We start from the raw sequence: 114396 nt of genomic DNA on the forward strand, positions 1-114396 counted from the left end.
TGACGGATTCGCTCTATACACGCATCGAAGCCATTGAAAGCTTCGCCGCTGATGTCAGTCACGAGCTGAAGAACCCCCTCACCTCGCTCCGCAGTGCAGTCGAGACCCTGCCGCTCGCCAAGTCGGAGGAATCGCGCAAACGTCTGCTCGACATAATCCAACACGATGTGCGCCGTCTGGACCGACTGATCACCGATATTTCGGATGCTTCCCGTCTCGATGCCGAACTGGCGCGCGAACATATCGACCGCGTGGATATGAAGACGCTGCTCACCAATCTTGTGACTGCTGCGCGCGAAGTGCGCCGCAACAAGATCGGCACAGAAATCGTCTTCAATACAGGCAAGCTGCCCGCAGGCAAAAAGGCGTTTTACGTCGCGGGCCATGATCTGCGGCTCGGTCAGGTGGTGAGCAACCTCATTGAAAATGCACGCTCCTTCGTACCGGACGATACGGGTCGTATCGTGGTGACGTTGCAGGGAGAAGGCAGCCGTCTGCGTGTTCTGGTCGAAGATAACGGACCGGGCATCCCCATCGAGAATATCGAACGAATTTTCGAGCGTTTCTATACGGATCGCCCGGCTTCGGAGGCTTTCGGACAGAATTCCGGCCTTGGTCTGTCGATCAGCCGCCAGATCATCGAAGCGCATGGTGGCACGCTGACAGCCGAGAACATTGTCGATCCGGCCAAGCCGGATGAATTCAGGGGCGCTCGCTTCATCGTCGATCTTCCGGCCAGCACATGACCCCGGAAGAAGCCAAGAGCGGTCTGCATGCCACCACCGTGCAATTGCGCGGAAAGGGCGTGATGATCATGGGTCGCTCGGGCGCGGGCAAGACTGAACTCGCACTGACACTTATCGAGCGGGCTTCCCTTCGCGGTGAACAGGCTTTTCTGGTCAGCGATGATCGCACGATGCTGCGGGCTGACGACAATCGTCTCATCGCCAGCGCTCCCGCTTCGCTGGCGGGTGGTGTGGAGATTCGCGGCGCGGGCCTGTTCAGAGTGCCTTTTGTCGCCAGTGCGACGCTTGATCTGGTGATCTGGCTTGTGGCCCGCGACGAGGCGGAACGCTATCCCGGCGGTGGAAGCTGGAGTTTTGAAGCTATCGATCTGCCGCGGCTGCTTTTGCCGTCCCTGTCGTCAAATGGCGATTCCAACGCGCTGTCGCGCGCGATCGAGGCGACTTTATTCTACGAACCATGGTCGCCGGAGAATCGCTGAGCCGATGATGGTTTCGATTCGATGAAGATTTCACACCGCTGCGGCATTTTGCTTTTTTCAAGGCGGGGTAGAGATTTTTCACTTGCTATAAGGATTTGCCCTGCCAAGATGCACAACTCGCCGGCATGGTTCCGGCTGCAGTACGATCCTTAAAACGGAACAGGTTTTTTGGAGTGATCGTACTGGAACAAAGCAGGTGCCATCTGATCATCTGGCGGGGTGATGCGGCGGGCGCGCGACGGGAGCTTTTATAGTATGATCGGACTCGTGCTTGTTACGCACGGAAGGCTGGCCGAAGAGTTTCTTCATGCCGTTGAGCATGTGGTAGGCCCGCAGGATAATTTCGAAACCGTATGCATCGGTGCGGAAGATGACATGGAGCAGCGTCGGCGGGATATCGTCGAAGCTGTTGAACGCGCCGAAAATGGCAGCGGCGTCATCATCCTGACCGACATGTTCGGTGGAACTCCCTCCAATCTGGCCATTTCGGTCATGCAGGAAGGCAAGATTGAAGTCATCGCAGGCGTCAATCTGCCGATGCTGATCAAGCTTTCGAGCGTGCGGGTCGGGGGCGATATCAAGACTGCGCTTCGCGAGGCGCAGGATGCGGGGCGCAAATATATCAATGTCGCAAGTCAGGTTCTGACAGGAAAGTAATATATGCCGTCCAGCGTCACCCTTACTGGCGAATATGATCCCGAAACTGCCATTTCCCGGTCGCTTGAGATCGTGAACAAGCGCGGGCTGCATGCCCGCGCCTCCGCCAAGTTCGTCCAGCTCGTCGATGGCTACGATGCGCATGTCCGCGTTTCCAAGGACGGCATGACCGTTGGCGGCACTTCCATCATGGGGCTGATGATGCTGGCCGCCTCGCCCGGCTGCTGCATCGAGGTCAGCGCCTCCGGTGAACAGGCCGAAACCGTGCTCAATGCCTTGCAGGTACTGATTGCCGACAAGTTCGGCGAGGAATGCTGACCCCATTGGGCAGCCTTGCCGCGCCTGTCGCGGTGTTTGACGCAGGCATTGGAAGCTACGCGCTGGTCGAGCTGATCAGACGCCGACAGCCCCAGCGTGACATCATCTATTTTGCAGATCGGGCGCGTTTTCCCTATGGCGGGAAAACGCGAAGCGAACTGTTGTCCATTATGCGCAGCACAATCGACTATTTGATCGGTCTCGGTGCGGAGAGCGTCGTTCTGGCGTCCAATGCCCCGTCGATCATGGTGCTGGACGAATTGAAAGATCAGTTCGCTGTTCCAGTCTATGGGGTTGCGCCACCCGTTCGGGAGGCGATTGCAGCCAGCCGCAGTGGCCATGTTGCGGTCATGGGCGTGCGTTCGATGATTGAGAGCGCTGAACTCAGCGCTTTTGTGCATACCCAAGCGACTGGATCGGCCGAGGTTAGTCTCATCAATGCCTCTCCCATGGTCGAGCTTGTGGAAAGCGGTCTGTTTCTGTCAGACCCGGCAAGCACCGCCGAAGACGTTGCCCGCTTCTGCGATGTGATTGTGGCGAAGCATCCGCACATCGATGTTCTGACTTTGTCGAGTACGCATCTGCCCTGGCTGCGACCGTTCTTCGAGAAAGCGCGTCCCGATTGGCTGTTTCTCGATCCGGCGGATAGCGTCGTTTCGGCCCTTCCCTCCTCGCAAGGCGGCTCCGGGCAGACCGTAGCGCTGGTGACCGAGAACACGGCCTATACGGCGTCGGACTTCCGCAGAATGCTGGAAGTTCTTGGGATCAATCTCGATTTGACCGTGGTGGAACCGGCAATCGGCTAATTGTTCGATATGCACGTATAAAGATTTGTTTATATGAAGTTGTGCTTCGGCCCGCGATCTGCTAGTCAAAGCGGCAGCCGGAGCGGCCTTTATCGATGATATTCCGCTCCTGAACCATGTCTACAACGCCATTTCGAACCGGGTTCATTGCCGTGTCGGAATTGTTTTTGATTGGAGCACGCGATGACCGCAAGCCAAGATTTCGTCGTCAAGGATCTGAGCCTGGCCGACTGGGGCCGCAAGGAACTCGACATTGCTGAAACCGAAATGCCGGGCCTGATGGCCGCGCGCGCGGAATTCGGCAAGTCGCAGCCGCTGAAGGGCGCACGCATTTCCGGTTCGCTGCACATGACCATTCAGACGGCTGTTCTGATCGAGACGCTCAAGGCCCTCGGCGCTGATGTGCGCTGGGCTTCGTGCAACATTTTCTCGACGCAGGACCATGCCGCCGCTGCGATTGCTGCAACCGGCACACCGGTTTTCGCCATCAAGGGCGAAACCCTTGAAGAATACTGGACCTATACCGATCAGATTTTCCAGTGGCCGGATGGCCAGCCGTCCAACATGATCCTCGACGATGGCGGCGACGCCACCATGTACATTCTTATCGGCGCACGCGCTGAAGCCGGTGAAGACGTTCTGTCGAACCCGGGTTCGGAAGAAGAGGAAGTTCTCTTCGCGCAGATCAAGAAGCGTATGGCTGCGACACCGGGCTTCTTCACGAAGCAGCGCGATGCCATCAAGGGCGTGACCGAAGAAACCACCACGGGCGTCAATCGTCTGTACCAGTTGCAGAAGAAGGGTCTCCTGCCCTTCCCGGCTATCAACGTCAATGACAGCGTGACCAAGTCGAAGTTCGACAACAAGTATGGCTGCAAGGAATCGCTGGTCGACGGTATCCGTCGCGGCACCGACGTAATGATGGCTGGCAAGGTCGCCGTCGTCTGCGGTTACGGCGATGTCGGCAAAGGCTCCGCCCAGTCGCTGGCTGGCGCTGGCGCTCGCGTCAAGGTGACGGAAGTCGATCCGATCTGCGCCCTTCAGGCCGCCATGGACGGCTTTGAAGTCGTAACGCTCAGCGATGCTGCTCCGACCGCCGATATCGTGATCACCACGACCGGCAACAAGGACGTCATCACGCTGGACGACATGCGCAAGATGAAAGACATGTGCATCGTCGGCAATATCGGCCACTTCGACAACGAAATTCAGATTGCCGCTCTGCGCAATCTGAAGTGGACCAACGTCAAGCCGCAGGTCGATCTGATCGAGTTCCCGGATGGCAAGCGCCTGATCCTTCTCTCGGAAGGCCGCCTGCTCAATCTCGGCAACGCGACTGGCCATCCGAGCTTCGTGATGTCGGCTTCCTTCACCAACCAGGTGCTGGCCCAGATCGAGCTCTACACGCGTCCGGAAGCCTACAAGAACGAAGTCTATGTTCTGCCGAAGCATCTCGACGAGAAGGTCGCACGTCTGCATCTCGACAAGCTGGGTGCGAAGCTGACTGTGCTTTCTGAGGAACAGGCTGCGTATATCGGCGTCACTCCACAGGGCCCGTACAAGTCCGAACACTACAGATATTAACCATAGGTTAAGCATTCTACTACATGTTGAGATCGGGCGGTTGACAAGCTGTCCGATCTTTCTTTTTGCGCGCGACACGCTTCACGTGGATTCGTCAGAAGGGTATTGTGAAGACGAATCAAAAGCATTCCCGGCAAAAGTGTATTGCGGTTTTGGCGTCCGGGTATGCGAAGAAACAATGTGTTTTGGCGGGTGTTCGCGTAGTGCGTTTTTTGCCGGTTTCGGCGGGAAGCGACTGGTCGCTTCGTCCCTGAAACACGTTTGGCTATCGGGCACTGTGGCGGTGCGTGATGGCCAATCGAGACGTTGAAGTGTTTGAAATGCGGGTGCGCGTCCGTTTTTACGGGTTGTGCAGTCGGGTGGCGGAGAAAAGGGAAACATGCCAGAAGTCGGCTTACCGGATCAGGCCCGGGGCAATTCCACAATCGGAAAAGGCAGAAGCCTGACGGTTGCCCTTGCTTGTATTGCAAAGCCGCTTCGGCAGGTCGTTTTGAAGGCGACCGTGTCGGTTTCCGCCGTTCTTGCCGCAATGCCTGCTTTCGCGCAGGGCGCTGATGGGGCACGCATCGAGCTGCCTTTTGGCGGCGGCAGCGTCGGTGCTTTCGAAGTTATCCAGTTTTCCATGTTTGTTGGCGCCATGGGCGCGGCGCTGCTTTCCGCAGGCTGGCTCATTCGCGAGCGTTCGCGCGCTGCCAATGAAAACAAGGACCTGCGTTCAAAACTCTCCGATCTGAGCCTCACTGCGCAGCGCAATGAAGCGCTTCTCAATCTCAAGGATCAGCGGATCGTCGTCTGGGACGGTCATACAGTGCGGGCCGATGTGGTCGGACAATTGCCGGATGAAAGCGGTGCGCCGCAGGATCGTTCGGCATTTCTGGCTTTCGGTCGCTGGCTGCGTCCGCAATCGGTGACGGCACTCGAACGCGCCGTCGCGTCGCTGCGCGAACATGCGCGCACCTTCGATCTGACGGTCGAAACCAATAATGGCACGCTGCTCGATGTTTATGGCCGCACGTCCGGCGGTCTGGCCGTCGCCCGCTTCTTCAGCCTGCAAGGCGTTCAGGCGGAACGCGCCGCACTTCAGGCGCAGAACCGCGAATTGTCGGAACGGGTTGAACTCCTGCGCCGCCTGCTAGAACGCATCGAGCAACCGGTCTGGGTTCGCGATGGTAATGGCCGCATCGAATGGGTCAATCAGGCCTATGCGCGTGCGGTGGATATGCCCGATACCAGCCAGACGATAGCAGAGGGCCGTGAGCTTTTCGGCGCACAAGCGCGGATCCGTCTGGAGCGGGATCGTTTTGCCGAGCCGGTTCTGCATGAGCAACTACCGACAGTTGTGCGCGGCGATCGCCGAATTTTCGATGTGACCGATGTGAGCGCCGAGGGCGGTTCCGCCGGTCTCGGCTTTGATCTGAGTGAAGTCGAGCAGGTGCGCGAAGAACTGAGCCGCACGCTGAAGAGCCACGCTGAAACGCTGGATCAGCTCTCCACGGCCGTAGCGATTTTCGATCCCGAAATGAAGCTCCAGTTCTTCAATCAGGCCTTTGCGAAGCTCTGGTCGCTCGATACGGCCTGGCTGGAAACCCAGCCGAGCAACACCTTGCTCTTCGACCGCCTGCGGTCCGAAGGCAAGCTGCCGGAACAGCCGGAATGGCGCAAATGGAAAGACGGCATGCTGTCCGCCTATCGCGCTGTCGAGCCGCAGGAGCACATGTGGCATCTGCCGGATACGCGCACGATGCGTGTGGTGGCCAATCCGCATCCGCAAGGCGGCGTGACCTGGTTCTTCGAGAATATGACGGAAAAGTTCGAACTCGAAGGCCGCTACAACACGCTGATCAAGGTTCAGGGCGAAACGCTGGATCATCTGGCTGAGGCCGTGGCGGTGTTCGGCTCCGATGGCCGCATGCGCCTTTCCAATCCGTCCTTTGCGGATTTGTGGTCATTGCCTGCTGCGATGGTCGTGGTGGGTACGCATATCTCCACGATTTCAAAGCTTTGCCGCGAACGCGGTGGAAACGGTCTGTGGGACGATTTCGTGTCCTCGGTGACCGGTTTCCTCGACCAGCGTGACGGTCGCATGGGGCAGGTGGAGCTGGATGACGGTGTGATCCTGTCCTTCGCCGTGGTGCCGCTGCCCAAGGGGCAGACCATGCTCACCTTCATCGACGTGACCGATACTGTGCGCGTTGAACGCGCCCTGAAGGAAAAGAACGAAGCGCTGGAACTGGCCGACCAGATCAAGAACGATTTCGTACAGCACGTCTCCTACGAGCTGCGTTCGCCGCTGACCAACATTATCGGCTTTACCGAACTGCTGCAGACCCCGTCCTTCGGCTCGCTCAACGAGCGTCAGGTCGAATATCTGGAGCATATCAGCACGTCTTCCTCGGTATTGCTGACCATTGTGAACGATATTCTCGATCTTGCGACCGTTGATGCCGGCATCATGGAGCTGGAGATCGGCGATGTTTCGGTGGTGGAAGCGATTTCCGCTGCAGCTTCGCGGGTGAGCGAACGTCTGCGCGACCATGATATCGGCCTTGATGTCGATATTGCCGACGATGTGGACGTCTTCAAGGCTGATGCCAATCGCGTGCGTCAGGTGCTTTTCAACCTTCTGTCCAACGCGACGAATTACGCGCCGGAGGGGTCGACGGTCACCTTGCAGGTCGCCCGTGAAGGGTCCGAAGTGGTCTTCTCTGTTCATGACGACGGGCATGGCATGCCGCCGGAAGTTCTGGACACTGTCTTCAAGCGCTTCCAGTCCTACCCCAATGGCGGGCGCAAGCGCGGTGCCGGGCTTGGCCTCGCCATCGTTAAAAGCTTCGTGGAGCTGCATGGCGGCAAGGTCGATATCGAGACCGGCGCGGGCAGGGGAACGACCGTCATCTGCCGCTTCCCTTCGGAGACACGCAGCTTCCGTGTTGCTGCCGAATAAGGTAAACGGTGCCCATGAGCGCCCAAACACAGATTCTCGAATCCTACCTGCCCGATGAAGCCGCCACACTCCGGTTTGGCGAGGACTTCGCTCTCGCTCTGCAAAAGGGCGATCTGGTCACGCTTTCCGGTGATCTGGGGGCGGGGAAGTCGTCGCTGGCACGCGCAATAATCCGCGCCATTGCTGACGATCCAGGGTTGGAAGTGCCAAGCCCAACCTTCACGCTGGTGCAGAGCTACGAAGCGCTTCGTCTACCGGTTGCCCATGCCGATCTTTATCGCCTGTCGTCGGGAGAAGAACTCGATGAACTGGGACTGGTCGAATTTCTGGACGATGGTGTTGTGCTTTCCGAATGGCCGGAACGCGGCGAGGGCTTTTTGCCCGAAGCGAATTTCTCGGTCACGCTTTCGCATGAAGGGGCAGGGCGGTGCATCGCCATTACCGGGCCGCAGGCGGCGATCAGCCGTCTGGAGCGCTCGCTGGCCATTCGCGCTTTCCTTGACCGCCACGACCGACAGGGTGCCGAGCGGCGTTATCTGCAAGGCGATGCATCTCCGCGCAAATATGAAACGATCCGCACTGCGCATGGCGTCGAAATTCTCATGAATGCGCCGCAGATGCCCTATGATCCGCCGTTGCGTGACGGCAAGACCTATCGGCAGATTGCGCATCTGGCCGAAAATATTCTGGCTTTCGCGGCCATTGACGGGCTTCTGGCCGCGCATGGTTTTCGCGTGCCCGAAATGCGGGCCGCTGATCTGGACGCAGGTTTTCTGGTTCTGGAAAATCTGGGCGTTGAGGGCGTGCGTGCTGAATCCGGTGAGCCGGTGGCGGAACGCTACGAGGCGGCAGGGCGCTTTCTCGCGCATGTGCATGGTGTGGATTGGCCGAACCGCGTGCCTCTCGATGGCTACGCCGATCACCTGATTGCGCCTTTCGACCGTGATGCCATGATGATTGAGGTGAGCCTTGTCGGGCAGTGGTATGCGCCGCGCATGATGGGGCGGCAACTGACCGACGCTGAAAAGCAAGCTTACGAAGCCGCATGGGACAAGGTGATTGCCGATATCGCCGACGTCGAACAGAGCCTGTTGCTGCGCGATTATCATTCGCCGAACCTGTTCTGGTTTCCGGAAGCTGAAGGCAAGGACAGGATCGGAACCATCGATTTTCAGGATGCGATGATCGGTCCCGCTGCCTATGATGTGGCCTCGCTGGCGCTCGATGCGCGCGTGACCATCTCCGTCGAACTGGAACAGGCGGTCGTGGCGGCTTATTGTGAGGAGCGCCGTCGCCTCGGCCATGCTTTCGACGAAGCTCTGTTCCGCAAGGCCTATGCGGCCATGGGCGCGCAACGCAATGCCAAGCTGCTCGGCCTCTTTGTGCGGCTTGATGAGCGTGACGGCAAACCGGCTTATCTCAACCATCTGCCGCGCATCCATAATTATCTCGGGCGTGTGCTTGTTCATCCGGTCATGGCGCCGGTGGCGGCATGGTTTCGCGAATTGGGGTTGATGCAGGAAGGGCTAGTGCGCAATGAAAATGCCTGAGACGGCCATGGTTCTGGCGGCGGGGCTTGGCAAGCGTATGCGCCCCATCACCGAGACAATTCCAAAGCCGCTGGTCAAAGTCGCGGGAAAGCCGCTGATCGACTGGGGTCTGGACGCGCTGGAAGCTATTGGCGTGCCCAACGCGGTGGTAAATGTCCATTACTTAGCCGACCAACTGGATGATTATCTCGCCGACCGGGCGGAGCCGCATATCGTCATTTCCGACGAGCGTGATCTGCTGCTCGATTCCGCAGGCGGTATCGTCAAGGCATTGCCGCTACTGGGAACGTCTCCGTTCTATCTTCTGAACGCCGATACATTCTGGGTGGGCGATACAGCGAAGCCCAATCTTACGGCTTTGAGCGAAGCCTGGGACGATACCCGCATGGATATCCTGCTGATGACGGCGGGGCTTGGTCAGGCCACCGGTTTCGAAGGGAAGGGCGATTTCGTCGCTGATGATGCAGGCCGTTTGCGTCGTGCCCGCGATGTGTCCGGAACGCCGCTGATCTATGCCGGGGCGGGTATCATTCACCCGCGCATTTTTGCAGGTGCAACGCCTGAAGTGGCATCGCTCAATCGATATTTCGATAAGGCCATAGCTGAAGGCCGTCTTTATGGTATGCCCATGGTCGGGCATTGGCTGACGGTCGGCACGCCAGAGGCCATAGCGCAAGCGGAGGCCGCACTTTCCGCACTGGTTTGAGCCGAAGTAATTGATGAAGGAGAGAAACAGCATGAGCAAAACAAAGCCAAGGCTGTTTTCCATTCCTTCCGGAACGCCCTTCCTGCCAGCCTTTGCCAAGGCCTTGCTTGAGGGAAGGCTGATCGAAGGTTTTCCCGGCAATCCCGCAGATCCTCTGGCACTGGCCAGCGCAACGATTTACGTGCCGACGCGTCGTGCAGCGCGCGCGTTGCGATCTGTTATCGTCGATATGAATCCGGCTAAGAGCGCCATTTTGCCAGCAATACGACCGCTGGGCGATGTGGATGAGGATGCAGCTTTTTTCAATGCCGGGACGGCGAGCGTATTCGACCTCAACCCGCCAATTGCAAAGGCCGAGCGGCTTTTGCTGCTGGCGCGTCTGATCCGTCCATGGCGTGAATCCCTGCCTGCCCATGTGCGCGCGCTGTTCGGCGTTGACGATGTATCGGTTCCGGCCACGACCGCCGATGCCATCTGGCTGGCCCGCGATCTGGCCGGGCTGATGGATCAGGTGGAAACCGATGGTGCGAAATGGAGTGAGCTTGCCACGATCGCGCCGGATGATCTTGCCGACTGGTGGCGGGTGACGCTCGGTTTCCTCGATATCGTTACCAAGCTGTGGCCCGATATTCTGGCCGAGCGCAAGCTGTCCAACCCGGCAGCACACCGCAACGAGCTGATCTGGGGTGAGGTGGCGCGCCTGCGTGATAACCCACCTCCGGGGCCGGTCATTGCGGCTGGTTCAACGGGTTCCATTCCGGCCACCGCCGAACTGGTTTCCGTTATCGCCCATCTGCCGAATGGCGCAGTCGTTCTGCCGGGGCTTGATCGTGATCTGGACGATGATGCGTGGAAGATGCTGGGCGAAGCCGAGGATAATCCTTCGACCTTCGGGCATCCGCAATATGGCCTGCACAAGCTGCTGCGCGCTATCGGGACTCTCCGCGAAGATGTCGAGCATATTGAGGATATGCCGACGCATGATCCCGAAAAGTTGACAGACTTTTCGGATGAGATCATGCGCAAGAAAAAATCGAAGCGGGTTCTGGAACGCGTTGTGAGTGAAGCGCTGCGGCCGGCGGAAACGACTGATGCGTGGGGTGCGCTCAGCCAACACCCGGATATGCAGCCGGATGTTCTTCTGGCTTCGGCCCACAAAATCGACCTCATTGAGGCGGCAAACGAACGCGAGGAAGCCCTGTCGGTGGCGCTGGCGTTGCGCGATGCCATTCACGAGGAGGGCAAGATCGCGGCGCTGGTGACGGCGGACCGCAATCTGGCGCGGCGCGTGGTTGGAGAACTGGCGCGTTTCGGCATTGATGCCGATGATTCCGGCGGGCGGCATTTGCGCGATGTGGAGACCTCGACGCTTCTGCGCCTGACGGTGGAAACGGTGTTCAATCCCGGCGATCCGGTGGCCTTGCTGGCGCTGGTGAAGCATCCTTTGCTGCGGCTGGAAACACCGCGCATCGACCGGCGTCTGGCTGGCGAAACGCTGGAGCTTGTTGCCTTTCGCGGCGGCACCGGCCGCGCTTCCGTCACTGACCTGCCAGCTTTCTTCGATCGACGACTGGAAGAAAGCGCCAACCAGTCCTGGCGTCCGGCATGGCACGACAGTATCACGCCGGAGATGATCGCAGCTGCGCGCGGTCTTTGCGAAAACCTGTCCCAGGCCGTGGCGCCGCTGGCGCCTTTCGCGACAACAAGCCGACGAACCAATATTGCTGAGATAGCACGGGCAACAGCGGAAGCCATTGAAAACATGGCGCGCGACGAAAACGGCAGTGTCGCGGCCTTCTATTCCGGTGAGCGCGGCGAAAAGGTTGCTTCCTTCCTGCGCGGTCTGGTTTCCAGCGAGTCGGAACTGTATTTCGAAGCCAGCGAATGGCCTGCAATTCTGGATGCGCTGATGGCTGGCGAAACGGTCAAGCCGCATCCGGGCGGTCATCCGCGCGTCTTCGTCTGGGGTGCGCTGGAAGCGCGTCTACAGACGGTCGATACGGTGGTGATCGGTGGTCTGAACGAAGGCAGTTGGCCTGCCAAGACGCGTAACGATCCCTTCATGTCACGCCCGATGAAAGCGATGATCGCGCTTGATCCGCCAGAGCGGCGCACGGGCCTTGCCGCGCATGATTTTCAAATGGCGCTTGGCATGGACCATGTGGTGCTGTCGCGCTCGCAGCGTTCCGACAACGCACCAACGGTGACATCGCGCTGGTTGCAGCGACTGGAAACTGTGCTGGGTGCGGATGTGACAAAGGAAATGCGCCAGCGTGGCCAACGTTTCCTGCACTGGTCGCGGGAGATAGATCGGGCACCGGATGTACCTTTCGTCAAAAGGCCCGAACCTGCGCCGCCGGTTGCAGCGCGGCCCAAACATTTCTCCGTCACGGAAGTGGAAACGCTGCGTCGAGATCCTTACGCGATCTTCGCCAAGAAAATTCTCAAGCTGCGTCCGCTGGAGCCATTGATTCGTGATCCGGCGGCGGCGGAACGCGGCACGCTGTTCCATGACATTCTTGGACATTTCACGCAGGAAAATATCGACCCGTTGTCTCCTGACGCCGCCGAGCGCTTGATGGAACTGGGGCGCATCCTGTTTGCCGATATGGATTTGCCGACCGAGATCGAAGCCGTCTGGTGGCCACGCTTCACGGCGCTGATCCCGCAGTTTCTCGAGTGGGAGCGGGAGCGGGCCTATAATGTGCAGACACGGTTTGCGGAAATCGCCTCGGATAAACGGGAGATCGAAAACCTTGGTATCACCCTTTCTGGGCGTGCCGATCGTATCGATCTGATGCGGGACGGGACCGCGGATATCATCGACTATAAAACCGGTTCCACGCCTTCGCCGCGTCAGGCGCATGTTCTGCTGTCGCCGCAGCTGGCGCTGGAGGCTGCTCTTCTGGTGCGTGGCGCATTCCGCGAGGTCGGCTCTGTTCGGGCGTCGGATCTCACCTATGTGCGGCTTCGGGCCGGTGGCGAGGTGAAACCGGAATCTATCTTGAAGATCAGCAGACCACCATCCGAAAAAACCGCGCCAGCTTTGGGTGAAGAAGCGTGGCAGCGCCTTGCACAATTGCTTGCTGAATATCAGAAGCCGGATAAGGGTTATCTTTCGCGCGCGCTACCGTTCCGCGAAACTGACCTGACGGGCGACTATGATCACCTTGCGCGAGTGCTGGAATGGTCCGCTGGCGGCGATGCCGGTGGGGAGGGCGGCGAATGAAGAAGAAACTCTATATCCCGCCGGAAACCATCGACGCACAGACACGAGCAGCCGATCCCGCCGCGTCGGTCTGGGTGTCGGCCAATGCCGGATCTGGCAAGACGCATGTTCTGACCGAACGCGTTATCCGCCTGTTGCTCGAAGGGACCGATCCCTCGAAAATCCTCTGCCTCACCTATACGAAGGCTGCGGCAGCCGTGATGCAGAACCGCGTGTTTGCGCGTCTGTCGGAATGGGCGGTGCTGCCGGATAGTGAACTGGAAGAGAAGCTGAAGTCGCTGGAAGGTCGCAGGCCGGGCGCGCCTCGTCTCGCGGTGGCACGGCGGCTTTTCGCCCGCGCACTGGAAACGCCGGGCGGCCTGAAAATTCAGACCATCCATGCGTTTTGCGAAGCAATCCTGCATCAGTTTCCACTTGAGGCGAATATCGCCGGTCATTTCGAGATGATGGACGATCTGATGCAGGCAGCACTCGTGGGCGAAGCACGGCGTCAGCTGCTCGAAACCGCGCATGGCGGCGGCGATACGGATATTGCAGCTGCCTTTGCCGATGTCTTGCAGGCATCAGGCGAAATGGGGCTGCAATCGCTGCTGGACGAGGCTGTAAACCGGCGTAACGGCTTGCAGCGCTATATTGCAGAATTGGGCGTTGCCGAAACGCGCGTCGAGACCCTGCATCGTGCATTCGGTTTCCATCCGGATGAGCGCGAAAGTGATATTCTGGCTGAACTCTGGCCGGTTCCGGAATTTTCCGATGACGCGCTCGATCTCATTCTTTCGATCCAGAAGGGTGCGGCGCGTGCGCATGATTTTGCGCTACAGCTGAAGCGCTACGACAAAGTGAGCGCCGCCCGTGACCGCGAGGCCGTGCTGCGCGCTGCATTTCTGAAAAGCACCGGAGAGCCGAAATCAGGTGCCTATGTCGGTTCGGCGGCAGTGAAGAAACTGCTGCCGGAATTCGAGGAAGCGTTTGATGGCGCTGCTTCCCGTGTTGAAATGGGGCTCGACCGGCTGAAGGAATTGCGCCTCGTGCGGCTCAATCTGGCCGCGCTGACGCTGATCGACGATCTTCTGCAACGCTATCATGATCTCAAGCGCAAGCGCGGTCTGCTCGACTTTGAAGATCTGATCACGCGGACCGTGGCTCTGCTCGCCCGCGATGGGGCAGGGCAGTGGGTACAGTACAAGCTTGATCGCGGCATCGATCATATCCTCGTTGATGAAGCGCAGGATACCAGCCCCGACCAGTGGCAGGTCATCCGCATGTTATCGGAGGAGTTCTTTTCCGGTCTCGGCCAGCGCAACCTGCAACGCACGCTGTTTGCGGTCGGTGACGAAAAGCAGTCGATCTATTCGTTCCAGGGGGCCGTACCGGAAGATTTCGCCGCGCAGGGCCGCTCGGTCAGTCTTCGCGCAGGCGATGCCGATCTGAAATTTGAGCGTGTCAGTCTCAACTTCTCGTTTCGTTCAGCTCCTGATGTGTTGCAGGCGGTGGATGAAGTATTTGCAAGACCGGAAGCCAATCGCGGGCTTGCGGGTGCTACGGTCCACGATGCTATCCGCGCCGACGCGCCAGGCGAGGTGGAAATCTGGGACATGCTGACGCCGGAAGCGGTGGAAGAGCCGGATGACTGGCGCGTGCCTGTCGATCATCTTGCAGCGCCTGCCGTGCGACTGGCCGAGCAGATCGCCGCCACCATCCGCTACTGGCTGGATAGAGGCGAACCCATACCGGGTCAGAACCGGCGCATCGCGCCGCGTGACATCATGGTGCTGGTGCGCAAGCGTGATCAATTCATGCCTGCCTTGTCACGGGCGCTGAAGAACCTTGGTGTCCCTGTGGCCGGTGCGGACCGTCTGCGCCTCACCAGCCATATCGCCATTCAGGATCTGATGGCGCTCGGACGTTTCGTTTTGCAGCCCTCGGATGATCTTTCGCTGGCTTCGCTTCTCAAAAGCCCGCTCTTCGGCTGGGATGATGACAGGCTGTTTGCGCTCGCTTATCCGCGTGGGTCAGGCTCGACGCTGTTCGAGCATCTCTATCGCGTCTCGCGTGACGATGAGGCGCTTGGCGCGATCCGCAAGACCTTGAGCCGCTGGCGCGGCATGGCCGACACGATGCCGGTTTTCGAGTTCTATGCGCGCATTCTAAGCGCCGACGGTGCGCGCCGAAAGCTTCTGGCGCGGCTTGGGCCGGAAGCGGGCGACATTATCGACGAGTTTCAGAACTACGCGCTCTCTGCCGAGCGCGCGGGTCTGCCGGGCTTGCAGGCTTTCCTCGAAACGCTGGATGCAGCCTCGCCGGAAATCAAACGGGAGCTGGATCAGGGCCGCAACGAAGTGCGCCTTATGACCGTCCACGCGGCCAAAGGCCTTGAGGGTGCGGTTGTGTTTCTGGTTGATCCCGGTAGCGCCGTCTGGACGGGAAGCCGTGCGCCCAAGCTGATCCCCTATGATCTGCCGCATGATGGTGCGCCGGTGAAAGGCTATCTCTGGCAGCCGAATGGCGGATGGCAGACCGGCTTTACCGCTTCACGTGTCGAAGATCTGAAAGCCCGCGCTGAGGAAGAATATCGCCGCCTGCTCTATGTCGGCATGACGCGCGCCGAAGACCGCCTCATCATCTGCGGCTATCGCGGCACGCGCGAAAGCGGTGAGACCTGGCACCGGCTTGCCGAGGACGCGCTTGCCGTCAAATCCGAGACCTTCGTGCATCCCGTTCAAGGTGTCGCCGCCCGGCGCTACCGCAACACGCCACGCGGATTGACGGAAATTATCGAGCCGGATCAGGCAAAGGCGACCCCATTGCCCGATCTGCCGCCGGAATATCTGCTGCCGGTAAAGCCCGAAGCGGGTCTCCCGCGTCCTCTGGCGCCTTCTGGTGCGTCAGCGCTGATCGAGGCGGATGAAGAGCCGCCGCTTGATGTCAGCTCGCCTGTGCTCGGGGATATCGTCGGTGACGGTGCGCCCGGCTTTGCCTTGCGACGCGGCACGGCCATCCACATGCTGCTGCAATACCTGCCTGAAGTTCCGGAGGGAGAGCGGGAAAAGCTGGCGGAAGATTATCTCGCCCGGATAGCGGGTGACTGGCCTGAGGCCGAGCGCCACAATGCCGTTCTGAGCGTGAAGGCCATACTGGGTGATCAGCGATTTGCGCCGGTTTTCGCGTCTGGTTCCCGTGGCGAAGTTGCAATCATGGGCACGATCAATCTTGGCGGGCGCGATCATGCCGTGTCTGGTCAGGTCGATCGTATCAGTGTTGATGAGACCCGTGTGCTCGTTGTCGACTATAAGACCAACAGGCCGCCGCCAAAGACCGTCGAGGCGGTTCCTTTTGCCTATCGTGCACAGCTCGCACTTTATAAGGCGCTGCTGGAGCCGCTCTATCCGGGGCGGGTCGTGGAAACAGCATTGCTCTTTACCGAGGGACCGTTCCTTTTGCCGCTGTCTGATACTGTTCTTGATGAAGCCATGCAGGCGCTGAAAGACTCTCAAGGAAAGTTCAATAACTAGAACTTGACGGATGGCAGCGGACACGCCACATGATATAGCGAAGAAAGAGCGGATTGCGTGTGAGTCTGTGAAGATGTCTGCCGTTCTTACCAATGTAGAGGATAGCCCTATGGCAACCGTTAAGGTCGATAACAGCAATTTTCAGTCGGACGTTCTTCAGTCGAACGAGCCGGTCGTGGTGGATTTCTGGGCGGAATGGTGCGGTCCATGCAAGATGATCGCTCCGGCGCTTGATGAGATCGCTGCGGAAATGGCCGGTCAGGTCAAGATCGCCAAGGTCAACATCGATGAAAATCCGGAACTCGCAGCCCAGTTCGGTGTGCGCTCGATCCCGACGCTCCTGATGTTCAAGGACGGCGAACTCGCCGCCAATATGGTTGGCGCTGCTCCGAAGAGCCGCCTTGCCGACTGGATCAAGGCTTCTGCCGCTTAATCAGAGCGCATCCCGAAAACTGTGAAACAGTTTTCGGATAAGATGCGTGTTAAAGCGGCATAACAGCATTCCAATAAAAAAACCCGGCCTTGGTGCCGGGTTTTTTATTGTTTGAGGAAGCTCGCGTGCGCTTACTTCGACTTCTTCTTGGTGTCAGTGTCACCGGTATTGATCGGCTTGCATTCGTCATGCGTGCCCAGAATATAGTATTTGCCATCGGCAGAAGGATTTGTACCAATAGCGCAAAATGGCATCACCTTGGTGCGAGTTCCCTTTGTGTGGGCTCCGTTTGTGGTACTCGCAGCAAAAGAAGATGTAGCCGAAAAGCTCAAAAATAGAATTGTTGAAATAATAATTGTATTTCGCATTTAAATATCCATCATTAAAAATACAATCAGTAATTAATGGATATAAATAAAGGCGAAATAGTGATTAATAATTATCTCATAATATTCTAAATTTATTAGGTGGGCGGCGTATTGTTCTCTTCCAATACTTCGCCAGCCAGATAGAGCGAGCCACAAATCAGTATGCGCGGCGGGATTTCATCGGCAGGCCATGTATCGTGCAGGAGCTTCAGCGCATTGGCGACTGAGTGGACCGGTTCGGCTGACAGACCAGCCTTTTGGGCCGATACGGCCAGCGCATCGTTCGGTATGCCTGCATCGCTGGATGGAATCGGCACGGTGAAGACATGGCGCGCCATGCCTGCAAAGGCTTCAAAATAGCCGACAGGGTCCTTGGTGTTGATCATGCCGGTAATCAGGAACAGCGGACGCGCGTTGCGTTCTTCGAGATCGCCGAAAGCTTCTGCAATCACTGCGCCTGCACCCGGATTATGCCCACCGTCGAGCCAGATTTCAGAGGTTGCGGGCGCGAGATCGACCAGTGTTCCGTGCGTCAGACGCTGCATGCGCGCGGGCCAATCCACAACCATCAGCGCTTTTTCGACGGCCTTGTCGGGGATGTTGAAGCCCGCAAGCTGCACTGTTTCGATAGCGGCGGCGGCATTGGCAATCTGGTGACGGCCGGGCAGGCGCGGAAGCGGCAGATCAATCAGCCCGTCTTCGTTCTGGAAGACCATGCGGCCATGTTCTTCAAAGGCCAGGAAATCCTGTCCGTAGACCGAAACCGGGCAGCCCAGACGATCCGCCGTCGAAACGAGCACTTCCCGCGCCGCATCGAAAGGCTGAAAGCCGACAACAACCGGGCAATCCTTCTTGATGATCCCGGCCTTTTCGGCGGCGATCAGCTCCACGCGGTCGCCAAGAAAAGCCTGATGGTCGATGGAGACCGGCATGATCAGCGATACGGCAGGTTCTGGAATGACATTGGTCGCGTCAAAACGACCGCCAAGGCCGACTTCCATGATGACGACATCGGCGGGATGCTCGGCAAACAGCACAAAGGCTACGGCGGTGAGAATTTCAAAGACCGTAATGTGCTGGCCGCCATTGGCAGTTGCAACGCGCTCGATGGCATCGGCCAGTACATCGTCCTCGACCAGCTTGCCACCACCGGGCGCAGCCAGACGATAGCGCTCGTGCCAGTTGACCAGATGCGGAGAGGTGTGGACGTGGACGTCAAAGCCGCCCGCCTCAAGAATGGCGCGGCAGAAGGCGGTCGCTGATCCCTTGCCGTTGGTTCCGGCAATATGGATCACAGGCGGTAGTTTGAGATGCGGATTGCCAAGCTTCTCCAATAGACCGCGAATGCGGTCCAGGGAGAGGTCAAATCCTTTCGGATGCAGTTGCATCAGCCGCTCGATAGCGGCAGCCGCCTTGCCTGCCACGATCTGGCTGCCCATGTCAGGCCGCCTTGCTATCGCTATCCGGCTTTGGCGATACCGGGCTGTCGGTGTTGGCCGGCTGCTTGGTCATGATCTTCAGGAGACGTGCAATCGTTTCCTTCAGCTCGGTGCGTGGCACAACCATGTCCACCATGCCGTGTTCCATCAGATATTCAGCGCTCTGGAAGCCTTCCGGCAGCTTTTCGCGGATGGTTTGTTCGATCACGCGCGGACCGGCAAAGCCGATCAGTGCACCCGGTTCAGCGATATGGATGTCGCCCAGCATGGCGTAGGAAGCCGTCACGCCGCCCGTGGTCGGGTTGGTGAGCACGACGATGTAAGGCAGGCCCGCTTCTTTCAGCATTTCCACAGCAACGGTGGTGCGCGGAAGCTGCATCAGCGAGAGAATGCCTTCCTGCATGCGCGCGCCGCCTGATGCAGCGAACAGAACGAGCGGACGCTTCAGCTCGATGGCCTTTTCGAAGCCCTGAATGATCGCTTCGCCAGCGCCCATGCCGAGCGAGCCGCCCATGAAGCCGAAATCCTGCACGGTGGCGACAATCGGCAGACCTTCGATGGTTCCGAGGCCATTGACGATGGCATCGTCCATGCCGGTGCGGGTGCGGTAATCCTTGAGACGATCTATATATTTCTTCTCGTCGCGGAATTTCAGCGGATCAACCGGAACCTTCGGTGCGTCGAGCGTGGTATATTCGCCATTGTCGAAGAAGAAGCGCAGGCGGTCTTTCGCCTTGATGCGCATGTGATGGCCCGAAGACGGGATCACGAACTGGTTGCTCTCCAGATCCTTGTGAAACACCATCTCGCCGGTCGACGGATCCTTGATCCAGAGGTTTTCCGGCATTTCGCGACGACCAAGCATCGAATTGATCTTCGGACGAACGTAGTTGGTGATCCAGTTCATGACGTTTGGTTCCGTTTCTTGTTCTTCGACGGCAAGCATTTCCGACAGAAAGTGCGGGCGTCTTTGCGCCCGCTTATGCGGAAAAGCAACTCTACCCGCTTAAATGGACGATTTATTGGGCGGCTTCAAGGCGTGTTGTGCGAACGCTTTGCGCCAGTGCACCGACAAGTTTGCTCACAGCGGCCACAGGATCGCCCTTAAGGGCACCTTCCGGCGTCAATTCACCGGCCACCGCATTGACGATTGCCGTGCCGACAACGACGCCATCCGCATGGGCGGCAATGGCGGCAGCCTGTTCCGGCGTCTTGACGCCGAAGCCGACGCAGATCGGCAGATCTGTGCTCTTCTTGATGTGACGTACCGCATCGCCGACGCGCGCCGTATCGGCGATGGCCGAGCCGGTGATGCCGTTCATCGAGACGTAATAGACGAAGCCCGATGCATTATGCAGAACCTTCGGCAGACGGTTGTCGTCGGTGGTCGGCGTGGTCAGGCGAATGAAGTTGATGCCAGCTTTCATGGCCGGGACGCAAAGCTCAGCGTCCATCTCCGACGGCAGATCGACAATGATCAGGCCATCGACGCCGGAAGCCTTGGCGTCAGTGAGAAAGCGCTCGACGCCATAGATATAGATCGGGTTGTAATAGCCCATCAGCACGATCGGGGTCGTGTCGTCTTCCTTGCGGAATTCGGCAGCCATGTAGAGCGTCTTGGTCAGCGACTGTCCGGCTTTCAGGGCACGCAGACCAGCAGCTTCGATGGCCGGGCCGTCAGCCATCGGATCGGAAAAGGCCATGCCCAGCTCGATCACATCCGCACCGGCCTTCGGCAGCGCCTTCATGACCTTGAGCGAGGTTTCGAGGTCGGGATCGCCACCCATGAAATAGGTGACCAGTGCCGGACGGCCCTCGGTCTTCAACGCGGCGAATTTGGTGTCAATGCGAGTGGTCATACCGTGCCCCGTGGCAAAGTGCGCGCAAGATAATCGGCGATGGGTTTGCCGGACATGGCCGTCTCCATCCAAGCGCGCCGTTCAAAGTCAATAATTCCGAGTTCCCAGACGCAGGCCATCAGCAAGGGCTGTGCGGGCATGAATTCGATCTCGTCGCCGAGTTCGGACTGCCACAGCATTTCCGTTGCGATGCCGCCTTCCAGCCACCAGTGCAGCAGAAGCCACAGGCTTTCCTCACCCTGATGGAGAATGGCGAAACCGGCGTCCTGATGCGGCAGGGCTTCAAGCCTTGCCGCAGCATTTGCGATCTGCCTGCGGGCGATGCCCACCGCAGCTTCGGCAAGCGGATTGGAAGGGTCCGCTTCAATGATGTTGAGCTTGATCGTCGCCGGGCCGCATTCCGTCAGGCCGTCGAACCATGCGGCACGCGGTCTGTAGGTGGAAAGCTCGGCAGCGTCTTTGCCCATTCTGTCCTCAGATATCCATGCCGAGCAGCTTGCCGACCGTGTGGACGTCCTTGTCGCCACGGCCAGACAGGTTGACGATCATGATCTGGTCCTTGCCCATGGTTGGCGCCATCTTGACGGCCTGCGCAATGGCATGGGCGGATTCGAGCGCCGGAATGATGCCTTCGACGCGGGTTGCAAGCTGGAAGGCATCCAGTGCTTCCGTATCGAGGATCGGCACGTAATCGACGCGACCCGAATCCTTGAGCCAGGAATGCTCTGGGCCGACGCCCGGATAGTCGAGACCGGCGGAAACCGAATGGCCTTCGAGAATCTGGCCGTCTTCGTTCTGGAGCAGATAGGTGCGGTTGCCGTGCAGAACGCCGGGCCGACCCGCGCTCATCGATGCGCAATGCTCGTCACCATCGAGACCGTGACCGCCTGCCTCGACGCCGACGATCTTGACCGATGCGTCGTCGAGGAAAGGATGGAACAGGCCGATGGCATTGGAGCCGCCGCCGACAGCCGCGATGATGACATCCGGCAGACGGCCTTCCTGTTCGAGAATCTGCTGGCGGGCTTCCGTGCCGATGACCGACTGGAAGTCGCGGACCAGTTCCGGATAAGGATGCGGACCGGCAGCTGTGCCGATCAGGTAATAGGTGTCTTCAACATTCGTGACCCAGTCGCGAAGCGCTTCGTTCATCGCGTCCTTGAGCGTGCCGTTGCCAGCCGTGACCGGCTTTACTTCGGCACCCAGCAGCTTCATGCGGAACACATTCGGCTTCTGACGTTCAACGTCCGTTGCGCCCATATAGACGACGCAAGGCAGGCCGAAACGTGCCGCGACGGTGGCTGATGCAACGCCGTGCTGGCCAGCGCCGGTCTCGGCGATGATGCGCGTCTTGCCCATGCGCTTGGCCAGCAGAATCTGGCCCAGGCAGTTGTTGATCTTGTGGCTGCCCGTGTGGTTCAGGTCTTCGCGCTTGAAGTAAATCTTCGCGCCGCCCAAATGCTTGGTCAGGCCTTCAGCAAAATACAGCTTGGAAGGCCGACCGGCATAATAGGTCGAAAGGGCGGAAAGCTCGGCCTTGAATTCAGGATCGTTCTTGGCCGTTTCATAGGCCTCCTGCAATTCGAGGATCAGCGGCATCAGCGTCTCGGCGACGAAACGTCCGCCGAAAATACCGAACATGCCCTCTTCATCCGGGCCTGTCTTGTAGGAATTGGGTTCAACCGGCTTGTTCAACGCTTCCGCTCCGTCATGTTCAGGCCACCCCTGTCTGGGTACGTCTGGCGGACGGTGATACATCCGCATCGGCGACAGCCTGGAAAAAATCTTCAATGAGACGCACGTCCTTTTCGCCTGGTGCGCGCTCGGCGCCAGACGATATGTCGATGCCCGGCGCGTGCGTCTCGTGCAGCGCCTCGGCAATGTTGCCAGCGTTCAATCCACCGGAAAGCATGTAATCGACATCCGCGTCAAGCGCATCGAGCAGGCCCCAATCGAAGGAGACCCCGTTGCCGCCCGGCAATTCCGATCCCTTCGGCGGTTTGGCGTCGAAAAGGAAGCGGTCGGCAATGCCCTTATAGGGTGCGATAGCGACCAGATCGTCGGCGCTGCGGATCGCAAAGGCCTTCATGACGGGCAGGCGGTAGCGCTCTTTTACAAAGCGCACGCGCTCCGGCGTTTCATGACCATGCAGTTGCAGAATATCCGGTTTTACGGTGCTGACGATTTCGTCCAGCATCGCATCGTCTGCATCGACGGTCACGGCGACAACCTTGGCCCGACCAAGTGCGGCAGGGCGCAGCGCGGCTGCGGCATCGGGTGCGATATTGCGCGGACTCTTTGGAAAAAAGATAAAGCCGATATGCGTCGCACCGCCGTCAAGAGCGGCAGCGACAGTATCAGGCGTTTTCAGCCCGCATATCTTGATATCCAAAGCCATGGGTTTCCCGTCGCACAAAACGAGGCGCTTCTCAAGCCGTTCGCACCTATTCGCAACTAATCTCTGACGGTATGTCCGTCAAAACCGCGTGCGATCAGGAAATCATACGCTTCCATGACCTCCATGGGAACAGCCTGCGCAATCTGGTAGCCTTTGGCCGGATAGTCCAGAATGCGCTCCAGATCGCCGGTCATCTCGTTGATGAGCATATCCACCGGATAGGAGGGTGTCGGCTGTTCTTCGAAGGAAAGGAGCGGCGCCGTCACGCTGGCCTTTGCTTCCGGCCATTGCCGCGCGACGGTGGCGTGGACCCGGCGTTGTGTCTGCGGCTTGGTGACGAAAATCGGGCTGATGACCCCCGGCAGCATTTTTTCAAGCGAGAAACGGATGTTCTCGCCAATATTGGTGGCGTTCGGTTCGATGGTGATTGCCTCTTCGGGCACACCGCGCAGCATTGCCACTTCGGCAAAGGCTTCCGCTTCGCTGGCGGGGTAAAGGTTTTCGGTCCAGTGACCGCTTTTGCCGGTGAAGATCACCAGCGGGGCCATGCCTTCGAGATAGAGATCGGCGGCGCGCTCCGCCACGCGCAGATCGTAGCTGCCCAGTCCGATGATGACATCGGATGCCGGAATGGGATCGTAAATGCAGTGGTAGTCCCACAGCACCTTGGCGGCGGTCAGTATCGATGGGTTCATGTAAAGTCTATAGCCTGTAATGCGCTGCCATTTCGCTTCAGCCACGCCTTGCAGCGTTCCGTATCGGGGCAAAGCTCCTGACAGAGTTTCCAGAATTGCGGCCCATGATTCATCTCGATCAGATGCGCGACTTCATGCGCGACGAGATAGTTGATGACGGCCGGGGGTGCCATGCCGATACGCCATGAAAAGGAAAGAACGCCATCCGAGGTGCACGAACCCCAGCGGCTCTTGGTGTCCTTGAAACGGACAGCCTTGGCCTTGCGCCCGACAGTCGCCGTATGGCGCACCACCAGCGTTTCGATATCCCGCTTCACCTGACCTTTGAGATAATCGGCCAGACGGCGCGGCAAATGGCTGGGATCGCCATGAACCAGCAGCACATTGCCTTCTGGGCCTTCAAGCAGGTCGACTGTGCCGCGTCCGGGCTGATGCATGATGAGGTGCGGCACGCCGCGAATGGGAATTTTCACGCCGGGACGCACACCGGGCTGATCCGGAAGTTTGGTGATGCGGCTTTCGATCCAGCCCTGATGGCGCTTGAGAAAGCTCTGTACCTCGCGCTCGGGCAGGCCGGGCGGAACTGTGATGCGCAGTCCTTTTCCGCCAGCTTCGATGCGCAGTGTCAGCCGCTTGGCACGCGGGTTTTCGAACACACGTAACGGCAACTCGCGACCCGCCACCGCATGGATGCGTTCGCTCCGGACAGTCGCCGTATTGGCTGATGCCCTGTTGCCGCTGATTTGCCGAAGGAAGGGTAAGCCCATGGCTTAAGAATAAGCGATTCGTGTGAAAAGCCAGACAAAAAAGCTCTTTTAAGCAAAACGGCGCGGTAAAACCGCGCCGTTTCGAGAGATTTCAGGGTGTTATACCCTATCAAAGATCAGTGATGTCGTTTTTGCCACCCTTGGCTGGCGTCTTCTTGGCAGCTGCGCGACGCTCGGCCATGAAGCGGTCGAACTCTTCCTTGTCGCGTGCGCGGCGAAGCTCAGCGGCATAGGATTCGAATTCGGCGCGGGCTTCGTCAAGCTTGCGGCGCTCTTCGGCAAGGCGGTCCAGTTCTTCGCGACGCCAGTCGTCGAAGGCTGCATTGCCGGTCGCGCTGCCGAAGTTGAAGCTCTCGCTCTTGCGGCAGTTGCGGAAAGAACCGAACATGGAATCGGTCTTCTCGTTGACGCCGCGCTTGAACCCCTCGAGGCGGTCGCCCCAAAGAATATAGGCGAGCATGGCGAGGCCAAGCGGCCAGAAGAGAAAGAAGCCGAGCACCATCAGCGCAATCGTGGCTGGCGTCCATGCCGGTCGGATCAATGCGGAATTGGTCATGGTCTGCTCCATAATAATCAGGCCTGCCAAGTCCACATCATGCGGACATTTGTGTCTGGCGGCTTGATTTCGAATTGGTGAAGGGATTGCGGCATTTCAAGAATGTCGCAATCCGATTCCACTTCGTTTCAGGCAGGGTCCAAGCTAACTAATGTGATTATCTCGAAATTTTTTTGCGAAAATGTTCGAGAAAAGTAACGGCAAGCCCGGCAATCAAGGCCCAGAAGGCGGAGCCGACCCCGAAAAATGCCATGCCGGAGGCGGTGACAGCGAAGGTAATCGTGGCTGCGAGGCGCTCCGGTTCGTCTTTCAGGGCCAGTGACATGGCATTGATGAACGGGCCGGTCAGGGCAAGACCGGCGACCAGCGCGATCAGCGTTGTCGGCAGGACGGCGAAGATCGCGACCAGCGATGCGCCGAACAAAGCGAACACCACATAGATTGCCGCATAGACAGGGCCGGTCAGCCAGCGCTTGGTCGGATCTGGATGCGCGTCGGGATTGGTGCAGAGCGCTGCCGAAATTGCTGCCAGATTGGTGGTCGATGCGCCGAAGGGCGCGGACAGGATCGAGAACAGACCCGTCACGCGCAGGCAGGCGCTGGTCGGCGGCTCATAGCCGGATGCGCGCAGCACTGCGAAACCGGGCAGGTTCTGCGAAGCCATGGTCACGAGATAGAGCGGCAAGGCGAGGCCGATCATCGCGCCCAGATGGAATTCCGGCCAGACGAGGGTGAGCGTCGAGATTTCCGGGGCGGGCAGGGTTGGCGAGCGACCAGAAACAAGCGCAAAGATCATGCCGACCACCAGAACCGCGATGACCGCCAGCGATGGGTTGAAGAGGCGGATCAGGAAGAACAGCGCCACCAGAGGCAGGACGAAAACAGGATCGAAGGGGACGGTCTTTGCAGCGGCGATGACGAAGCTGAGCAAGACGCCCGCAAGCATGCCGGAGGCAACCGATGCGGGTATGCGTGACACCAGCACCGAAAGCTGGCGGATCAGTCCGGTGGCAATCAGCGCCAGCGCCGTCACGATGAAGGCGCCGACCGCTTCGGCCATGGTGAAACCGGCGCTCGCACCGATCAGCGCCAGTCCGGGTGTCGACCATGCCGCGATGATGGGCATACGATAGCGCGTGCTCAGCCAGGCGGAAGAGGCTGCGATCGAAAGGCAGATGGCGGTGACCCAACTGGCCGTTTGGGCCTGGGTTGCACCTAGAACCTGTGCGGCGGCGATGATCAGCGCCAGCGTACCGCCGAAGCCGACAATGGCAGCAACCGCCGATGACGCGATGACCGAAAAGCGCATGATGATGCCCCGTTATGCTGTTGCCCGTTATTGTGTTGCAGCTACGCGTTCTGCCAGACCGGAAACCGTGCGGATGAGAAGATCGAGATCCTGCGGTCGCGACAGCCGGTGGTCACCGTCACGCACAAGCGTCAGTGTCACATCGTCAACCGGCAGATGCTCCACGAGTGTCAGTGCGTGCTTATAGGGCACATCCGGGTCTTGCATGCCTTGCAGAATATGCACCGGGCAACCCGTCTCGATAATGCCCTTGAGCACGAGGTTCTTGCGACCGTCTTCGATCAATGCGCGTGTGTAGACATAAGGATTGGGGGAATAGTCGGACGGCTCTTCGAAATAGCCCTTTTCCTGCAAGTCGCGCTTCTGGGCTTCGGAAAGGCTCGGCTCGACAAGTGCTGCCGTGAAATCGGGGGCAGGGGCGATCAGCACGATACCGGCAGGCGATTTGCCTTGCTTCTTCAGTTCCTGCGCCATGCGCAGCGCGATCCAGCCGCCCATGGATGAGCCGACGAGAATCTGCGGGCCCTTTGCATAGTGATGGTAGACGGCAAGGCTTTCGTTGAGCCAGCGTGAGATCGTGCCCTCGTTGAAGTCGCCACCGGATTCGCCGTGACCGGAATAATCGAGCCTCAGCGCGCTGTGGCCGGTCTTTTCGGCCCATTGGTCGAGAACCACAGCCTTGGTGCCGAGCATGTCGGAGCGATAGCCACCCAACCAAACAACTCCGGGCCAGACGCCGCCGGGCTGATTTTTGCCCTCTCTGTGGCGAACAGCGATCTTCGCGCCGTCCACGTCAAGAAATTCCGGCTCCAGTTCTGGCCCCGCATTGCTCATTTGAGTCTCCCGATAATTGGGATGTCTTTTGCCATGTCTTGTGGAGCGTGGAAACCCGCGCGATTGACCCAAGCGTTTGGCGCACCTTGAAATTGAAGGAAATGTGACCGATATGTCGCTTTTCGCCCCCGATTTAGCTCTTTATCACGTGGGGGTGATTTTTCCTGTCAAAGATGCTATTGACTTCGCCGCTTGCTTGACGACATTTCCGCGTTCAACTGCGGTTTGATCGGGGATATGTCGTGTAAGCGACAAAAGTTCTTGCCGTATGAACGTTAACAATCAGGAGATAACGACCATTCGCCGACCGTTCAGAGCGACGCCGGTCCAGAAAGACGGACCGCGCTCCAACCGTGACATCCGGGTTCCCCGGGTCCAGCTTATCGATGCCGAAGGCCAGAACCACGGTGATGTTTCCATTCAGGAAGCTATCGCCATGGCAGAGGAAGCGGGCCTCGATCTCGTTGAGATCGTGCCGAACGCAGAGCCTCCGGTTTGCAAGATCGTAGACCTTGGTAAGCTGAAGTATCAGAACCAGAAAAAGGCCGCCGAGGCACGCAAGAAGCAGAAAACGGTTGAAATCAAGGAAATCAAGATGCGACCGAACATCGACACCCATGACTATGAGGTGAAGATGAAGGCTGCTGTGCGTTTCTTTGAAGAAGGCGACAAGGTCAAGGTTACCTTGCGTTTCCGCGGCCGTGAAATGGCGCACCAGGAGCTGGGTATGAAGCTTCTGCAGCGCGTCAAGGAAGACACCGTCGAAATCGCGAAGGTCGAGTCCGAGCCAAAGCTCGAAGGCCGTCAGATGATGATGGTGCTCGCACCGCGCTGATTTTTTCAGTATAGTCGTTGAAAAGCCGCCTTCGGGCGGTTTTTCTTTGCAAGTAAGCAACTGAGCCGCAATGAATATGGCAACCGTGGAACGATCATGAAGACAATAGGTGAATTGGGGAAGTATCAGCAGCGCCGCCGTCTGGCGATTGGCGTTGTGATTGCGCTTCTGGTGATCGCGCTGCTTTTCGTCCGCTCGTCCTGGGTTGGGCGGGTGCATGAATATATTGAGTCCATCGGCCTCAGCTTCATCGTTGCCGCGATTCTCGGGCGCATGTGGTGCACGCTGTACATCGGTGGGCGCAAGAGCGCCGAAATCGTGCGCAGCGGCCCTTATTCGATGACGCGCAACCCGCTTTATGTGTTCAGCACGCTGGGCGCCATGGGCATCGGCGGACAGACGGGCAGCATCATCGTGGCCGTCGGCTTTGGCATTCTTTGCTACGTCGCCTTTTCCATCGTCATCCGCACGGAGGAAAAGTTTCTGGAACAGAATTTCGGCGAACCGTATCGCGCTTATTGCCGCGATGTTCCCCGCTTCTTCCCGAAGTTCTCGGTCTATAATGACGATACGACCGTGACGGTGAAGCCGGATCGCCTTTATCGCACCTTTACGGACGGTCTGGTGTTCTTCGTGGCCTATCCGTTCTTCGAATTTATCGAGTACTTGCAGGACATTCATGCTCTGCCGGTTTTGCTGCGGCTTTATTGAGTCATTTCAGTCGATTCAGCCATTGCGTTTTATGGGCTTTGAGCCTATAAGGCCGCGTTCGAACCGCCCGGCAGGGCATGCCGTGGCGGTTTCGTATGCTTTTCAGGCTTGGTCTGCCTGAAAGTAAAAACACTGTTCCTGTGTGATGCAGGCACAAGCGCCCCTGAACACAAGAGGCGTGGAGTGCCGCAGGCACGACGGGGACGAAACAAAGGAGTAGCAAAATGCCCAAGATGAAGACCAAATCGGCCGCTAAGAAGCGGTTCAAAATCACCGGCACTGGCAAGATTAAAGCTGCCGCCGCTGGTAAGCGCCATGGCATGATCAAGCGCTCGAACAAGTTCATTCGCGATGCTCGCGGCACCATGGTGCTCGCCGATGCAGATGCGAAGATCGTAAAACAGTTCCTGCCTAACGGCCTCTAAGCCGCTGTCCTTTAAGGAGATCATAATATGGCACGCGTAAAACGCGGCGTTACTTCACACGCCAAGCACAAAAAAGTTCTCGATCAGGCTGCCGGTTTCCGCGGTCGTCGCAAGAACACCATCCGCACCGCTAAGGCTGCAGTTGATCGTTCGAAGCAGTATGCTTACCGCGACCGCAAGAATCGCAAGCGTACCTTCCGCGCTCTCTGGATCCAGCGCATCAATGCTGCTGTCCGTGAGCAGGGCCTGACCTATGGCCGTTTCATCGACGGTCTGGCCAAGGCTGGTATCGAAGTTGACCGCAAGGTCCTGTCTGACATCGCAATCCATGAACCGGATGCATTCGGTGCGCTGGTTGCATCGGCGAAGAAGGCTCTTGAGTACCTCAAGAACACCGAAACGCCGAACGCTTTTGAAGGCGCTGTCCGCTAAGCCAGCCCTTCCCAAGTGATATTGTGAATTTGGGGAACCCGCGCTGGCTCGGCTGGCGCGGGTTTTTCTTTCTTATCTGGTGCCCACCGCAAATATCGCCGATGAAGAGGCGTGGACGTTGCAGGCGCGACAGGGACGTAAACCAAGAGGCGACGAGTGTCTTTAGACACGAGTGGGAAGCTAACCAAGAGGCGTGGAGCGTCTAAGACGCGACAGGGACGTAACAAATGAGCGATCTTGAACAACTCGAACAAACGATCATGGGCGAAATCGCCGCCGCCAGCGATGAGCAGGCGATTGAAGCGGTCCGCGTCGCGGCACTGGGCAAGAAGGGCACGGTTTCCGAAAAGCTGAAACTGCTTGGCACCATGACCCCGGAAGAGCGCCAGGTTCAGGGACCGGCGATCAACGGTTTGAAGAACCGCGTCACCGATGCGCTGACCGAGCGCAAGACAGCGCTGCGCAAGGCTGCTGTTGCCGCCCGCCTTGAGCGCGAAAAGCTCGATGTGACGCTGCCGGTTCGTGAAAGCGCTGCTTCGCGCGGTCGCATTCATCCGATTTCGCAGGTGGTGGACGAGATCACCGCGATCTTCGCCGATATGGGGTTCTCGATTGCCGAAGGTCCGGATATCGAGACCGATTACTACAATTTCACAGCGCTGAATTTCCCGGAAGGGCACCCGGCGCGCGAGATGCACGACACGTTCTTCTTCAATCCGGACGAGAAGGGCGAGCGCAAGCTTCTGCGCACGCATACCTCGCCGGTGCAGGTGCACACGATGGAGAAGTTCGCAGCGATCCGTGACAAGGAAGGCCGCGACGAGCCGATCCGCATCGTGATCCCGGGCAAGACCTATCGCATGGATTCCGACGCCACCCATTCGCCGATGTTCCATCAGGTCGAAGGTCTGGTCGTGGACAAGTCGGCCAATGTCGCCAACATGAAATGGGTGCTGGAAGAGTTCTGCAAGGCGTTCTTCGAAGTGCCTTCGGTGACGATGCGCATGCGTCCGAGCTTCTTCCCGTTCACGGAACCCTCTGTCGAAGTGGATATCCAGTGCGACCGCTCCGGCCCGCATGTGAAGTTCGGCGAAGGCAATGACTGGCTCGAAATTCTGGGCTGCGGCATGGTGCATCCGAATGTGCTGCGCGCTTCCGGTTATGATCCGGACATCTATCAAGGCTTCGCTTGGGGCATGGGCATCGACCGCATCGCCATGCTGAAATACGGCATGCCGGATCTGCGCGCCTTCTTCGACGCCGATGTGCGCTGGATCAACCATTACGGTTTCCGTCCGCTCGATCTACCGACGCTGTTCGGTGGTCTGAGCGCGTAAGGACAGGAAAGGGATACACAAATGAAATTTACGCTTTCCTGGCTCAAGGATCACCTTGAAACCGACGCGACGCTCGAACAGATCGTCGAGAAGCTGACCGATATCGGTCTTGAAGTGGAATCGGTCGATGACCGCGCTGCCTTCAAGGCTTTCAAGATCGCCAAGGTGGTGAGCGCCACCCAGCATCCCGATGCTGACAAGCTGCGCGTACTCTCCGTCGATACGGGCGATGGCAAGCCGGTTCAGGTCGTTTGCGGTGCGCCGAACGCCCGCACGGGTCTGGTCGGTGTTCTCGGCCGTCCGGGCGATTATGTTCCGGGTCTTGATGTCACCTTGTCAGTCGGCAAGATTCGCGGTGTCGAAAGCTTCGGCATGATGTGTTCCGAGCGCGAGCTGGAACTGTCCGACGAGCACAATGGCATCATCGATCTGCCGGAAAATGCGCCGGTCGGTACCAGCTTTGCGGCCTATATGGGGCTTGATGATCCGATCATCGAAATCGGCCTCACGCCAAACCGCGCCGATTGCACCGGCATTCACGGCATTGCCCGCGATCTGGCAGCCGCCGGTCTCGGCACGCTGAAGAACACGCTGCCTGCCGCCGCCAAGGGTGAAGGCGAAACGCCGGTCAAGATCATTCTCGATCAGAATGCGGAAAACCCGTTCTGTCTCGGCTTTGCGCTGCGCATGGTCAAGGGCGTGAAGAACGGCCCGAGCCCGAAATGGATGCAGCAGCGTCTGAAGGCTATCGGTCTGCGCCCCATCAATGCACTGGTGGACATCACCAATTACGTGACCTTCGATCAGGGCCGTCCGCTGCATGTGTTCGACGCTGCCAAGGTCAAGGGCAATCTGACGGTGCGTGCCGCCAAGGATGGCGAAACCATTCTGGCGCTCGACCAGCGCGAGTACAAGCTGAACAGCGGCATGTACATCATCGCCGATGAGAACGGTCCCGAATCGATTGCCGGTATCATGGGCGGCGAACATTCGGGCTGCGACGAAAACACGGTCGATGTGCTGATCGAATCCGCTCTGTGGGATGCACGCATGATCGCGCGTACGGGCCGTGAACTCGGCATCGTCACCGATGCGCGCTATCGTTTCGAACGCGGCGTCGATCCGGAAATGATGGTTCCGGGTGCGGAAATTGCGACCAAGCTGGTTCTCGATCTGTGCGGCGGACAGCCGACGGTTCTCGACATTGTCGGTTACAGGGCCCCTGCGCCGCGCGTCATCGACTTCCCGGTCACGGAAGTGAAGCGTCTGACGGGTATAGAGGTTTCCTACGACGCCTCGCTGGATATTCTCAAGCGCCTCGGTTTCGGTGTTGAAGGTGACGGCAAGGTCATCAAGGCAACGGTGCCGACTTGGCGCGGAGACGTGGAAGGCAAGGCCGACCTCGTTGAAGAAGTCATGCGTATTCACGGCATCAACCAGATCGAGCCGCAGCCGCTGCCAAGCCACGGTGCCGTCAATGGCCGCATCCTAACCACCTTGCAGATCCGCACGCGTCATGCCCGCCGCATGCTCGCTTCGCGGGGCATGCTGGAAGCGGTGACCTATTCCTTCATTTCCGAAGCGCAGGCCAAGGCATTTGGCGGCGGCCAGCCGGAATTGAAGCTCGCCAACCCGATTGCATCCGACATGTCGGATATGCGCCCGTCGCTTCTGCCGGGCCTGCTGGCTGCGGCACAGCGCAATGCGGATCGCGGTTTCGGCGATATCGCTTTGTTCGAAGTGTCGGGCATTTACGAAGGCGACACGCCGGAGAAGCAGCGCCGTGTGGCGGGCGGTATCCGTCGTGGAACGGCAGGCGTCGACGGCGCTGGCCGTTTCTGGTCCGGCAATGCCGCGACGGTCGGTGTGTTCGATGCCAAGGCCGATGCGCTGGCCGCATTGGAAGCGGCCGGTGCGCCGGTTGATCGCATCCAGATCGAAGCCGGTGGTCCGGAATGGTTCCACCCGGGTCGTTCGGGCACGTTGAAGCTCGGCCCCAAGGTCGTGCTCGGCACGTTCGGCGAGTTCCATCCGGATACGCTGGAAGCGCTCGATGTATCGGGCAATCTCTGCGGCTTTGAAATCTATATCGATGCGATCCCTGAGCCAAAGGCAAAGGCAACCCGCACGAAGCCTGCGCTCAACCTGTCGCAGTTCCAGAGCCTCAAGCGCGATTATGCCTTTGTGGTGGATGCAAATGTCGAAGCAGGCAATGTCGTGAAGGCGGTTTCCGCCGCTGACAAGAAGCTGATCGTCGGCGTGCAGGTGTTCGACATCTTCACGGGCGCATCGCTTGGCGAAGGCAAGAAGTCGATCGCGGTTGAAGTGCTGTTGCAGCCGCAGGATCGCACCCTGACCGATGAAGATCTGGAAGCACTGTCGAAGCAGGTCGTGGCGAGTGTCGCCAAACAGACCGGCGGCGTGCTGCGCGGATAAGCATAAAACAAAAAGCCCGGCTTCAAGCCGGGCTTTTTTTACCTCGTAAGCCGATGCAATTGCCCCATGGGTCTTGGACCTGACACATGCGCATGCCATCCTGAATATCGAGCGGTCCGCGATAGAGCTTGCCGCCGATGGCCATCAAAAGTGCCAGTGATTCATCGAAATTGTCGACGTGCCAATAGACAATGCTTCCCGCCGCACCGGACGAAACCTTTTCGTCCGCCGGAACAATTTCCAGATCGATGTCACCGATTTGCAGATAGCTGAAATCAAACGCTTCGAGATGTTTGGGAACGGCGTGCGGAAAGGCTTTGCGATACCACTCGATTGCGGCTGCAACATCGCCGACATGGATCAGAACCGCGGATATCGTGCCACTCATGCGGGGATAGTCGCACGCGCAGGCATGGCGCGCATGGCCATGTCGATGATCTTTTGCACTGCTGCACGCGAACTGCCGTCGCGCGCCTCATAGGAGAGGCTCTGCTGGATTGCGTGGTAGAACTCACTCATCTGGGTGATATCGGTATCTGCCGGCAGGTCGCCCTCGCGCAAGGCGCGTTGCAGGCGCTTAGAAAGCAGTTCCTGATTGGTATGGCGAATGGCGGTCAGGAACTCCTTGACCGGCACATTCTCCGGTTTGCACTGGATCGAGCTGACGCTGATCATGCAGCCGCCAGCCGGGCAGGCAAAGGCGCTGTCCGCGCTCAATTCGAGCCAGAGTCGTATGCCATCCTGAATGGCGGCGGCGTCTTCCAGAGCTGCGAAGGGGGTGGCGCCGATGGTGCGCCGGTAAAAATCGACGGCCTCGCGAAAAGCCTGCTCCTTATTGCCGAAAGCGGCATAGAAGCTCGGCGGCGTAATGCCTATGGCTGCCGTGAAATCGCTGATCTGGGCGCATTCATAGCCTTTGGCCCAGAATACCTTCATGACCTTGTCCAGCGCAGCATCGCGATCGAAACTGCGCGGGCGACCGCGCGAAACCATTTTTCCTCCCTTTCTATAGTCTGTCTTATATAATTCGCTTGACCTCTCCGAACAAGTCGATATGAATTATATAATCATTATTACATAAATAGGGATTCGTCTCCATGAACGATTCGTGCGAATCTGCCCTTGCGGCGGAAGGGGCGTCCATGTCCCGTAAAGAGGCGCGGGCAATACCGATGGTTGTCTATTGCCTCAGTCTCGGCGTTTTTGCGCTGACGACCTCCGAATTGATGATCTCGGGCATGATGCCTTCATTGCAAGAGGCTTTTGGCCGGTCCATTGCGGATATCGGCAATCTGATCTCGCTCTATGCTTTGGGCATGATGATTGGCGGTCCGCTGGTGACCGTGCTGTTTCTGGCCTTGAAGATTGAGAACAAGCGCGGATTGCTGGGCCTTTTGATCTTCTACGCGCTTGCCCAGAGCGTGGCCGCCTCCACCAGCAATTTCCATGTGCTTTTGGCTGCTCGCGTGCTGACAGGCATGGCCGCAGCGACGAGTTTCGGCCTCATGTTGGCCATTACCGCACAGCTGGTTGCGCCGGAATTGCGGGGGCGGGCATCGTCGCTGGTCTTTGCCGGATTGATGCTCTGCACCGTGCTCGGCGTGCCGATTGCCACGGCGATCACGAATGCTTTCGGCTGGCGCGCCAGCTTCTGGAGCATTGTAGTTCTCATTCTGCTGTGCGCGCTGGTCATCGCGTTGAAGATCGAAACGACCCGTGAGGGACCGCAGGCTGATCTGCGCTCGGAACTGGCGGAAATGCGCAAGCCGAAGCTCTGGGCGGCCTATGCCACCAGCGCGCTCGTCATCGGCTCGTCTTTTGCGGTTTACAGTTATTTGTCGCCGATCACCGTGGAACTGGCCGGTTTCTCGGCCATGCAGGTTCCGTTTCTACTTGCCGTCTATGGCGCGGCCAATATCGTCGGCAACTATGTTTCCGGTCGTTTTGCCGACCGGCACACGATCGTGACCATCTTTGCCGGTCTCGTGGTGATGCTTGCGGCCATGCTGATCTTCGCGCTCTTCGCCGAACTCAAATCGGCTGCGATCCTTGCCATTGTGATGATCGGCCTGACGGGAATTGCACTGAATCCCGCCTTCGTGGCACGTGTGATGCGTATTGCCCATCCCGGCGCATTGGTGAATGCAATGCATGCATCGGTCATCAATATTGGTCTCGGCCTCGGCCCATGGATCGGCGGTCAGGCAATGGAAGCAGGATATGGTCTCCATGCGCCCTTGTGGGTTGGCTTTGCGATGACGCTGGCCGGGTTGCTGACGCTGGCACCTCCCGCTTTACGGCGCATGTAATTGCCACTCACAACGACAATAAAAAGCCGGGGTCATGCCCCGGCTTTTTCTTTCCGTACCAATAAAGGCGGATCAGTCCTTGGAGAACATGGTGGCCGACTGGGAGGTCGAGACCATCATATTATAGTCGTTGACGATCCATTCGAGATCCGAACCGACGCGTGCCTTGCGGGCATCGCCCTTGGTCTTCTGCAGCGCTTGCTGGAACGAGCGCAATTTGCCGAGCAGGCTTGCCGGGCGCGATTCGAAGACGTGGAAGGAGTTCGGGTGCTCCGAAGCGTAATCGTCCATTTCGCGTACGGCGGCGGCATAGACATCCATGGCCTTGCCGAAGGCTTCCATGTCGACCACCGGCTTGTCATTATCCGGCAGCAGGTCCACCACCGACTTGGCGCGCATCATGACATTGCGAACATGCCAGTTGGCCTTCTTGCCTTCCGCCTTTTCAATGGCGTCGAGTTCGGCGAGATCGATCTTGCTCTTTTCTTCATCCAGAAGCGCGTCGACGCGCTTGCGCTCCTTCAGGAACTCTGGCGCATAGTCGGCAATCTGCTTGTGAAAGGCTTTGGCTTCGGCAAACTTGTCGGACATATAGTCCTTGCGATCATAATATTTGCTGGCTTTTTCGATCACCGGCGCCAGCTTCTGGTAAATCGCGATGTAGCTTTCCATGGCCGCATCGAGATCGGGCATTTTCGGGTCGACCTTGGTCGCGCCCTCGGCGGCTTCGATTTCGCTGCGCACGTCATAGAGTGAATAGAGCCCGTAGACATTGCGCTCCTTGCCGGTCGGGCCCTTTTTCATGTCGACCCAGCTGTCATATCTGCCAAGCGATTCCGATGCGCGGATCGTGCGGTTGAGAAGCGAAACATAGGCGTTCATTTTCTCGATGGCGGCATTCGGATCGGCCTCATCGGCGGATTGCGCGAAGGCCGCTGCAGGCAGGAGGACTGCCAGAAACGCAAACAGGATTGCGCGCGGCGAAAATCGTCTCATGTGCTTTTCCTCTTTAAAGAATCGGACGCCGTGTTCCGATCTATTCACGAGCATTGTCCGGCAACCAGTTGCTGCCGGAACGGTTTCTGATGAAGGTGATGATTGAAACGACGACGGACAGCACCACCAGATATTCGAAGAAGCGGAACGGGATGACGATCCAGCCGCTGACGGAGCGTTCGATGGCGCCATAGATGTTGACGAGCTGGAAATCATAGTTCACGCCGGTGCTCCCGCCGCCATGGCTGACGATTTCCCTGATCTGCATATGGCTTCCGGGACTGCCGAAAATCCATGCCAGCGGCTGGTTATAGAGCGGGTTGCCGCGGCTATCGAAGAACATGGCAGCGAAGGCCATGAACGAAATCATGATCGCGGCTGCTTCGGGCTTGCGCCAGTCGACCTTGGTGAACCAGCATATCGCGGAGAAGACGACAAGGAGAACGGCGCTTGCAACGCCATCAATGAAGATGACGCCATACATCCCGTAGACCAGAACCAGTCCCACGAGGGCAAAGCAAGCGATGACAACGGCAGCAATGGCAAAAATGCCAAGCACTTTTGTAACAGATCCTGTTTGCATAGCGCGCACAGAGCATGTGTAGAACGGAATAACAAGTCTTATTAGTGGCTTATAATATTACGGTGACAGGCGTGAACTTCTTTTTACGCTGTGCTTCCGGCACCGAAACTTGAATCCAAACCGAAATCGACAGGAACAAGCAGGATGAACCATCTGCGCTATGCCGGATTGCCGGAGCACGAACAGCGTGCGGTCTTCACGAATATCATCCTGCAAAATCCGCTCCTGACTGTCGTCTTTTCGCGCCTTGAAGATCTTGCTGCGGCCAGTAAGCAGGCTGGAAAGGGCGAGGAAAGCCCGGAATTCTGGATCGTTTCGGGCGCACTTTATAACAGTGTCTGGAATCACCTGACCGAGCGCCCGGCTCAGCACGGCATCAAGGATGTCGATATTATCTATTTCGATGCGGACGATCTGTCCTGGGAGGCAGAAGACCGGCTGATCGAGCAAGGAAAGGCTCTTTTCAGCGATTTTCCTCTGCCGGTGGAAATACGCAATCAGGCGCGGGTGCATCTGTGGTTCGAACAGCGCTTCGGTCAGCCTTATGAACTGCTGCGCTCTGCCACGGAATCAATCAGGCGGTTTTCAACCATTGCGCATTGTGTGGGGGCCAGGGCGGAAAGTGACAACACGCTGACGTTACATGCGCCCTTCGGCCTTGACGACATTTTTTCGTTTCGTCTCAGGCCTAATCGTGCCATCGATAACGCCGCAACGCACCGAACCAAGGCGCGCCGCGCGCTTTCATACTGGCCGGAACTGACTTTTCAGGACTGGGATGCGCCAGAATGATTCGGCGATGCGCATTGTGAGAGTAACGATCTGAACGAAGGAAATGGCATGTTCCGCTGGGGTATTCTTTCCACCGCCAAAATCGGCGTCACGCAGGTGATTCCCGCATTCGCCGCGTCGGATAACGGGGTTGTCCATGCAATCGCGAGCCGCGACCACGCCCGTGCCCGTGCCGTGGCTGACCGTTTCGGCGCTCCGCTTGCCTTCGGCTCCTATGAGGAATTGCTCGCCAGCGATCAGGTGGACGGTGTCTATATCCCGCTGCCGACATCGCAGCATATCGAATGGACGATCAAGGCCGCAGAAGCTGGCAAACATGTGCTGTGCGAAAAGCCCATCGCGCTCAAGGCCGACGATATCGACCAGCTCATCGCCGCACGCGACAAGCATAAGGTCACGATCGCCGAGGCCTTTATGGTCTATTATCATCCGCAATGGATCAAGCTGCGTGCATTGCTGGCGGAAGGCGCCATTGGCACCTTGCGCCATGTTCAGGGCGCTTTCACCTATTTCAACGTCGATCCGGGCAACATGCGCAACCAGCCGGACCTTGGCGGCGGTGCACTGCCCGATATCGGTGTTTACCCGACGGTCGTGACGCGCATGGTTACGGGTAAGGAACCGCTCTCGGTGCAGGCTTCGGTCGAGATCGATCCGAACTTTGGCACCGACCGTTATGCCAATGTCGCGGCGCGATTCGACGGCTTCGACATGACCTTCTATGTCGCGACTCAGCTTGCTGGACGCCAGACCATGGTTTTCCACGGCGACAAGGGCTTCATTGAAGTTCATGCGCCGTTCAACACCGGCAAATACGGTCATGGCCGCATCACGCTTTATGACGCAGGCCACACGGAAGCGACGGAATGGTCGTTTTCGGACGCAAACCACTATCAATTGCAGGCGCAAAGCTTCGTGCGCGCAGTGCAGGGCGAGGACGTATCCTTGTTTTCGTTGGAGAATTCCAAAGCAAATCAGCGCTTTATCGATGCGATCTATCGCGCGGGCAAAAATAGTGGTTTCGTAGAAGTCTAGAACCGTCTGGAAACAGACCTGTCAGAATAGCCGGGAAGGAATTTAAGGCTGTCCGGCTGTTCTGACTTGCAGTGAAAAAGCGCCTTTCTTATATACGCCTCGCACAGGGCTTCGATGACAGGCCGGAGGCTCATGAAAAAACCTCCGGAACCCAACCTTGAAGCGGGCATTGTGAAAACCGTAGGAACCGCCCATGGAACGCTCGGTAGAGGTCTTGGCGGTTTGCTGAATGGAGAGAAATATGGCTAAAGTTATTGGTATCGATCTGGGAACGACCAACTCCTGCGTCGCCGTCATGGACGGTAAGAGCGCGAAGGTCATCGAGAATGCCGAAGGCGCTCGCACGACGCCTTCCATTATTGCTTTCACCGATAGTGACGAACGTCTCGCTGGTCAGCCTGCGAAGCGTCAGGCTGTCACCAATCCGGAAGGCACCCTTTTTGCAGTCAAGCGCCTGATCGGCCGTCGTTTCGACGATCCGATGGTCACCAAGGACAAGGATCTTGTCCCGTACCACATCGTCAAGGGCGACAATGGCGATGCGTGGGTAGAAGTTCACGGCAAGAAGTATTCGCCATCGCAGGTTTCCGCGATGATCCTTCAGAAGATGAAGGAAACGGCTGAATCCTATCTTGGCGAAACCGTCACGCAGGCTGTTATCACTGTTCCGGCTTACTTCAACGACGCCCAGCGTCAGGCCACCAAGGACGCAGGCAAGATTGCCGGTCTGGAAGTGCTGCGTATCATCAACGAGCCGACCGCTGCTGCGCTGGCTTACGGCCTCGACAAGAACGAAGGCAAGACCATTGCCGTTTACGATCTTGGCGGCGGCACCTTCGACGTGTCGGTCCTCGAAATCGGCGACGGTGTGTTCGAAGTGAAGTCCACCAACGGCGACACGTTCCTCGGCGGTGAAGACTTCGACATGAGCATCGTTGATTACATGATCACCGAGTTCAAGAAGGAAAGCGGCATCGATCTGAAGAACGACAAGCTTGCTCTGCAGCGCCTCAAGGAAGCTGCCGAAAAGGCAAAGATCGAATTGTCGGCTGCCCAGCAGACCGAAATCAATCTGCCGTTCATCACCGCTGATGCGAGCGGTCCGAAGCACCTTGCAATCAAGCTGTCGCGCGCCAAGTTCGAAAGCCTGGTTGAAGATCTCGTCAAGCGCACGATCGAGCCGTGCAAGGCCGCTCTGAAGGACGCTGGCCTCAAGGCGGGTGAAATCGACGAAGTGGTTCTGGTCGGCGGCATGACCCGCATGCCCAAGATCCAGGAAGTCGTGAAGGCCTTCTTTGGCAAGGAACCGCACAAGGGCGTGAACCCGGACGAAGTCGTCGCCATGGGCGCAGCTATCCAGGGCGGCGTTCTGCAGGGCGACGTCAAGGACGTTCTGCTGCTCGACGTGACCCCGCTGTCGCTCGGCATCGAAACGCTCGGCGGCGTGTTCACTCGTCTGATCGACCGCAACACGACCATTCCGACCAAGAAGTCGCAGACCTTCTCCACCGCCGAAGACAATCAGTCGGCTGTGACGATCCGCGTCTTCCAGGGCGAGCGTGAAATGGCTGCCGACAACAAGATCCTCGGCCAGTTCGACCTCGTAGGTATTCCGCCTGCACCGCGTGGCGTGCCGCAGATCGAAGTGACCTTCGACATCGATGCCAACGGTATCGTGAACGTCTCGGCCAAGGATAAGGGCACCGGCAAGGAGCACCAGATCCGCATTCAGGCTTCGGGCGGTCTGTCGGATGCCGACATCGAAAAGATGGTCAAGGACGCCGAGGCCAATGCCGACGCCGACAAGAAGCGCCGTGATGCTGTCGAAGCCAAGAACCAGGCCGAAAGCCTGATCCACTCGACTGAAAAGTCGCTGAAGGATTATGGCGACAAGGTCTCGGAAGACGACAAGCAGGCAATCGAAGGTGCTGTTGCAGCACTCAAGACCTCGCTTGAAGGCGACGACGCCGAAGACATCAAGGCCAAGACCCAGACGCTTGCTGAAACGGCGATGAAGCTCGGTCAGGCCATGTATGAGGCAGCGCAGGCTTCTGAAGGTGCAGAGGCCGAAGGCGGCGAACACGCTTCGTCCAAGGACGATGTCGTTGACGCCGACTATGAAGAAATCGACGACGACAAGAAGAAGTCGTAATCATCTGCCGCTGACAGTGAAAGCCCGGCTCCATGCCGGGCTTTTGCCAGTTTCTGTATTCGGCATATGACGAATAATAACGAAGGCTCCGGTTGGGAGTCCGGTCCAGCCGCCGGGGTAACGGACGTATGAAGATCGATTATTACGAAGCATTGGGCGTTGAAAAGTCCTGCGATGACAAGACGCTGAAAGCGGCTTTTCGCAAGCTTGCCATGCAGTACCATCCTGATCGCAATCCGGATAATCCGGAAGCCGAACGCAAGTTCAAGGAAATCGGCGAGGCCTACGAAACGCTGAAGGACCCGCAGAAGCGGGCTGCCTATGACCGTTTCGGCCATGCTGCCTTTGAAAATGGCGGCGCGGGTGGCGGTTTCGGCAATGGCTTTGGTGGCGCAGGCGGTTTTGCCGATATTTTCGAAGATATTTTTGGCGAGATGATGGGTGGCGGTCGCCGCCGTTCCAGCAACGGTCGCGAACGCGGCGCCGATCTGCGCTATAATATGGAAGTGACGCTCGAAGAAGCATTTGCCGGCAAGACCGCGCAGATTCGCGTGCCGACTTCCATCACCTGTGACGAATGCTCCGGTTCCGGCGCCAAGGCCGGTTCGCAGCCCACCACCTGTACCATGTGTTCGGGTTCGGGCCGTGTTCGCGCGGCGCAGGGCTTCTTCTCGGTGGAACGCACCTGCCCGACCTGTAACGGTCGCGGACAGGTCATCAAGGACCCTTGCGGCAAGTGCCATGGTCAGGGCCGTGTGACGCAGGAGCGTTCGCTGTCGGTCAATATCCCGGCCGGTATCGAGGATGGCACCCGTATTCGCCTTGCAGGCGAAGGCGAAGCCGGCATGCGCGGCGGACCGTCGGGCGATCTTTACATCTTCCTTTCGGTCAAGCCGCATGAGTTCTTCCAGCGCGACGGGGCCGACCTTTATTGCAAGGTGCCGATCTCTATGACCACGGCGGCGCTGGGCGGTCAGTTCGAAGTTTCGACACTGGACGGCACCCAGACCCGCGTAAAGGTTCCGGACGGCACGCAGAACGCCAAGCAGTTCCGCCTCAAGGGCAAGGGCATGCCAGTTCTGCGCCAGCAGGCAGTGGGCGATCTCTATATCCAGATCGATATTGAAACGCCGCAAAACCTGTCGAAGCGCCAGCGCGAATTGCTGGAGGAATTCGAAAAACTCTCCTCGCAGGAGAACAGCCCGAAATCAGCCGGGTTCTTCTCGCGGATGAAGGAATTCTTCGAGGGAATAGGTGAATAAAAAAGGGGAGCCATGCGGCTCCCTTTTTTCATATTTTCCTTATTCCTGCCTTGCTTAGGGAATTGAAAGCGGCATAAGCTTGTCCAATAACGACAATGGGAGCATGCGGAATGGCAGGTCAACTCGGCAGGAAACTCGCCGCGAAATTCGACGAGGAAATCCGTTTTTTCAAAGGGTGGATTGACGGTCCGAAAGCGGTAGGCGCCATTCTGCCGACCAGCTCCATCACCGCGCGACGCATGGCGAGTGTGATCGACATTCATTCGGGCCTGCCGGTTCTGGAACTTGGACCGGGCACCGGCGTCATCACCAAGGCGATCCTCAAACATGGCGTGAAGCCGTCTGATCTTTACTCCATCGAGTATTCGCAGGATTTCGTCGAGCATCTGAACAAGACATATCCCGAAGTGAACATCATCCAGGGTGATGCGTTTGATCTCGACACCACGCTTGGCGAGATGAAGGACCAGCAATTCGACAGTATTGTCTCTGCCGTGCCGTTGCTCAACTTCCCGATGGCGCGCCGCATCCAGCTCATCGAAGACATGCTGACGCGTATTCCGCGCGGTCGCCCCTTCATGCAGATTACCTATGGTCCTCTGCCACCGGTTCCGTCCGGCCGTGGAAATTACACGGTCCAGCACTATGATTTCGTCATGCGCAACGTTCCGCCGGCACAGCTGTGGGTTTATCGCAGACCGCTCGGCTGAGTGTCTGATCTAAAAGTCACCATGCCGGTCTGCAAATGGCAATTTCTGTGCTTCCGGTGCTCACGTACCCAAAAGTACGCTGCGCTCCGGTTCTCGAAATCACCATTTTCGCCACGGCCTGCCGCTTTTTGATTCAGACACTGACTTCATAGGAGTTGTCCATGACCGCACGCATTCTTGTCTTCGCCGGTTCGATCCGTATCGGCGCTTTCTCGGGTCATATGGCGGATGCCGCCGAACAGGAATTGCGGGCGCAGGGCGCAGAAGTCACACGCATTACGCTTGCCGACTATCCGCTGCCGCTGATGGACCAGAATCTGGAGAAGGAGCATGGCGTTCCGGAAAACGCCATGAAGCTCGGTCGGCTCTTTGCCGAACACGACGCGCTATTGATCTGCTCGCCGGAATATAATGCGTCGATCCCGCCGCTGCTCAAGAACACGCTCGATTGGATCAGCCGTATTTCCCAGGATGGCGACAAGCCGCTTCGGCCTTATAGCGGCCTGACGGTTGGTTTGTGCTCAACCTCCGACGGTCTCTTCGCTGGTATGCGCGGGCTTTATCACCTGCGCGCCGTACTCATGGCAGTGGGAACGCAGGTCGTGACCGAGCAATGTTCGGTCGGTCGTGCTTCGGCGGCATTCAATGAAGATGGCACGCTCAAGGATGAGCGCAGCGCGAAGATGCTCACAGCCGTTTGCCACAGCGTGATCAGCCGGGTCGGCTGATTCTCCGTTCGATATGCATATTTCAGGGCGCGGTATCTTTCGTACCGCGCCCTGTTGTGCGAATAGAGCATGATCCCGAAAAGTGGGCACCGGTTTTCGGAAAAGATCATGCTCAAGCAAAATGCCTGAGCGGGGTTATGTTCAACGTGAAATAGATCCCGCTCAAGACAGAATCACAGCGGAGAATTTCATGACGACGACAGAATTACGCGATCAGCTGATCGTGGGCCTCGATGTGCCAACTATCGCCGAAGCGGAAAAAGCCGTTGAGGAACTCGGTGATGCCGTATCCTTTTACAAGATCGGCTATCAGCTGGTTTTTGCGGGCGGTCTCGATTTTGCAAAGAGCCTGATTGCAGCGAAGAAAAAAGTCTTCCTCGACATGAAGCTGCTCGATATCGACAACACCATTGCCAAGGGCGTGGAGAATGTTGCGAAAATGGGCGTCTCGATGCTCACGCTGCATGCCTATCCGAAAGCCATGCGCGCCGCCGTCGAAGCGGCCAAGGGGTCCGATCTCTGCCTGCTCGGCGTGACGGTGCTGACCTCGATGGACGACGCTGACCTTCGGGAAGCGGGCTATTCCGACAATGCGGAAACCCTGGTGCTGAAGCGTGCGCGTCAGGCGCGTGAGGCGGGCATGGGCGGTATCGTCGCTTCCGCAGCCGAAGCCGCGGCCATCCGTCAGGCAATCGGGCCGGATATGGCCGTGGTGACTCCGGGCATTCGCCCCGCAGGCGCTGAAAAGGGCGACCAGAAGCGTGTCATGACGCCTGCGGATGCGCTTCGCGCTGGTGCGAGCCATCTCGTTGTGGCGCGACCGATTGTCGGAGCGGTGGATCGCAAAGCGTCAGCGCTTGCCATTCTGGAGGAAATGCGCTCGGTTGCGTAAATAATATTGGAGGAGGAAAGCATGACAAAAGCCTATTGGATCGCTCGCGTGGATGTTCGCGACCCGGAACGCTACAAGGACTATGTGGCAGGCTCCAAGGTTGCATTCGAGCGCTATGGTGCCAAATTTCTGGCGCGCGGCGGCAAGGCGGAAGCCGTCGAGGGACAGGGTCGTGCGCGCAATGTCGTCATCGAATTCGAGACCATGCAGCACGCGCTTGATTGCTTCAATTCACCTGAATATCAGGCAGCCGCCGCGATCCGCCGGACCGTTGCGGATGGTGAAGTTCTCATTGTTGAGGCTTTTGAAGGCTAAAGCACATCCCGAAAAGTGCGCTTTCAGTTGGAATGTAAAAGGCCCCGGAAGGGGCCTTTGTCTTTTTGACAGCTTTTAGAGCAGCACCGGCGGGTCGTGCCGCCCTGCCAATGTGAGGTCGAGCAACAGTACCTTTCCGGCATGAGGGTCGGCATTGCGGGCTGCGTCGTTCATGCCCTCATGGGCGCTGGTCACAATCATCACTGCCGCATCCGGGCCGACAAAGGCCGGGCAAGACGGCTGGGTAACCGGCAGCTCGATAGAGCGGATCAGACGGCCTTGCGGCGAATAGGCATGCAGCGCCTTTCCGCCCCAGCAGGCATTCCAGACGGTGCCTTCCGCATCCACGACCGATCCGTCCACGCCGCCTTCTTCAATCCGATGGTGAAAGACGCTCTTTTCCGAAACCGGCAAGCCATTTTCCGGATCGGTATCGACGCGCCAGATGATGTTGCGGTCGGTATCGGCGAAATAGGCGATCTTTCCATCGGGTGAAAAGCAGATCGAATTGGTGATGGTGATACCGGAGAAGAGCTTCTTCACCTGACCTTCCCGATACCACCAGATGGAACCGGCATCCTTCTCGGCCTTGCGGCCCATGGTGCCGATCCAGAATGAACCGGACGGGTGAACGCGGGCATCGTTGGAGCGTGTCACGGGATTGTCGGCTTCCAGCGGATGATGCATGGTCAGGCGGCCATTGGCGCGTTCGCGGATGAACAGTCCATGTTCGCTGACCAGAAGCTGGCGCTCGCGGTCGATGACGGCAAGGGCGCTGGCTTTCATGCCGAGGTCATGGACCTCTATCGCGCCGCTGTCCCAGTTTCGCTCGATCAGTTTCTGCCCGAGAATGTCGAACCACCAGACGTGGCCCGTCAGCGGATCGTAACCCGGACCTTCGCCCAGCTCGGCGATATGGTCAGCGAATATGGCGGTTTTGACGGACGTCACCTTTTCCTCCTGAAAAGCGTCTTGCGGATTACGTGTTTAGTATACCTTCCGACCAATTGGAAACCTCTGGCGTGGCACCAATAGGGCAAACATGAAGAAGCGGCTTTGCCTTTCCTCCGGGACAAAGCCGCTCCTGATCTCGATGCGTCTAGCGCCAGCCGAGCGCCGGAGCGACATGTTTCAAGATCGCTTCGATGACATGGGCGTTGTAGTCGACGCCAAGCTGGTTGGGGACAGTCAGAAGCAGCGTATCCGCCTCGGCGATCGCTTCGTCCTGCGCCAGTTCCTTGATCAGATCTTCCGGTTCTGCCGCATAGGACCGGCCGAAGATCGCCCGCGTGTTTTCATCGATGTAACCGATGCTGTCCTGCTCCTTGCCGCCGGCACCGAAATAGGCGCGATCACGGTCGTCGACGAGCGCGAAAACGCTACGGCTCACCGAAACGCGCGGCGTGCGGCTGTGGCCCGCTTCCTTCCAGGCTTCGCGATAGGCGCGTATCTGCTTGGCCTGCTGGATATGGAACGGCTCGCCGGTCTCATCGTCTTTCAGCGTGGAGCTTTGCAGGTTCATGCCGAGCTTGGCCGCCCAGACAGCCGTGGCGTTTGACGACGCACCCCACCAGATGCGGTCGAGTAGTCCTTCGGAATGTGGCTCCAGACGCAGCAGGCCGGGCGGGTTGGGGAACATCGGACGTGGGTTGGGCTGGGCAAAGCCTTCGCCTTTCAGCGTGCGCAGAAATACTTCCGCATGTTTGCGCCCCATATCCGCATCTGTCTGGCCGTCTTCCGGCGCGTAACCGAAGTAACGCCAGCCGTCTATCACCTGCTCGGGCGATCCGCGGCTGATGCCGAGCTGCAAGCGTCCGCCGGAGATCAGGTCGGCAGCGCCTGCATCTTCCGCCATGTAAAGCGGGTTTTCATAGCGCATGTCGATCACGGCGGTGCCGATCTCGATCTTGCTGGTCTTGGCGCCGACAGCGGCCAGAAGCGGGAAGGGCGAGGCGAGCTGGCGCGCAAAATGGTGCACGCGGAAATAGGCGCCATCGGCCCCGAGTTCTTCTGCGGCGACAGCCAGATCGATCGATTGCAGCAGCGTATCGGCAGCCGAACGGGTTTGCGACTGCGGTGAGGGCGACCAATGGCCGAACGAGAGAAAGCCGATCTTTTTCATGGGGTTCCCTTGAATCTAGGGGGATCTATTTGTGATCCATCATATGGGGTGGGGCGCGTGCTTTGGAAGTGAGGCCCCTTAGTAAACACTTTTTTGTGTTTCTCCGTCGGGCCGAAACTGCCTGAAAGGCAGGAACGGCGGCGTTTTGACGGCAGAAAGGCACTATATCGCCGGTTCATTCCGTTTTAGATTTCCGGCAACTTCGAATCGCGAGGAAATCATGGCTCTCAAAGTCGCGGTCCAGATGGACCATATCAGCACGATCAATATCAAGGGCGACACAACATTTGCGCTTTCGCTGGAGGCGCAAAAGCGCGGCCACGAGCTGTATCACTACACGCCCGACCGCCTGTCGATGCGCGATGGTGTTGTTTCGGCCCGTCTTGAAAAACTCGACATACGCGACGTTGTGGGCGACCACTTCACGCTGGGCGAGCCCATCCGCCGCGACATGTCGGAAATGGACGTGGTGCTGCTGCGCCAGGACCCACCCTTTGACATGAACTACATCACCACCACGCATCTTCTGGAACGCATTCATCCGAAGACGCTGGTCGTCAACGATCCGGCCTGGGTGCGCAACAGCCCCGAAAAGATCTTTGTTACCGAGTTTCCCGATCTGATGCCGGAAACACTCATCACCAAGGACCCGCAGGAAGTCATGGATTTCCGCCGGGAGTTCGGCGACATCATCCTGAAGCCGCTTTACGGCAATGGCGGCGCGGGTGTGTTCCATCTGGCCGATGGTGACCGCAATCTCTCGTCGCTGCTCGAAATGTTCGGCCAGCTCTTCCGCGAGCCGTTCATCGCCCAGCGTTATCTGAAAGATGTACGCGCAGGTGACAAGCGCATCATCCTGATCGACGGCGAGCCGGTGGGTGCGATCAATCGCGTGCCATCGGAAACCGACGCCCGCTCCAACATGCATGCTGGCGGCAAGGCCGAACAGAGCAAGCTGACGCCGCGCGAACGCGAAATCTGCGAACGTATCGGACCGTCCTTGCGGGAACGCGGCTTCATTCTCGTCGGCATCGATGTGATCGGCAATTATATGACCGAGATCAACGTCACCTCGCCAACGGGTATCCGCGAGATTGAGCGTTTCGACGGCACCAATATCGCTGCGTTGTTCTGGGATGCCGTGGAAGCAAAGCGATAATCAAGCGCACTGCCCTTTGTTATGAGAGGGGTGCGGTATTTTAGCTATAAAGCTATCAGTATTGTGAAACGGGCTTCCAGCAATGGGAGCCCGTTTCTTGTTAGTCTGGTAATCGTTTATTATGATTATACCATTGAGAAAACTTGCAAAACCAAAATGAAACATGTCGCTTCTGTCTCAGACGTCAGTTTGGGCAACACTATCTTATAAAGTTAGATTCATCTAATTTATGTTATTGCCAATCCCGCTCTTTAATGCAGAATTCGAAATATTCAGTGATTTGTCGGATAGTGTTGAGGGGATTTTAATGCGTAATTCGACTGAGAACAGAAAAAGTCGCGCCTTTCCATCACTGCGCTTAACCGCACCTCAGTTTAAAATGCCCATACCCGTCATCGGGGTTCTTCTTCTCTTTCCCTATACAGAGACCGCGCTGGCCGATTGTACGCCTGCATCTCCGGCTTCCGGCGATACTGTCATCTGTAACGGCAATCCGAACGGGTTCAGCACCAGCGGGCTTGGCAGCCTTGATGTCGTGATCCAGCAGAACACCAATCTGAATGGTCCGTTCACGGCCAGCAGCATGGGTGCGCTAACCGTCGACAATTCGGGAAATATGCAGAGCGCGGTCATAACCGATGCGACCAGCCTCGTTTTCGACAATCGCGCCACGATCAATGGTGGCCTGACGATCAGCGGCAACGGCACCTATACGGTCCACAATTACGTCAATTCGCATATCAATTCGGTTTTCAGCTTCACCGGCAACAGCACCAATAACATTACCAATGATGGTACGCTGAACAATGGCGTCACCATCAATGGCGATGGTGCGACCAATATCACCAACACCACTGGCGCTTCGCTCAACAATGGCATTTTCGTCAACGGCGCCAGCCAGACCTATGTGCAGAATTACGGCACGATCCAGAGCACGATTGCGCTCGGTTCCGGCAATGACACGATCATCAATTACGATCCCGGCCAGATAAACGGCAGCGTTTCGCAAGGCTCCGGCGACGATATTTTCGACATGCGCGGCGGTCGTGTCAGCGCAACAGTGAATCAGGACGCCGGCAACGACGTCTTCCTCCTGTCCGGCGGTGAAGTTACCGGCTCACTGATGGCGGGCGCGGGCGCCGACTATATGCTGTGGACTGGCGGTCTGATCGGCGGCATCGATATGGGCACGGAAAATGACGTCGCCGTGTTTCAGGGGCTGACCGATACCCAGCTGAAAGGCATCCAGATCAATGGCGGGCTCGGCACAGATCAGCTGGTCTGGCAGAACACCAAAGGCAGCAATCCGCAGCGCCTGATCAACTGGGAGCTTATTGCGCTCCAGAGCGCGTCCGAGCTGACGATGAACAGCAATCTGACGCTCGGCGACAGCGGCACTTCGACCGGCACGCTCACCATCGATTCGACCAGCTATCTGCGCGCAGGCAGCGGCACATGGACCATTAGCCCCGCAGTGAGCGGCAGTCTCACGCAGGTGGTGAATGCTGGCATTATCGATCTCACCAACGGTTCCAATTCCACGTCGGACAGCCTCACCATCGTCGGCAATTATCAGGGCAATTCCGGCCAGCTCTGGCTGAATACGGTTCTGGCCAGCGACAATGCGCCATCCGACAAGCTGGTTATTTCGGGCGGCACGACGACCGGTTCAACCGGTATCGTGATCACCAATGTTGGCGGAACGGGTGCAGAGACCCAGCAGAACGGCATTCTCGTGGTGGAAGCCGTTAATGGAGCGACCACCGGCGAGGGTACGTTTAGTCTGGCGCAGCGCGCTTCTGCCGGTATTTACGAATATCAGCTGGTGCAAGGCGGCGTGACGGCTGGCACTGAGAACAACTGGTATCTGCGCAACAACTTCTCCGGCATCGACACCAGCAATCCGGATCTGCCGATCTGGTTGTTGCCGGGACCTGATGAAGGTGATGGCGACGGCGATGGCAATACCGGCGGCGGTTCCTCCGGTGGAGGATCAGGCGGCGGCACGGGCGGCGGGACGGGTGGCGGGACTGGCGGAGGTTCCGGTGGTGGAACTGGAGGCGGCAACGGAGGTGGATCGGGTGACGGCGACGATGGTGGAAGCGTCACGCTGGTTCGTCCTGAAGTTCCGATCCTCGGCGCAACGCCCACCGTCGTGCGTGGCCTGCTGCGCGTGGCTCTCGGCACGTTCCACGAACGCCATGGCGAACAGTCCTGGTTCGGTGATGAGGCAAACAAGCACATCATCTGGGCGCGCGTGTTCGGCGATCAGTATCGCCAGAACCTGAGCACATTTGCCGATCAGCGCTATAAGGGTAACCAGTGGGGCATGCAGTTCGGCGTGCCGGTCTATCGCGCCGAACATGATAATGGTCAGCTCGATACGTTCGGTCTCATGGCCAGCTATGCGCGCGGCTGGGGCGACATGCGCGCCAGAAACATCTACGGCAATAATATCGAGATCGGTAACATCGATGTCGATGCCTATAGTCTCGGCGCCTACTGGACCCATACCTGGGAAGATGAGGCCTATATTGACGCCATCGTCATGCATTCCTGGCTTAGCATCGATACGGAATCTGTGGCGAATTACAGTTCCAGCTTCCACGGCAAGGAATGGTCGGCTTCTCTGGAAGCGGGCAAGAAGTTCTCGATCACCGATAAATGGGTGATCGAACCGCAGGCGCAGATTTATTGGCAGTATCAGAATTTCGATGATGCAACCGATCCCGGCGGTACCATCAGCTATGACAATAACGACTCATGGACCGGCCGTGTCGGTGCGCGCCTGCAAGGCAATTACACCATCAACGAACGGCCGTTCAATCCGTTCATGCTGGCCAATGTCTGGCACCAGTTCAAGGCGAGCGATACGATCTACTTCAACAATGACCGGCTTCGCCCATCCTGGGAAGAAACAAGCCTGGAACTCGGTGCCGGTTTCACGACCAAGGTTGCCGACAATACCTCGCTCTATGCCAATGCATCCTATGAGTTCAATCTTGGCGGTGAGCGCTTCAGGCTTCTCTCCGGTCGCATAGGTGCGCGCGTTTCCTGGTAAATTCCCGACCTCAACCGCCACACGACGTTCTTGATCTGTTTCGGGAAAAATGCTTAAATCCTCTGGTTGTATTTAAGCATTTTCTCACTTTAGGGATGTGCTGCGTGGCGAGTGGGGGCTTATGGTCGCGCGGGTTGGAACAGTTGCCTTTCAGGGCATAGAAGCAGTGCCTGTCGATGTGCAGGTCATGGTTGCTCCGGGCAAGATGGGTATGTCGATTGTCGGCCTGCCCGACAAGGCGGTGGCGGAAAGCCGCGAACGTGTACAGGCGGCCTTGCACGCCTCCGGGCTGTCCATGCCCACCAAGCGTGTCACGGTCAATCTGGCGCCTGCCGATTTGCCAAAGGAAGGGTCGCATTACGATCTCCCGATCGCGGTCGGGCTGATGGCGGCCATCGGCGCCATTCCCGCCGACGCCATTCAATCCTATCTGGTGCTGGGTGAACTGTCGCTCGACGGATCAATCACAGCGGTGGCGGGTGTTCTGCCTGCTGCCATCGGGGCCAATCGCGAAGAGAAGGGGCTTATCTGCCCCCATGCCTGTGGGCCGGAAGCGGCCTGGGCCGGTGCCAATATCGATATTCTCGCACCACGCAGCCTGATCGCGCTTGCCAATCATTTTCGTGGAACGCAGGTGCTGACGCCGCCCGATCCCTCCATGCGGGTTTCCAGCGAAAATCTGCTGGACCTTGCCGATATCAAGGGGCAGGAAACGGCAAAGCGCGCGCTGGAAATCGCCGCAGCGGGTAATCACAATCTGCTTCTGGTCGGCCCGCCCGGTTCGGGCAAGTCGATGCTGGCGCAGCGCCTGCCATCGATCTTGCCGGGCCTGTCTCCGCGCGAATTGCTGGATGTGTCCATGATCGCGTCCATAGCCGGAGAGCTGGCAGGCGGAAAACTCTCCGACCGCAGGCCCTTCCGGTCGCCGCATCATTCGGCATCCATGGCGGCGATGGTCGGCGGTGGCCTGCGCGCCCGACCTGGCGAAGTGTCGCTCGCACATAATGGCGTGCTGTTTCTCGACGAGTTTCCCGAATTCTCGCCACAGGTGCTGGATTCACTGCGCCAGCCGTTGGAAACGGGAGAATGTCTGATCGCCCGCGTCAATCATCGCACCAGCTATCCGGCGCGTTTTCAGCTGATTGCCGCCATGAACCCATGTCGTTGCGGGATGGCGGGTGAACCCGGCCACACTTGCGCTCGGGGACCGCGCTGCCAGACGGATTATCAGGCGCGGATTTCCGGGCCGCTTCTGGACCGTATCGACCTGCGTGTCGACATGCCCGCCATCTCGGCGCTGGACCTCATTCAGCCTGCGCAGTCGGAGCGCAGCGAAACCGTGGCGCAACGGGTGGCCCGTGCCAGGGCCGTTCAGGCTGCCCGCTATGCGGCGTTGGGTTTCGATCCGTCTATGACGAATGCTCATTGTTCGGCAAAGCTGATCGAGGACGTGGCACGACCGGATACAGCGGGATTGAAGCTGTTGCGCGATGCCAGCGAGCAGATGCGCTTTTCCGCGCGCGCCTATCATCGCATCCTGAAAGTTGCCCGCACGCTGGCCGATCTAGACGGCGTGGATCAGGTCAGCCGCGTTCATTTAGCTGGCGCAATTTCCTATCGCACCGGTGCGGAACGGTTGATTTCTGCGGCGTGATCGCTCACGCCGCAGATAGTCCTTCGCTGACGCTCAACTGCCGTTGAGCTGGAGCCGCAAGGTTCCGTTGTTGAGAAAGCAGGTTTTATTGAACAGCGACAGATCAAGCGGATTGGGTAATCGGACGTCGTCGAGGTCCGGGCAGACCTTGACATCAGCATCGAAAGACCTGTCGATTTGTGAAATGCAGATGATCGTCATCGCATGCTCGCGGGCAAAAGCTTTGAGCGCATTGATCTGCAACATAAGCTCCGGCTTGTCGCGCTTTTGGTCGAGGATTTGCAGATAATCGATAACAGCAAAGCTGCCTGCCGGTTCACGGTTCAACTTCTCCGCAACATAACTGGCGCTGATCGCGTCAGAACAATCGAAGACAAAACGGTCGCTGAAAAGTGTGGGACGAGTACCCAGATAATCGAAACGGCTTGCCACATCCTTCTCATTGTAATCGAGCGAGAAGAACAGACCGCGCCTTCCATCCTTCATCGCTTCGATCAAAATCTCCAGACTGAGCAGTGTTTTGCCATGGCCGGGACGCGCACCGATCAAAACCAGATCGCCAGCTTGCAAGCTCTGATACAGATCCTTGCCGGACATGGAGGCTGACGATTTCTGCGCGAGCATGCTCCAGCTTTTGTAGCCCTCCTGCGCAGCCACTTGGTCCAGCGCGGCGTGAAGTGGAATTCGGGCATCGCGTGAAAGGCGCTTCGCGTGATGTTTCAGGTGATAAATGGGAGATGATAATTTCATCATTGTGACCTTCTGTGGCGAGCGGTCATCGCAATCCCTCCTCATGCATCTATGCTCGAACAGTCGGTTCGATGATTGATACTTCCTGCATGGAAAATGCTTTCCCGATTGGAGGGGGGAGGCGTGGAAGCAGCCAGAATCAAATCATAGCGCAAATAGTGGCGATGCGGAATTGCCCCTTGCACTCCGTCGCTCATATGAGCGCGGAGCAGCCCGCAGAGACAAGTCCACTCGCCTCTCCGGGATGGTTTTAAACAGATTCGGTTACGTCGCAGGGCTAAAGTCCGAAGGTCACCAGACCGTTTTCGTCGATCTGCCAGGCAGGGTTCCAGGCAATTTCCCAGGCGTGGTCGTCGGGGTCAGCGACATAGCCGCGAAAGCCGCCATGTTGAGGCGCGTCGGCAGCGCGCAGCAGCGTTCCACCGGTCTCTATCAGCCGGTGCATCAGCGGCGCTACATCGGATTTTTGCTCCACATTATGGGCGAGCGAAAATGCGCCGGGCCGTAACAGGCCGCTCCGGTTCATGTCGGCTTCCAGCGAAGTTTTGAGAAAGGTGCCGAGCACGAAACCGTTCATCTGATAGAAGACGATCTCTTCATTCTCGAAAATCGGCGTCCAACCGAAGCCTTCGACGTAGAACCGACGCGAAAGGGCCAAGTCGGCGACACCAAGTGTGATAACGGAGATTTGCTGTTTCATTGTCCAAACCCTTGATCCTCCGGCGCACCATTGCTCCGGAGTTGAAGGTCAGGGGACTCGACGGGTTTGCAAACAGAACCGCGAAGGTCAGGACCCATACATGCATCATGCCAGACGCTGTATCGGAACCGGGCTAACCGCACCGGCCTCTCCTTTTTAGACCCGGATTGTCTAGCATGTTCCGGGTCTGAATTCAATTTTTGGAAGCTTATGATTTAGTGACGAACCGAGCCGACCAGCAGGTTGTCCGGGGCCTCGATGCTGACCCAGCGGCCGGTATTGTTCGTGGCCTGACGCTTCAGATAGGTATAATCGGTTTCGTTCCAGCGCAGAACTTCGTCGGTCAGATTGTCGAGGACGAAGTCACCACGATCAGTGCGAACGGTCAGGACGGCATGGCCTTCACCATCCGGCTTGCGCACCACGGTGATCAGAAGATCGGTGATCGGAACGCCAGCCTTTTGCAGTTCGCGCTGCTTGAGCAGCACATAGTCTTCGCAATCGCCGACGGTGGTTGGGTAAGCCCAATATTCCTCGACGCCGTAGATTTCCATGTCGGTCATCGGCTTGATGCGCTCATTGACCGAAAGATTGACTTCGACAATCCGCTGCCAATTGGCATGGCCAAGCTGCAACGGGCTGGTGTCGCGACTGGCGATATTGCATTCCTGTGCTTCGCGCTTGCAGAATTCGTAATGGCCGATCGGCTGGGACGTGACCTTTCCGGTCTGCATGAAGTCGCCAGAGGCTGCCTCAGCGCCAAAGCCTGTCATCAGCACCGAAGCCGCGAAAGCAGCAGCTGCCATAATTTTCTTGGTCGAGCGAACTACGCAAAACATACTCAACGCCTTTGGTGGGGACCTTTGATCTGGTCCTTGCCGGATACTCGTTTATTAACGAAACGTTAAAATCTGAAACACTTCGGAGTCAATTCGATTTGCCGCTTCATCGCCCAACATCTTAATTAATGGTTAACACGGGTAATGCGTAAATATACAATCATAGATTGAATTTATTGTGTTTTTGGGGCTGCGAGAACGCTCGGTTGCCACTCATAATTTTGCCATGCTCGGGGAGCTTGTTTTTGCCAGCGAATATGCCAATGGTTGGCACATTCGACCGGACCTTTGAGGTCCATTTGCAAAGGCCACGGGATGACAAGCGCAACCACGCGCAAGGCCACGGCAGACGACATTGATGCGTTATTGCGCATCGAAGAGCGCTGCTTTGAAGCAGACCGCATTTCCCGACGCTCCTTCCGCGCCTTGATCGCGCGTCCCACCGCTGAAACGATCATTGCGGAAGTCGATGGCAAGATCATCGGCTATGCGATGATCCTTTTCCGGCACGGTACGGCGATGGCGCGGCTCTATTCGATCGCCGTCGATCCGGATGCGAGTGCAAAAGGTATAGGCGGGCTTCTGTTGCAGGCTGCTGAAACGGCGGCCTATGAGCACGATCGCCCGCTGTTGCGGCTCGAAGTGCGCGAGGATAATGCGCGGGCCATCGCGCTTTATAAGCGCAACGGTTATCGCCCAATCGGGCGCTATCTCGATTATTATGCCGATCATTCCGACGCCCTGCGTTTTGAAAAGACGGTGCGCGGCGGCATCCCTCCGATCACGACATTTCCCTATTACCGGCAGACGACCGATTTCACCTGCGGGGCGGCCTGCCTGATGATGGCGCTCGCCTATCACAAGCCCGGCGTGCAACTCGACCCGGTGCTGGAAGTTCGCCTGTGGCGCGACGCGACCACGATTTACATGATGTCTGGACCGGGCGGCTGCGAACCTTTCGGCCTTGCCGTCGCGGGGTATGAACACGGATTGAAGGCGTCCATCATCGTTTCCATTGAGGACATGCTGTTTTTGCAATCGGTGCGTTCGGAGAAAAAGCGCCGGGTGATGCAGCTTGCACAGACCGATTTCCGCCAGCGCACGGAAGCCTATGGCATCCCGGTGGATTATCGCGGCTTCACCTTGTTTGACATCGTCACGGCGCTCCGGCGCGGTGCGTCGGTGATCGTTCTGATCAGCGGCTATCTCATGTTCGGCAACAAAGTGCCGCATTGGGTGCTCGCCCATGGCGAGGATGGCCGTCACATCTTTATTCATGACCCATGGGTGGAAGAGGAGCAAGGCGAGAGCATCGCCGATGCGGCCAATGTGCCGGTTCCATTTCACATTTTCGACCGTATCGCCCGTTTCGGCAGCGATGGGCTCAGGGCAGCAGTGATTCTCGAAAAAGGGACAGACTGATGACGATCTGCGTCATTCTCGTTGGGCGCCTCTCGGATATCGATAATGGCGCCACACCGCACAAGGTCATGACCAATCGTGACTATCTCGCACATCCGGCGCTGTTTAACGGCCAGCAGCGCCCGCGCATCATCAACCTGTCGCGCACCTATGCCTATCAGAGCCGCGGCTATTATGCCTCGCTTCTGGCGGAAGCGCGCGGCCATCGCATCATTCCGTCCGTTGAGACGATGATCGATCTTTCCGAGCGTCGGCTCTATGAGAATGCCATCCCCGAACTGGAAGACATGCTCAACAAGGCGCTGGGCAAGCACCCGGAAAAAGCACCTGAAACCATCCACGTCCATTTCGGTCTGTCCGAGAACCCGGAATTCGAGCGTTTCGGCAGGCTTTTGTTCGACTGGTTCCGGGCTCCGTCGCTGGAAGTGACGGTCAAGCCGGGTGAGTGGGCGCGTATCCAGAAAATCGGCTTCTCCAATATTTCGAAATTCTCGAAACATCAAAAGGAGCGTTTTGAGGATGCGCTCGACCGCTACACCCAGCGCGAATGGCGGGCGGCCAAGCCGAAAGTTCCGGCCCGTTATTCCGTGGCCACGCTCTGCGATCCGAAAGAGGCGATGCCGCCATCATCCATGGCGTCCCTGAAGCACTGGGCGAAGATTGCGGCGCGACTTGGCGTCGAGGTCGAACCAATCGGCAAGAAGGACCTCTCGCGTCTTGCCAATTACGATGCGCTGTTCATCCGCGAAACCACATCGATTTCCAACCACACCTATCGCTTTGCGCGCCGGGCGCAGCAGGAAAACATGCCGGTCATCGATGATCCGATTTCGATGATCCGCTGCACCAACAAGGTCTATCTGCACGAGCTGATGCAGGCCAATGATGTGGCGGTGCCTCAGACCGTGATGATTGCGGGTGAAGAGGATCTGGAGCGGGCTGCCGATCTCCTGGGCTTTCCGCTGGTCATCAAGATCCCGGATTCCTCTTTCTCACGCGGCGTGAAGAAGGTGAGTGATCTGGGCGAGCTGAAAGCGCTGGCGATGCTGTGGCTTCAGGATAGCGATCTGTTGCTGGCGCAGAAATATATGCCGACCCGCTTCGATTGGCGCGTCGGCGTTCTCGACGGCAAGCCGCTTTTCATCTGTCAGTATATGATGGCGAAAAACCACTGGCAGATCGTGAAGCACGATACGGGCGGCAAACCACTTGAGGGCGGCTTTCGCACCTACACGCTGGCAGAGGCCCCACAAGCGGTTCTGGAAACCGGGCTGCGCGCCGCGCGCTGCATCGGCAATGGCTTATACGGTGTCGATCTGAAGGAAACCGATGACGGTGTCGTGGTGATCGAAGTCAACGACAATCCCAATCTCGAACACGGCATCGAAGATGCGGCGGAAAAGGATGACGTCTGGATCAACCTGACCAGGTGGTTCACCGACCGGCTGGATCGCAAATAAAGCAATAGCGGTCCGATCCGGGCCGCTTTCACTTTATTATCCGAAGATGTCTTTACGCCGGATTACATCGGCGTGAAGCAGACCTTGGTGTGTCCGGCGCCAATGAAGCCGAGACGGCTTGCAGCACCCTTGGAGAGATCCAGCACGCGTCCTTTGATGAACGGGCCGCGGTCGTTGATGCGCACGACGAGCGACTTGCCATTTCTCTGATTGGTAACTTTGACCTTGCTGCCAAGCGGCAGGGAGCGGTGCGCTGCGGTCAATCCGGCTGGGTTCATACGTTCACCCGATGCCGTGCGGGAGGTCAGGGCGTACCAGGAGGCACCGCCGCATTGCTGTGCCGAGGCTTCGATTGCACTGACAGCGAGAAGGCTGGTTGCTGCAAAGCCGAGCATAGCCATACGGGTCTTGAAGTTCATACCAGTTCCACTAGTTGTTAACGGGGCGCTTTGACAGTTTTGCTGAGAAAGACCTGAGCGAAGTGGAATCTAAATGTGGCGATGACGTGATTCGAATGAGAACATTGTGCGGTAATTGAATCTATATCCGCAGCGGAAAATCATCCTATACTATGCGTTGTTTACTTATATTCTGAAACAAAACTGAGGAATATTTGGAAGGATTCAGTTCGATTGCTGTAAAAGCGTTTACGATTCGTTAGGAATCTGGCGCTGGGCTGAGCGCGTCCATGTTTTCAGGCGTGGAATCCAAGAAAAGCTGCTTGCGACCTTTGTGGCGCTTGCGTCTGACCCTGCAATTTTTATTTGTAGACCAAGTTTTGAAGCACCTTCTAAAAGTTGTCGAAATGCGGCCTTTTCCGGGCAAAATTACAATTCTGGCGTGTGAGTGGTAATTTTCACAGGTCGTCTTTTTGTTATCCACAGGCCGGAAAACGGGGCTTATGACGTTTCTTTGACCGTGCAGCCAGTGCAATTTATGGAAGAAATCCTGCTATAAGCCTGTTGTGAACAGGTGCGATTCCAACGGAAAACATGCAGGACGATCCTTCTGACACGAACACGAATGCCTCCGTTCCGGCGATCTCCGCTGGCAAGCGGGTACTGTTTCTCGTGCTCGGATTTGTCATGCTGGCGCTTGGCATTATCGGTGCGCTTTTGCCGGTCATGCCGACAACGATTTTCATCATACTGGCGGCGTGGTTCTTCGCGCGGTCTTCGCCCAGGCTTGAAGCACGGCTTCTTCGTGATCCGCGTTTTGGTCCGCTGATCATCAAGTGGCGCGACCGTGGCGCCATTCCGCCAAAAGCAAAGCTCTATGCCTGTCTGGGCATGACTGTCGGCTACGGGCTTTTCTGGTGGGGTGCTCATCCGGGCCCGCTGCTGGCAATTTCCGTGACGATCTTCATGCTGGGGTCTGCGGCTTATGTGCTTTCGCGACCCAGCGAATAAACGGCTTCAACCGACCGGCCCTTCACGATAAGAGGGGCGCAATTGCCATGGGAGCCAACAATGAATTTGCCCGCCGTCAATCCGCTGATCGATCAACTCTCCGCGCCGCCCATTCCGGCTGTGCAGGCCTGGGCGCGGGATTATGACGGCAGCCACGGTCCGCTGATCGATCTTTCGCAGGCGGTTCCGGGTTATCCGCCGCATCCAGACATGTTGCAGTTTCTGGGCGAGGCGGCGGGATCGCTCGCCTGCGCTGGCTACGGACCGATCCAAGGCGAGGCTGTGCTGCGTCAGGCCTATGCCGCACATGTCGCTTCGCTTTATGGTGCATCGATTGAAGCGCACAATGTACATGTCACATCCGGCTGCAATCAGGCTTTCATTGCAGCCATCATGTGTGTGGCCGGCAGCGGCGATACGGTGCTGACCACCGATCCGTTCTATTTCAACCACCGCTCCTCGCTGGAAATGCTCGGCATTAAACCGGCTTCATTTCCATGCCGTGCGGAAAACGGCTTTGTGCCGACGGTCGAGGATGTGCAGGCGGCGCTGCATCCCGGTGTGAAGGCGCTGACGCTGGTTTCTCCGAACAATCCGACCGGCGCGGTCTATCCGCCGGAACTGCTTGGCCAGATCTACGCGCTCTGCCGTGCCAACGGAACATGGCTGATCCTCGACGAAACCTATCGCGATTTTCTGCCGAATGCCGATGAAGCGCCGCATGGGCTGTTTGGCGAGGCCGACTGGCCATCGCATCTGATCCAGCTCTATAGTTTCTCAAAATCCTTCTGCATTCCGGGGCATCGTCTGGGGGCGATTGTTGCGGGTGCCGATATGGTGTCCAATATCGCCAAGGTGATGGACAATCTGCAAATCTGCGCCACACGCGCCCCCCAGGTGGCTGTTGCCCGTGCGCTTGCGCCGCTGGAAGCCTGGCGCAATGACAACCGCAAGGAGATTGCACGCCGGGCCGCAGCGCTTCGTTCCGTCATGGCGGGTGTCGATGGCTGGCGCGTCGAGGCGGTGGGAGCCTATTTTGCCTTCGTGCGCCATCCCTTTGACGGCACATCTTCTGTGACGGTGGCCGAGCGCCTTGCGAAGTCGCTCGGCATTGTCACATTGCCGGGCGTCTTCTTCGGCGAAGGACAGGAAGCCTTTCTGCGTTTTGCCTTTGCCAATGCCGATGTAGCGGGCATCGAGGCCACGGGAGCCCGTCTGCCGCGTCTACGGCTTTGATTCCCATAACAGTTCCAGCAGCTCTTCCAATGCCTGCGAAACCCCACACAATTGGTGGCGCGGAGCATTGATACAAACCTGTAACATTACTGTCATATGAATGTAATATAGAGCGCGTAGACGGCTACTGACGCTAATCGTCATAGGCTTTTTACAACAGGAGCTGCTGCTCATGAACAAGATGATTTCCTCGACCGCGGCGCTGGCCATTGCTGCCGTTCTGTCGGTTTCCGCTGCCCAGGCGCGCGATCAGATTCAGGTTGCCGGTTCCTCGACCGTGCTGCCTTACGCAAAGATCGTCGCTGAAACCTTCGGCGAAACCTTCCCGAACTTCAAGACGCCGGTTGTTGAATCGGGCGGTTCGGGCGCAGGTATCAAGGAATTCTGCAAGGGCGTCGGTGAAAACACCATCGACATCGCCAATGCATCGCGCGCCATGAAGGACACGGAACTGAAGTCTTGCGTCGACGCTGGCGTCAAGGACGTTCAGGAAGTGCGCTTCGGTTATGACGGCATCGTATTCGCGACCGACGCAAAGGGTCCGGATTGGAAGCTGAAGCCGGAAGACGTCTACAAGGCTCTGGCTGCCAAGGTTGTTGTCGACGGCAAGCTGGTCGACAATCCAAACACCAAGTGGAACCAGGTCAACCCGAACCTGCCGGATTGGGACATTGCTGCCTACATCCCGGGCGAAAAGCACGGTACCCGTGAAGTTTTCGAAGAAAAGGTTCTTGCTGACGGCTGCAAGCACTCGGGCGCTCTGGACGAAATCAAGAAGGCCGGTCTCGACGACAAGGCTGCCGCTTCGGCCTGTATCGCAGTTCGCAAGGACGGCAAGGCTGTCGACATCGACGGCGACTATGCTGAAACGCTGGCTCGCATCGACTCCAACAAGACCGGCGTTGGCGTTTTCGGCCTCTACTTCTACGAAAACAACGCCGACAAGCTGAAGGTTGCGACCGTCAACGACATCACGCCGTCGGCTGCCACCGTTGCTTCGGGTGAATATCCGGTTTCGCGCCCGCTGTTCTTCTACGTGAAGAAGGCTCACCTCGGCGTCGTTCCGGGCCTCAAGGAATATGTTGATTTCTTCCTGAACGATCAGATGATCGGTCCTGACGGCCCGCTCGCTGAATACGGTCTGGTTCCGGCCCCGGATGCAGAGCGCGAAGCACAGCGCGCTGCCTTCACCGACGGCAAGACGATGGCTGCAAAGTAAGACTAAAACTGTGGAACGCGGGGATGAAACCTCCCCGCGTTCTTCTCCTTTCGCGCCATTCTAATATGAGAGGCGCAATCGCGCGGAACTGACAGTCTGGTCATAGGGGTCATGTCTTTGTCGTTTCGCATTTTTCAGGGCAACCGGGGAAATTGAATGTCCTTCTTTCTGGTTCTCGTTAGCGTCATTGCAATCGGGTTAGTCGGCTTCTTTATCGGCCGTCAGCGCGCTGTTGCACTGGACAAAGCGCAGCCTGTCGCCCCACAAGGGCCGACGGCCGAGAAAATGCATTCCCGCCCGCATTATCATGGCTGGTGGGTTTTCCTCGTTTCTGCATTGCCTGCAGTTCTGTTTCTTGCTGTCTGGGCCATCGGAGCGTCTGTTTATCTCGATCTCAGCGCCTCCTCGCGCCTGCCCGATGCGGTCGAGGGTGGTTCCTATACCAATCGTAGCCTTCAGCTCGGTATGGTGCGCGGTCTCGCCAATGGCCTTGAGCGCCTGACGCCGGCTGAGCTGGAAAGCTTCCCGTCCAACTATCAGGATGCGCGCACGGTTCTCGGCAATAAGGGCGTGGCTCTCGCGACCGAGGGCCAGGACTACATGGTGCCCATCGCCCTCTATCTGAAGAAGGCGACGGACCTCACCCACACCATCGGCGCTGCCGTGGCGCTGGTCATTGCTGTTGCCGGTCTGATTTTCGGCCTCTCCACGATCAACCGCCGCATGCGCGCCCGCAACAATGTCGAGCGCATCGTGCTGTGGGGGCTGATCGCCGCCTCCGGCATCGCCATTCTGACGACCATCGGCATCATCTGCTCGATGCTGTTCCAGACGATCAGCTTCTTTCAGGCTGTTTCCCCTTGGGACTTCTTCTTCGGTACGGTCTGGGATCCGCGTTTTGCCGCTGCCGGTTCCGGTGGTGAAACGGGCCAGTTCGGTCTGATCCCGCTTCTGGCCGGTACGCTCTATATCGCGCTGGTCGCGATGCTGTTCGCGGTTCCGGTCGGCCTGTTCGCCGCCATCTACATGGCAGAATATGCCTCGCCGCGCGTGCGCACGGTGGTCAAGCCGGTGCTGGAGCTTCTGGCCGGTATTCCAAGTATCGTCTACGGCTTCTTCGCCCTTGTGACGGTTGGCCCGTTCCTGCGTGATCTTTCCGCTGCGATTGCGGGCGGGCAGGGCTTCATCATGGCGCAGAGCGTTCTGACAGCCGGTCTCGTCATGGGCGTGATGCTCATTCCTTTCGTGTCTTCGCTCTCCGACGACATCATCACTGCCGTTCCGCGCACGCTGCGCGACGGCTCGCTCGGTCTTGGCGCAACCCGCTCCGAAACCGTCAAGCGTGTTGTCCTGCCTGCGGCTCTGCCCGGCATTGTCGGCGCACTTCTGATGACAGCCTCACGCGCCATCGGCGAAACCATGATCGTGGTTCTGGCGGCAGGCGTTGCGGCACGTATCAATATCAATCCATTCGACGCGATGACCACCATCACGGTGAAAATCGTCAACCAGCTGACCGGCGATCTTGAGTTCAACTCGCCACAGACGCTGGTTGCCTTTGCGCTCGGCATCACGCTTTTCGTCCTGACGCTGATCATGAACATCTTTGCGCTGCACATCGTGCGCAAGTACCGGGAGCAGTACGAATAATGACCGATACGACCTTCAACGCAAGCGGCGCGGTTTCTGCAAAGCCGGTGCGCCGCGATATCGGGCTCAAGCGCCGCTATGCCGCCGAACGCCGCTTCCGCCTCTATGGCATTGCTGCAATCGCCATTGGTGTGTTCTTTCTCTGCGCGCTGCTGTTCTCGGTTTTCTCCAAGGGCTACACCGCTTTCTGGCAGACGACGCTTTACCTGCCGGTCAAGCTTGAAGCGCAGGTGATCGATCCGGGCAACAAGCGTGCGACCGATCCGAATGTGCTGATCACAGCGAACTATCCGCTTCTGGTGCGCAACGCCCTTGCTGAAAAGCTTGGCGTGTCGCCCACGGACCGTCCGGCCATGCGCGATCTCGGTCGCTTCTATTCGGATGGCGTACGCATTCAGCTTCGCCAGATGGTGATGGACAATCCGTCACTCATCGGCACGACGCAGACCGTTCCGGTTCTGGCTGGCGCAGACATCGATTCCGCCTTCAAGGGGCAGATCGACCTGACTGTGCCCGAAACGAACCGCAAGGTTTCTGACCGTCAGATCGGCTGGATGAAGACGCTTTCGGAAGAAGGCGTCATGAAGGAAGCCTTCAATACCGGCCTCTTCACCTATGGCGCATCGAGCCGCCCGGAAACATCCGGTCTCGGTGTGGCGCTGGTCGGCTCTCTTTATATGATGCTGATCGTGCTGGGTCTGGCTCTGCCTATCGGCGTGGCCGCATCGATCTATCTGGAAGAGTTCGCCAAGAAGAACCGCTGGACCGATATGATCGAGGTGAACATCAACAACCTCGCAGCCGTACCGTCCATCGTGTTCGGTCTGTTGGGTCTGGCAGTTTTCGTCAACTTCTTCGGCCTGCCGCGATCGGCTTCGCTGGTCGGCGGTCTGGTTCTGACGCTGATGACGCTGCCGACGATCATTATCGCAACACGCGCCGCACTTCGCGCGGTGCCGCCATCGATCCGCGCCGCAGCGCTTGGTCTCGGCGCTTCCAAGACACAGATGGTCTTCCATCACGTCCTGCCGCTTGCCGCACCCGGCATTCTGACGGGCACCATCATCGGGCTGGCCCATGCGCTTGGTGAAACCGCTCCGCTTCTGCTGATCGGTATGGTGGCCTTCGTGGCGGATGTTCCGTCCACCCCGATGGAACCGGCGACCGCCTTGCCTGTCCAGATCTATATGTGGGCCAATGAAGCAGAACGCGCCTTTGTGGAACGCACGTCCGGCGCTATCATCGTCCTGCTTCTGTTCCTGGCCGTGATGAACATTGCAGCAATCATTCTGCGCCGCCGGTTCGAGCGCCGCTGGTAAACGGGAGTCGAAGCTATGAACTTGATGACAGAACGTACTCTCGAGAAAGCCGTAGGAGAAAAGATGAACGCCAACGCCAGTTCCGTAAAGATGCGCGGCGACAAGGTTTGCGTATTCTATGGTGAGAAGCAGGCTCTTTTCGACGTCAATCTGGATGTTCCGGAAAAGATGGTGACGGCGCTGATCGGTCCTTCCGGCTGCGGCAAGTCGACATTCCTTCGCTCGCTCAACCGCATGAACGACACCATTGAAGGTTGCCGCATCGGTGGCAAGATCACCCTCGACAATGAGGATATCTACGATCCGAAGATCGATGTCGTGGAACTGCGCGCCCGTGTCGGCATGGTGTTCCAGAAGCCGAACCCGTTCCCGAAGACGATCTACGAGAACGTGGCTTACGGCCCGCGCATTCACGGTCTGGCCCGCTCCAAGACCGATCTTGAAGAAATCGTCGTGACGAGCCTTCAGAAGGCCAGCCTGTTCGAGGAAGTGAAGGATCGCCTTCACGATGCGGGAACGGGTCTTTCCGGTGGTCAGCAGCAGCGCCTGTGCATTGCACGTGCGATTGCGGTGAGCCCGGAAGTCATTTTGATGGACGAACCCTGCTCGGCGCTCGATCCGATTGCCACCGCAAAGGTGGAAGAGCTGATCGACGAACTGCGCCAGAACTACACGATCGTCATCGTCACCCACTCCATGCAGCAGGCGGCTCGCGTTTCGCAGCGCACCGCCATGTTCCATCTCGGCAATCTGGTCGAAGTGGGCGATACGGAAACGATGTTCACTGCGCCGACCGAAAAGCGCACGCAGGACTACATCACCGGACGCTTTGGCTAACGGACTGGGGCAGGGGACAAGTCTCCCTTGCCTGCGGAATGTGCCAGAACAAACAGAAGTGCGGCTTCCCCGCAATTTATATTACGAGGTCTACCATGCCGTCTCAGCATACCGTTCGTTCCTACGATGAGGAACTGAAGTTTCTCACCCACAAGATCGCCGAAATGGGCGGACATGCGGAACGTATGGTCGAACAGTCGGTCGCCGCTATTGTCAACGCGGACAACGCTCTCGCACAGCGCGTCATTTCCGACGACCTGATCCTCGACGCCAGCGAACGCGAAATCGACGACAAGGCCGTGATGATCATCGCCAAGCGCCAGCCGATGGCTGTCGACCTGCGTGAGATCATCGGTTCGATCCGTATCTCCGCCGATCTGGAGCGCGTTGGCGATCTGGGCAAGAACATTGCCAAGCGCGTTGCAGCCGTTTCGGAGTCCCGCCAGCCGGTCAAGCTCTATCGTGGCCTTGAAACCCTGGCCGAACTGGCGCTGACCCAGCTGAAAGACGTGCTCGACGCCTATGCGTCGCGCTCGGTGCAGCAGATCAATGTCGTGCGTGATCGTGACGACGAGATCGACGCTATGTACACCTCGCTGTTCCGCGAGCTGCTCACCTATATGATGGAAGATCCGCGTAATATTTCTGCCTGCACGCATCTTCTGTTCTGCGCCAAGAATATCGAGCGCATCGGCGACCACGCGACCAACATTGCGGAAACTGTCTATTACATCGTTACCGGCCTGCAGATGCCTGCCGAACGACCGAAAGAAGACCTGAGCCACGGCATCGTCGTGGATGAGGCACGCAAGCCCTGAGTAAGCGCTGCGTTTGGAACACATCAGGACGGCTTTGCCGAAAGGTGCTCCAAATGCGGTGGAGAATGAGTGAATAGCGCGGCGACACGCGGTCGATGGGGGGACGTGTATCTTCCGCTCGCCGGATTTTAATAGGGAATATTGGATGTCACAGGTACCCAAAATCGCTGTGGTGGAAGACGAAGAAGCGCTGAGCGTTCTGCTGCGCTATAATCTTGAGGCCGAAGGCTATCAGGTGGATACGATGCTACGCGGCGACGAGGCTGAAATCGCGCTGCGCGAGAACGTACCGGATCTTCTCATCCTCGATTGGATGCTTCCTGGCGTATCCGGCATCGAACTGTGCCGCCGTCTGCGCCAGTGGCCGGAAACGGAACGTTTGCCGGTCATCATGCTGACCGCCCGCGGTGAGGAAAGCGAACGCGTTCGCGGCTTGAGCGTCGGTGCCGACGATTACGTGGTGAAGCCATTCTCGACCCCCGAGCTTCTGGCCCGCGTCAAGGCCATGCTGCGCCGCGCCAATCCAAGCCTGCTGTCGCATGTGCTGAAGGTCGGTGACCTGGTGCTCGACCGCCAGCAGCATCGTGTTTACCGCAAGGAAAAGGAAGTTCGACTTGGACCGACGGAGTTCCGCCTGCTGGAATATTTCATGATGTCGCCGGGTCGCGTTTTCTCACGCAGCCAGCTTCTCGATGGTGTCTGGGGACCGGACATTTATGTCGATGATCGCACCGTCGACGTCCATGTCGGACGCCTGCGCAAGGCTATCAACTTGGGTCGCGCACTCGATCCGATCCGCACGGTACGCGGCGCCGGTTATTCTTTCGGCTGATTGAACTTCGATAAAAACTGCTCTTTGAGCCCGTCTTTCGTGACCGAAAGGCGGGCTCGATCACTTTTGGACGTACCCGTTTTGCCAGTTGCTCAAGCCACCCGATTCGGCCAGATGAGGCGCTGAAAAGGCCTAAAATGGCCAATATCACGGAATGTTACGCAGCTTGCATCAAAGTTGAAGGAACCGGCGCAGGACTTGCTAAAACAGTTACGCTGCAGATTCTCCCAGCCCGATGAAGCAAGATATATCAAAATTTTACAGCAGTTGCGAATTAAGGCAGCGATGTGGCCTGTATTGGGGAACTATGATTTCCATCAAATCAAAGGTTTATCTCTTTTCTGCAGGTTCATTAAGAAATTATTAATAGTTTTGAATGGTTTGTGTGGGTAATTACGCTCGTGATTCGGGTTTCATTTGCAGCCGTTTCGATGGTTTCAGCAATTTCGGAATTTGACCCATTGCCTTTTTTTGGCCTAAAAATTCCAAAACCTTGAAGAAGACGAGCGACGGCAGGTTGTTTGATTTTTGATCTTCGCTTGCTTTGACTTGCACCGCAGCTAGACCCGCACTGGTCATTATTGGCCTTCGGATCGACTGCTTCAGTTAAGGGTCCTGAATATGAGACTGAGCCGTTGACGCGCGCTGGTAATTGGAAGCTGCCTGTATTGGCAGGACTGCTCGTAGCGCCCTTCGTAGTGACGGGCTGCACGACGACCGGCACCACAGCCAAGACTGAGAAGACGGCGGCTGTAAGCCACGTCAAGTCGGTTAACGGCGTCAAGACCTATACCTACACGGCGAAGGACAAGGAGTGCCTCGAGCGCGCAATGTTCTTCGAATCGAACCGTTCCAGCCCTGATGGTCTGATGGCCGTTGGTACGGTCGTCATGAACCGTCTCGCGTCGGGCCGTTATCCGGATACGATTTGTGGCGTTGTCGGTCAGAAGAACCAGTTCGCACCGGGCGTTCTCAGCCGCAAGATGGAATCGGGCAAACTGCCCGACGTTCAGGCCGCAGCCGATGCCGTGCTGAAGGGCCAGCGCCATCCGAAGCTGAAGAATGCCATGTTCTTCCACACGGCTGGCCTGTCATTCCCGTATAACAACATGCATTACGTGCTGGTTGCCGGCGGTAATTCGTTCTACGAGAAGCGCAATCGCGACGGTTCGTTGCAGAACCCGGTGCCGCAGGAGCCATACAATCTGGCTCTCGCCTATTCGCCGCAGTCGCCATCCACGCCGCAAGATCCGTCTTATGACGTGACGCTGCCACAGGCCGGACCCGTGCCGGAAGCAGCGCCCACCGTACAGGTCGCGCTGGCGGATGCCGCAAAGATGGAAACCTCTATACGGGGCAGCGGCCTTGGCCCGCAGGCCCGTGGCAATCGCCTCTCGCACCAGAATGGTGTAGCGCAGGCACAGCCGCAGATTCAGCAGGTCGCGTCCTACCAGCCGCAATTCGATACGTCTGCGCCTGCCAGCCAGCCGCAAACGCTCGGCTATGCCCCGGCAGACCAGAAGCAGGCCGATGCAATCGGCGCGCTGCTTCTGTCGCAGGATCGTCCAGAAACGCCTCTATAAGTTGATTTGAACAGCTTCGGTGCGGGCTAATCTTTCCGATTGGCTCGCATTTTTCATTTGAGCCCTGCAATCTGCCGTAATTAGCGGGGCCGAACTACGACCGGACGATAGATCGGCTGATAGAGCATGATTGGCCGGTCGTAAAAATCGACGCGGTTTTCCCATGCGCGGCGATCCGCCCGGCGGTCGAGATCGAGCCGTTGCAGACAGTTGGCAAATGCGTCGGTCCGAGGCTTGAAACCATAGCCGAGACATGTCCGTTCATCGGCAGCGCGGCGCTCTTCCGGCGTCATGGTGACACAACCTGCCAGCAGGCCTGCAAGTCCCAATAATACAAGCGCTTTCTTGTTCATTCTCTTTGCTTTCCATATCGCTGACCGCAGCATCCAGTATAGACCATATCCTGAAAAGAACGTGGTTTAATTGCGCCATCTGATAAACTGGCGGCAAGTGTACAGAAGTGATTCTTTCATGACGCCCCCTTTCTTGAGGGAGGCGCTTTCGCATCAAAGAGGTCCGCAGCCCATGGCTCACGATATGCAAAATCCCGTCATCGATCCGGTAAAGCTCGAACGTCTGGCTGAAGTAGCCGTTCGCGTCGGCCTGCAATTGCGCGAGGGGCAGGATCTGATCATCACGGCGCCTGTTGTTGCCTTGCCGCTGGTTCGACTGATTGCCAAACATGCCTATAAGGCGGGCGCGGGTCTGGTGACGCCGTTCTTCGCCGATGACCAGATTGCACTGGCTCGCTATGAAAATGCGCCGGATGCAAGCTTCGACCGTGCTTCGACCTGGCTCTATGAGGGCATGGCCAAGGCTTATTCCGAAGGTGCGGCGCGTCTGGCGATTGCTGCCGACAATCCGATGCTTCTGTCCAGCCAGGACGCTGCCAAGGTCTCGCGCGCCAATCGCGCCAACTCCAAGGCCTATCAGCCAGCGCTGGAAAAGATCGCCGGTTTCGACATCAACTGGAACATCGTTTCCTATCCGAATGCGGCATGGGCGCAGCTGATGTTCCCCAATGAGCCGGAAGAGGTGGCGACCCGCAAGCTGGCGGAGGCCATCTTCGCCGCTTCGCGTGTGGATGTGGACGATCCGATTGGCGCATGGGCTGCACATAATGCAGCGCTTCGCACCCGCACCCGCTTCCTGAACGGCAAGGCTTATAGCGCCCTGAACTTCAAGGGTCCAGGCACGGATCTGACGGTCGGACTTGCTGATGGTCACGAGTGGCACGGCGGCGCGTCGACCGCCAAGAACGGCATTACCTGCAATCCGAATATTCCGACGGAAGAGGTGTTCACCACGCCGCATGCATTGCGCGTCGATGGCTATGTCGCCAGCACCAAGCCTCTGTCGCATCAGGGCACGCTGATCGAAAACATCGCAGTGCGTTTCGAGGCGGGCCGTATCGTCGAAGCGAAGGCGACCCGTGGCGAAGAAGTGCTGTCGAAAGTGCTCGATACGGATGAAGGCGCGCGCAGGCTCGGTGAAGTGGCGCTGGTGCCGCATTCCTCGCCGATCTCGCAAAGCGGTCTTCTGTTCTACAACACGCTTTTCGATGAAAACGCCGCGAGCCATATCGCGCTTGGCCAGTGCTATTCCAAGTGCTTCATCGACGGCGCCAAGCTGACGCCGGAACAGATCAAGGCGCAGGGCGGCAATTCCAGCCTCATCCACATCGACTGGATGATCGGCTCCGGCGAAATCGATGTCAACGGCATCAAGGCCGACGGCAGCCGCGAGCCGGTGATGCGTGGCGGAGAATGGGTCAGCTAGAGCATTTCCAGCAAAAGTGCGAAGCGGTTTTGCGTAGGACAATGCGTGAAAACAAATGGATAGAGCAGTTCCGATGATTCCGTTAAAATAGGAACTGCTCTAAGAGCTGGATAGAAGAAACTGAAAAGGCCGGGATATTTCCCGGCCTTTTGTATGACGGTTTGAGGGTAAGCCTCAGTTCTTTTCCTGCACATGGGCTTCGAGGAACCAAAGCGCCTTGTCCAGCGAGCGCGATGCGGCAGTGAAAATATCCGCCGTGTTGTCATCACCCGCGTCGTCCGAATCCTTGATCGATTTGCGCAGCAGGTTGGCGACATCGCCATAACGTTCGATCAGTGCACCCAGATGGTCGTGAACCGCATAAATATCCGTCGGATACGGCTTCAGTTTCGTGTCCTTCACGACAATCTGCGATGTGCCATAGGCCGTGCCGCCAAGCTGAACCGCGCGTTCGGCAATGGTGTCGACGTGATCATCGAGTTCGGTCCTGAAGCCGTCGAGCATCTCGTGCACTGCGATGAATTGCGGCCCCTTGAGGTTCCAATGCGCCTGCTTGGTGATCAGCGCAAGATCAATGGTCGCAGCCAGATTTTCGTTCAGAAGCGCGATCATGGTCGTCTTGGTATTGGAAGGAAGATCGTTGCGGGTTGCATGCGTCGACTTATTGGACATTTTATCCTCATATCCTTTGCACAATCAGGCGCGAGCGATTGGCCAGCTCGCAGCGATTGGGGAAATCGCCAGCGTGGGAGCGGTCGAAAAGACGCACAAACGGCACCGTCAAATCTGTAAAAGGCCCGTATTGCAGCAAAACTTGCTGTCGCAAAGGCAACAACAAGACCTTCCCGCACCCGGCGAGATAACGCCTGGCGGGGGATTTTGTTCCGCAGGAAATGCCGAAAATCGTAAGAACCGCTGCTCTTTGAGAGTGATTTGGTGTCGGCTCATTACGGTTAGGCTTGTCGCGGGACCAATTCTCATTTACCCGGAAGTGCATGAAGATACTCGCCCTCGATACCGCCGCTTCCTATTGCGCCGCAGCCGTCTATGACGCTGGCCGCGATGTCGTTCTTGCTCAGGTCAGTGAGAATATCGGCAAGGGGCATGCAGAAGTGCTGATGGATTATGTCGGGCGTGCACTGGCGGACGCGGGCGTCACGATAAAGGATATCGACCGTGTGGCGGTGAATATCGGCCCCGGTTCTTTCACGGGCGTTCGTATTGGTGTTTCGGCGGCGCGAGGCTTTGCGCTGGCGCTCGGCTGCCCGGCCATTGGCGTGACGGCATTCGAGGCGCTGGCTGACGAGACACTTGCACGAGTGCCGGGCAAGCCGGTGACGATCCTGCTCGACGCGCATCGCGGCGAGATTTATGGGCAGACATTCGACGCTAACGGCGCTGCTCTGTCCAAGCCATCGGTTTTGTCGCGGGAAGAAGCGGAAGCTTTTGCAGGCAATGCGCCCCTCGAAACCGTGCTGGCCGGATCGGCGGCAAGATCGATTAACGAGGCTTTGGGCGACAAGTTTGCGCTCGGTCCCATCGAACCGACCGCCGCTATCGCCACTTTCGCCCGTCTGGCAGCCACACGCACAGCCGGTGATGCGCCGAAGCCGCTTTATATGCGCGGGCCTGATGCCAAGCCGCAGGTGGGGTTTGCATTGCCACGCAGGCAGGCCGGAGAATAGGCGATGATGGGCTTGCCATTCGGTCGCTTCGGACGCCGACAGGTTTCAGTGGAAGCTTTAAGCGCACAGGACAGCCATGCGATCCAGCGCATTCATGCCGTCGCCTTTCATCATGGCTGGAGTTCCGACGATTTTCGCTCGCTGATCGCGCAGGATACGGTTTTCGGCTTTGTCGCCCGTGCGGAAGGCAAGCCCAATGACGCCTGCGGCTTCGTGCTGGCGCGGCTGGTGGCCGGTGAGGCGGAAATCCTCACCATCGCGGTTTCACGCGACGTGCAGCGACAGGGTGTCGGCCGGGCGCTGATGGATGCGGTGTTGCGCTATCTCTATCAGGAACGGGCGGAAACGCTGTTTCTCGAAGTCGATGAAGCCAATGTCGCTGCGCAGGCGCTATACCGTCGTCTCGGCTTCCAGAAGGTCGGCGATCGCCCGGCCTATTACGAAACCGCCAATGGGCGTTCGGCGGCGCTCGTTCTGCGGCGCGATCTGAAGAGACCGCAATGATCGGCGCGATCCGGGTCTTTCTCGTTCTCGCGGCTATGGTCATGCTCAGCCTGTCGCTGATCCCGGTCCAATATGTGTTTCTCAAGCTCAAGAATGGTTGGAAACGCAGCCTGCCCAACACATTCCACCGTATGATTGCGCGACTGTTCGGCTTTCGGGTGCGCACAGTTGGTGAAATGCATCGCGGACGCCCTCTTCTGCTCGTCGCCAATCATACGTCCTGGAGCGATATTGTTGTTCTGTCCTCGGTCGGGCAGGTGTCCTTTATCGCCAAGTCCGAAGTGCGCAACTGGCCGATTTTCGGCATGTTCGCTGTTTTACAGCGGACCGTTTTTGTCGAGCGCGAGCGGCGTGGCAAAACCGGCGAACAAACCTCTGAAATTGCGACACGGATGAGCGAGGGGGACGCGATGGTGCTGTTTCCCGAAGGCACGACATCCGATGGCAATCGGGTCTTGCCGTTCAAGACCGCTCTTTTCGGCGCTGCCCATGCGGCGATCAAGGAAGCCGGTGTGCCGGAAGTGCTCGTGCAGCCGGTCGCTATCGCCTATACCGGCGTGCACGGTATGGCCATGGGGCGTTACTTTCGCCCGATTGCATCCTGGCCGGGCGATGTCGAGCTGATGCCGCATCTGAAAGGCATCCTGCGCGAAGGCGCCATCGATGTTGAAATCCGCTTCGGCGAGCCGATGGTTGTCACGGCGGCTACAGACCGCAAGATGCTGGCCCGCACCATGGAAGGCCGGGTGAGAGCGCTTCTGCAAAGCGCGCTTCTGGGCCGCGAGATTGCCGACGATTAGTGCGCGGCTTTGCGCCCGAAAATGCGATAGCGAAAAAGCCGATCAGTTTGTCACCTTCCAATGCGGCAACAAAAGCTGTAGATAGCCCCGCATGAGCGAAAACATCACCGATATTGTGCCAGCGGCAGAACACGCCGATACGCGTCCAAATGCACGCAAGGTTTTTGTCAAAACCTATGGCTGCCAGATGAATGTGTATGACAGCCAGCGCATGGCCGACAGCCTTGCAGCGGAAGGCTATGTCGCGACCGATACGCCGGACGATGCCGATCTGGTGCTGCTGAACACCTGCCATATTCGCGAAAAAGCGTCGGAGAAGCTCTATTCTGCGCTGGGACGCCTGCGCAAGATGAAGGACGCGCGCGAAGCCAATGGCAAGGAATTGACCATCGGCGTTGCGGGCTGCGTGGCGCAGGCCGAGGGGCATGAAATTCTGCGCCGTGCGCCGAATGTTGATCTGGTGATTGGACCGCAGACCTATCATCGCCTGCCCAATGCACTGGCGCGTGTTCGGGGCGGCGAAAAGGTCGTCGAGACTGAATATGCGCTTGAAGACAAGTTCGAGCATCTGCCGTCGCCGAAGCGTGAAGAAACCCGCAAGCGCGGCGTTTCCGCTTTTCTGACGGTGCAGGAAGGTTGCGACAAGTTCTGCACCTTCTGCGTGGTGCCCTATACGCGTGGCTCGGAAGTCTCGCGCAGCGTCAGGCAGATCGTGGCGGAAGCTGAACGCCTCGCCGATAGCGGTGTGCGCGAACTGACCCTGCTCGGCCAGAACGTCAATGCCTGGCATGGCGAGGGCGACGATGGCCGCGAATGGGGGCTTGGCGAATTGCTGTTCCGCCTCGCACGCATTCCGGGCGTGGCACGCCTGCGTTACACGACCAGCCATCCACGCGATATGGATGACAGTTTGATCGCTGCCCATCGCGACTTGCGCCAGTTGATGCCTTATCTGCATCTTCCGGTACAGTCCGGCTCGGACCGTATTCTCAAGGCGATGAACCGCCGTCACAAGGCGGACGAATACCGACGCCTGATCGAGCGCATCCGTGAGGTGCGTCCGGATATGGCGCTGTCGGGCGATTTCATCGTCGGTTTCCCGGGCGAAACCGATCAGGATTTCGAGGACACGATGCAGCTCGTGCGCGACGTCAATTATGCGCAGGCCTATTCGTTCAAATATTCGCCGCGACCCGGCACGCCCGGCGCAGATCTGCCCGATCATGTGGAAGAAGCGGTGAAGGATGAGCGCCTTCAGCGCTTGCAGGCTTTGCTGTCGGAACAGCAATATGCGTTCCAGGAATCCATGATCGGTCGCGAGATGGACGTGCTGTTGGAAAAGCCCGGCCGTCAGGCGGGACAGATGGTGGGACGTTCACCTTGGCTCCTCCCGGTGATCATCGACGACAACAATGATCAGGTCGGCGAAATTATTCATGTGAAAATCACCTCCACTGGGACCAATAGCCTTATTGCGCAAAAACTGGCGTGAAGGCATGATACCGTTCAGGCAGATGTTTCGGCGCTTGAGTCTCGCGCCGATAATCCTGTCGGGCCGATGATCCCGTCGGAACTGTGATTGCAATGCGTGAACTCTTGAGGAGATACGGTTGAGCGCCACGGAAAAGCTGAGACCTGCCAAGCCAACCACTCTAACGCAAAAAAGCCCGACTACCGGGGCCTCGGATATGGCCCATATCGTGCTCACTTTCGAGAACAACCGCCTGGCCAGTGCGCTTTACGGTCAGTTCGACGAAAATCTGGCACGTATCGAGCAAAAACTCGGTGTCGATGTTCGCTCCAAGGGCAACCAACTCTCGATCCGGGGCGAACCAACCGCGACCGAACAGGCGCGCCGTACGCTCGATCATCTTTATGAAACCGTGCAGAAAGGTCATGAACTGACGGCATCGGATGTCGATGGCGCCTTGCGCATGGCCATTGCGGCTGATGATCAGCTGGATCTGCCGACAATGGAAAACAAGGGCAAGCTATCCGCTGCCCAGATTTCCACGCGCAAGAAGACGATCTTCGCGCGCACGCCGACACAGGACGCCTATATGCGGGCGCTCGACCGTTCCGAACTGGTGTTCGGTGTCGGTCCCGCCGGTACGGGCAAAACCTATCTGGCCGTCGCCCATGCTGCCATGTTGCTGGAACGCGGTCTGGTGGAGCGGATCATCCTCTCCCGCCCGGCTGTTGAAGCGGGCGAACGCTTGGGCTTTCTGCCGGGTGACATGAAGGAAAAGGTCGATCCCTACCTGCGTCCGCTCTATGACGCGCTTTACGATATGATGCCCGCCGACAAGGTCGAGCGTGCCATCACCGCAGGCGTCATTGAAATCGCGCCGCTGGCCTTCATGCGCGGGCGCACGCTGGCCCATTCGGCAGTCATTCTCGATGAAGCGCAGAACACGACATCCATGCAGATGAAAATGTTCCTGACGCGTCTCGGTGAAGGATCGCGGATGATCGTGACGGGCGATCCAAGCCAGATCGATCTTCCACCCGGTCAGAAATCCGGGCTTGTCGAAGCGCTTCGTGTGCTGGACGATGTGGAAAGCGTCATCAAGGTGCGGTTCACCCAGAAAGACGTGGTACGACATCCGCTGGTGGCGGCAATCGTCAACGCCTATGACCGCGATGCCAAGACGCATGTCCAGCAGCCGGTTCGTCCGGAATAGGGGCCAAGGACTTGTAATTGGTCGTTAGAATGACGATCTGAAGCATTTCCAGCAAAAGTGCGCAGCGTTTTTGCGCGGGACAATGCGTGGAAAAAAGCATGCTGTCTGCCTTTTTGGGGCGGACGGCTTTCGAACAACTGAAAGGACGAAGCGGCTTGCTGTCAGGGGAAGCCGCCGCAGAACGTGTCAGACAACGCGATCCATATCGATATAACAATCGAAGCCGGCAACTGGCCGGATGAAACAACACTTGAAGGACTTGTCAGAAAGTCTGTCGAGGCGGCATGGGCCAATCTTGGCCTCAAGAATGCCGACAGCGAATTGAGCGTCGTCTTTACCGACGATGCGTCCATTCAGGAGCTCAACGCCGAATGGCGCGGCAAGGACAAGCCTACCAATGTGTTGTCGTTTCCTGCTTTTCCGGTCAAGGCCGGGGCGCAGCCGGGACCGATGCTGGGTGACATCGTCATCGCTCGCGAAACCGTAGAGCGTGAAGCGGTTGAAGAAGGCAAGCCTCTCGACCATCACCTCTCACACCTTGTCGTGCATGGATTCCTGCATCTTTTGGGATACGATCATGAAACCGACGAGGAAGCAGAAGAAATGGAGCGCCGCGAGCGCGAAATTCTTCATGCTATTGCCATCCCCGACCCTTATGCTGTATCCGAAGAGACCATTAACAACGATTGACCATGGCTGATCAAACCTCACAACCTCCGTCCGCTGGCGAGAATCGCAGCGAGACCCAAGACGCCGAAGGGCAAAGTACGCAGCGGCCTGTAGCGGCCGAAAAGCGCTCCCTTCTGTCAAATATTTTCCCTTTTATCCGCTCGCGACAGCAATCTTCCTTGCGTGAAGATTTGGCCGATGCCCTGTCCAGTACGACGAGCGAACAGGATTCCGCATTCTCGCCCGAAGAAAAGGCGATGCTGCACAACATCCTGCGCCTGCGTGAAATCCGCGTCGAAGACGTGATGATTCCGCGTGCGGATGTCGAGGCGGTGGAAATTTCCACGCCGCTCTGGGAAGTGCTGGAACTCTTCGAGGAATCCGGTCACTCCCGTATGCCGGTCTATGCCGAAACGCTGGATGATCCGCGTGGCATGATCCATATCCGCGATGTTCTGAATTTCATCACGCGTCAGGCGCGCCAGAAAACGCGCCGCCGCACGACGGCCAAGACGCCAGCGACGGCAACGCCGCCGAAATTCGATATGAGCCGCATTGATCTCACCAAGACGATCGGCGAGCTTAACCTCATGCGCAAGGTGCTGTTCGTGCCTCCGTCGATGATGGCAAGCGGCCTGATGGCCCGCATGCAGGCAACCCATATCCAGATGGCGCTGGTCATCGATGAATATGGCGGCACCGACGGTCTCGTCTCGCTCGAAGACATCGTCGAAATGGTTGTTGGCGATATCGAAGACGAGCATGACGACGAAGAAATCATGATCGCCGAGGAAGCCGATGGCGTATTTGTTGTCGATGCGCGCGCCGATCTGGACGAATTCGCTGCAAAGATTGGCCCCTCTTTCGAGGTGGGCGAACATGGCGAGGATGTCGACACGGTCGGCGGCCTGATCTTCTCGGTTCTTGGCCGGATTCCCGTCCGTGGTGAGGTCGTGCAAGCCGTGCCGGGCTATGAATTCCATGTGCTGGAAGTTGATCCGCGCCGCGTGAAGAAGGTACGCATTGTGCCGCTTTCCGCTGCCGACCGCCGCAGGCAGCAGCGCGCTGTCGTCACCACCAAGCCTGAAGAGCAGTCACCGGCCACGGCCGAAGACGCTGAAACCTTCAAAGAGGCCTGATGATCGAAAGGCTTGCGGGCAGGATCATTCTTTCTAGCGGCTGGCGTCGTGCGCTGGCCGCTTTTTTGAGTGGCGCCTTCGCGACACTGACCCAGCCGCCTTTCGATCTCTTCATTGCCGGTTTTGTTTCCTTCCCGATCCTCGTCTGGCTGATCGACGGCGCTTTGGCGCGTGCCGATGCAGGCCCGATCCGTCGCGTTCTGCCCGCGGCAATAGTCGGCTGGTGGTTCGGCTTCGGCTATTTCGTCTCCGGCCTCTGGTGGATAGGCACAGCTCTTCTGGTTGATGCAGACCAGTTTGCCTGGGCCCTGCCGCTGGCGGTTTTAGGCCTGCCTGCCTTTCTGGCGATTTTCTACGCTTTCGCGACCATGGTCGCGCGCATCTTCTGGTCGGACGGGCTGGGGCGTATTTTCGCGCTGGCCTTCGGCTTCGCGCTTGCGGAATGGTTGCGTACGTTCCTGCTGACCGGTTTTCCATGGAATGCCATCGGCTATGCAGCCATGCCAGTGCCGGTGCTGATGCAATCGGTCGCCGTGGTCGGTCTTGTCGGGATGAGCGCTCTGGCTGTGTTCATCTTCGCATCGCCTGCATTGCTAATCGGTGGACGATTGGCAAAGAGCGGTATCGTTCTGGCCATTCTTCTGGCCGCAGCCCATGTCGGCTTTGGCGTGTGGACCCTGTCGCATGCGCCCGCCATCGGTGATGAGAAGGGCACGGTCAATATCCGTATTGTGCAGCCCTCCATCCCGCAGAGCATGAAATGGGACAATGCCGAACGGCGCTCGATCTTCGACAAGCTGATTGCTTTGACGGCGGAAGCACCTGCCGACGGCAAGCCGAAGCCTGATATCATCATCTGGCCCGAAACGGCGGTGCCCTATATTCTGACATCGACGCCGGACGCGCTCGCGCTGATTGGCAATACATTGCAGGACGGCCAGGTGCTGCTGACCGGTGCCGTGCGTGAAGAGAAGGCGGCAGGCAATGGCGAGCCGCGCTATTATAATTCCATCTATACGATCAATGATCGGGGCGAGATTACGGACGCCGCCGACAAGGTGCATCTTGTTCCGTTCGGCGAATATCTGCCATTCGAGACCTTTCTGCGCAGTCTGGGCCTTCAGGAAGTGGTGGAAATGCCCGGTGGCTTTACCGCCGGTTCCTCGCGGCGTCTTTTGAATGTCAGGCCGGGCCAGACTTTCCTGCCGCTTATTTGCTACGAAGCGATTTTCCCGGACGAGCTTGGTTTTTCTGGCTCGCAAGCAGGCGCTCCCAATGCCGTGGTCCCCAATGCCATTGTTAATGTCACGAATGATGGCTGGTATGGCGACACGCCGGGGCCTTACCAACATTTCAGGCAGGCGCAGGTTCGTGCGGTGGAGCAGGGCTTACCGCTGGTGCGCGCGGCCAATAACGGCCTTTCGGCGGTAACGGATTCCTACGGTCGAATCACTGAAGGGCTGGCGCTGGACGTCGTTGGGGTGGTTGATGCTTCCCTACTGTCAGCTCGTGCTCCATTTTGGGGCACCGCTCCCGGATCGAAACAGACGATATCGATCCTGTTAACCTTACTCTTTGTCAACGCTGCTTTCAGGGTGTCATTCCGTAGGCGTTTTCATTGACACGGCAATTTTGTTAAGATGTTATACCGGCGCGGTGACGGTTCCCACGTGCGAAGTCGTGCGAAACGCGTCAGACTACCTCCCACAACGTGATGTTATCCCTGTTCAGATGAACAGTACATGAATGAAAGCTCGCAGCCGCGAGGAGTGACAGCTGTATGATTGAGAATAAAAAGAAGCCCAACCCAATCGACGTACATGTCGGCAGCCGCATTCGTCTCCGCCGCAACATGCTGGGCCTCAGTCAAGAAAAGCTCGGCGAGAATTTGGGCATCACGTTTCAGCAGATTCAAAAATACGAGAAGGGCACCAATCGCGTCGGCGCCAGCCGCCTTCAGGCGATCTCCGCCATTCTCAATGTTCCGGTTTCCTTTTTCTTCGAAGATGCACCGGGATCGAACCCTGTCGGCCAGGAGGGTTTTGCGGAAGACAATGAAGCAACCTATGTGGTCGATTTCCTGAATTCCAACGAAGGCGTTCAGCTCACCCGCGCGTTCACGAAGATTTCAGATCCGAAAGTACGCCGGAAAATCATCGATCTGGTGAAGTCGCTCGCAGCAGACGCCGAGTAAGCAATCCACTGTTACCCCCTGCATTCGGCGGTTTATTCGCCTTTTTCCCCTTTTGGCGTAGGCTTTGCGGCCTTGGGAATGAATTTTTCCGGCTGCGCCCCGTCGCGATACGAAAATGCATTGACGGTTTGATCCTAACTTCGCTAACACTTTGACGCGCCCGGAAAGTTCCGGGCGCTACTGTGTTTCCTAGGCGGAGATGTTCTCCGTTGGATTTTCAAGAGGGGTTACCCGTGTCGCGCAGTTCTTATCTCTTCACCAGCGAATCTGTGTCTGAAGGACACCCGGACAAGGTTTGCGACCGCATCTCCGATGAAATCGTCGACATGATCTACAAGGAAGCCCGCCGCTCTGGCGTGGATCCGTGGTCTGTCCGTGTTGCCTGCGAAACGCTTGCCACCACCAATCGCGTGGTGATTGCCGGCGAAGTGCGCGTACCGGAGACTTTCCTGAAGAAGAACAAGGACGGCTCGATCGCCAAGGATGCCGCTGGCCATCCGCTGATCAATCCTGCCCGCTTCCGTTCGGCAGCGCGCAAGGCAATCCGTGAAATCGGCTACGAACAGGACGGCTTTCACTGGAAGACGGTGAAGATCGACGTACTTCTGCATCCGCAGTCTGCCGATATCGCGCAGGGCGTGGACAATGCTGCCGACCGTCAGGGCGAAGAAGGTGCTGGCGATCAGGGTATCATGTTCGGCTATGCTTGCCGCGAAACCCCGGATCTGATGCCTGCCCCGATCTATTACTCGCATAAGATTCTCGAAAAGCTGTCCGAAGCGCGCCATAAGGGCGAAGGCGATGCGGGCAAGCTTGGCCCGGACGCCAAGAGCCAGGTTACGGTACGTTACGAAAACGGCAAGGCTGCCGAAGTTACGCAGATCGTGCTCTCGACGCAGCATCTGGATGCCAGCTGGGATTCCAAGAAGGTTCGCTCGGTTGTCGAGCCTTATATCCGTGATGCGCTGGGCGAGCTGCCGATTGCAGCCACCTGCAACTGGTACATCAACCCGACCGGTAAATTCGTCATTGGCGGCCCGGATGGTGACGCAGGCCTGACCGGCCGCAAGATCATCGTCGACACCTATGGCGGTGCGGCTCCGCACGGCGGCGGCGCATTCTCCGGCAAGGACACGACCAAGGTCGACCGTTCGGCTGCTTATGCTGCGCGTTATCTGGCCAAGAATGTCGTGGCGGCTAATCTTGCCGACCGCTGCACGATCCAGCTTTCCTACGCTATCGGCGTTGCGCAGCCGCTTTCGGTCTATGTCGATCTGCACGGCACGGGCAAGGTTGCGGAAGCCGCTGTTGAAGAAGCGCTGCGTGAAGTGATGGACCTGTCGCCGACCGGTATCCGCAAGCATCTCGATCTCAACAAGCCGATCTATGCCAAGACCTCGTCTTACGGTCATTTTGGCCGCAAGCCGGGCCGTGACGGTTCCTTCTCCTGGGAGAAGACCGATCTTACCAAGGCATTGAAGGCATCCGTTGCCTAAATCTTGGAGCGTTGTGCGTCCTTTTGGGCGTACAACGAGACCAAAAGTTGCATCACAGATCGCTTGGCGTTATGTGTCCGGGCAAATTTCAGAGAGCGCGATTTCAAATCGCGCTCTCTGTTTGTGTTGTTAAGCTGCATTTTGCAGGCCGACGGATAAAACATGACCGAAGAAACCCATCCTCTGCGCGGTGCCGGAAACTTTTTTGGCCGTCGTCACGGCAAGCCGCTGCGCAGCCATCAGCGGAACCTGTTCGAGGAGCTGCTGCCCGAGCTGAAGATCGACCTTGCCAAGCCTGCCCCACAGGATCTGCGCGCGCTGTTCCCCATCGCGGTTGACGCGGTGCGCATGGAAATCGGCTTTGGCGGTGGCGAACATCTGCATCATGAAACGGGCCGCTATCCGCAGACGGGTTTCATCGGCGTTGAGCCTTTCGTCAATGGCATGGCCAAGATGCTGGCGGCGCTCGATCAGGAGCCGCGTCCCAATATGCGGCTTTATGATGAGGATGCGACAGCGGTTCTCGACTGGCTGCCGGATGCCTCTTTGTCCGGTATCGACCTGTTCTATCCTGACCCTTGGCACAAGCGTCGCCACTGGAAGCGTCGTTTTGTCAGCGATGCCAATCTGGATCGCTTCGCCCGCGTTTTGAAACCCGGCGCAAAATTCCGCTTCGCTTCGGATATCGAGCATTACGTGAACTGGACGCTACAGCATTGCCGTCGTCACGATGCTTTCGACTGGCAGGCCGAAGGACCGTCGGACTGGAACGACGCCTATGAGGGCTGGCCGGGCACGCGTTATGAGGCCAAGGCCTTCCGCGAGGGGCGCAAGGCTGCCTATCTGACATTTATCAGGCGTTGAATTTCTAGAGCAGTTCCGATCAAAGAGGCATCGTGGAACCGCTCTATCTATCTGTTTTTAAGCATTATCCTACGCAAAACTGCTGCGCATTTTTGCTGGAAATGCTCTACGGAAGCGGGACTTGAAAAAATCCGCTTCCGCTGGTATATAACTCTCAAATTCTTGGTCGAACGAACAAGAGTGGGTCCGTCCGGTCCCGCTCTTTTTTGTTACTTTGACCTAGGAAATAGAGGTTTTTCGACCCCTTTGAGAGGTTTAGAGTTGACGGAACAGGTTCAGGCAAACGAAGCAGAGACGCCGGAAGTGGCTGTGGATGAGCGCATCATTCGCGAAACGGGCATCGATGCGAAAGTGGCAGGCATTATTGAGCCCGTGCTCAATACGCTGGGCTTTCGTCTTGTGCGCGTGCGTCTTTCCGGTCTCAACGGCCAGACCTTGCAGATCATGGCCGAACGTCCCGACGGCACGATGACCGTTGACGATTGCGAGCTGGTCAGCCGCACCGTCGCGCCGGTGCTTGATGTCGAGGACCCGATCAGCGGCAAGTATCATCTGGAAATCTCTTCGCCGGGCATCGACCGTCCGCTGGTGCGCAAGTCGGATTTCGCCGATTGGGCGGGCCATATTGCCAAGGTGGAAACCTCCATCGTGCATGAAGGCCGCAAGAAGTTCCGCGGTCGTATCGTGCTGGGCGATGCCGAGACAGTCGTGATCGAAAGCGATCAGGTGTCTTACGGCAACGAACCGGTCGTGCGCATTCCCTTTGACGTAATTTCGGATGCGCGTCTGGTCCTGACCGACGATCTGATCCGCGATGCGCTGCGCAAGGACAAGGCCCTTCGCGAAGGCCGCATTCCTGGAGACGATCTGGGCGATGCGCCGGAAGAAGCGACGACAGAAGATACGGCTGAAGAGAAATAAGCCGACGAAACAAGTTTCAGGCATTCGGCGCAAGGAGAAGCCGGGTGCGACACCAAGGAGAGACCTATGGCAGTCAGTGCTAACAGGCTGGAGCTTCTGCAGATCGCCGATGCGGTCGCACGCGAGAAGTCGATTGACCGCGAGATCGTTCTTGCGGCCATGGCCGATGCGATCCAGAAGGCAGCGCGTTCGCGTTATGGTCAGGAAAGCAACATCCGCGCCGACATCAATGCGAAGTCGGGCGAGATCAAGCTTCAGCGTCTGCTCGAAGTGGTTGAGAATGTCGAAGACTACGCCACGCAGATTTCGCTGTTCACCGCACGTGACCGCAACCCGGATGCGCAGATCGGCGACTTCATTGCTGATCAGCTGCCGCCGATGGATTTCGGCCGTATCGCTGCCCAGTCGGCCAAGCAGGTCATCGTGCAGAAAGTGCGCGAAGCCGAGCGTGACCGCCAGTATGACGAATACAAGGATCGCGTTGGCGAGATCGTCAACGGCACCGTGAAGCGCGTCGAATACGGCAATGTGATCGTCGATCTGGGCCGTGGCGAAGCCATCGTGCGCCGTGACGAACTGATCCCGCGTGAAGCTTTCCGTTATGGCGACCGCATCCGCGCCTATGTTTACGACGTGCGTCGCGAACAGCGCGGCCCGCAGATTTTCCTGTCGCGCACCCATCCGCAGTTCATGGCGAAGCTCTTCACCATGGAAGTGCCGGAAATCTATGACGGCATTATCGAGATCAAGTCGGTAGCCCGTGATCCGGGTTCGCGCGCCAAGATCGCAGTGGTTTCGCGCGATGCGTCCATCGATCCGGTCGGCGCCTGCGTTGGTATGCGCGGTTCGCGTGTTCAGGCTGTTGTTGCCGAACTTCAGGGCGAAAAGATCGACATCATTCCGTGGTCGCCGGATGCGGCTTCCTTCATCGTCAACGCGCTTCAGCCTGCTGAAGTTGCCAAGGTTGTTCTCGATGAAGATGCGGAACGTATTGAAGTTGTCGTCCCGAATGACCAACTATCACTAGCGATCGGTCGTCGCGGCCAGAATGTCCGCCTCGCATCGCAGCTCACCGGTTGGGACATCGACATTCTGACGGAGGACGAAGAGTCCGAACGTCGTCAGAAGGAATTCACCGAGCGTTCGAACCTGTTCATGGAAGCCCTCGACGTCGACGAAATGGTCGGTCAGGTTCTTGCTTCCGAAGGCTTCGCCTCGATTGAAGAACTGGCTTATGTCGAGCCGGGTGAAATTGCATCCATCGATGGTTTCGATGACGATACGGCTTTTGAAATCCAGCAGCGTGCTCGTGAATATCTGGATCGCCTCGAAGGTGAACTGGATGCGCGCCGCAAGGAACTGGGCGTCGAAGACGAACTTCGCGAACTGCCGAACCTGACGACCGCCATGCTGGTTGCTGTCGGTGAAGACGGCGTGGAGTCGATCGAAGACTTTGCCGGTTACGCTGTCGATGACCTCGTCGGCTGGCGTGAACGCAAGGATGGCGACACCGTCACCCATAGCGGCATTCTCTCGTCTTTCGATGTTTCGCGCGTCGATGCCGAACAGATGATCCTGACTGCCCGCCTCAAGGCTGGCTGGATCACGGAAGAAGAGCTGGCAGCTGCCGCTCAGGAAGAAGCCGAAGCGGAAGTCGAGGCTGAAGCCGGTGAAGAAGAAGCTGCTTCGTAAGAAGCGCTGAGAAGTTCTGGGGCCGCACGGGTTCTTACGTCTGAAGCAATTCAGGAGTAAGCTGTGCGGCCTCGAGCATCTCCAGCAAAAGTGCGAAGCGGTTTTGCGCCCGGAGATGCGGAAAGACAAACAAGGGAGCGGTTCAATGAAATTGAAACGGCTCCAACAATTGATGTGATGCCGAAAACGGGTCTCATTTACCAGATTCGGTAAGGCAGATCGGGTTTCAGTGGGCTTTCCGCGACGTTTCGGGTTGTGGCGAGGCCCCGGCTCTGGTACAGCGCCACGCGTTGCATTCGATATGTCCGGTGGGGTAACAAACCGCCCGATTTGAGAACAATGCGGCGGAAGCGTTGCCAGTTTTGAAGTTGAGTACAAGTCCGTATACGGCAGAGCGGGAGTTTGCGTGGAGCAGGATATGAATGACAGAACCTGTATCGTCACGCGCGAAAGCGGTTCTGCCGATGACATGATCCGCTTTGTTGCAGGGCCAGACGGTTCCGTCGTGCCGGACTTGAAAAGAAACCTGCCGGGCAGGGGATGCTGGGTCAAGGCCGAGCGCCGTCTGGTGGATGAGGCGATCAAGCGCAAGCTTTTTGCGCGGGCGCTGAAGGAAGGCGTGAAGCCGCAGGATGATCTTGGCGCGCTGGTAGACCAGCTGCTGACAAAATCCGCCCTGGGCAGTCTCGCTTTGGCGCGCAAGGCTGGCGCGGTGGTAACGGGCTCGACCAAGGTGGATCAGGCGATCCGCACGGGCACGGCGGCCATGGTGCTGCATGCGCAGGAAGCCGCAGCCGATGGCGTGCGCAAGCTCGATCAGGCCCGGCGCGCCGTGGTGCATCTTGATGGCCCGGATATCCCTGCCTTCACCCTTTTTACGGGAGAAGAAATGGATTTGGCATTTGGGGGCGGAAATGTGATACATGCAGCCGTGCTTGAAGGAAAGGCGGCTGTCGGGTTCGTAAAGCGGGCGCAATTGCTGCATCGCTATCGCGGTGAAAGCGCAACGGATTCGAATTAGAGCGTAATCTTGCCGAGGCTGGCAGGCCTCATACCGGATTATGCGTTGAGTGGATGACTGGAGCATTATCCAACCCGACTGGGTCGCGTTGGATAATGCTCGAGTAGAGCGGCCGGAGCCGCGAAGGAAACGGAACGTAATGAGCGATAACACAAACGACGACAAGACGCTGGGCGTCACCCCCAAGAAGACCCTGACCATGAAGCGGCCAGGCGTTGAGCAGAGCACCGTGCGCCAGAATTTCAGCCACGGCCGCACCAAGGCTGTCGTCGTTGAAACCAAGAAGCGCAAGTTCTCACGGCCAGACGACAAGCCGGAAGTGGAAGCAGCGGCTCCCAAGCCTGTTGTAACCGCTCCTGCTGCGCCGACGCCCCAGCCGAAGGCACCGGCAGCACCAGCTGCTGCTGCTCCGGTAGCGAAGCCGCATGTCGCGCAGCAACAGCAGCGCCCCGTGCAGCAGCGTCCCAACCAGCAGGCACCGCGTCCGCGCCCGACCGATCGCTCCGGCATGGTGCTGAACACGCTGTCGCGCTCCGAAATGGACGCACGCCGCCGCGCGCTTGAAGAAGCGCAGGTGCGTGAAGTCGAAGAACGCGCACGTGCGGTTGAAGAAGCCAAGCGCCGCGCCGAAGAAGATGCACGCCGCGCCAAGGAGCGTGAAGAATCCGCACGCCGTCAGGCTGAGGAAGAAGCACGTCTCAAGGCTGAAGCCGAAGCACGCCGCAAGGCCGAGGAAGAAGCTGCCAAGCGCGTTCCGCAGCCGGAAGCACGTGGCGAGCAGCGCACCGAGCGTCCTGAACGCCGCGACGATTCGCGTGGCGCACCGCAGGGCAATCGCCCGCAGCACGCTGGCCGTCCGCAGCAGGGCAATCGTCCGCAGTCGGGTACACCGCGTCCGGCGCCGTCGCTTGCAGAAGCTGCTCCCGGACCGGGCAAGCCGCTCCCGCAGAGCCAGCTTCGCAGGCCTGGCCAGTCCGGCGATGATGATGATCGTCGTGGCAGCAGCCCAACCGCTGCTCGTCGTGGCACGCCCGCCAAGCCGGACGCTCGCGCCCCGAAGGTGGTCAAGACCGAAGACGATCGCCGTCGTGGCAAGCTGACGATCTCCAGCAATCTGGAAGACGAAGGTCGTTCGCGTTCGCTGTCGGCCATGCGTCGCCGTCAGGAAAAGTTCAAGCGTTCGCAGATGCAGGAAACTCGCGAGAAAATCTCTCGCGAAGTGACCGTGCCTGAAACCATCACGCTTCAGGAACTCGCACAGCGTATGACCGAGCGTTCGGTCGATATCATCAAGTACCTGATGAAACAGGGCCAGATGATGAAGCCGGGCGACGTGATCGATGCCGATATGGCGCAGCTGATTGCTGAAGAATTCGGCCACACCGTCAAGCGCGTTGCGGAATCGGACGTTGAAGAAGGTATCTTTGACGTTGCGGACGATCAGGCAGCGCTGGTTTCGCGTCCTCCGGTCGTGACCATCATGGGTCACGTCGACCACGGCAAGACGTCGCTTCTCGATGCAATCCGTCACGCCAACGTGGTGTCGGGCGAAGCCGGTGGTATCACCCAGCATATCGGTGCTTATCAGGTCGAACAGAACGGCCAGAAGATCACCTTCATCGATACGCCGGGCCACGCTGCCTTTACCGCAATGCGTGCCCGTGGTGCGCAGGCGACCGACATTGCCATTCTGGTGGTTGCCGCTGACGACAGCGTGATGCCGCAGACGATTGAATCGATCAACCATGCCAAGGCGGCTGGTGTTCCGATCATCGTGGCGATCAACAAGATCGACAAGCCATCTGCCGATCCGCAGAAGGTTCGTACTGCCCTGCTGCAGCACGATGTCTTCGTGGAATCGATGGGCGGTGAAGTGCTCGACGTCGAAGTGTCGGCCAAGAACAAGATCAACCTCGACAAGCTGCTTGAAGCAGTTCTGTTGCAGGCTGAAATCCTTGATCTCAAGGCAGATCCGAAGCGTACGGCTGAAGGCGTCGTCATCGAAGCACAGCTCGATCGTGGCCGTGGTTCGGTCGCAACCGTTCTGGTTCAGAAGGGTACGCTGCATCCGGGTGATATTATCGCCGCTGGTAACGAATGGGGCCGCGTGCGCGCTCTGGTTAACGACCGTGGCGAACACGTCAAGGAAGCAGGACCTGCAATGCCGGTTGAAGTCCTTGGTCTCCAGGGTACGCCGCAGGCAGGCGATCGCTTCGCAGTTGTTGCCAACGAAGCCAAGGCTCGTGAAATTGCTGATTATCGCCAGCGCCTTGCTCGCGATAAGGCTGTTGCCCGTCAGACTGGTCAGCGCGGCTCGCTTGAGCAGATGATGAGCCAGCTTCAGGTGAATGGCCTGAAGGAATTCCCGCTCGTCATCAAGGGTGACGTGCAGGGTTCGGTCGAAGCAATCATTACGGCTCTCGACAAGCTCGGCACCGACGAAGTGCGTGCACGCATCGTCCATTCGGGCGCAGGTGGTATCACGGAAAGCGACGTGTCGCTGGCCGAAGCCTCCAATGCAGCAATCATCGGCTTCAACGTTCGTGCCAACAAGCAGGCGCGCGACGCTGCTGAACAGCAGGGCACTGAAATTCGCTACTACAACATCATCTACGATCTGATCGAAGATGTGAAAGCAGCGATGTCGGGTCTTCTGTCGCCAGAACGTCGTGAAACCTTCATCGGTAATGCTGAGATTCTTGAAGTCTTCAACATCACCAAGGTTGGTAAGGTTGCTGGTTGCCGTGTTATCGACGGCAAGGTTGAACGTGGTGCAGGCGTTCGCCTCATCCGCGACAACGTGGTCATCCACGAAGGCAAGCTCAAGACGCTCAAGCGCTTCAAGGACGAAGTGCAGGAAGTGCCGATGGGCCAGGAATGCGGTATGGCGTTCGAAAACTACGACGACATTCGCGCAGGCGACACGATCGAAGCGTTCCGCGTCGAACATATTACGCGCACGCTCTAACAACTACTTGCCGGATCGCCCGACAGGGGCGGTCCGGCTTTTTATTGCCCGGTTCCGAGGGTCTGACTCCCATCTGAATTGTGGTAAGTTACGCCCATAATTTTCAAGTCATGCGGTCGGACGGTCTGAGAGACTGGACGCCGGTTGATGGCTGTTTATCGAGGATATAGCTATGGCACGTTCTCCGGACCCAAAAGGCTCAGGCGGCCTTTCCCAGCGCCAGCTTCGCGTTGGCGAACAGGTGCGCCACGCATTGGCGCAATTGCTCCAGCGCGGTGAAATCCGTGACGATCTGATTGAGCGCACCGTCATTTCCGTTTCGGAAGTGCGCATGTCGCCCGATCTGAAGATCGCCACCTGTTACATCATGCCGCTTGGCAATGTTGATCCGCAAGCAATCGTCAAGGCATTGGCCGCAAACGCGAAATTCATTCGTGGTCGCATGGCGCCAGTTCTTGGCCAGATGAAATATATGCCGGAGTTCCGCTTCCGCTCCGACACGAGTTTTGACAATTTTTCGAAGATCGACGCCCTTCTGCGTTCGCCGGAAGTGGCGCGTGATCTTTCGCATGACGATGAAGACGCTGGCGAGGATGAAACCTCCCGCAATGGAGACGAATAAAGCATGGCAAGACGGGGTAAGAAAAAAGGCCGTCCGGTTTCCGGTTGGGTTATTTTCGACAAACCGAAAGGTATGGGATCGACCGAAGCGGTCTCGAAGATCAAGTGGCTGTTCAATGCCGAGAAGGCCGGCCATGCCGGTACGCTCGACCCGCTCGCATCCGGCATGCTGCCGATTGCTCTGGGTGAAGCCACCAAGACCGTGCCTTATGTCATGGACGGAACCAAGGTCTATCGTTTCACGGTGACCTGGGGCGAAGAACGCTCGACCGACGATCTGGAAGGTCAGGCGACCAAGACCTCTGACAAGCGCCCGTCGCGGGAAGAGGTCGAAGCCTTGCTGCCAAGCTACACCGGTCTCATCTCGCAGATTCCGCCGCAGTTCTCCGCCATCAAGATCGACGGCGAACGCGCCTATGATCTCGCCCGCGAAGGCGAAACGGTGGAGATCCCGGCACGCGAAGTCGAGATCGATCGACTGGAGATCGTCGAATTCCACGACGACAACCGCACGTCATTCGAAGTCGAATGCTCCAAGGGCACCTATGTGCGCTCGCTGGCGCGCGATATGGGCCGCGATCTTGGCTGCTTCGGCCATATTTCCGAACTGCGCCGCATCGAAGTCGCTCCGTTCACGGAAGAAGATTTCGTCACGCTGACGGAACTGGAAGCCGTCTGGCCGCCGCTGCCGCCGAAGGACGAGGATGGCAACGCGGTCGAACCTGCTCCGCGTCGCGATTTTTCTGGCCTCGATGCTCTGGTGATCGATACGGGCGCAGCGCTCGATTGCCTGCCGCAGATTCCGCTGACCGAGGAACAGGCGCAGCGTGTGCGTCTTGGCAATCCTGTTATCCTGCGTGGCCGCGATGCTCCGCTGGAAGCCGATGAAGCCTGTGTCACCGCGCGCGGAAAACTGCTCGCTATCGGCTATATCGAGCATGGTCAGTTTAAGCCGAAGCGTGTTTTCACAGCTAACTAAAAAGTCTTCGCAATTGCCGGGGCATATTTGATGCTGGCATTCTTGCCGTTTTTGCACTATATGCCCCATCAGCGATCATGCAGAAATGCAGATCAGATCGTGTAAGTTGGCCCGCGCTGGACGACATCCCGGCCTGGGCGTCTGTTTTTCCTCTCATCAAGAAAGGGTTTACGATGTCGATTACTGCTGAGCGTAAGCAAGCACTTATCAAGGAATACGCCACCAAGGAAGGTGACACCGGTTCTCCTGAAGTTCAGGTTGCCGTTCTTTCCGAGCGTATCGCCAACCTCACCGAACACTTCAAGGGCCACAAGAATGACAATCATTCGCGTCGCGGTCTTCTGAAGCTGGTTTCGCAGCGCCGTCGTCTTCTTGACTATGTCAAGGGCGTGGACGCAGCGCGCTACCAGGCGCTGATCGGCCGTCTCGGCCTGCGCCGCTAACGGTAAATCGGGCGACGTCACAAGCGTCGCCCGTTTGATTTGAGCATTCTGGGGAAGAGCGGATAGCCGCTTTCCAAAAGAGAATGCGAGAGTATCGGGCGAATGCCCACTGGCATGAGACGGCGCACAAGGTGCATTCCGTCATGCCGATGACGAGCCATAAGGCTCATGACCTGGACCAGTCATGGGGCAGGATTGCAGGTAGTTCGGCGGGTATGATCCCGAAAAGTTGCAGACTTTTCGGATGAGAGAATACCCGGGAAAAGTATGATCCCGAAAAGTGGGAACCGGTTTTCGGATAAGATCATACTATCAATCTGAGCTTCCCGTTGTCTTGCCCGTGGCCTGTCCGCCAACCCGGGAGATGCCTTAGCGCTTTGCGCGGCGTCTCCATATGAGGACAAGATATGTTCAATACCCACAAAGTGGAAATCGAATGGGGCGGTCGTCCGCTCACGCTCGAAACCGGCAAGATCGCCCGTCAGGCTGACGGCGCTGTTCTGGCAACCTATGGCGAAACCGTCGTTCTGGCGACTGTCGTTTCTGCCAAGGAACCAAAGCCAGGTCAGGATTTCTTCCCGCTGACCGTCAACTATCAGGAAAAGACCTACGCTGCCGGCAAGATTCCTGGCGGCTACTTCAAGCGTGAAGGCCGTCCGAGCGAAAACGAAACCCTCGTTTCGCGCCTGATCGACCGTCCGATCCGCCCGCTCTTCGTTGATGGCTACAAGAACGACACGCAGGTTGTTCTGACTGTTGTTCAGCACGACCTCGAAAACAACCCCGACGTTCTGTCGATGGTTGCAGCTTCCGCAGCACTGACCATTTCCGGCGTTCCTTTCATGGGCCCGATTGGCGGCGCACGCGTTGGCTACATCAACGGCGAATACGTCCTGAACCCGAATATCGACGAAATGCCGGAATCGAAGCTCGATCTGGTTGTTGCCGGTACTGCCGACGCAGTGCTGATGGTCGAATCGGAAGCGCAGGAACTTTCCGAAGAAGTCATGCTCGGCGCCGTTGTTTTCGGCCAGAAGGGCTTCCAGCCGGTAATCGACGCGATCATCAAGCTCGCTGAAGTTGCTGCCAAGGAACCACGTGATTTCCAGCCGGAAGATCTGTCGGATCTCGAAGCCAAGGTGCTCGCCGTTATCGAAAACGACCTGCGCGACGCTTACAAGATCACCGAAAAGCAGGCTCGTTACGTTGCTGTTGACGCTGCAAAGGCCAAGGCGAAGGCTCACTTCTTCCCGGAAGGCGTTGAAGAGCCGGAAATGTCGCCTGAGCAGTTCGCGACCATTTTCAAGCATCTGCAGGCCAAGATTGTTCGCTGGAACATTCTGGACACCGGCAGCCGCATTGACGGCCGCGATCTGAAGACCGTTCGTGCAATCGTTTCGGAAGTTGGCCTTCTGCCGCGCACCCACGGTTCGGCGCTGTTCACCCGTGGTGAAACGCAGGCTATCGTTGTTGCCACGCTCGGCACCGGCGAAGACGAGCAGATGATCGATGCCCTGACCGGCACCTACAAAGAATCCTTCATGCTGCATTACAACTTCCCGCCATACTCGGTCGGTGAAACCGGTCGTATGGGTTCGCCAGGCCGTCGTGAAGTTGGTCATGGCAAGCTCGCATGGCGCGCCATTCACCCGATGCTGCCAGCTGCTGACCAGTTCCCTTACACGATCCGTTCGGTTTCCGAGATCACCGAATCCAACGGTTCGTCCTCGATGGCGACTGTTTGCGGCACCTCGCTGGCTCTGATGGACGCAGGCGTTCCGCTCGCACGTCCGGTTGCCGGTATCGCCATGGGCCTGATCAAGGAAGGCGACCGTTATGCTGTCCTGTCCGACATCCTCGGCGACGAAGATCACCTCGGCGACATGGATTTCAAGGTAGCCGGTACTGACAACGGCATCACCGCACTTCAGATGGACATCAAGATCGACGGTATCACCGAAGAGATCATGAAGGTCGCTCTGGAGCAGGCCAAGGGCGGTCGCGTTCACATTCTCGGCGAAATGGCGAAGGCTCTGTCCACGTCGCGTGACGAACTCGGCGAATTCGCTCCGCGCATCGAAGTGATGAACATTCCGACCGACAAGATCCGTGATGTTATCGGTTCGGGCGGCAAGGTCATCCGCGAAATCGTGGAAAAGACCGGCGCCAAGATCAACATCGAAGACGACGGTACGGTGAAGATCGCTTCGTCGAACGGCAAGGAAATCGAAGCCGCCAAGAAGTGGATCCACTCGATTGTTGCTGAGCCGGAAGTCGGCGAAATCTACGAAGGTACGGTCGTCAAGACTGCTGACTTCGGCGCTTTCGTGAACTTCTTCGGCCCGCGTGACGGTCTGGTTCACATCTCGCAGCTCGCTTCTGACCGCGTTGCCAAGACCACCGATGTGGTCAAGGAAGGCCAGAAGGTCTGGGTCAAGCTCATGGGCTTCGACGAACGCGGCAAGGTTCGCCTGTCGATGAAGGTCGTCGATCAGGAAACGGGCAAGGAAATTGTCCAGGAAAAGAAGGCAGAAGCAGACGCTGAATAAGCTTTGCATCTTCTTTGAAATCGAAAGGCGCGCCTCTGGGCGCGCCTTTTTGTTTTTTCACGAGATTGATCGGGATCATGCGGTCTTTTCGGATGCGATCTTGCGGGGTAAAGAACGATCATGATGACACCGGCACAGAAAACACTTTTCCTTCCCTTCGAGCAGGGCATTCTCGATATGCCCACAGACGGGCAATCCTTTCTCGCTTGCGGCCTTTCCGCGGACCGGCTTCTCGATCCGGAATGGAAAGAGGTTCTGATCTGTCTGCAACCATGGCGCCCCGATTTTCTGGCGCTCGGCAAGGAAGGCTATCGTGCAGAGCCAAGATTGGCCACAGACAGCCGTTTTGCTGGAGGGCTACTCCTGCTTGGAAAACACCGTGGACGCAACGAGGCGTGGTTCTCCGAGCTTCTGACGCGCGTTCAGCCCGGCGGTTGGATCGTCGTCTGCGGTGAGAAGAAGCTCGGCGTCGACAGTTTCCGCAAATGGGTGGGCAATATCGCTGAAATCAGCGACCGCATGTCCAAGAACCACGCCGTCTCATTCTGGCTTCAGCGCCCCGCCGATCTGGATGATGATTTCATCGCCGCTCTGCGCCCTCTTGAAAGCGCAATCGACGATGTGTTCCGCACGGAACCGGGCATGTTCTCGCATGGCGCGATCGACAAGGGCTCGGCGCTGCTGGTGCCGCATATGGAAAAGATCGTGTTCGGCAATGTTGCGGATTTTGGCGCGGGCTGGGGTTATCTCGCAGCACAGAGCCTGAAATACGCCGACCGCATCAAGTCCATCGATCTGTTCGAGGCAGATTACGAGGCGCTGGAGGCCGCGCGCGGCAATCTGGAGCGTCTGGGCGCTTCGGTGCCGATTTCATTCAACTGGTTCGATATTACCAGCGAAAAGGTGACCGGCATTTACGACACGGTCATCATGAACCCGCCCTTCCACGAAGGGCGTGTGACGGATGTTTCGCTCGGCCAAAGTTTTATCTCAGCGGCGGCGTCCCGCCTGAAACCTGGCGGTCGCCTGCTGATGGTCGCCAACCGGCAATTGCCTTATGAGGTCACGCTCAAGGGCCTGTTCAAGTCGGTGACGACATTGGAAGAAGCAGACGGGTTCAAAATCTTCGATGCGAAGAAGTGAAACAAAAAAGCCGCCCCGAAGGGCGGCTTTTTCAATTCCAGAGCATTTCCAGCAAAAGTGCGTAGCGCCTACGCGGGGAAATCAGTCCACTGGACTGATTTCTGATCCCGCTTCGATGCGTAGGATAATGCGTCAAAACAAATAGATAGAGCGGTTCCACGATTCCGCTTTAACCGGAACCGCTCTAGAACGCTTACTCGCCGCGTTCAGCGTCAGAGCTTTTCAGCTCTTCCAGCGTCGGCATCGAAACGATGTTGTAGCCCGAATCCACATAATGGACTTCGCCGGTCACGCCGCTCGACAGGTCCGACAGAAGGTAGACAGCCGATTTACCCACATCGTCGATATCGACAGTGCGGCGCAGCGGTGAATTGCGGCGCTGATAGCTGAAGATCGCGCGCGCATCGCCGATGCCGGCACCCGCCAGCGTGCGCACCGGGCCAGCCGAAATGGCGTTGACGCGGATGCCCTGCGGGCCGTAATCGGCAGCCAGATAGCGAACCATCGCTTCAAGCGCCGCCTTGGCAACGCCCATGACATTGTAGTTCGGGATGGTGCGGGTCGAACCGCCATAGGTCAGCGTCAGGATCGAGCCGCCGTCCTTCATGAGCTTTTCGGCGCGCTGTGCCATTTCCGTGAAGGAGTAGGCGGAAATCACCATGGTCCGGCTGAAATTATCGCGCGTGGTGACGTCTGCGTAACGGCCCTTCAGTTCGGTCTTGTCGGAAAAACCGATGGCGTGAACGATGAAATCGAGCTTGCCCCACTTCTTTTCGATCTCGGCAAAAACCGCGTCAACCGTTGCAATGTCTTCAACATCGCAAGGCAGAACGAGGTCCGAGCCGACCTGTTCGGCCAGCGGCTTCACGCGCTTGCCCAGCGCATCGCCCTGATAGGTGAAAGCCAGTTCTGCGCCCTGTGCGGCGAGTTGCTTCGAGATGCCCCATGCCAGAGAATGATTATTCGCGACCCCCATGATGAGGCCGCGTTTTCCTTGCATCAAACCTTCCATATTCCCCTCTCCCTCAGCCCTGGTAGCGCTGGAAAACCAGCGTCGCATTCGTGCCGCCAAACCCGAAGGAGTTGGAGAGCACGGTATTGAGCTGAGCATTATCGATGCGCTTGCGGACGATAGGCATGTCCGCGAAGGCAGGGTCCAATTCTTCGATATGCGCGCTTTCGCAAATGAAATTGTTGTGCATCATCAAAAGCGAATAGATCGCTTCCTGCACGCCCGTTGCGCCCAGCGAGTGGCCGGTCAGCGACTTGGTCGCGGCAATCGGCGGGCAGGCGTCGCCCGAGCCGAACACCTGACGGATAGCGTCGATTTCCGGCGCATCGCCAGCAGGCGTCGAGGTTGCGTGCGGGTTGATGTAGTCGATCTTGGTCTTGACGGTGGAAAGCGCCATCTTCATGCAGCGGATCGCGCCTTCACCGGACGGAGCGACCATGTCGTAGCCGTCGGAGGTTGCGCCATAGCCGACGATTTCGCCATAGATCTTCGCGCCGCGCGCAAGCGCGGTTTCGAGGTCTTCCAGCACCAGAACGCCAGCGCCGCCTGCAATCACGAAGCCGTCGCGATTCTTGTCATAGGCGCGTGATGCAGTGGCAGGCGTGTCGTTATATTTCGTCGCCATCGCGCCCATGGCGTCGAACAGCACCGAGAGCGTCCAGTCGAGATCTTCACAGCCGCCCGCAAACATGCGGTCCTGCTTGCCATACTGGATCATCTCGAACGCATTGCCGATGCAATGGTTGGATGTCGCGCAGGCCGAAGAGATCGAATAGTTGATGCCCTTGATCTTGAAGAAAGTGGCCAGCGTTGCGGAAGCCGTGGAGCTCATGGCTTTCGGCACAGCAAACGGACCGACGCGCTTCGGACCCTTTTCACGGGTGATATCGGCGGAATCAACGATGGTGCGGGTCGAAGGGCCGCCCGAACCCATGATGATGCCGGTACGGTCATTGGAGACTTCGTCATCCGAAAGGCCTGCATCGGCGATCGCCTGATCCATGGCGATGTGATTCCAGGCCGTGCCGCGACCGTGGAAGCGCATGGCGCGACGGTCCACGAGGGATTCGACATCGATTTTCGGAGCGCCGTGCACTTGGCAGCGGAAACCCAGTTCGGCATATTCTTCCGCGCGCGAGATGCCGGATTTGGCTTCGCGCAGCGAGGCCGTCACCTCTTCGGTGTTGTTGCCAATCGAGGATACGATCCCCATACCCGTTACGACCACACGCCGCATCGCGTTCTCCTTTACACCCTTGCTCGTCGAGCGGCAGTCGATTGGGTCAGGACTGCCTCGTCGCCGTTACATAGGTGCGATCTTCGCATGTTTTGAGCGCGGCCGCATGAAAACTGTTCATTTTTTGCCGTCGCGCCCGTGAATGATGGTGGATTCAGGCGATGTTTAAGCGTCGCCGTCCTTTGAAAGGCCGACGCGCAGATCGGTGGCCTTGTAGATCACTTCGCCATCGGCCTTCAGCCAGCCGTCAGCAGTGCCGAGCACGAGACGTCCGCGCATGACGCGCTTGAAGTCGATGCCATATTCGAGAAGCTTGGTGTGCGGGCGCACCATGCCCTTGAACTTCACTTCGCCGGTCGAAAGCGCCATGCCGCGACCCGGTTCGCCGAGCCAGCCAAGGAAGAAGCCGGTCAGCTGCCACATGCCGTCCAGGCCAAGGCAGCCCGGCATGATCGGGTTGCCCTGGAAATGGCACGGAAAATACCAGTCGTCGGGGCGCACGTCGTATTCGGCGCGGATATAGCCCTTGTCGAACTCTCCGCCGGTTTCGGAAATATCGGTGATGCGATGCACCATCAGCATTGGCGGCAGGGGAAGCTGGGCATTGCCGGGGCCGAACAGCTCGCCGCGCCCGCAGCTGAGGAGTTCTTCGTACCCGTAGCTTGATTTCTGTTCTGCCATTTCGCCTCCCTTGAGGTTTATTCGCTATCGGCCAGCAATCCGGCCCGGTTGTCATTTGGAACGGTTTTAGCGCAAACGCCCAAACCGCTCTATCTCTTTCTGGTCGTTAAGTCGGAACACCCCTATCACAGACTGGTTCCCGTACAAAACCTCAGCGACCATAAAAATATGCAATGGATTTTCCCGAAAAATCGGGCAAACTCCAAGCCTATTGATACTTATTTCGCAACGGCATATATCAATGTCAGTATGCAATGGGCAACAGCCCGTTCAATCTTTGACGAATTTGCTACAAGCTTGTAACGGAACCAGCGGTGAATATGCAGTCTACACATACCCACTCGACGGTCTCTATGGAAGAACGGCTCCGCGATGCTGGCCTGCGTCCGACGCGCCAGCGTGTTGCACTTGCGAGCATGATCTTTGCGCAGGGTGATCGCCACCTGTCCGCTGAAGACCTCCACGAACAGGCGGTCATGGCGGATGTGCCGGTGTCTTTGGCCACCGTTTACAACACGCTGCACCAGTTCACGGAAGCCGGAATGCTGCGCATTATCGCGGTGGAAGGCTCCAAGACCTATTTCGACACCAATATTTCGGACCATCAGCACTTCTTCCTCGAAGGGGAAAATGTCGTGTTCGATATTCCGCATGGCGAGCGCGGGCAGCCGACCGTTGCCAACATGCCGGACGCGCCGGATGGTATGGAAATCGTCAATGTCGATATTATCGTCCGCCTGCGTCGCAAGACGCAGTAACTGATAATATGCGTCGCAAGACGCAGTAAGAGATTGATCCTCAAAGGATTTTGAGAAAGCGGCTTCGGCCGCTTTTTTGTTAGCTGCCACAAAGTTCTTGCCAGAACGATGGAAAGCGGATCGAATAAAACGGTTCCGAAACAATCCTTTTCTTGCAGGATAACGGATGCCGGTTGAGTTGAAGCCGATACAGGCGCTGACATTGTTGAAGACCCTGTCGCTGGGGCAGGTGCGCGACGAGATGCCCGATCTCACGACGCGGCAGACAGCTATCCTTCTGACAATCTATCTGGAGCCGCCGCCGCACACTGTACGCGGGCTTGCGGCAAAACTGGATGTCACAAAGCCGGTGATCACGCGCGCACTTGATACGATGGGTACGCTCGACCTTCTATCCCGTCATCGTGATGAAAAAGACCGGCGAAATGTGCTAGTTAAGAGAACAGTCGCCGGTGCGCTTTATGTTGAACGACTGGGCGATCTGGTGATCGCCAAAGCCAGAGAGTTACCTTTATGAGTGTTCGCCAATGAGTCTCAATGTGACCACGCTCGACCGCCGCCTCAATGCCTATCGCGCCGATCTCGCTGATGAGCGACTGACCGACAAGGTGGAGGCTGCCCGCTTTATAGCCGGAGCCGAGATGCAGGTGACTGCATCGGTCGTGGATTTGCGCAGCGAGCCACGCCCCGATAGCGGACCTCAGACACAGATCATTTATGGCGACACGGTACGCGTCTTCGAGGAAATGGACGGCTGGTGCTGGGTCCAGGCCGAGCGCGACGGCTATACGGGCTATGTATCGGCCTCGTTTATCGAGAAGCCGCAGGGCGCGGCCACGCATATGGTCACCGTGCCGCGAAGCTTTGTCTATCCCGGCCCGGATTTGCGCTTTCCGCATACGCAGGCGCTGTCGCTTGGCTCACGCGTTCGCATTGTGGGCTCGGCTGAAACGCGCGGCACCCAATATGCGGTGCTGGAAAGCGGCGAAGCGATGATCGCAAGCCATCTGGCGCCAATCGGCGAACACGCTGCCGATTATGTGGCCGTGGCGGAAACGCTGCTGCACACGCCCTATCTGTGGGGCGGTACGTCGGGCTTCGGTATTGATTGCTCTGGTCTCGTGCAGCTTTCCATGTGGGCGGCTGGCCGCAAGGTTCTGCGTGATTCCGACATGCAGCAGAATACGCTGGGCACAGTTCTGGAGCCGAATGGGAATTATTCCAATCTCCAGCGCGGCGATCTCGTGTTCTGGAAGGGGCATGTCGCGATCTGCGCTGCTCCCGACATGCTGATCCATGCCAGCGGTCACACGATGACGGTGACGCTGGAGCCGTTGCAGGATGCGATCAAGCGCATCGCTTATCTCTATGATCTGCCGACGCTGATCCGCAGACCCTAAACAGGTCCATGAAAGGTCGGGCCGATGACGGGAAACAGGATATTTCAAAGTGCAGGCTTCGTGGCCGCGGTGCTTGGTCTTGCTGTTCTCATCCCTTCAACGGTGTCGTCCGAAAGGATAGCGCGCGTGACCATTCCTGCTTCGCCTGCCGCCTTTGCCGAGGTCAACGGTATCGAGATGTATTACCGGATCGTCGGCAAGGGACCGCCTATCCTGCTGATACCGGGCGGCCTTTCCGACCAGCATGTCTGGGATGCGCAATTGCCGATTCTGGCGCGTCATCATACGGTGATCGTTGCCGACAGTCGCGGGCAGGGGCGTTCCACCCGCACGACGGAGCCGCTGACTTATGGCCTGATGGCGGATGACTATGTGGCGCTGCTCGATTTTCTGCATATCGACAAGGTTGATCTGGTCGGTTGGAGCGATGGCGGTATTATCGGGCTGGATATTGCGATGCGGTACCCTGAGCGGCTGAAGAGCCTTTTCGCGCAGGCTGCCAATGTCACGCCCGAGGGCAATACCGGCTATATCGAAGCACGGGCCGAAGGACGTCCAATCCCTGAGCTCCGCCATTATGAAAGCATCGACAAGGAAATCCACGCGCTCTGGGCCAATGAACCCAACTACACCGATGAAGATTTGTCACAGATCTCGGTGCGCACGGCTATTGTGATCGGCGATCATGATACGGCCATTACACGGGAACATACGGAATTCATCGCCAGCCAGATTCCCGGTGCCCAACTGATCATTCTGCCTGATTCCGGACATGGCGTGCCGGTGGAAAATCCCCGGCTTTACGCCCACACGGTCCTGAAATTCATCGATGGAAAAACGAACAGCCGAATTTAAACCCGATTGGGAAGAACCCTGTCCGGCGTCCGGTGCCCGTCGACGAAGGCCTTAATATTGATGATGACCTTGTCGCCCATATCGATGCGGCCTTCAATCGTGGCCGAACCCATATGCGGCAGCAGTACAACCTTGCCCTTTTCCGCAAGCGCCAGCAGGCGCGGATTGACGGCTGGCTCGTTCTCGAACACATCCAACCCAGCACCGGCGATCCGGCCTTGCTCGATCAGATCGATCAGGGCGTTTTCATCGATGATCTGACCACGCGCCGTGTTGACCAGATAGGCCGTCGGCTGCATCAGCGCGATGCGGCGGGCCGACAGCAGGTGAAACGTTGCGGGCGTTGAAGGGCAATTGACTGAAATGATGTCCATGCGGGCCAGCATCTGGTCGAGGCTGTCCCAATAGGTCGCTTCCAGCTCTTCCTCGACCTGCGGGCTCACGCGCTTGCGATTGTGATAATGGATCGAAAGGCCAAAAGCCTTGGCGCGGCGCGCAACGGCGGTTCCGATGCGCCCCATGCCGACGATGCCGAGGCGCTTGCCCCAGATGCGGCGTCCGAGCATCCATGTCGGCGACCAACCCGGCCATTTGCCGTCGCGCTCGTTGAGCACATTCGCGCCTTCCACGAGGCGGCGCGGTGCCGACAGAAGCAGCGCCAGCGTCATGTCGGCTGTATCTTCGGTCAGGACATTGGGCGTATTGGTCACGGTGATGCCGCGCTTTGCGGCGGCTGCGACATCGATATTGTCGACGCCGTTACCGAAATTGGCGATCAGCTTGAGATTGGGTCCGGCTTGCTCGATGGCGGCGGCGTCGATCACGTCGGTGATGCAAGGCACCAGAACGTCAGCCTCCTTCAGCGCGGCGATGATTTCCGGCTGGCTCATGCGGTGATCGTCTATGTTGAGACGTGCATCGAACAGTTCCCGCATTCGGGTTTCCACCGGGTCCGGCAGTTTTCTCGTAAGAACGACCAGCGGCTTCTTTTTGTTCGACATCTCCACCCCGTTTTTTGAGCCTGTTTCCGGGCAAACTTATATGCTGAAGCTTCATGTTGAGACCTCCTTAACCAAGAAGGCGCAATATGGGATATTGCTTCGGCTGCTCATCTCTATCAAGGCGGCGGGGCAAAGACAAAGAAAAACAGGACCGATAAACAAGACGGTCACGATGCCGGGCAGCCCCTGCTGTTTTACGCTTCCGCTGAAGGCATGGTCGTCTTGGGTTAAGAACAGGACGGCGAGAGGCGCAGTTGAATAGAGTACTTCCCCAAAGGTTTTTGGCTAAGGGCATGTCGGTAAAGCGCCTTCTCACGGCCTTTGCGGCTTGTATGGCGCTCCTGTTCGTGGCGATGCCGATCAGTGTGAACGCAGCCGAAACCGAAGGCGCAAACGGTACGGCGACAGGCGCCAGCGGTCTGCCCGTGCCCCGCTTCGTCAGCCTAAAGCCGGCACGCGTCAATCTGCGCATCGGCCCGGGGCGCGACTATCCGGTTTCGTGGCTGTTCATGAAATCAGGGCTGCCGGTCGAGATCATTCAGGAATATGACAACTGGCGGCGCATTCGCGATGCTGACGGCACGGAAGGCTGGGTCTACCAGTCGCTTCTGTCCGGCAAGCGCACCGCGATCACCGCGCCCTGGTTGAAGAACGACAAAAGCAAGATGATCACCATGCGCCGCGATGCCAACGATACGGCAGCTGTCGCCGCCGATATCGAGCCGGGTGTTGTCGGGACCGTGCGCCAATGCAATGGCCAGTGGTGCCGCATGGATGTCAGCGGCGTGCGCGGCTGGATCCGGCAGTCGGACCTGTGGGGTGTGTATCCCGGCGAAGTCTTCGACTGATAACACGACAGTTGCATTCTTCGTGATGCCGGACTGCAAAGAGCAATTTTCTGCGCTCCGGTGCTCACGTACCCTTAAGTATGCTCCGCTCCGGTGCTCGAAAATCACTCTTTTCGCCACGGCCTGACGAATTTGCAACTGTCGTTATAAGCCGCGGGCTTCTTACTTGCCGTATTTTTCCTTGAGCAACAGATAGAGCGCACGGATGGCCTGCGCTTCGCCGCCGACCGGCGACGCAGGCTTTTCCACTGGCACCCAGCCGAAAATATCGAAATGCACGTGCGCCTTGGCCTTTTCCACAAAACGGCTGAGGAACAAGGCCGCCGTCACGGCTCCGGCAAAACCGTCGGTGGTGACATTGTTGATGTCGGCAATGCGTGACGACAGTTTCTGCGCATAAGGCTGCCAGAGCGGCATACGCCAGAGCGGATCGGCTGTCTCCTCGGCCTTGGCGGCAATGGCTTCGGCCAATGCGTCATCATGCGTGAAAAATGGCGGCAGGTCCGGGCCGAGCGCCACGCGTGCAGCACCGGTCAGGGTCGCCATGTCGATCAGCAATTCCGGCTCTTCCTCATCGGCCAGTGCCAGAGCATCGGCCAGCACCAGCCTGCCTTCGGCATCCGTATTGCCGATTTCGACGGTCAGTCCCTTGCGGCTTTGCAACACATCGCCCGGGCGGAAGGCATTTCCGGCAATCGAATTTTCAACCGCCGGGATCAAGACGCGCAGCCGCACCGGTAGTTTCGCGCTCATGACGATGGAGGCAAGGCCGAGCACATTGGCAGCGCCGCCCATGTCCTTTTTCATCAGCAGCATGCCGTTTGCGGGTTTGATATCGAGACCACCCGTATCGAAGCAGACACCCTTGCCGACCAGAGTTACCTTCGGATGGCTTTCCTTGCCCCATGTGAGGTCGATCAGACGCGGCGCAATCGCGCCTGCACGCCCGACCGCATGGATCATCGGGAAGTTTTGTTCCAGAAGAGCTTCGCCTTCCGTGACGCTGATTTCCGCCTTATGTTCGCTTGCCATTGCGCGTGCGGCGTTTTCCAGTGCGTCCGGGCCCATATCGTTGGTCGGCGTGTTGATCAGATCACGCGTGAGCGTCACCGCAGCGGCGATGCGCTTCGTCTCGGCTTCATCCACGCCGTCCGGCAAAGCAAGGCGGATTGTCTTGCCATTCGCCTTGCGGTAGCGCGAAAAATTATAGCCGCCCATCAGGAAGGCGAGCGCCGCGAGCGCGGTATCGTCGTCCGCATTTTCGAAATGCCAGTCACCTTCCGGCAAGCTGCGTGCGAGTTTGCCAGCAAGCAGTTGCGACTGGCCGCTCTTGACGCCATCGCCAATGCCGAACAGCGCGCCGGAGATCGCACCGTCCGGTCCCGGCAGAACCAGAACCTTGCCCGCTTCTCCGTCGAAATCATGGGCTTTCGCCCAGGCAGTTACAGGAGCCGGAAGCGTGTTTTCTTCCAGCTTTCCCTTTTTCGCAAACCAGATTGGACGGCTTTGTTCCGACTTTTGGGCAATGATTTCGACAGACATGGCACTCTTTCTCACCAAGGCAGATTGGGCCGATCAAGGCAGTTTTGAAAACAGATAGAACGCTTCGCCCCGTTTGGAAACAGGCGCATGCAAGGCTCGTTAACCAATCATTAGGGTTAACGGATTATTGATGAAGGAGAAATCGGGCTTGAGGGGCTGGGGCATTCGGTGTGCAATGTCCGGCCGCATATGGAGGCGGGATGCTCAACTTGGGGTTAATGGGCGGCGCTGGTTTCCGCCTTGGCGTGGCTTCTGTCCTTTCAGCGCTCGTCCTCACCGGCTGCAACACGGTAGACCGCACCACCACAGGTTCGGTGCGACGTGTCGAAACCGCCGCCACTTTCGATCACATGAACGATGCACAGCTTGCCGCAATGGTGGGCCGTCTCGGCGCGCAATATGAGCGCAATCCCAAGGACCGTGGCACCGCGCTCAATTATGCCAGCGCCCTGACCCGTCTGGGACGCAACGATCAGGCTCTCGCCGTCATGCGCGCGCTGGTCATCACCTATCCGAAGGATCAGCAGGTTCTCGCAGCCTATGGCAAGGCACTTGCCGGTGCGGGTCAGTTCGACACCGCGCTCGATGCAATCCGCCGTGCGCAAGATCCGGCCTATCCCGACTGGAAACTCGTATCCGCCGAAGGCGCTATTCTTGACCAGATGGGCAACCGCGATCAGGCCCGCGCCATGTATCAGAAGGCGCTGCAGATCAAGCCGGGCGAGCCGTCGATCCTCTCCAATATGGGCATGTCCTATCTTCTGGCCGGTGATTCCAAGGCGGCGGAAAACTATTTCCGGCAGGCATCTGTGCTACCTGGAGCAGACAGCCGCGTCCGCCAGAATCTGGCGCTTTCGGTCGGCTTGCAGGGGCGTTTCCAGGAAGCCGAAACGATTGCCGCGCAGGAGCTTTCGCCGCAGCAGGCCAAAGCCAACACGGATTATCTGCGCTCCATGCTGGCGCAGCAGAATTCCTGGAACATGCTCAAGGACAAGCCGAAGGGCTGACACGACAGTTACATTCTTCGTTGTGACTTTTTTCGGCGGTGGCGATCAGTGCCCGCCGAAGAATCCGCCTTGCGCGCTAAGCTGGATGAAAGCCGGGCCGAGAATGACAATAAACAGCACCGGCAGGAAGAAAACGATCATCGGCACGGTGAGTTTTGGCGGCAAGGCCGCCGCTTTCTTTTCCGCCTCCAGCATACGCAGATCGCGGCTTTCCTGAGAAAGTGTTCGAAGCGCCTGCGAGACGGGCGTACCGTAGCGCTCCGCCTGAATGAGTGCTTGCGATACCGATTTCACCTGATCGACGCCCGTGCGCATCGCGAGATTGTCATAGGCCTGACGCCGTTCAGGCAGGAATGACAGTTCCGCATTGGTGAGCATCAGTTCTTCCGCCAGCTCCACAGACTGTATGCCGATTTCGTCTGCCACCTTGCGAAAGGCTGCTTCGACAGACATGCCGGATTCCACGCAGATCAGCATCAGATCCAGCGCATCCGGCCAGGCGCGGCGGATAGACTGCTTGCGCTTGGCGGCCTTGTTGGAAACATAGAGATTGGGCGCATAGAAGCCGATATAACCGGCGATAATGCAGACTAGAAGTCGGACGAAGAAGGAATGTTCCGGCATATTGCCGAGCACGAAGATATAGAAGCCAGCCAGCGTCATTGCGCCGAAAGGCAGCACGAAACGCATGAACAGGAAGATGTTGAGCGGGTTCTGCCCGCGAAAACCGGCGGTTCTGAGCGCGGCAATCGTCTTGTCGTCGGCCAGTGCCTTTTTCAGGTCCAGCCTTTCCACGAAATCGCGAATGCCCTGCTTCTGCTGGTGTCGCAGGCTGTTGCGCCGGTCGTTTTCCGCTGCCAACCGCGCGCGCTCGCGAGACCGTATCGCCTCGCGTTCGGTGGCGACCGACTTCATGCGCGATTTCAGGATGCTGGTGCTGAGTATCGGCAGGAGAACCGTGACGATGGCGGCAAAAACCGCAATCGTGATCAGCATGGCGATCAGGAATTGCGGGTCTGTCAGTCTTTCTATGAGGAGAGAAAACATGGTCTGCGCCTCACATATCGAAATTGATCATGTTCTTCATGATGAAAATACCGGTACCCATCAGAACGACAGCGATTCCCAGCAGCATATGGCCGGTCGATGAGGTGAAGAGCAGCGTCATATATTGCGGGCTGGTCAGATAGACGAGCACCATGACGATGATCGGCAGCGCACCGATGATTGCGGCAGAGGCCTTTGCTTCCATGGACAGCGCATCGACCTTGGCTTTCATCTTCTTGCGGTCACGCAGTACCTTGGAGAGATTGTTCAGCGCTTCAGAAAGATTGCCGCCGGCCTGAGACTGAATCTGGATCACGATGGCGAAGAAATTGGTTTCAGGGCAAGGCATGCTGTCTGGCATCTTGCCAACAGCTTCCGGTATCGAAAGCCCCATCTGCTGGGCTTCAACAACTTTCTTGAATTCGCCTTTAACCGGCTCCAGCGCTTCGCTGGCAATCAGACGCAGCCCGTCATTGAGTGGCAGGCCTGCCCGTGTCGCACGAACAATGACGTCGAGGGCGTTTGGAAATTCTTCCAGAAACTTCTTCAGGCGACGCTTGCGTTTTTGCAGTACGAACCAGCGGGGCAGGCCGAAAAAGCAGGCAATGGCAATGCCCGGAAGAAGCAACAAAGGAAGACTGAAGATAAAACCGATCAGAAGTCCGGCAAAGGCCGTCGCACCGGAATAAATATAGAATTGGCGCAGCGTAATGCTCAGCCCGGCCTGCGTTAGCATGATACGCAGCGGCGGGTATTTCTGATTTTTCTCGCGCTGCTTCTGCCGTGCTTCAAGATCCTTGATATTGTCCTGCAATTGCTTGCGGCGTTTCTGAATATCGGTGTTCTTGTCGCGTTCGCTGCGGGTGACGCTGCGTTCGGCATAGTTGCGCACGGTTTCCAGCCGCCGCGAGGCGGGGTCCTTGCTGGCCAGCCTGTCGTAGAACAGCACGTAAGCCAGCGCGGCACAGGCAACCACCGCCAGAAGAATGAAAATCAGAATGCTGACGGGTGAGGCGGTCATCAGTCGACGCTCTCCATACTGTCGAGAACAGAGGCGAGGCGGCTGTCTTCATTGTAGTAGCGCGCGCGGTCCCAGAAGGCCGGGCGGCCAATGCCGGTCGAGCTGTGCGTGCCGAGAATGCGGCCGGATGCATCCTCCCCCTTGATGTCGTAAAGCATCAGATCCTGGGTGATGATGACGTCGCCTTCCAGCCCCACCACTTCCGTTACATGGGTGATACGACGCGAACCGTCACGCAGGCGCGCTGCCTGAATGATGATATCAATCGAGTTGACCAGAATTTCACGCACGGTCTTCTGCGGCAGCGTATAGCCGCCCATGGCGATCATGGCTTCCATACGGCTCAGGCATTCGCGCGGGCTGTTGGAGTGGATCGTGCCCATCGAGCCGTCATGGCCAGTATTCATGGCCTGCAACAGGTCGAACACTTCGGGTCCGCGCACTTCGCCGACGATGATTCGCTCAGGCCGCATACGCAGGCAGTTCTTGACCAGATCGCGCATCGTCACTTCGCCTTCGCCTTCCAGATTGGGCGGGCGGGTTTCGAGGCGCACGACATGCGGCTGCTGCAATTGCAGTTCGGCGGAATCTTCGCAGGTGATGATGCGTTCATGCGTGTCGATATAGCGGGTGAGGCAGTTCAACAGCGTGGTTTTACCGGAACCCGTACCACCGGAAATGATGACATTGCAGCGCACGCGGCTAATGATCTGCAACAATTCCGCACCGGCATTGGAGATCGCACCGAAGCGCACCAGCTGGTCGAGTGTCAGCTTGTCCTTGCGGAATTTACGAATGGTCAGTGTCGGGCCGTCGAGCGACAGCGGCGAGGCGATGACGTTGACGCGCGAGCCGTCCGGCAGGCGCGCATCGCAGATCGGGCTCGATTCGTCGACGCGTCTGCCGACCTGGCTGACAATGCGCTGGCAGATATTGAGAAGTTGCTGGTTGTCGCGAAAACGAATCCCCGTTTCCTGCACCATGCCGTCGACTTCGATATAGGTACGGCGCGAACCGTTGACCATGATATCGGCAATGTCGTCGCGGGCGAGCAGAGGCTCCAGCGGACCATAGCCGAGGACGTCGTTGCAAATGTCGTCGAGCAGTTCTTCCTGCTCGGCAATCGACATGACGAAGTTCTTGATCGCAATGATATCATTGACGATATCGCGGATTTCTTCGCGGGCCGTATCGGGCGCCATGCGCGAAAGCTGCGACAGGTCGATCGTATCGATCAGCGCCGAAAAAACCTGCGCTTTGGTGTCGTAATAACCTTCGTTCTTCTCGCGTCCGCTGCTGGTAGCAGCTGCGGGTCTAGCTGGTGTGTTGGGAACGGCGGCCTGCATGCGGGACGGCTGAACGGGCTCCGTGCGCTGCACAGGCTGGGGCGCGATTGCTTTCGCAATGCTGCCGTCCTGTTTGCTTCCTGAATCGTTGCCTCTTTTGCCGAACATGATTTTCCGCCGTTACTTCGTCTTGCGCGCGAATTTGCCCAGAAGACCGGAGATGCCATTCGTCTTGCGCGGCTGGACATCCGCCCGCCCCGTCAGCACATGCGCTATATGCGTGATGGTTGCAGAAACCGGGCTTTCCGGGCTGGTTTCCGCGATCATGCGTCCGGTATTGGCGGCATTGCCGAAAAGCTGCGGCTCGAATTCGATGGCCGCAATCGGATCGATGCCGAGCGGTTCGGAAAAATCCGACAGCGCGATTTCGGGGCGCTTCGGAACCCCGACCTGATTGAGCACCAGATGCGGCTTCAGATCATTCGGGCGCAATTGCGCCAGCGTATCGAGCAGGTTTTTCGTATTGCGCAGATTGGCAAGATCGGGCGCAGCCACGATCACCACTTCATCCGCCCGCATCAATGTGGTGCGGGTCCAGCCGTTCCAGCCATGCGCGAGATCGAGAACGATCAGTGGCGAGGTGCGCTGGGCGACGTCGATTATTTCGGAGAACGCATCCTCTTGAAAATCGAATGTGCGCTCCAGACTGGATGGTGCGGCAAGAATCGAGAGATGTTCGCCATATTGCACCAGCAGGCGGTCGAGATAGACCTCATCCACACGTTCCGGAGAAAACACGGCGTCGGCTATCCCGAGCGTCGGGTCCTGATCGAAATTGATGTTGGCCGTGCCGAAAGGCAGATCCATGTCGGCGAGAACAACATCGTGCCGGAACAGATGCGAGATCGACCAGGCGACATTATGAGCGATGGTCGATGCGCCGACCCCGCCCTTGGCGCCGATAAAGGCGATGGAGCGTCCAAGCGGCTCGGCACCCGGATCGAGAAAGATCGATGAGACGATGGCCAGAACATCGGCCAGCGACACGGGCGCGACGATATATTCCGAAACGCCGCGGCGCAGCAATTCGCGGTAGAGCCAGACCTCGTTGGAATGACCGACGACAAGCACCTTGGAGCCCGGGTCGCAGACTTCCGACAGGCGCCGGAGTTCATCGAGCAGAACATTCGGTTCCGATGACGATTCGACGATGATCAGATTGGGCGTCGAGGCCGTCTGATAGAAGTCGATTGCGGCCTCTATGCCACCCGGCGAGACTTTCAGATGGGTCTTGGCCATGCGCCGGTCATTACCGGCGCGCTCGATGGGAATGGCGACGCTTTCGTTTTCACAAAAGGCCTGGATGGAAATGCGCGGGATTGGCCGCACATTTTCCAGCATGATCGGCGCGCGGTGTTCGGCAAGGTCGCTGCCGGCTTCTGGTTCGAAGGCGATATCTGTCATGGCGCCCTCTTAATAGTTTGCCTGTTCGCTACGGGATTCCTTCCAGTTATCCGTCCGCGCAGGCGACATCTTCGTGTAGCCTTGACTGCCGTTGAGGCGTTGTACCGTGCGGTCGGAATCAATTGGGGAAGAAACGCGTGGTCCAAGAAGATCGGCGGGGTTGGCAACCTGAGCTGCGAGATTGTTCTGCGATGCACAGCCGAAATTGGCATAATGCTTGTTTTCAGGCGTGGTCGCAATATCGTCTGGCCAGCGTCCGCAAGGCGTCGTGCCCGCCGTCATCGCATAATAGCTGATGCGGATCGGCGCTGCGGCATCCGGCGATGAAACCGGATAGTTTTCAATGGCGATGTTGGTCTGCTTGACGCCACCTTTGCGCAAGGCGGTCGCAACTTCTGTGCTTAACCGATAGGCTGCGGCTTGATTGGGCGCTCCAGCAGGAACAAGCACATAGACCATGCCCGAACCCTTGTAGCGGTAGTTGGCGACCGCGCTCTCGATGATGCCGCGCTGCATGGTGTTGAGCCGGCTATCGGCGCTGCCGACAGGAATGTCGGTCACCTGTTCGCGCTCGGCAATCGTGATGGGATGATTGGTGCGGTAATCGTCCGGCAATGCGCCGACGGTCACATGCTGCCGGTTGGCGCAACCGGCCAGAAGAGCGACCGACAGGACCAGCAAGACTGGCGTGATGGAAACTCTGTTGCCCCGAATTGTCATGCCCGTTTCCCCACTCATTTGTAGATATACCCGACAACACCGTTGTAACGGCCGGGCGGCAGCTTGGTCTCCATCGTTCCGTAAACGCGGTTGACCTTGCCGAGAATGTAACCTGCGCCATCGCTGGCCGGATTGAGATTGTCGTCGGGACGCGCAAGTGCCTGCCGCGCAACCGGGCGAGCCAGATATGGCGTCACGATAACCACGAGTTCCGATTCGTTGCGGATGAAGTCCTTGCTGCGGAACAGCGCGCCGAGGACGGGAATCTTGGTGAGACCAGGAAAGCCGGAAACCGACTGGCGCACTTCATCGCGGATCAGGCCGCCGATCATCATCGAACCGCCTGATGGCAGCTCTACCGTGGTGTCTGCCACGCGTTTGCGCAGCGACAGAATGCTCGCGCCGAGGCCGTCTGCCTGGTTGGCCGATGAGGAACCTTCCGTTGTGGGTTCGGAAACCGATGTTCTGATCTTCAGGCTGATGCGACCCGGGCCGAGCACCACCGGCATGAACTCCAGTCCGATGCCATAGTTGATCTTGGCCAGCTGGTTGGTGCGCTTGCCATCGTCATCATAGGTCACGCTATTGATGACGTTAAACTCGCCGCCCACATTGAATGCAGCTTTTTCGCCGGAAATCGCAGTCAGTGTCGGTTCGGCCAGCGTCTTCATGACGCCTGCTGTTTCCATCGCGCGCAGATAGGCAGAGAAATTGCTGGTTGCGAGACCGAAGCCAGTATTTGACAGGGTATCGCCAATGGCTCCGGGCAGGCTTTCTGAAATGCCGCCATAAGAGATGCCATTGCTGGTCCCGCTGCCCGTCATATTGACGCCGAGCTGCTTCATGACGTTGCGGCTGACTTCGGCAACGGTCACTTTCAGGGTGACCTGATCTTCACCCACGATGGTCAGCATGTTGACGATCGCACTGGTGCGACGCCCCCTGTCGGGATTGTCGATTGCAACACCGCCGCCATCGGTCGGAGCCGAAGCGGTGGATGTGTACTGGCCGGTCGTTGCTTCACCGCCGGTCACGAAAAGGCCTGCGAGTTTTGCAGCCTGTGCCGAATCCTGCGGTGTCTGTACCGAACCGGTCAGAACGACGTTGTCGTTAATCAGCTCGACCCGGATATCCGAGCCCGGAATGAGACGTTTCAGTTGTGCAGAGAGGCTGCTTACATCGCGCTCGATTTCGATATCGATGGAAGCAATCTGTTCGCCATTCGCGCCGAAGACGAAGATATTTGTCTGCCCGACCTGTTTACCGAACAGATAGATGCGACGCGATGTGCGCGTGACAGCATCCGCGACGGATGGATTGGAAACGAGGACATCATAGGCGTCCTGCGGCAAATCAAGAATGATCGATTTGTTGAGACCGAGACTGATCTGCTGGGCGCGGCCCTGCGTGCCGACCTTGACGACACCGCCCGCCGCCATGGCAGGTGTATCGAAGAAGGGTTGTGCTGCGAGCGTCAGGCTTGCGGCAATAAGGGCTGATTTGGTCCAATACGGGCGCACGCGTTTTCCCTGTCTCATGAGCGCGGTCCTACTTCTATAATGCTGCCGGACTTGATGACCTTGACCGTTCCGCTATGCGTTGGAGAGGAAACCAGATAGTCGGCTTGCTTGATGTCCTTGTCTTCGGCGTCGTGCATGGACCGCAGCGACAGTGTCAGCCGGTCCGCCATTTGCTGGGCAACGGTGATGATTTCCGCCTGATCGGGCGTCAGTTCCAGTGTCGCCGTCTGGCCGACCATCACCTTGCGACCTTGCTCGTCTTCCTGAATCGTCTGGTCGATGGCGAGCACGCGCACATTTTGCAGCACGGTTTCGGTCGTGAAAGGCGCGATGGACGTGCTGCTGGCATTGTCGGGTTTGCGACGGGTCATGATGACATCGACGAAATCATTGGGCAGGATAAAGCCGCCCGCCGAGCTTTCGGCATTGATCTGGGTCGCAACCGCACGCATGCCGGGCGGCAGGATCGAGGACAGGAAGCTCTGTCCCGGTCCGATCAGTTTCACTTTGCGAATCGGCTCGCCGGGGAAAAGTTGCAGCCTGACGGTGGCACCATTGAGCTGGTTGATTGCATCCGGCTCACTGGAACGAGTGATGTAGCCGTCGGAAATCGCTTCCTTGGGCCATGATTGCCAGCGCATCTGCGAGGTCAGTTCAGCGCCGACGCCGAGATTTTCCGTGGCGACAAGCACTTCTTCCAGCTGGATCTGTGGGGTCTCAGGCGCAACCACGACGGGTGCAGGCGGCGGTGCCGACAGATTCATGGCGATATAGCCCGCACCGCCAGCAGCGATAACGGCTACCCCAAGAATGAGCAGACGAGCTGATTTCATGATGTGCCCCGTGCAAGTCCCCACGTCCGAACGACGTGTTCCAAAATTGCACCGGCAATCGTGTAATTATGGTTAATATAATCTTATTCGTATTAAGAAATATAAGTTCCGCAGGGCAATTCGTTGCCGGTTATCATGCGGGAGCGAACAAAATTGACTGAATTGACTGGCCGACAGGTGAGAGCGGGAAGCTCCACAGACCGGCGGCGCCCAAAGCGATCCCATAAGGAATCCCGACATCCTTGCGCGACAGTCGTTCCAGAAAGGCATAACGATCAGCATAAACCGGGCGCGGTATCAGGCGATAAATAATGATGAGAAGCGTGAGAACGCCGCCCAGGATCGAGAACTTGACGACATAGTCCGCCAGGCCCGGATTGAAGCCGAACCACAGCGTCGTTGCGGCAATCAGTTTTGCGTCGCCGCCACCCATGGTGCGCAGGCAGAAGAGGGCAAAAGTGATGCCGAGCATCAGCGCGCCGGTCACCAGATGCCAGCCGTAATCAGCAAGTGAAAGCCCGGAAAAGGGTGCGAGAATGATGAACCCGGCGGCGAGACCAATCGAAACCCGGTTGCGAATGGTCATCGACAGGAGATCGGTGATCATGGCCGTGACCATCGCTGCCACGAAAATCGCCGTCATCAGCGCTGCTATGACCATCAAAGCCCCCGATAGAGTTTCGTTGCCGATTATTTACCGTTCGTCGCGTTCTGGACGCTTGTGGCAACGGCGTCGAATTTTTCACCGACACTACCAGCCATGAGCGCTACACCACTGATGATCGCGATAGAAACCAGCGTGCC

The 114396-nt window shown here is 57.9% G+C and carries 108 protein-coding genes (2 of these 108 running past the window's edge); 68 read left to right on the top strand and 40 right to left on the bottom strand.

Translation table 11 applies throughout. The annotated features are described in order from the left end of the window. From ACTJKP_RS00835 to trxA, 12 genes are all read left to right on the top strand, one after another. Window positions 1-746: the 3' end of a stimulus-sensing domain-containing protein gene (locus ACTJKP_RS00835; protein WP_078337649.1), read on the top strand. It extends 1084 nt beyond the left edge of the window; only the last 746 of its 1830 coding nucleotides appear in the window; its start codon lies beyond the left edge, outside the window; it ends in the stop codon at window positions 744-746. Then, window positions 743-1225 carry an HPr kinase/phosphorylase gene (locus ACTJKP_RS00840; protein ID WP_440629374.1) on the top strand — a complete coding sequence of 161 codons (483 nt, stop codon included), beginning with the start codon at window positions 743-745 and terminating at the stop codon, window positions 1223-1225. The genes ACTJKP_RS00835 and ACTJKP_RS00840 overlap by 4 nt, the downstream gene beginning before the upstream one ends. Before the next feature lie 255 nt (window positions 1226-1480). After that, window positions 1481-1882: a PTS sugar transporter subunit IIA gene (locus ACTJKP_RS00845; protein ID WP_078337651.1), complete on the top strand. Its 402-nt coding sequence runs from the start codon at window positions 1481-1483 to the stop codon at window positions 1880-1882. Window positions 1883-1885: 3 nt separating this feature from the next. Further along, entirely contained in the window at window positions 1886-2200 is a 315-nt protein-coding gene (locus ACTJKP_RS00850) for an HPr family phosphocarrier protein (protein WP_078337652.1), read from the top strand. Then, a complete protein-coding gene (locus tag ACTJKP_RS00855) occupies window positions 2194-3006 on the top strand; it encodes a glutamate racemase (RefSeq protein ID WP_440629375.1) in 813 nt (270 codons plus the stop codon). Before ACTJKP_RS00850 ends, ACTJKP_RS00855 begins: the two co-directional genes overlap by 7 nt. 183 nt (window positions 3007-3189) lie before the next feature. Then, the gene (ahcY, locus tag ACTJKP_RS00860; RefSeq protein WP_140026058.1) at window positions 3190-4590 is read left to right on the top strand and encodes an adenosylhomocysteinase; all 1401 of its coding nucleotides are present in this window, start codon (window positions 3190-3192) and stop codon (window positions 4588-4590) included. 379 nt (window positions 4591-4969) lie between these two features. Then, the gene (locus ACTJKP_RS00865) at window positions 4970-7534 is read left to right on the top strand and encodes a PAS-domain containing protein (protein ID WP_440629376.1); all 2565 of its coding nucleotides are present in this window, start codon (window positions 4970-4972) and stop codon (window positions 7532-7534) included. Between the two features lie 14 nt (window positions 7535-7548). After that, entirely contained in the window at window positions 7549-9084 is a 1536-nt protein-coding gene (gene tsaE / locus ACTJKP_RS00870; RefSeq protein WP_440629377.1) for a tRNA (adenosine(37)-N6)-threonylcarbamoyltransferase complex ATPase subunit type 1 TsaE, read from the top strand. Next, window positions 9071-9790 carry a nucleotidyltransferase family protein gene (locus tag ACTJKP_RS00875; RefSeq protein ID WP_440629378.1) on the top strand — a complete coding sequence of 240 codons (720 nt, stop codon included), beginning with the start codon at window positions 9071-9073 and terminating at the stop codon, window positions 9788-9790. The genes tsaE and ACTJKP_RS00875 overlap by 14 nt, the downstream gene beginning before the upstream one ends. Window positions 9791-9821: 31 nt before the next feature. Continuing rightward, window positions 9822-13019 (top strand): double-strand break repair protein AddB, encoded by a 3198-nt coding sequence (gene addB / locus ACTJKP_RS00880; RefSeq protein WP_440629379.1) that lies wholly within the window; start codon window positions 9822-9824, stop codon window positions 13017-13019. Beyond that, entirely contained in the window at window positions 13016-16531 is a 3516-nt protein-coding gene (gene addA, locus ACTJKP_RS00885; protein WP_440629380.1) for a double-strand break repair helicase AddA, read from the top strand. Before addB ends, addA begins: the two co-directional genes overlap by 4 nt. Before the next feature lie 109 nt (window positions 16532-16640). Continuing rightward, entirely contained in the window at window positions 16641-16964 is a 324-nt protein-coding gene (gene trxA / locus ACTJKP_RS00890) for a thioredoxin (RefSeq protein WP_078337659.1), read from the top strand. A gap of 131 nt (window positions 16965-17095) precedes the next feature. Here trxA and ACTJKP_RS00895 read toward each other — a convergent pair whose 3' ends face one another. The 13 genes from ACTJKP_RS00895 to ACTJKP_RS00955 all read right to left on the bottom strand — a co-directional run bounded on the left by ACTJKP_RS00895 (window position 17096) and on the right by ACTJKP_RS00955 (window position 27595). Continuing rightward, a complete protein-coding gene (locus tag ACTJKP_RS00895; RefSeq protein WP_440629381.1) occupies window positions 17096-17332 on the bottom strand; it encodes a hypothetical protein in 237 nt (78 codons plus the stop codon). A gap of 95 nt (window positions 17333-17427) precedes the next feature. Further along, on the bottom strand, window positions 17428-18720 hold the full coding sequence (locus ACTJKP_RS00900) for a bifunctional folylpolyglutamate synthase/dihydrofolate synthase (RefSeq protein ID WP_440629622.1): 1293 nt from the start codon (window positions 18718-18720) through the stop codon (window positions 17428-17430). A 52-nt stretch (window positions 18721-18772) separates the two neighbouring features. After that, a complete protein-coding gene (gene accD, locus ACTJKP_RS00905) occupies window positions 18773-19678 on the bottom strand; it encodes an acetyl-CoA carboxylase, carboxyltransferase subunit beta (protein WP_078337660.1) in 906 nt (301 codons plus the stop codon). Between the two features lie 112 nt (window positions 19679-19790). Next, on the bottom strand, window positions 19791-20630 hold the full coding sequence (gene trpA, locus ACTJKP_RS00910) for a tryptophan synthase subunit alpha (protein WP_151588514.1): 840 nt from the start codon (window positions 20628-20630) through the stop codon (window positions 19791-19793). Beyond that, a complete protein-coding gene (locus tag ACTJKP_RS00915; protein ID WP_078337662.1) occupies window positions 20627-21097 on the bottom strand; it encodes a hypothetical protein in 471 nt (156 codons plus the stop codon). The genes trpA and ACTJKP_RS00915 overlap by 4 nt, the downstream gene beginning before the upstream one ends. 7 nt (window positions 21098-21104) lie before the next feature. Then, window positions 21105-22325: a tryptophan synthase subunit beta gene (gene trpB, locus ACTJKP_RS00920; RefSeq protein ID WP_113533760.1), complete on the bottom strand. Its 1221-nt coding sequence runs from the start codon at window positions 22323-22325 to the stop codon at window positions 21105-21107. A gap of 19 nt (window positions 22326-22344) precedes the next feature. Further along, window positions 22345-23028, bottom strand: coding sequence for a phosphoribosylanthranilate isomerase (locus tag ACTJKP_RS00925; RefSeq protein WP_440629382.1), 684 nt, complete (start codon window positions 23026-23028; stop codon window positions 22345-22347). Window positions 23029-23084: 56 nt separating this feature from the next. Beyond that, complete coding sequence (locus ACTJKP_RS00930) at window positions 23085-23723, bottom strand: YdcF family protein (RefSeq protein ID WP_440629383.1); 639 nt, start codon at window positions 23721-23723, stop codon at window positions 23085-23087. Next, window positions 23720-24490: a M48 family metallopeptidase gene (locus ACTJKP_RS00935; protein ID WP_440629384.1), complete on the bottom strand. Its 771-nt coding sequence runs from the start codon at window positions 24488-24490 to the stop codon at window positions 23720-23722. Before ACTJKP_RS00935 ends, ACTJKP_RS00930 begins: the two co-directional genes overlap by 4 nt. Window positions 24491-24599: 109 nt before the next feature. Continuing rightward, on the bottom strand, window positions 24600-25046 hold the full coding sequence (locus tag ACTJKP_RS00940) for a DUF2852 domain-containing protein (RefSeq protein WP_078337666.1): 447 nt from the start codon (window positions 25044-25046) through the stop codon (window positions 24600-24602). A 157-nt stretch (window positions 25047-25203) separates the two neighbouring features. Next, a complete protein-coding gene (locus ACTJKP_RS00945) occupies window positions 25204-26355 on the bottom strand; it encodes a benzoate/H(+) symporter BenE family transporter (protein ID WP_138784080.1) in 1152 nt (383 codons plus the stop codon). A 27-nt stretch (window positions 26356-26382) separates the two neighbouring features. Beyond that, window positions 26383-27189, bottom strand: coding sequence for an alpha/beta hydrolase (locus ACTJKP_RS00950; RefSeq protein ID WP_440629385.1), 807 nt, complete (start codon window positions 27187-27189; stop codon window positions 26383-26385). A gap of 214 nt (window positions 27190-27403) precedes the next feature. Beyond that, window positions 27404-27595, bottom strand: coding sequence for a hypothetical protein (locus ACTJKP_RS00955; RefSeq protein WP_318282643.1), 192 nt, complete (start codon window positions 27593-27595; stop codon window positions 27404-27406). Between ACTJKP_RS00955 and infC the strand changes: the two genes are divergently transcribed. The 6 genes from infC (at window position 27572) to pheT (ending at window position 33365) form a co-directional block, all read left to right on the top strand. Beyond that, window positions 27572-28024 (top strand): translation initiation factor IF-3, encoded by a 453-nt coding sequence (infC, locus tag ACTJKP_RS00960; RefSeq protein ID WP_318282644.1) that lies wholly within the window; start codon window positions 27572-27574, stop codon window positions 28022-28024. The two genes, ACTJKP_RS00955 and infC, sit on opposite strands and share 24 nt — an antisense overlap. Window positions 28025-28120: 96 nt before the next feature. Beyond that, complete coding sequence (locus ACTJKP_RS00965; protein ID WP_440629386.1) at window positions 28121-28735, top strand: methyltransferase family protein; 615 nt, start codon at window positions 28121-28123, stop codon at window positions 28733-28735. A 224-nt stretch (window positions 28736-28959) separates the two neighbouring features. Then, window positions 28960-29160 (top strand): 50S ribosomal protein L35, encoded by a 201-nt coding sequence (gene rpmI, locus ACTJKP_RS00970; RefSeq protein ID WP_006473268.1) that lies wholly within the window; start codon window positions 28960-28962, stop codon window positions 29158-29160. Window positions 29161-29187: 27 nt separating this feature from the next. Further along, a complete protein-coding gene (rplT, locus tag ACTJKP_RS00975) occupies window positions 29188-29592 on the top strand; it encodes a 50S ribosomal protein L20 (protein WP_078337671.1) in 405 nt (134 codons plus the stop codon). Window positions 29593-29819: 227 nt separating this feature from the next. Continuing rightward, entirely contained in the window at window positions 29820-30929 is a 1110-nt protein-coding gene (gene pheS, locus ACTJKP_RS00980) for a phenylalanine--tRNA ligase subunit alpha (protein ID WP_440629387.1), read from the top strand. Window positions 30930-30950: 21 nt separating this feature from the next. After that, entirely contained in the window at window positions 30951-33365 is a 2415-nt protein-coding gene (pheT, locus tag ACTJKP_RS00985; protein ID WP_440629388.1) for a phenylalanine--tRNA ligase subunit beta, read from the top strand. A gap of 22 nt (window positions 33366-33387) precedes the next feature. Here the strand turns inward: pheT and ACTJKP_RS00990 are convergent, their stop codons facing one another. After that, on the bottom strand, window positions 33388-33753 hold the full coding sequence (locus tag ACTJKP_RS00990; protein WP_440629389.1) for a VOC family protein: 366 nt from the start codon (window positions 33751-33753) through the stop codon (window positions 33388-33390). After that, window positions 33750-34358, bottom strand: coding sequence for a TetR/AcrR family transcriptional regulator (locus ACTJKP_RS00995; protein ID WP_440629390.1), 609 nt, complete (start codon window positions 34356-34358; stop codon window positions 33750-33752). The genes ACTJKP_RS00990 and ACTJKP_RS00995 overlap by 4 nt, the downstream gene beginning before the upstream one ends. A gap of 104 nt (window positions 34359-34462) precedes the next feature. On the opposite strand from ACTJKP_RS00995, the gene ACTJKP_RS01000 reads away from it, so the two are divergent. Continuing rightward, entirely contained in the window at window positions 34463-35674 is a 1212-nt protein-coding gene (locus ACTJKP_RS01000) for an MFS transporter (protein ID WP_440629391.1), read from the top strand. Between the two features lie 72 nt (window positions 35675-35746). On the opposite strand, the gene ACTJKP_RS01005 is transcribed toward ACTJKP_RS01000, so the two are convergent. Beyond that, window positions 35747-36670: a YiiG family protein gene (locus ACTJKP_RS01005; RefSeq protein WP_440629392.1), complete on the bottom strand. Its 924-nt coding sequence runs from the start codon at window positions 36668-36670 to the stop codon at window positions 35747-35749. 40 nt (window positions 36671-36710) lie between these two features. Beyond that, window positions 36711-37229 (bottom strand): hypothetical protein, encoded by a 519-nt coding sequence (locus ACTJKP_RS01010; protein WP_440629393.1) that lies wholly within the window; start codon window positions 37227-37229, stop codon window positions 36711-36713. Between the two features lie 168 nt (window positions 37230-37397). On the opposite strand from ACTJKP_RS01010, the gene ACTJKP_RS01015 reads away from it, so the two are divergent. The 8 genes from ACTJKP_RS01015 (at window position 37398) to ACTJKP_RS01050 (ending at window position 45139) form a co-directional block, all read left to right on the top strand. Further along, entirely contained in the window at window positions 37398-38045 is a 648-nt protein-coding gene (locus ACTJKP_RS01015; RefSeq protein WP_440629394.1) for a nucleotidyltransferase family protein, read from the top strand. A gap of 48 nt (window positions 38046-38093) precedes the next feature. Next, window positions 38094-39080: a Gfo/Idh/MocA family protein gene (locus ACTJKP_RS01020; RefSeq protein ID WP_138784070.1), complete on the top strand. Its 987-nt coding sequence runs from the start codon at window positions 38094-38096 to the stop codon at window positions 39078-39080. Window positions 39081-39321: 241 nt separating this feature from the next. Next, a complete protein-coding gene (gene dnaK / locus ACTJKP_RS01025) occupies window positions 39322-41232 on the top strand; it encodes a molecular chaperone DnaK (protein ID WP_440629395.1) in 1911 nt (636 codons plus the stop codon). A gap of 128 nt (window positions 41233-41360) precedes the next feature. Further along, complete coding sequence (gene dnaJ, locus ACTJKP_RS01030; RefSeq protein WP_078337682.1) at window positions 41361-42494, top strand: molecular chaperone DnaJ; 1134 nt, start codon at window positions 41361-41363, stop codon at window positions 42492-42494. A gap of 110 nt (window positions 42495-42604) precedes the next feature. Next, a complete protein-coding gene (pmtA, locus tag ACTJKP_RS01035) occupies window positions 42605-43204 on the top strand; it encodes a phospholipid N-methyltransferase PmtA (protein WP_078337683.1) in 600 nt (199 codons plus the stop codon). A 161-nt stretch (window positions 43205-43365) separates the two neighbouring features. Beyond that, window positions 43366-43932 carry an NADPH-dependent FMN reductase gene (locus ACTJKP_RS01040; RefSeq protein WP_440629396.1) on the top strand — a complete coding sequence of 189 codons (567 nt, stop codon included), beginning with the start codon at window positions 43366-43368 and terminating at the stop codon, window positions 43930-43932. A gap of 190 nt (window positions 43933-44122) precedes the next feature. Continuing rightward, on the top strand, window positions 44123-44824 hold the full coding sequence (pyrF, locus tag ACTJKP_RS01045; protein WP_440629397.1) for an orotidine-5'-phosphate decarboxylase: 702 nt from the start codon (window positions 44123-44125) through the stop codon (window positions 44822-44824). 21 nt (window positions 44825-44845) lie between these two features. Further along, the gene (locus ACTJKP_RS01050; RefSeq protein ID WP_078337686.1) at window positions 44846-45139 is read left to right on the top strand and encodes a DUF1330 domain-containing protein; all 294 of its coding nucleotides are present in this window, start codon (window positions 44846-44848) and stop codon (window positions 45137-45139) included. Window positions 45140-45214: 75 nt separating this feature from the next. On the opposite strand, the gene ACTJKP_RS01055 is transcribed toward ACTJKP_RS01050, so the two are convergent. Beyond that, window positions 45215-46090: an SMP-30/gluconolactonase/LRE family protein gene (locus ACTJKP_RS01055; RefSeq protein WP_440629398.1), complete on the bottom strand. Its 876-nt coding sequence runs from the start codon at window positions 46088-46090 to the stop codon at window positions 45215-45217. 148 nt (window positions 46091-46238) lie between these two features. Further along, window positions 46239-47261: an LLM class flavin-dependent oxidoreductase gene (locus tag ACTJKP_RS01060; RefSeq protein ID WP_440629399.1), complete on the bottom strand. Its 1023-nt coding sequence runs from the start codon at window positions 47259-47261 to the stop codon at window positions 46239-46241. Window positions 47262-47481: 220 nt separating this feature from the next. On the opposite strand from ACTJKP_RS01060, the gene gshB reads away from it, so the two are divergent. The 3 genes from gshB (at window position 47482) to ACTJKP_RS01075 (ending at window position 53135) form a co-directional block, all read left to right on the top strand. Then, window positions 47482-48420 carry a glutathione synthase gene (gene gshB / locus ACTJKP_RS01065; protein ID WP_440629400.1) on the top strand — a complete coding sequence of 313 codons (939 nt, stop codon included), beginning with the start codon at window positions 47482-47484 and terminating at the stop codon, window positions 48418-48420. A gap of 379 nt (window positions 48421-48799) precedes the next feature. After that, on the top strand, window positions 48800-51481 hold the full coding sequence (locus tag ACTJKP_RS01070) for an autotransporter family protein (RefSeq protein ID WP_440629401.1): 2682 nt from the start codon (window positions 48800-48802) through the stop codon (window positions 51479-51481). A gap of 121 nt (window positions 51482-51602) precedes the next feature. After that, on the top strand, window positions 51603-53135 hold the full coding sequence (locus tag ACTJKP_RS01075; RefSeq protein ID WP_440629402.1) for a YifB family Mg chelatase-like AAA ATPase: 1533 nt from the start codon (window positions 51603-51605) through the stop codon (window positions 53133-53135). 33 nt (window positions 53136-53168) lie between these two features. Here ACTJKP_RS01075 and ACTJKP_RS01080 read toward each other — a convergent pair whose 3' ends face one another. The 3 genes from ACTJKP_RS01080 to ACTJKP_RS01090 all read right to left on the bottom strand — a co-directional run bounded on the left by ACTJKP_RS01080 (window position 53169) and on the right by ACTJKP_RS01090 (window position 55424). Beyond that, a complete protein-coding gene (locus ACTJKP_RS01080; protein WP_078337820.1) occupies window positions 53169-53885 on the bottom strand; it encodes a DNA helicase in 717 nt (238 codons plus the stop codon). Window positions 53886-54162: 277 nt separating this feature from the next. Continuing rightward, a complete protein-coding gene (locus ACTJKP_RS01085; protein WP_440629403.1) occupies window positions 54163-54585 on the bottom strand; it encodes a VOC family protein in 423 nt (140 codons plus the stop codon). A gap of 215 nt (window positions 54586-54800) precedes the next feature. Continuing rightward, window positions 54801-55424 carry a transglutaminase-like cysteine peptidase gene (locus tag ACTJKP_RS01090; protein ID WP_078337692.1) on the bottom strand — a complete coding sequence of 208 codons (624 nt, stop codon included), beginning with the start codon at window positions 55422-55424 and terminating at the stop codon, window positions 54801-54803. A 315-nt stretch (window positions 55425-55739) separates the two neighbouring features. Between ACTJKP_RS01090 and ACTJKP_RS01095 the strand changes: the two genes are divergently transcribed. Both ACTJKP_RS01095 and ACTJKP_RS01100 read left to right on the top strand, forming a co-directional pair. Then, a complete protein-coding gene (locus tag ACTJKP_RS01095; protein WP_440629404.1) occupies window positions 55740-56846 on the top strand; it encodes a peptidase C39 family protein in 1107 nt (368 codons plus the stop codon). Next, window positions 56846-58306 carry a RimK family protein gene (locus ACTJKP_RS01100; protein WP_440629405.1) on the top strand — a complete coding sequence of 487 codons (1461 nt, stop codon included), beginning with the start codon at window positions 56846-56848 and terminating at the stop codon, window positions 58304-58306. Before ACTJKP_RS01095 ends, ACTJKP_RS01100 begins: the two co-directional genes overlap by 1 nt. A gap of 62 nt (window positions 58307-58368) precedes the next feature. Here the strand turns inward: ACTJKP_RS01100 and ACTJKP_RS01105 are convergent, their stop codons facing one another. Further along, window positions 58369-58725 carry a septal ring lytic transglycosylase RlpA family protein gene (locus ACTJKP_RS01105; RefSeq protein WP_078337695.1) on the bottom strand — a complete coding sequence of 119 codons (357 nt, stop codon included), beginning with the start codon at window positions 58723-58725 and terminating at the stop codon, window positions 58369-58371. Between the two features lie 573 nt (window positions 58726-59298). Here ACTJKP_RS01105 and ACTJKP_RS01110 point away from each other — a divergent pair. The 8 genes from ACTJKP_RS01110 to phoB all read left to right on the top strand — a co-directional run bounded on the left by ACTJKP_RS01110 (window position 59299) and on the right by phoB (window position 67626). Continuing rightward, complete coding sequence (locus ACTJKP_RS01110; protein WP_440629406.1) at window positions 59299-59715, top strand: YbaN family protein; 417 nt, start codon at window positions 59299-59301, stop codon at window positions 59713-59715. Between the two features lie 66 nt (window positions 59716-59781). Then, on the top strand, window positions 59782-60951 hold the full coding sequence (locus ACTJKP_RS01115; RefSeq protein ID WP_440629623.1) for an aminotransferase: 1170 nt from the start codon (window positions 59782-59784) through the stop codon (window positions 60949-60951). A gap of 172 nt (window positions 60952-61123) precedes the next feature. Beyond that, window positions 61124-62170, top strand: a complete 1047-nt coding sequence (locus ACTJKP_RS01120) for a PstS family phosphate ABC transporter substrate-binding protein (protein ID WP_078337697.1) — start codon at window positions 61124-61126, stop codon at window positions 62168-62170. Window positions 62171-62326: 156 nt separating this feature from the next. Then, window positions 62327-63820, top strand: coding sequence for a phosphate ABC transporter permease subunit PstC (gene pstC, locus ACTJKP_RS01125; RefSeq protein ID WP_440629407.1), 1494 nt, complete (start codon window positions 62327-62329; stop codon window positions 63818-63820). Next, on the top strand, window positions 63820-65139 hold the full coding sequence (gene pstA / locus ACTJKP_RS01130) for a phosphate ABC transporter permease PstA (RefSeq protein ID WP_078337699.1): 1320 nt from the start codon (window positions 63820-63822) through the stop codon (window positions 65137-65139). Before pstC ends, pstA begins: the two co-directional genes overlap by 1 nt. 63 nt (window positions 65140-65202) lie before the next feature. Beyond that, window positions 65203-65976, top strand: coding sequence for a phosphate ABC transporter ATP-binding protein PstB (pstB, locus tag ACTJKP_RS01135; RefSeq protein ID WP_377513859.1), 774 nt, complete (start codon window positions 65203-65205; stop codon window positions 65974-65976). Window positions 65977-66071: 95 nt separating this feature from the next. After that, window positions 66072-66794 carry a phosphate signaling complex protein PhoU gene (gene phoU, locus ACTJKP_RS01140; RefSeq protein WP_006468129.1) on the top strand — a complete coding sequence of 241 codons (723 nt, stop codon included), beginning with the start codon at window positions 66072-66074 and terminating at the stop codon, window positions 66792-66794. A 145-nt stretch (window positions 66795-66939) separates the two neighbouring features. Beyond that, window positions 66940-67626 carry a phosphate regulon transcriptional regulator PhoB gene (gene phoB / locus ACTJKP_RS01145; RefSeq protein ID WP_078337701.1) on the top strand — a complete coding sequence of 229 codons (687 nt, stop codon included), beginning with the start codon at window positions 66940-66942 and terminating at the stop codon, window positions 67624-67626. A gap of 393 nt (window positions 67627-68019) precedes the next feature. On the opposite strand, the gene ACTJKP_RS01150 is transcribed toward phoB, so the two are convergent. Then, window positions 68020-68205 carry a hypothetical protein gene (locus tag ACTJKP_RS01150; protein ID WP_078337703.1) on the bottom strand — a complete coding sequence of 62 codons (186 nt, stop codon included), beginning with the start codon at window positions 68203-68205 and terminating at the stop codon, window positions 68020-68022. A gap of 56 nt (window positions 68206-68261) precedes the next feature. Between ACTJKP_RS01150 and ACTJKP_RS01155 the strand changes: the two genes are divergently transcribed. Next, entirely contained in the window at window positions 68262-69209 is a 948-nt protein-coding gene (locus tag ACTJKP_RS01155) for a cell wall hydrolase (RefSeq protein ID WP_440629408.1), read from the top strand. Window positions 69210-69289: 80 nt separating this feature from the next. Here ACTJKP_RS01155 and ACTJKP_RS01160 read toward each other — a convergent pair whose 3' ends face one another. After that, window positions 69290-69562, bottom strand: coding sequence for a hypothetical protein (locus tag ACTJKP_RS01160; protein WP_078337705.1), 273 nt, complete (start codon window positions 69560-69562; stop codon window positions 69290-69292). 172 nt (window positions 69563-69734) lie between these two features. Here ACTJKP_RS01160 and ACTJKP_RS01165 point away from each other — a divergent pair, with 172 nt between their 5' ends. After that, a complete protein-coding gene (locus ACTJKP_RS01165; protein WP_440629409.1) occupies window positions 69735-70988 on the top strand; it encodes an aminopeptidase in 1254 nt (417 codons plus the stop codon). Window positions 70989-71162: 174 nt separating this feature from the next. On the opposite strand, the gene dps is transcribed toward ACTJKP_RS01165, so the two are convergent. Then, on the bottom strand, window positions 71163-71660 hold the full coding sequence (dps, locus tag ACTJKP_RS01170) for a DNA starvation/stationary phase protection protein Dps (protein ID WP_440629410.1): 498 nt from the start codon (window positions 71658-71660) through the stop codon (window positions 71163-71165). 323 nt (window positions 71661-71983) lie between these two features. On the opposite strand from dps, the gene tsaB reads away from it, so the two are divergent. From tsaB to ACTJKP_RS01270, 20 genes are all read left to right on the top strand, one after another. Continuing rightward, window positions 71984-72673 (top strand): tRNA (adenosine(37)-N6)-threonylcarbamoyltransferase complex dimerization subunit type 1 TsaB, encoded by a 690-nt coding sequence (gene tsaB, locus ACTJKP_RS01175; protein ID WP_440629411.1) that lies wholly within the window; start codon window positions 71984-71986, stop codon window positions 72671-72673. 3 nt (window positions 72674-72676) lie between these two features. Beyond that, window positions 72677-73177, top strand: coding sequence for a ribosomal protein S18-alanine N-acetyltransferase (rimI, locus tag ACTJKP_RS01180; protein ID WP_138784043.1), 501 nt, complete (start codon window positions 72677-72679; stop codon window positions 73175-73177). After that, window positions 73174-73977: a lysophospholipid acyltransferase family protein gene (locus ACTJKP_RS01185; RefSeq protein WP_182519026.1), complete on the top strand. Its 804-nt coding sequence runs from the start codon at window positions 73174-73176 to the stop codon at window positions 73975-73977. The genes rimI and ACTJKP_RS01185 overlap by 4 nt, the downstream gene beginning before the upstream one ends. A 91-nt stretch (window positions 73978-74068) precedes the next feature. Beyond that, window positions 74069-75469 (top strand): tRNA (N6-isopentenyl adenosine(37)-C2)-methylthiotransferase MiaB, encoded by a 1401-nt coding sequence (gene miaB / locus ACTJKP_RS01190; RefSeq protein WP_138784041.1) that lies wholly within the window; start codon window positions 74069-74071, stop codon window positions 75467-75469. A 118-nt stretch (window positions 75470-75587) separates the two neighbouring features. Next, window positions 75588-76661 (top strand): PhoH family protein, encoded by a 1074-nt coding sequence (locus ACTJKP_RS01195; RefSeq protein WP_171058692.1) that lies wholly within the window; start codon window positions 75588-75590, stop codon window positions 76659-76661. A gap of 183 nt (window positions 76662-76844) precedes the next feature. After that, window positions 76845-77351 (top strand): rRNA maturation RNase YbeY, encoded by a 507-nt coding sequence (ybeY, locus tag ACTJKP_RS01200; RefSeq protein ID WP_138784040.1) that lies wholly within the window; start codon window positions 76845-76847, stop codon window positions 77349-77351. A gap of 2 nt (window positions 77352-77353) precedes the next feature. Continuing rightward, the gene (locus ACTJKP_RS01205) at window positions 77354-78469 is read left to right on the top strand and encodes a hemolysin family protein (RefSeq protein WP_078337714.1); all 1116 of its coding nucleotides are present in this window, start codon (window positions 77354-77356) and stop codon (window positions 78467-78469) included. Then, window positions 78469-80091: an apolipoprotein N-acyltransferase gene (gene lnt, locus ACTJKP_RS01210; RefSeq protein WP_440629412.1), complete on the top strand. Its 1623-nt coding sequence runs from the start codon at window positions 78469-78471 to the stop codon at window positions 80089-80091. The genes ACTJKP_RS01205 and lnt overlap by 1 nt, the downstream gene beginning before the upstream one ends. Window positions 80092-80249: 158 nt before the next feature. Then, the gene (locus ACTJKP_RS01215; RefSeq protein WP_078337717.1) at window positions 80250-80663 is read left to right on the top strand and encodes a helix-turn-helix domain-containing protein; all 414 of its coding nucleotides are present in this window, start codon (window positions 80250-80252) and stop codon (window positions 80661-80663) included. Between the two features lie 233 nt (window positions 80664-80896). Further along, window positions 80897-82159 carry a methionine adenosyltransferase gene (gene metK / locus ACTJKP_RS01220; RefSeq protein ID WP_078337720.1) on the top strand — a complete coding sequence of 421 codons (1263 nt, stop codon included), beginning with the start codon at window positions 80897-80899 and terminating at the stop codon, window positions 82157-82159. 162 nt (window positions 82160-82321) lie between these two features. Next, window positions 82322-83023 (top strand): tRNA (guanine(46)-N(7))-methyltransferase TrmB, encoded by a 702-nt coding sequence (trmB, locus tag ACTJKP_RS01225; protein WP_280991332.1) that lies wholly within the window; start codon window positions 82322-82324, stop codon window positions 83021-83023. 261 nt (window positions 83024-83284) lie between these two features. Further along, window positions 83285-83944, top strand: coding sequence for a ribosome maturation factor RimP (gene rimP / locus ACTJKP_RS01230; RefSeq protein ID WP_440629413.1), 660 nt, complete (start codon window positions 83285-83287; stop codon window positions 83942-83944). A gap of 66 nt (window positions 83945-84010) precedes the next feature. Then, on the top strand, window positions 84011-85636 hold the full coding sequence (gene nusA / locus ACTJKP_RS01235) for a transcription termination factor NusA (protein ID WP_440629414.1): 1626 nt from the start codon (window positions 84011-84013) through the stop codon (window positions 85634-85636). A 418-nt stretch (window positions 85637-86054) separates the two neighbouring features. Next, window positions 86055-86657 carry an RNA-binding protein gene (locus tag ACTJKP_RS01240; protein WP_078337726.1) on the top strand — a complete coding sequence of 201 codons (603 nt, stop codon included), beginning with the start codon at window positions 86055-86057 and terminating at the stop codon, window positions 86655-86657. A 139-nt stretch (window positions 86658-86796) separates the two neighbouring features. Beyond that, window positions 86797-89625: a translation initiation factor IF-2 gene (infB, locus tag ACTJKP_RS01245; RefSeq protein WP_440629415.1), complete on the top strand. Its 2829-nt coding sequence runs from the start codon at window positions 86797-86799 to the stop codon at window positions 89623-89625. A gap of 172 nt (window positions 89626-89797) precedes the next feature. Beyond that, window positions 89798-90247, top strand: a complete 450-nt coding sequence (rbfA, locus tag ACTJKP_RS01250) for a 30S ribosome-binding factor RbfA (RefSeq protein ID WP_078337729.1) — start codon at window positions 89798-89800, stop codon at window positions 90245-90247. A 3-nt stretch (window positions 90248-90250) separates the two neighbouring features. Continuing rightward, on the top strand, window positions 90251-91225 hold the full coding sequence (gene truB, locus ACTJKP_RS01255) for a tRNA pseudouridine(55) synthase TruB (RefSeq protein WP_440629416.1): 975 nt from the start codon (window positions 90251-90253) through the stop codon (window positions 91223-91225). Window positions 91226-91398: 173 nt separating this feature from the next. Beyond that, window positions 91399-91668, top strand: coding sequence for a 30S ribosomal protein S15 (gene rpsO / locus ACTJKP_RS01260; RefSeq protein ID WP_078337732.1), 270 nt, complete (start codon window positions 91399-91401; stop codon window positions 91666-91668). Between the two features lie 407 nt (window positions 91669-92075). Then, window positions 92076-94217, top strand: coding sequence for a polyribonucleotide nucleotidyltransferase (gene pnp / locus ACTJKP_RS01265; RefSeq protein WP_078337733.1), 2142 nt, complete (start codon window positions 92076-92078; stop codon window positions 94215-94217). 120 nt (window positions 94218-94337) lie between these two features. After that, the gene (locus ACTJKP_RS01270; protein ID WP_440629417.1) at window positions 94338-95360 is read left to right on the top strand and encodes a class I SAM-dependent methyltransferase; all 1023 of its coding nucleotides are present in this window, start codon (window positions 94338-94340) and stop codon (window positions 95358-95360) included. A 193-nt stretch (window positions 95361-95553) separates the two neighbouring features. On the opposite strand, the gene fabI is transcribed toward ACTJKP_RS01270, so the two are convergent. The 3 genes from fabI to fabA all read right to left on the bottom strand — a co-directional run bounded on the left by fabI (window position 95554) and on the right by fabA (window position 98290). Continuing rightward, complete coding sequence (fabI, locus tag ACTJKP_RS01275; protein WP_078337735.1) at window positions 95554-96372, bottom strand: enoyl-ACP reductase FabI; 819 nt, start codon at window positions 96370-96372, stop codon at window positions 95554-95556. Window positions 96373-96385: 13 nt separating this feature from the next. Then, complete coding sequence (gene fabB / locus ACTJKP_RS01280; RefSeq protein ID WP_078337736.1) at window positions 96386-97609, bottom strand: beta-ketoacyl-ACP synthase I; 1224 nt, start codon at window positions 97607-97609, stop codon at window positions 96386-96388. Between the two features lie 165 nt (window positions 97610-97774). After that, window positions 97775-98290: a 3-hydroxyacyl-[acyl-carrier-protein] dehydratase FabA gene (gene fabA / locus ACTJKP_RS01285; RefSeq protein ID WP_078337738.1), complete on the bottom strand. Its 516-nt coding sequence runs from the start codon at window positions 98288-98290 to the stop codon at window positions 97775-97777. A gap of 320 nt (window positions 98291-98610) precedes the next feature. Between fabA and irrA the strand changes: the two genes are divergently transcribed. The 4 genes from irrA (at window position 98611) to ACTJKP_RS01305 (ending at window position 101303) form a co-directional block, all read left to right on the top strand. Then, the gene (gene irrA, locus ACTJKP_RS01290; RefSeq protein ID WP_078337739.1) at window positions 98611-99048 is read left to right on the top strand and encodes an iron response transcriptional regulator IrrA; all 438 of its coding nucleotides are present in this window, start codon (window positions 98611-98613) and stop codon (window positions 99046-99048) included. Window positions 99049-99214: 166 nt separating this feature from the next. Further along, window positions 99215-99565 carry a MarR family transcriptional regulator gene (locus ACTJKP_RS01295; RefSeq protein WP_078337740.1) on the top strand — a complete coding sequence of 117 codons (351 nt, stop codon included), beginning with the start codon at window positions 99215-99217 and terminating at the stop codon, window positions 99563-99565. Between the two features lie 10 nt (window positions 99566-99575). Then, on the top strand, window positions 99576-100448 hold the full coding sequence (locus tag ACTJKP_RS01300; RefSeq protein WP_440629418.1) for a C40 family peptidase: 873 nt from the start codon (window positions 99576-99578) through the stop codon (window positions 100446-100448). 24 nt (window positions 100449-100472) lie between these two features. Then, window positions 100473-101303 carry an alpha/beta fold hydrolase gene (locus tag ACTJKP_RS01305; RefSeq protein WP_440629419.1) on the top strand — a complete coding sequence of 277 codons (831 nt, stop codon included), beginning with the start codon at window positions 100473-100475 and terminating at the stop codon, window positions 101301-101303. Here ACTJKP_RS01305 and ACTJKP_RS01310 read toward each other — a convergent pair. Further along, on the bottom strand, window positions 101300-102304 hold the full coding sequence (locus ACTJKP_RS01310) for a 2-hydroxyacid dehydrogenase (RefSeq protein ID WP_078337743.1): 1005 nt from the start codon (window positions 102302-102304) through the stop codon (window positions 101300-101302). The genes ACTJKP_RS01305 and ACTJKP_RS01310 overlap by 4 nt on opposite strands. Window positions 102305-102657: 353 nt before the next feature. Here ACTJKP_RS01310 and ACTJKP_RS01315 point away from each other — a divergent pair, with 353 nt between their 5' ends. Continuing rightward, window positions 102658-103152, top strand: coding sequence for an SH3 domain-containing protein (locus ACTJKP_RS01315; protein ID WP_440629624.1), 495 nt, complete (start codon window positions 102658-102660; stop codon window positions 103150-103152). 162 nt (window positions 103153-103314) lie between these two features. On the opposite strand, the gene ACTJKP_RS01320 is transcribed toward ACTJKP_RS01315, so the two are convergent. Then, window positions 103315-104694, bottom strand: coding sequence for a leucyl aminopeptidase family protein (locus ACTJKP_RS01320; protein WP_440629420.1), 1380 nt, complete (start codon window positions 104692-104694; stop codon window positions 103315-103317). A 200-nt stretch (window positions 104695-104894) separates the two neighbouring features. Between ACTJKP_RS01320 and ACTJKP_RS01325 the strand changes: the two genes are divergently transcribed. Further along, the gene (locus ACTJKP_RS01325; RefSeq protein ID WP_440629421.1) at window positions 104895-105701 is read left to right on the top strand and encodes a tetratricopeptide repeat protein; all 807 of its coding nucleotides are present in this window, start codon (window positions 104895-104897) and stop codon (window positions 105699-105701) included. Between the two features lie 45 nt (window positions 105702-105746). On the opposite strand, the gene ACTJKP_RS01330 is transcribed toward ACTJKP_RS01325, so the two are convergent. From ACTJKP_RS01330 to ACTJKP_RS01370, 9 genes are all read right to left on the bottom strand, one after another. Continuing rightward, entirely contained in the window at window positions 105747-106748 is a 1002-nt protein-coding gene (locus tag ACTJKP_RS01330) for a type II secretion system F family protein (protein ID WP_440629422.1), read from the bottom strand. Between the two features lie 10 nt (window positions 106749-106758). Continuing rightward, window positions 106759-107769: a type II secretion system F family protein gene (locus tag ACTJKP_RS01335; protein WP_440629423.1), complete on the bottom strand. Its 1011-nt coding sequence runs from the start codon at window positions 107767-107769 to the stop codon at window positions 106759-106761. After that, window positions 107769-109115, bottom strand: a complete 1347-nt coding sequence (locus ACTJKP_RS01340) for a CpaF family protein (RefSeq protein WP_440629625.1) — start codon at window positions 109113-109115, stop codon at window positions 107769-107771. The genes ACTJKP_RS01335 and ACTJKP_RS01340 overlap by 1 nt, the downstream gene beginning before the upstream one ends. A gap of 120 nt (window positions 109116-109235) precedes the next feature. After that, window positions 109236-110519, bottom strand: a complete 1284-nt coding sequence (locus ACTJKP_RS01345; protein ID WP_440629424.1) for an AAA family ATPase — start codon at window positions 110517-110519, stop codon at window positions 109236-109238. Window positions 110520-110528: 9 nt separating this feature from the next. After that, window positions 110529-111239 carry a CpaD family pilus assembly protein gene (locus ACTJKP_RS01350; RefSeq protein ID WP_440629425.1) on the bottom strand — a complete coding sequence of 237 codons (711 nt, stop codon included), beginning with the start codon at window positions 111237-111239 and terminating at the stop codon, window positions 110529-110531. 14 nt (window positions 111240-111253) lie between these two features. Then, on the bottom strand, window positions 111254-112777 hold the full coding sequence (locus ACTJKP_RS01355) for a type II and III secretion system protein family protein (protein WP_440629426.1): 1524 nt from the start codon (window positions 112775-112777) through the stop codon (window positions 111254-111256). After that, window positions 112774-113592: a Flp pilus assembly protein CpaB gene (gene cpaB / locus ACTJKP_RS01360; protein ID WP_078337753.1), complete on the bottom strand. Its 819-nt coding sequence runs from the start codon at window positions 113590-113592 to the stop codon at window positions 112774-112776. Before cpaB ends, ACTJKP_RS01355 begins: the two co-directional genes overlap by 4 nt. Window positions 113593-113725: 133 nt before the next feature. Beyond that, window positions 113726-114253, bottom strand: a complete 528-nt coding sequence (locus tag ACTJKP_RS01365; protein ID WP_440629427.1) for an A24 family peptidase — start codon at window positions 114251-114253, stop codon at window positions 113726-113728. A 29-nt stretch (window positions 114254-114282) separates the two neighbouring features. After that, window positions 114283-114396: the 3' end of a Flp family type IVb pilin gene (locus tag ACTJKP_RS01370; RefSeq protein ID WP_440629428.1), read on the bottom strand. 141 nt of this gene lie beyond the right edge of the window; only the last 114 of its 255 coding nucleotides appear in the window; its start codon lies off the right edge, out of view — the gene reads right to left on this strand; its stop codon occupies window positions 114283-114285.

The sequence above is a fragment of the Brucella sp. 22210 genome, assembly GCF_052045675.1.
GTDB lineage: Bacteria > Pseudomonadota > Alphaproteobacteria > Rhizobiales > Rhizobiaceae > Brucella.

What these genes read in the sequence shown, in the direction of transcription:
- ACTJKP_RS00840 (WP_440629374.1), top strand. Translation starts at nt 743, where the DNA reads ATGACCCCGGAAGAAGCCAAGAGCGGTCTGCATGCCACCACCGTGCAA.
- ACTJKP_RS00845 (WP_078337651.1), top strand. Translation starts at nt 1,481, where the DNA reads ATGATCGGACTCGTGCTTGTTACGCACGGAAGGCTGGCCGAAGAGTTT.
- ACTJKP_RS00850 (WP_078337652.1), top strand. Translation starts at nt 1,886, where the DNA reads ATGCCGTCCAGCGTCACCCTTACTGGCGAATATGATCCCGAAACTGCC.
- ACTJKP_RS00855 (WP_440629375.1), top strand. Translation starts at nt 2,194, where the DNA reads ATGCTGACCCCATTGGGCAGCCTTGCCGCGCCTGTCGCGGTGTTTGAC.
- ahcY (WP_140026058.1), top strand. Translation starts at nt 3,190, where the DNA reads ATGACCGCAAGCCAAGATTTCGTCGTCAAGGATCTGAGCCTGGCCGAC.
- ACTJKP_RS00865 (WP_440629376.1), top strand. Translation starts at nt 4,970, where the DNA reads ATGCCAGAAGTCGGCTTACCGGATCAGGCCCGGGGCAATTCCACAATC.
- tsaE (WP_440629377.1), top strand. Translation starts at nt 7,549, where the DNA reads ATGAGCGCCCAAACACAGATTCTCGAATCCTACCTGCCCGATGAAGCC.
- ACTJKP_RS00875 (WP_440629378.1), top strand. Translation starts at nt 9,071, where the DNA reads ATGAAAATGCCTGAGACGGCCATGGTTCTGGCGGCGGGGCTTGGCAAG.
- addB (WP_440629379.1), top strand. Translation starts at nt 9,822, where the DNA reads ATGAGCAAAACAAAGCCAAGGCTGTTTTCCATTCCTTCCGGAACGCCC.
- addA (WP_440629380.1), top strand. Translation starts at nt 13,016, where the DNA reads ATGAAGAAGAAACTCTATATCCCGCCGGAAACCATCGACGCACAGACA.
- trxA (WP_078337659.1), top strand. Translation starts at nt 16,641, where the DNA reads ATGGCAACCGTTAAGGTCGATAACAGCAATTTTCAGTCGGACGTTCTT.
- ACTJKP_RS00895 (WP_440629381.1), bottom strand. Translation starts at nt 17,332, where the DNA reads ATGCGAAATACAATTATTATTTCAACAATTCTATTTTTGAGCTTTTCG.
- ACTJKP_RS00900 (WP_440629622.1), bottom strand. Translation starts at nt 18,720, where the DNA reads ATGCAACTGCATCCGAAAGGATTTGACCTCTCCCTGGACCGCATTCGC.
- accD (WP_078337660.1), bottom strand. Translation starts at nt 19,678, where the DNA reads ATGAACTGGATCACCAACTACGTTCGTCCGAAGATCAATTCGATGCTT.
- trpA (WP_151588514.1), bottom strand. Translation starts at nt 20,630, where the DNA reads ATGACCACTCGCATTGACACCAAATTCGCCGCGTTGAAGACCGAGGGC.
- ACTJKP_RS00915 (WP_078337662.1), bottom strand. Translation starts at nt 21,097, where the DNA reads ATGGGCAAAGACGCTGCCGAGCTTTCCACCTACAGACCGCGTGCCGCA.
- ACTJKP_RS00925 (WP_440629382.1), bottom strand. Translation starts at nt 23,028, where the DNA reads ATGGCTTTGGATATCAAGATATGCGGGCTGAAAACGCCTGATACTGTC.
- ACTJKP_RS00930 (WP_440629383.1), bottom strand. Translation starts at nt 23,723, where the DNA reads ATGAACCCATCGATACTGACCGCCGCCAAGGTGCTGTGGGACTACCAC.
- ACTJKP_RS00935 (WP_440629384.1), bottom strand. Translation starts at nt 24,490, where the DNA reads ATGGGCTTACCCTTCCTTCGGCAAATCAGCGGCAACAGGGCATCAGCC.
- ACTJKP_RS00940 (WP_078337666.1), bottom strand. Translation starts at nt 25,046, where the DNA reads ATGACCAATTCCGCATTGATCCGACCGGCATGGACGCCAGCCACGATT.
- ACTJKP_RS00945 (WP_138784080.1), bottom strand. Translation starts at nt 26,355, where the DNA reads ATGCGCTTTTCGGTCATCGCGTCATCGGCGGTTGCTGCCATTGTCGGC.
- ACTJKP_RS00950 (WP_440629385.1), bottom strand. Translation starts at nt 27,189, where the DNA reads ATGAGCAATGCGGGGCCAGAACTGGAGCCGGAATTTCTTGACGTGGAC.
- ACTJKP_RS00965 (WP_440629386.1), top strand. Translation starts at nt 28,121, where the DNA reads ATGAAGACAATAGGTGAATTGGGGAAGTATCAGCAGCGCCGCCGTCTG.
- rpmI (WP_006473268.1), top strand. Translation starts at nt 28,960, where the DNA reads ATGCCCAAGATGAAGACCAAATCGGCCGCTAAGAAGCGGTTCAAAATC.
- rplT (WP_078337671.1), top strand. Translation starts at nt 29,188, where the DNA reads ATGGCACGCGTAAAACGCGGCGTTACTTCACACGCCAAGCACAAAAAA.
- pheS (WP_440629387.1), top strand. Translation starts at nt 29,820, where the DNA reads ATGAGCGATCTTGAACAACTCGAACAAACGATCATGGGCGAAATCGCC.
- pheT (WP_440629388.1), top strand. Translation starts at nt 30,951, where the DNA reads ATGAAATTTACGCTTTCCTGGCTCAAGGATCACCTTGAAACCGACGCG.
- ACTJKP_RS00990 (WP_440629389.1), bottom strand. Translation starts at nt 33,753, where the DNA reads ATGAGTGGCACGATATCCGCGGTTCTGATCCATGTCGGCGATGTTGCA.
- ACTJKP_RS00995 (WP_440629390.1), bottom strand. Translation starts at nt 34,358, where the DNA reads ATGGTTTCGCGCGGTCGCCCGCGCAGTTTCGATCGCGATGCTGCGCTG.
- ACTJKP_RS01000 (WP_440629391.1), top strand. Translation starts at nt 34,463, where the DNA reads ATGAACGATTCGTGCGAATCTGCCCTTGCGGCGGAAGGGGCGTCCATG.
- ACTJKP_RS01005 (WP_440629392.1), bottom strand. Translation starts at nt 36,670, where the DNA reads ATGAGACGATTTTCGCCGCGCGCAATCCTGTTTGCGTTTCTGGCAGTC.
- ACTJKP_RS01015 (WP_440629394.1), top strand. Translation starts at nt 37,398, where the DNA reads ATGAACCATCTGCGCTATGCCGGATTGCCGGAGCACGAACAGCGTGCG.
- ACTJKP_RS01020 (WP_138784070.1), top strand. Translation starts at nt 38,094, where the DNA reads ATGTTCCGCTGGGGTATTCTTTCCACCGCCAAAATCGGCGTCACGCAG.
- dnaK (WP_440629395.1), top strand. Translation starts at nt 39,322, where the DNA reads ATGGCTAAAGTTATTGGTATCGATCTGGGAACGACCAACTCCTGCGTC.
- dnaJ (WP_078337682.1), top strand. Translation starts at nt 41,361, where the DNA reads ATGAAGATCGATTATTACGAAGCATTGGGCGTTGAAAAGTCCTGCGAT.
- pmtA (WP_078337683.1), top strand. Translation starts at nt 42,605, where the DNA reads ATGGCAGGTCAACTCGGCAGGAAACTCGCCGCGAAATTCGACGAGGAA.
- ACTJKP_RS01040 (WP_440629396.1), top strand. Translation starts at nt 43,366, where the DNA reads ATGACCGCACGCATTCTTGTCTTCGCCGGTTCGATCCGTATCGGCGCT.
- pyrF (WP_440629397.1), top strand. Translation starts at nt 44,123, where the DNA reads ATGACGACGACAGAATTACGCGATCAGCTGATCGTGGGCCTCGATGTG.
- ACTJKP_RS01050 (WP_078337686.1), top strand. Translation starts at nt 44,846, where the DNA reads ATGACAAAAGCCTATTGGATCGCTCGCGTGGATGTTCGCGACCCGGAA.
- ACTJKP_RS01060 (WP_440629399.1), bottom strand. Translation starts at nt 47,261, where the DNA reads ATGAAAAAGATCGGCTTTCTCTCGTTCGGCCATTGGTCGCCCTCACCG.
- gshB (WP_440629400.1), top strand. Translation starts at nt 47,482, where the DNA reads ATGGCTCTCAAAGTCGCGGTCCAGATGGACCATATCAGCACGATCAAT.
- ACTJKP_RS01070 (WP_440629401.1), top strand. Translation starts at nt 48,800, where the DNA reads ATGCCCATACCCGTCATCGGGGTTCTTCTTCTCTTTCCCTATACAGAG.
- ACTJKP_RS01075 (WP_440629402.1), top strand. Translation starts at nt 51,603, where the DNA reads ATGGTCGCGCGGGTTGGAACAGTTGCCTTTCAGGGCATAGAAGCAGTG.
- ACTJKP_RS01080 (WP_078337820.1), bottom strand. Translation starts at nt 53,885, where the DNA reads ATGAAATTATCATCTCCCATTTATCACCTGAAACATCACGCGAAGCGC.
- ACTJKP_RS01085 (WP_440629403.1), bottom strand. Translation starts at nt 54,585, where the DNA reads ATGAAACAGCAAATCTCCGTTATCACACTTGGTGTCGCCGACTTGGCC.
- ACTJKP_RS01090 (WP_078337692.1), bottom strand. Translation starts at nt 55,424, where the DNA reads ATGTTTTGCGTAGTTCGCTCGACCAAGAAAATTATGGCAGCTGCTGCT.
- ACTJKP_RS01095 (WP_440629404.1), top strand. Translation starts at nt 55,740, where the DNA reads ATGACAAGCGCAACCACGCGCAAGGCCACGGCAGACGACATTGATGCG.
- ACTJKP_RS01100 (WP_440629405.1), top strand. Translation starts at nt 56,846, where the DNA reads ATGACGATCTGCGTCATTCTCGTTGGGCGCCTCTCGGATATCGATAAT.
- ACTJKP_RS01105 (WP_078337695.1), bottom strand. Translation starts at nt 58,725, where the DNA reads ATGAACTTCAAGACCCGTATGGCTATGCTCGGCTTTGCAGCAACCAGC.
- ACTJKP_RS01110 (WP_440629406.1), top strand. Translation starts at nt 59,299, where the DNA reads ATGCAGGACGATCCTTCTGACACGAACACGAATGCCTCCGTTCCGGCG.
- ACTJKP_RS01120 (WP_078337697.1), top strand. Translation starts at nt 61,124, where the DNA reads ATGAACAAGATGATTTCCTCGACCGCGGCGCTGGCCATTGCTGCCGTT.
- pstC (WP_440629407.1), top strand. Translation starts at nt 62,327, where the DNA reads ATGTCCTTCTTTCTGGTTCTCGTTAGCGTCATTGCAATCGGGTTAGTC.
- pstA (WP_078337699.1), top strand. Translation starts at nt 63,820, where the DNA reads ATGACCGATACGACCTTCAACGCAAGCGGCGCGGTTTCTGCAAAGCCG.
- pstB (WP_377513859.1), top strand. Translation starts at nt 65,203, where the DNA reads ATGAACGCCAACGCCAGTTCCGTAAAGATGCGCGGCGACAAGGTTTGC.
- phoU (WP_006468129.1), top strand. Translation starts at nt 66,072, where the DNA reads ATGCCGTCTCAGCATACCGTTCGTTCCTACGATGAGGAACTGAAGTTT.
- phoB (WP_078337701.1), top strand. Translation starts at nt 66,940, where the DNA reads ATGTCACAGGTACCCAAAATCGCTGTGGTGGAAGACGAAGAAGCGCTG.
- ACTJKP_RS01150 (WP_078337703.1), bottom strand. Translation starts at nt 68,205, where the DNA reads ATGACCAGTGCGGGTCTAGCTGCGGTGCAAGTCAAAGCAAGCGAAGAT.
- ACTJKP_RS01160 (WP_078337705.1), bottom strand. Translation starts at nt 69,562, where the DNA reads ATGAACAAGAAAGCGCTTGTATTATTGGGACTTGCAGGCCTGCTGGCA.
- ACTJKP_RS01165 (WP_440629409.1), top strand. Translation starts at nt 69,735, where the DNA reads ATGGCTCACGATATGCAAAATCCCGTCATCGATCCGGTAAAGCTCGAA.
- dps (WP_440629410.1), bottom strand. Translation starts at nt 71,660, where the DNA reads ATGTCCAATAAGTCGACGCATGCAACCCGCAACGATCTTCCTTCCAAT.
- tsaB (WP_440629411.1), top strand. Translation starts at nt 71,984, where the DNA reads ATGAAGATACTCGCCCTCGATACCGCCGCTTCCTATTGCGCCGCAGCC.
- rimI (WP_138784043.1), top strand. Translation starts at nt 72,677, where the DNA reads ATGATGGGCTTGCCATTCGGTCGCTTCGGACGCCGACAGGTTTCAGTG.
- ACTJKP_RS01185 (WP_182519026.1), top strand. Translation starts at nt 73,174, where the DNA reads ATGATCGGCGCGATCCGGGTCTTTCTCGTTCTCGCGGCTATGGTCATG.
- miaB (WP_138784041.1), top strand. Translation starts at nt 74,069, where the DNA reads ATGAGCGAAAACATCACCGATATTGTGCCAGCGGCAGAACACGCCGAT.
- ACTJKP_RS01205 (WP_078337714.1), top strand. Translation starts at nt 77,354, where the DNA reads ATGGCTGATCAAACCTCACAACCTCCGTCCGCTGGCGAGAATCGCAGC.
- lnt (WP_440629412.1), top strand. Translation starts at nt 78,469, where the DNA reads ATGATCGAAAGGCTTGCGGGCAGGATCATTCTTTCTAGCGGCTGGCGT.
- ACTJKP_RS01215 (WP_078337717.1), top strand. Translation starts at nt 80,250, where the DNA reads ATGATTGAGAATAAAAAGAAGCCCAACCCAATCGACGTACATGTCGGC.
- trmB (WP_280991332.1), top strand. Translation starts at nt 82,322, where the DNA reads ATGACCGAAGAAACCCATCCTCTGCGCGGTGCCGGAAACTTTTTTGGC.
- nusA (WP_440629414.1), top strand. Translation starts at nt 84,011, where the DNA reads ATGGCAGTCAGTGCTAACAGGCTGGAGCTTCTGCAGATCGCCGATGCG.
- ACTJKP_RS01240 (WP_078337726.1), top strand. Translation starts at nt 86,055, where the DNA reads ATGAATGACAGAACCTGTATCGTCACGCGCGAAAGCGGTTCTGCCGAT.
- infB (WP_440629415.1), top strand. Translation starts at nt 86,797, where the DNA reads ATGAGCGATAACACAAACGACGACAAGACGCTGGGCGTCACCCCCAAG.
- rbfA (WP_078337729.1), top strand. Translation starts at nt 89,798, where the DNA reads ATGGCACGTTCTCCGGACCCAAAAGGCTCAGGCGGCCTTTCCCAGCGC.
- truB (WP_440629416.1), top strand. Translation starts at nt 90,251, where the DNA reads ATGGCAAGACGGGGTAAGAAAAAAGGCCGTCCGGTTTCCGGTTGGGTT.
- rpsO (WP_078337732.1), top strand. Translation starts at nt 91,399, where the DNA reads ATGTCGATTACTGCTGAGCGTAAGCAAGCACTTATCAAGGAATACGCC.
- pnp (WP_078337733.1), top strand. Translation starts at nt 92,076, where the DNA reads ATGTTCAATACCCACAAAGTGGAAATCGAATGGGGCGGTCGTCCGCTC.
- ACTJKP_RS01270 (WP_440629417.1), top strand. Translation starts at nt 94,338, where the DNA reads ATGATGACACCGGCACAGAAAACACTTTTCCTTCCCTTCGAGCAGGGC.
- fabI (WP_078337735.1), bottom strand. Translation starts at nt 96,372, where the DNA reads ATGGAAGGTTTGATGCAAGGAAAACGCGGCCTCATCATGGGGGTCGCG.
- fabB (WP_078337736.1), bottom strand. Translation starts at nt 97,609, where the DNA reads ATGCGGCGTGTGGTCGTAACGGGTATGGGGATCGTATCCTCGATTGGC.
- fabA (WP_078337738.1), bottom strand. Translation starts at nt 98,290, where the DNA reads ATGGCAGAACAGAAATCAAGCTACGGGTACGAAGAACTCCTCAGCTGC.
- irrA (WP_078337739.1), top strand. Translation starts at nt 98,611, where the DNA reads ATGCAGTCTACACATACCCACTCGACGGTCTCTATGGAAGAACGGCTC.
- ACTJKP_RS01295 (WP_078337740.1), top strand. Translation starts at nt 99,215, where the DNA reads ATGCCGGTTGAGTTGAAGCCGATACAGGCGCTGACATTGTTGAAGACC.
- ACTJKP_RS01300 (WP_440629418.1), top strand. Translation starts at nt 99,576, where the DNA reads ATGAGTCTCAATGTGACCACGCTCGACCGCCGCCTCAATGCCTATCGC.
- ACTJKP_RS01305 (WP_440629419.1), top strand. Translation starts at nt 100,473, where the DNA reads ATGACGGGAAACAGGATATTTCAAAGTGCAGGCTTCGTGGCCGCGGTG.
- ACTJKP_RS01310 (WP_078337743.1), bottom strand. Translation starts at nt 102,304, where the DNA reads ATGTCGAACAAAAAGAAGCCGCTGGTCGTTCTTACGAGAAAACTGCCG.
- ACTJKP_RS01315 (WP_440629624.1), top strand. Translation starts at nt 102,658, where the DNA reads ATGCCGATCAGTGTGAACGCAGCCGAAACCGAAGGCGCAAACGGTACG.
- ACTJKP_RS01320 (WP_440629420.1), bottom strand. Translation starts at nt 104,694, where the DNA reads ATGTCTGTCGAAATCATTGCCCAAAAGTCGGAACAAAGCCGTCCAATC.
- ACTJKP_RS01325 (WP_440629421.1), top strand. Translation starts at nt 104,895, where the DNA reads ATGCTCAACTTGGGGTTAATGGGCGGCGCTGGTTTCCGCCTTGGCGTG.
- ACTJKP_RS01330 (WP_440629422.1), bottom strand. Translation starts at nt 106,748, where the DNA reads ATGTTTTCTCTCCTCATAGAAAGACTGACAGACCCGCAATTCCTGATC.
- ACTJKP_RS01335 (WP_440629423.1), bottom strand. Translation starts at nt 107,769, where the DNA reads ATGACCGCCTCACCCGTCAGCATTCTGATTTTCATTCTTCTGGCGGTG.
- ACTJKP_RS01340 (WP_440629625.1), bottom strand. Translation starts at nt 109,115, where the DNA reads ATGCAGGCCGCCGTTCCCAACACACCAGCTAGACCCGCAGCTGCTACC.
- ACTJKP_RS01345 (WP_440629424.1), bottom strand. Translation starts at nt 110,519, where the DNA reads ATGACAGATATCGCCTTCGAACCAGAAGCCGGCAGCGACCTTGCCGAA.
- ACTJKP_RS01350 (WP_440629425.1), bottom strand. Translation starts at nt 111,239, where the DNA reads ATGACAATTCGGGGCAACAGAGTTTCCATCACGCCAGTCTTGCTGGTC.
- ACTJKP_RS01355 (WP_440629426.1), bottom strand. Translation starts at nt 112,777, where the DNA reads ATGAGACAGGGAAAACGCGTGCGCCCGTATTGGACCAAATCAGCCCTT.
- cpaB (WP_078337753.1), bottom strand. Translation starts at nt 113,592, where the DNA reads ATGAAATCAGCTCGTCTGCTCATTCTTGGGGTAGCCGTTATCGCTGCT.
- ACTJKP_RS01365 (WP_440629427.1), bottom strand. Translation starts at nt 114,253, where the DNA reads ATGGTCATAGCAGCGCTGATGACGGCGATTTTCGTGGCAGCGATGGTC.